We start from the raw sequence: 115,343 nt of genomic DNA, 5'->3' as shown, positions 1-115,343 counted from the left end.
GTAAATTGATGCCAGTGATTTGTTTTACGCAACTCAGTTGGGTGCGAAGGCATTGTTTCACTATAGTTATGCTTGGTTTTATTATATATTTTTTTATATTTTCTTTTTTTGTTGGGATCTATAAACCACAATTAAAGAAAGAATACGAAATGATATTGTATGATGGAGGCTGGTACTACGTCCTGGCCAGATATCATGATAGTTTTATTTTGTCGAAATCCTTTACTAAAAATAACAATAGATTTATTATTTTTAGACCAGAAGATGGACACTCTTATGAAATTACCCTGGTAAAAGTCAGGCTTTAATAAAATGCTGGTTGGCAAGAGCGTGAAATGACGGCAGAACTTCCCATAGCAACGATTGAGGAAAGAACTGAGCGCCCATATCTGTAGGCTGTGGAATAGCAATGCCGGGAAGGACATGGCATGACACTTTATCTGACATTACCATTTGAGTGACAGGTTAGCAGATGTTTCAGGCCAAACCCAAGTTGAACTGGAGCGCTCAGAAGCCGATTACCTACATAACAAATATTGGCCGCAAGCTTATGCTGTGGGCGGAATATACGACCGCTATTATCCAGACTGGCTGTTAACTTATTTATTTTCCCATAGTAACCTATAACAGGCCTCCCTGAGGCATTGGCTAGCATCTGTGCATTGGAAAAACAGGCTCCATTTGCACTATAGCAACTTATAAATTTTATTTCCTCATGAGAGTTGCTAATATGGCGGATTGATTTTGAAAGTGATGATGACTGACTTGCACCGGAACCGTACCGATTTTCATGTTGAACAACAAAAGGAGCACCATGTTTACAAATCGAAATAGGCATGGATTATTACCTGAGATTGATTTCAAATTAACAATAATGATGACGCTTTTGGGTATTAAAAATCTTTCAAATAACGCTCATTTGATTTTTTGTCCACATTGACTAAGCCTGGAAAGACACAGGGTTGAGATATTTTCGCTACCCGTCGGCGGTGTATCGCAGTTGTGATGTTACGTTCTTACAAGACTGACATCTTCATATCATAACCTTTATTCATTACCACCTGGTGAGTAAATAAAAACTATTAAGCAAATATTTACTTCTGGGTAATGGGACTGGATTTACCGGCATTACCTCTGTGCCCCAGTCGGGCAGAACATTGCAGCTTAGAAAGAAAGCTTTGGTGTTTATTGTCTGTGGCCTGAAAAAGTTCCCATGAGCTGAATATGCTGAATGTGAACTGATTCTTGATGGTCTATGCCGGAAATCTATAAGCTATTGATTTTTATATTGTGTGTAATTTTACAATTACATAAACATAAAATTCTGATAGTATACCCCCCTATAGTATATGGAGGTCGAATGCCGCATTCACCTGAAGATAAAAAACGTATCCTTACCCGTGTTCGTCGCATACGCGGGCAGGTCGAAGCGCTGGAGCGGGCGCTTGAGTCTGGCGAACCTTGTCTGGCGATTCTGCAACAGATTGCCGCCGTGCGCGGCGCGTCTAATGGCCTGATGAGTGAAATGGTTGAAATCCATCTGAAAGATGAGCTGGTCAGCGGGGAGACCACGCCAGATCAGCGCGCGGTTCGGATGGCGGAAATCGGCCATCTTCTTCGCGCTTATCTAAAATAACAATTTCCCTCACCGTAACAGGAAGAGATATATGAAATCACGTGCAGCAGTTGCTTTTGGTCCCGGTCAGCCGTTAAAAATTGTCGAGATTGACGTTGCGCCGCCGAAAAAAGGCGAAGTTCTGGTCAAAATCACTCATACCGGCGTTTGCCATACCGATGCTTTTACCCTTTCCGGCGATGATCCGGAAGGCGTATTCCCGGCAGTCCTGGGTCACGAAGGCGGCGGCGTGGTAGTCGAGGTCGGCGAGGGGGTCACCAGCCTGAAACCCGGCGATCATGTTATTCCACTGTATACGGCGGAATGCGGCGAGTGTAAGTTCTGTAAGTCCGGTAAAACTAACCTTTGTCAGGCCGTACGCGCCACTCAGGGAAAAGGGCTGATGCCGGATGGCACTACCCGCTTTTCTTATAACGGCGAACCCGTTTATCACTATATGGGAACCAGCACGTTCAGCGAATATACCGTTTGCGCGGAAATTTCTCTGGCGAAAGTGAACCCGCAGGCGCCGCTGGATAAAGTGTGTCTGTTGGGCTGTGGCGTGACGACTGGTATTGGCGCCGTCCATAACACCGCTAAAGTGAAAGCGGGCGACACCGTTGCCGTTTTTGGTTTAGGCGGTATTGGGCTGGCGGTTATTCAGGGCGCGGTTCAGGCTAAAGCCGGGCGTATTTTAGCTGTCGACACGAATCCGGAAAAATTTACGCTGGCGGGCGAAATGGGGGCCACGGACTTTATTAATCCGAATGATTACGACAAACCGATCCAGGACGTTATTGTTGAGCTTACTGATGGCGGCGTAGATTTCAGTTTTGAATGTATCGGCAACGTTAACGTGATGCGAGCAGCGCTGGAATGTTGTCATAAAGGCTGGGGCGAAAGCATTATTATTGGCGTAGCGGGGGCAGGGCAGGAAATCAAAACCCGTCCCTTCCAGCTAGTGACCGGTCGCGTCTGGCGTGGCTCCGCCTTTGGCGGCGTGAAAGGGCGCACGCAGCTGCCAGGGATGGTCGAAGATGCGATGAACGGTAAAATCCGTTTAGATCCTTTTATTACTCACCGCCTGCCGCTGGAGCAGATTAACGATGCCTTTGAACTGATGCATCAGGGTAAATCCATCCGTACTGTTATCCATTTTGGCGATAACTGATTCATCCGCCAGCGGATTTTCCGCTGGCGCTTTTCTGAATTTTCTGGAATGAATGTTGTGAAAATGTGACGAAGGCGATGCTTTTCGCGATAAGCAAACGTCACGAAGTGCCGATGACTATCTAACGGGCGTGTTTTACGCATAAAACTTACAAGAGAGTCGACGGTCATGGGCAACACATTCTCGATGCAAGCCTCGCATAAACTGGGCTTCCTGCATCATATTCGGCTGGTTCCGCTGTTTTCCTCCATTCTCGGTGGCATCCTTCTTCTTTTTGCTTTGAGCGCCGGGCTGGCAGGCTATTTTCTGTTACAGGCCGATCGCGATCAGCGTGATGTCACGGACGAGATTCAGGTACGGATGGGATTATCCAACAGCGCTAACCACTTACGTACCGCACGTATCAATATGATCCACGCTGGCGCGGCGAGCCGGATTGCTGAAATGGATGAAATGAAAGCCAATATTGCCGCTGCGGAAACGCGGATCAAGCAGTCTCAGGACGGCTTTAACGCTTATATGTCCAGAGCGGTGAAAACACCCGCAGATGACGCATTGGATAACGAGTTAAACGCCCGCTACACCGCCTATATCAACGGCCTGCAACCGATGCTGAAATTTGCCAAAAATGGCATGTTCGAAGCGATCATTAATCATGAAAACGAGCAGGCAAAACAACTGGATGCCGCATATAACCATGTCCTGTTGAAAGCGATTGAACTGCGCACCGAGCGGGCGAGACTACTTAGCGAGCAGGCTTACCAACGTACCCGGCTCGGTATGATGTTTATGATTGGCGCATTTACGCTGGCGCTGGTATTGACGTTAATGACCTTCATGGCGCTGCGTCGCACGGTGATACAACCCTTGCAGCAGTCTGCGTCACGTATCGAACGCATTGCGGCCGGCGATCTGACCATGGCTGACGAGCCCACAGGACGCAGTGAAATTGGTCGCTTGAGTCATCATCTTCAGCAGATGCAGCATGCGTTGCAACAAACGGTAGGGGCGGTGCGTCAGGGGGCGGAGGAAATTTATCGAGGCACCAGCGAAATTACTGCTGGTAATACGGATTTATCTTCTCGTACTGAACAGCAGGCTGCCGCCATTGAACAAACTGCGGCCAGTATGGAACAGTTGACGGCAACCGTTAAACAGAATGCGGATAATGCGCATCACGCCAGCAAACTAGCGGAAGATGCTTCCGGTAAAGCCAGTCGCGGAGGCCAGATGGTTTCCGGGGTCGTACAAACGATGGGGAATATTTCCACCAGCTCGAAAAAAATCTCGGAAATTACCGCCGTCATTAACAGTATCGCTTTCCAGACCAACATCCTGGCGCTAAACGCGGCGGTCGAGGCGGCACGCGCCGGGGAACAAGGACGCGGTTTTGCGGTGGTCGCCAGTGAGGTTCGTACCCTCGCCAGTCGCAGCGCGCAGGCGGCAAAAGAGATTGAAGGCTTGATCGGCGCATCGGTCAGCCTGATTGAACAAGGATCTGAAGAGGTTATCGCTGCGGGGAGCACCATGAATGAGATTGTGGATGCCGTCAAACGCGTCACCGATATTATGCTCGATATCGCGGCAGCCTCTGATGAGCAAAGTCGCGGTATTGTTCAGGTCAGTCAGGCGATTTCTGAGATGGACAAGGTTACGCAACAAAACGCGTCGCTGGTCGAAGAGGCGTCCGCGGCGGCAGCTTCGCTTGAAGAACAGGCTGCCCGCTTGACGCAAGCCGTTGATGCGTTTCGTTTACAGGATACTGGCGCGACGATGCGATCATCCTTCCTTTAGTAAGCGTCGCGCCAGCGGGCTATTTTAGCCGCGGGCGCGTTTATTCTCCGACAGCCGCTATCACAGCGGCATCGATTTACGGATCGCCGCAATCAGCATTTGCGCCCCGGTTGAGAGCGGGATATCAACTCGCGTAAGAATACCTATCGGTTCGCCTGCGCTCTGGGTCGGCACGGGTAATGAGACCAGCGTCGCCTGGCGAAGATCTTCTTTAACCGCGCCAGAGGGGACGAACCAGACGTAATCGTAATCTACGGTCAGTTGTCGTGATAACGATGCGGATAGCGTTTCGATACATCCGGCAGGCATTTTACACCCCTGGCTTTGCAACAGGGCTTCCGCATTCTGGCGCGGTACCGTGCCTTTTGGCGAGACGACTACCGGCCACTCCATAACCCGACTGAGCGTGATCGTCTCATGTAACAGGGGATGACCGGGGCGTACCACTAATTTAAGCGATTCTAAAAACAGCAGTTCGTAATTTAAACCGCCCATTAATTCCGGGTCTGACATGCGGCCAATACCCAGATCGATCTCGCCTGATTTCAGACCTGCAAGCAACATCGTATTGTTCATGGTCGCGACCTGTAACGAGGTCGATTTTTGCTGTTGATGGAACCGCCCAATAGCCGCCGGGAGTATACCCAGCGCAGCGGTGGGGAGCGCGCCAACACGCACCACATCGGCGCTGGCGTCCTCTTTGCGATTCAGCGCCTGCCCGGCGGTATTCAATGCATCTAATACTTTTACCGCATGAGTCAAAAATTGTTCGCCAGGAACCGTTAATTGCGCGCCCAGTCGCCCGCGTTCGAACAGACGGGTTCCGGTGAGTTGTTCCAGTTCGTTCAGCGTTTTAGAAAGCGCTGGCTGGCTCAGGTTAAGGGTTTCAGCCGCGCGCCCCAGAGTTCCCTGTTGCGCAACGGCGACAAATGTATGAAGGTGGCGCAACCGAATGCGCTGACTAAACAGACCATTTTTTTCCATAAGCGATGTTAAAAACAGAGCCGTGCGGGTGACAAGTAAAGTTGTTTGTTTTTGATAACCTGATAGCAAAATATTATTAACATTTTACCATTTCAAGTTACAACTGTTTTATTTTACTGATGATTCAACTGCCGTTAAGCGTGTTAAGCCGCGATGTGGTCGGGGATATGCCAGCTCATGTCAATCCGTTCTGCATAATGAATTCAGACCGGATCACACTTTATAAATTCTTCTCCCCGGAATGGATGAGGTTTTCTACACTCCAGGTAACATTCACTGGAGGCATGACATTATGGCGAACACCATCACGGCAGATGAGATTCGGGAACACTTTTCGCAGGCAATGTCGGCAATGTACCAGCAGGAAGTTCCGCAGTACGGTACGTTACTGGAACTTGTGGCTGACGTGAATCTGGCGGTGCTGGAAAATAATCCCAAACAGCATGAGCAGTTGGCTAATGCCGATGAACTGGCGCGATTGAACGTGGAACGGCATGGCGCCATTCGTGTTGGCACCGCAGAAGAACTTTCTACCTTGCGTCGGATATTCGCCATCATGGGGATGTACCCAGTAAGTTATTACGATCTCTCTCAGGCGGGCGTGCCTGTGCACTCCACGGCATTTCGTCCCATTGACGAGGCTTCGCTCTCGCGTAATCCCTTTCGCATGTTCACTTCGCTATTACGCCTGGAGCTCATTGAAAACGCGGCATTACGCCAGCGGGCGGCGGAAATCTTATCGCAGCGGGATATTTTTACATCGCGCTGCCGACAATTGCTGGATGAGTACGACGAGCAGGGCGGTTTTAGTGCTGCTCAGGCCGAAGAGTTCGTCCGTGAAACGCTGGAGACTTTTCGCTGGCATCGTCAGGCTACCGTTGATGAAGAAACGTACCGCAGCCTGCATCGTGAGCATCGTTTAATTGCCGACGTGGTCTGTTTTCCGGGATGCCACATTAACCATCTGACGCCACGTACTCTGGATATCGACCGGGTACAGGCCATGATGCCGGAGTGCGGCATTACGCCTAAAATTCTTATCGAAGGTCCGCCTCGCCGCGAAGTGCCTATTCTGTTGCGGCAAACCAGTTTCAAAGCTCTGGAAGAGCAGGTGCTCTTCGTTGATGAAAAGCAGGGTACGCACACGGCGCGCTTCGGCGAAATTGAGCAACGTGGCGTCGCGCTGACGCCAAAAGGTCGTCGATTATATGACGAACTGTTGCACAAGGCGGGAACGGGTAAGGACAACTTCACGCATCAACTCCATTTGCGGGAGGTCTTTAACGCCTTTCCGGATAGCGAATTTCTGCTTCGCCAGCAGGGGCTTGCCTGGTTCCGTTATCGCTTAACGCCTTCCGGCGAGGCGCATCGTCAGGCGATCCATCCTGGCGACGATCCGCAGCCGCTTATTGAGCGCGGTTGGGTGATCGCGCAGCCGATTACCTATGAAGATTTTCTTCCGGTCAGCGCAGCCGGCATTTTTCAGTCGAATTTGGGAAATGAAACGCTGGCCAGAAGCCACGGCAATGCCAGCCGCGACGCCTTTGAACAGGCGCTGGGATGTGCTGTACGGGATGAATTTTCGTTATATCAGGAAGCGGAAGAACGCAGTAAACGCCGTTGCGGTCTGCTTTAAAAGCGGTAAGCTTCACAGGCTGTGAGGATACTGTAAAAGGAAGGCGTTATGTTGAATCCCTCCATCCCGCTGGTGGCGACGCGTCACGGTAAAATCGTGGGCGTCGTACAGGAAGAAATCCATATCTGGCGCGGTATACCTTATGCCGCGCCGCCAACAGGGGAGCTACGCTGGCGTGCGCCGCAGCCTGTTACGCCCTGGCAGGATGTGCGCCAGGCGGATTGTTTCTCCTGCGCCAGTTGGCAGGATATTACCTGGTGTCGTGAACTCGGCGGCGGCGATCCGGGAAATTTTTCCGCAGACTGTCTCTACCTGAACGTCTGGGCTCCCGCCGTACGTCATGAACCGTTGCCGGTCATGGTCTGGCTACACGGCGGCGGTTACACTATTGGCGCGGGAAGTTTGCCGCCCTATGACGGTCAAGCGCTGGCGAAGCGCGGCGCGATCGTGGTGACGGTCAATTATCGGCTTGGCCATCTGGGCTTTTTCGCGCATCCGGCGCTGGAAGGCGAAGAGGCGGAGTGTATTCATAATTTCGCTTTACTCGATCAAATCGCTGCGCTGCGTTGGGTGCAGGACAATATTGCCGCATTTGGCGGCGATACGCAGAATGTGACGTTATTTGGCGAATCCGCCGGCGCCCGCAGCGTGCTGTCGTTGATGGCTTCGCCGTTGGCGAAGGGGCTTTTTCATAAAGCGATTATTCAGAGTGGTTATACGCTGCCGGATACGCCCCGCGAGGTGGCGCTAAAAAAAGGCGTTGCGCTGGCAGAACATCTTGGCTTAGCCCATGCCACTGCCGAACAGCTACGCGCTTTACCGGCAGAGACGTTTTGGCCGCTGGACGCGCCTTTTAAAATTGCGCCGACGCCGATTTCCGGCGACGTCGTGCTGCCGCATCCGATGCTGGAAACCTTCTTTGCGGCGAAACAGCATCCGATACCGGTGATGATCGGCTCGAATAGCGATGAAGCCAGCGTATTGGCAGTTTTTGGCGTCGATATTGCCGGTCAAATTCAAAAAATGCGCCGTGAGCGGCGTGTTGGCCTGGGGTTAATCCGGCTGCTTTATCCTGGAGTGAAAGGCGACGAAGCACTAGGGCGGCAGGTCTGTCGGGATATGGTATTTACCACGTTGGGTTATGTCGTCATGCAAGCGCAGCAGCGGATCGGCGAACCGTGCTGGCGTTACTGGTTTGATTATGTCGCCGAAGCGGAGCATAACACCTACGCGAATGGCGCCTGTCATGGCAATGAAATACCGTATGTATTCGATACGTTAACGCGGGCTGAGCCCACATGCCATTATGTGAATGAGAATGACCTGGCCTTTGCCTCGCAGGTGGCGGATTACTGGGTGAATTTCGCTCGTCATGCCAGCCGCACGCGCGACGTGCTGCACGGCCCGGTTCGCTGGCCCGCCAGCATTCGGGGGCGAGATCGTCTGTTGCGGATTGGGCTGAACAAACTTGCCGGTTTTAAAGTGGAAAACCGCTTTATGCGTGCGCGTCTGGCGCTGTTTAAACGAGTCATGAAACATCACGTTAGTCTGGAATAAACTTTTCATAACCTGAAGAATGCTGCGTGAGGTTTACATCCGATTCGGTCGGTTCTTATCGACATAAAATATTTACGCTTTTGCACAGTTTCCAGGCGACCAACAATTGGATTATTAATGAATTTTGTCTAGAGTGAGCGGTCAGAAACGGGCACATTCTTGCTGCTGAAAAAACCAGCGCGGGACCATTCACAAGACCAGAAGGACTCATTTTCAGGTATGAATCGTAGACGATTTATTAAAGGTTCAATGGCAATGGCCGCCGTGTGCGGTTCCAGCGGTATTGCTTCACTCTTTTCTCAGGCGGCGTTTGCCGCGGAATCCGATATTGCGAATGGTAAAATTGTCCGTTTTGATTTTGCTGGTCTGCAATCAATGGCCCAGGCGTTAGCGAAAAAGCCCTGGGGTGGCGCGCCGGGACCCTTGCCGGATACGCTCGCCAATCTGACGCCGCAGGCCTATAACAGCATTCAGTATGACGCGGCGCATTCACTCTGGAACGGTGTTGCCAACCGGCAGCTCGATATTCAGTTTTTCCACGTAGGGATGGGCTTCCGTCGTCGCGTACGCATGTTTTCCGTTGATACGACGACGCATCTTGCTCGCGAGATTCATTTTCGCCCGGAACTGTTTAAATACAACGATGCCGGCGTTGATACGACGCAACTGGAAGGGCAGAGCGATCTCGGTTTCGCCGGTTTCCGTGTCTTTAAAGCGCCGGAACTGGCGCGGCGCGATGTCGTCTCCTTCCTGGGCGCCAGTTATTTCCGGGCGGTAGATGATACTTATCAGTATGGCCTGTCGGCTCGCGGGCTGGCGATAGATACCTATACTGACGGTCAGGAAGAGTTCCCTGACTTCACCGCATTCTGGTTTGACACCGCGAAGCCGGGCGATACTACGTTTACCGTTTACGCTCTGCTGGACAGCGCCAGCGTGACGGGCGCGTATAAATTTGTGATTCATTGCGAAAAATCGCAGGTGATCATGGATGTAGAAAACCATCTCTACGCCCGTAAAGATATTAAGCAACTTGGCATTGCGCCGATGACCAGTATGTTTAGCTGTGGGAATAATGAACGCCGGGTATGCGACACCATTCATCCGCAAATTCACGATTCCGATCGGCTGGCGATGTGGCGGGGTAACGGCGAGTGGATTTGCCGCCCGCTGAATAATCCGCAGAAATTGCAGTTCAATGCATATATGGACGATAACCCAAAAGGGTTCGGCCTGCTGCAACTCGATCGCGATTTCTCGCATTATCAGGATGTGATGGGCTGGTACAACAAACGTCCGAGCCTGTGGGTGGAGCCGCGCAGTAAGTGGGGGAAAGGCGCGGTTAGCCTGATGGAGATCCCAACCACTGGCGAAACTCTGGATAATGTGGTCTGTTTCTGGCAGCCGGAAAAAGCGATCAAAGCCGGGGATACGCTGGCGTTTAATTATCGTTTGTACTGGAGCGCGCAGCCGCCGGTACAATCTCCGCTTGCGCGGGTCATGGCGACCCGTACAGGGATGGGCGGCTTTCCCGAAGGTTGGGCGCCGGGCGAACATTACCCGGATAAATGGGCGCGCCGTTTTGCTATTGATTTTGTCGGCGGCGATCTGAAAGCGGCCGCGCCAAAAGGCATTGAGCCGGTAATTACACTCTCCAGCGGTGAGGCGAAGCAGATTGAGATCCTCTACGTAGAGCCTTTCGACGGTTATCGTATCCAGTTTGACTGGTATCCGACCTCGGATTCTACGGCACCGGTGGATATGCGTATGTTCCTGCGCTGCCAGGGGGAGGCTATCAGCGAAACCTGGCTGTATCAGTATTTCCCGCCCGCGCCGGATAAGCGCCGTTATGTCGACGATCGTATCATGCGTTAGTCATTTTGCCTTCTGTACCGCCACAAAGGCGGTACAGGTTGCGGAAATTGCCCTGACATAAACTCATTCGTGATCCGCTGTTTTTGTGACACGGCCTTTTCATCGTTCTATTTTTGCAACAGTCCTTCCTGTTTATCCCTCTCGATCCTACGGACAGGGAACATTAAGATAGCTTCACCTTATTTAAGATATAAAGTGAATATAATGAAAAAGAGCTTTCTTGGTGTTGTCCTGTCTCTGGGTTTATTAAGTGCTGCTCATGCAGATGTATATAAATTTGATAATACGCATACCAATGCGGTATTTAATATCGATCATTTCCAGACCTCAACCAATCATGGCGGGTTTTATGCTATTAGCGGCGAACTGAAATATCAGCCGGAAAAGCAAGATGCAGAGATGCGCGTGACGATTCCCGTGAGCGCCTTAAATACCGGGGTGGATGCGTTTGATAACCATATTCGCAGTAGCGATATTCTGGATGCGGAAAAATATCCAGAAATAGTATTTAAATCGACAAAATGGCATTTTGAAGATAATAAACCAGTTTCTATTGACGGTTTGTTAACAATGAAGGGAGTAACTAAGCCCGTCACCTTAACCACCACCAAGTTTGGCTGTTATATGAGCCCGATATTCAAGGCACAGGTTTGCGGCGGTGATTTTGTCACGCAAATAGATCGCACCCAGTGGGGTGTAGATTATCTGGTCGATATGGGGATGACGAAAGTTGTCGATATAAAAATCCAGGCAGAAGCGGTTAAGCAATAAAGGGAATAATGATGAAAACTCATCACCTCATTCGGGTAGTGGCCTCGCTGGCAATGTTGGCAACATCAGGCCTGGCTTATGCTGAAGAGTACAAAGCCAGTACGGACGAAAAAGCAATAAAAATGACGAACGTAGCCTCCCTGGAAGCGCGCGTTCAGGCCAAAATGGAGAAAGGGGCATTTGGTTATATTCGCGGTGGAGCCGAAGATGAGAATAACCTTCGCAGCAACACCGAAAGCTTTGACAAAAAATATATTATGCCGCGCGTATTACAGGGCATTGAGTTAAAAGAGATCGATTTATCAACGCAGCTACTGGGTATTCCGCTTAAAACGCCTATAATCCAGGCACCGATGGCGGCGCAGGGCCTGGCCCACGCCTCCGGAGAGTTGGCGACGGCGAAAGGCATGGCGCAGGTCGGTTCGATTTTCTCGTTGAGCACCTATGGCAACAAGACCATCGAAGAGGTGGCTAACGTTTCCGGGAAAAATCCGTTCTTCTTCCAGCTTTATATGAGTAAGAATAATCAATTTAACGAATTTATTCTTGCACAAGCGGTAAAGCATGGCGCTAAAGCGATTATTCTGACCGTAGATTCGCCTGTCGGTGGTTATCGGGAAGAAGATATTAAAAATAACTTCCAGTTCCCGTTGGGCTTTGCAAACCTGGAAATGTTCGCCAGAAAAAATGACGATGGTTCAAAAACCGGCAAAGGGGCAGGGATAAGTGAAATTTACGCGCAGGCTAAACAAGCCTTTACGCCGGAGGATATTGCCTATGTACATCGTATTTCCGGTCTGCCGGTTATCGTAAAAGGCATTCAGTCGCCGGAGGATGCTGAAATTGCTATCCAGGCCGGGGCCGCAGGAATATGGGTTTCTAACCATGGTGGCCGTCAATTAGACAGCGGGCCGTCCTCATTCGATATGCTTCCTGCGATTGCAAAAGTCGTCAACAAGCGAGTGCCTGTTATTTTTGACAGTGGAGTACGCCGTGGTTCGCACGTATTCAAAGCGTTAGCCAGCGGGGCGGATATTGTGGCGGTTGGCCGGCCTGTATTATACGGTCTTAATCTTGGCGGCGCTCAGGGTGTGGCATCAGTGATTGAACAGCTAAACAAAGAGCTGACAATTAACATGATGTTGGGTGGCGCCAGAAATATTGAACAAGTGAAAACGACACGCTTGTTAACTGAAAAAGATCTGCCCCAGTAATATAAAGGTCGGGTACTATACCCGACCTTTTCCTGTATGATTTCCCTCAACAACGCTTTCGGTAGAAAATGACGCGCTCTGTTTCCTCAAATCCTAACGCCTGGTGAACTTTCTGGGAAATTGTATTTTCCGGCGAGGTATCGGAGGCCATTTCCCGACACCCTTTATTCGTTCCCCATCGTTGCACCGCTGCAATCAATTGTTTCGCTACGCCGCGTTGACGGAATGAGGGGAGAACAAAAATACCTTCAAGGAAAGCCACGGGCGAACTGTCACAGCCATTGACATAATCGTGGCGGATTGAGGCATCCGCAAAGCCAATCGCCACCCCGTCTGCCATCGCAATAAATGATGCCAGATGATCGGTTTGCAGAATTTCTTCGCCGTCCGCCAGATGGGCGTCATCCGGGTGACCAGGCCAGAGCTGTTTTCGCAATCCGCGCCAGAGCTCCAGATGGGTTTTGTTCATTTGCCTGATGTCCATTAACGCGCTCCTGATGAGGGGTCTGGCATGATGAGACGGCATCCCGCCTGCTGATAACGTCGGGCGATAGCAGACGGGAGCGCGCTGTCGCTAAGAATGGTAGTAATACAGGACAGCGTCGCCACCGCATGGGGTTCTACAGTATCAAACTTTGAGTGATCGGCCATCAATATGACCTCGCGTGAGCGCTGAATAATGCGCGTTTTGACGCCTACTTCAAACATGGTAGCGTTGGTGATGCCCGTTTCAATCGACAGCGCATCGCAGGAGATAAAGGCGTGTTCAACGGCAAAGGCGTTAATCATCTCCAGCGCCAGACTCTCGCCCACCGAAAAGTAACCGGGGCGAATCAGTCCGCCAATAATGTAGCTCTCTACGTGTGGGAAGCCACCCAGTTCGTTAGCGATTTTGATGTCATTGCAAATGACTTTTACTTTGGCGTCGACCAGACATTTTGCCAGTTCCAGACAGGTGGAGCCGGAGTCGAGAAAAAAGCAGTCTCCATCCTTGATGAACGTGCGGGCGAGGGCGGCGATTTCGCGTTTCGCCTCGCTTTGTAACGTTCGCTTAACGTCGAAAACATATTCTTTATCTTCCGTACTGTCGTCGAAGTCAATACAACCATGGCCGCGAACCATACCGGGATAACGGCTGGCAATATAGTGAAAATCCCGGCGCACGGTTGCCTCTGCATAGCCAAAAAGCTCAATAGCTTGTTGTGTTGAGAGGTGCCTGTGTTGCCAAAGGTAATGCAACATCTGTTTGATACGGTCGGGGCGCTGTTGGCTCATCAGCATATGACTCCTTTATAGCGCGGTGAATTGTGACAACGTCACATCATAGTTCGCCGTCGTGAACAACGCCCGGCCAATCACCAGATGCTGTGCGCCTGCGGCGGTAAGCAGCCGTGCGGCGCGAAGTGTAATACCGCCGTCCGCCCAGCATTCCGCAGCAGGGAAATGCTCTCTGCTTTGGCTCACTTTTTCACACATCGTGGCGATAAATTGCTGCCCGCGCCCGTCAGGTTCGCTGGTCATGATCATCAGCGCATCCAGTTGCAATGCCAGATAACGATAAGGCAATAGCGGCGTTGCCGGGTTAAGCGCCAGTCCTGCTTTCGCCCCGATAGCGCGAATATCCGCCAGAATCTCCGAGGGGTTTTGCACGCTTTCGGCATGAATGAAAATCCAGCCGGGGCGGATAGCTGCAAGCCAGGGTAACCAGCGTTGCGGTGATGAGACCATCAGGTGAAATGAGAGCGGATGGCGAGTGTGTTGTGCGACTGCCTGAATGGTTTTCATACCGAAGGTAATATTGTTGATGAAACTGGTATCTTCGATATCCAGATGCAGCGAGCCGAGAGGCGCATCGTGTAAAGCGGTCAACGCCTCGGCATAGCGCAGCGGATCGGCGGAGGCCAGTGAAGGGTGCAGGATCATCGAAACCTCCATCAGCGCAATGCGGTTAATTGCGCGAAAAGCGCGGCGTCATTTGGCGCATCTTGCAGCATCGCGACGCTTTCCGGCGAGTCGAGCCACTGGCTGATGCGTTGAATGGTGCGAATATGTGCTTCGGCATCCGTGGCGCTGGCGCAAAGCAACAGCCAGATGGGATCGCAATCCGCATTACCGAAAGCGACTGGCGTTGATAGCGTAGTGACGCTGATTTGATTATGGTTAGCGCCTTGCTCCGGTCTGGCATGAGGCAGCGCAATCCCCGGCGCGATAAGATAATATGGCCCCCATTTAAGGGTGTTCTCAATAATACCGTCCAGGTAGCAGGGGGCCGCCGCGCCGAAGGTAATCAGCGGACGAACGGCGATATCCAGCGCGTGTCGCCAGTCGCTGGCATGGCGTTGCGCCTGAACCCACTTAACATCATTAATCATCGATCGTTGACTCCTTGCCGGTTCGGGTTACTCTGAAACCGATCCCCGGCGTGTCTTTTGGCGAAGGCGACGGAGATCGGCAGAAGAGTTATCGCTCTCTGCAGGGGATAAGCGTTTTGCTTATCCCCATTTTATTGTCGGATATGGCGTACTTTCTCCATAAACTTCGCCACGCGCGCCTGGTCGACAAAGTTGGCGAAGACGCCGTCTTTTTTAAACGTGGTTGCCGTTACGCATCCGTCGGCAATGCAGAGCTGCTCCTCGACGTTTTCCAGACACACCCCGGTATTCGCCAGCACGACCGTGTCGGGAACGGTCTCTTTTACCCGCTTCAGTATGGCGCTATCCGTGCGAGCGCCCGCCGTCAGCCCCGAGACGCACAGGGCATCGGGGTTATTGTTAAATACGGTCGATTTCGCAATTGAACAGACATCGCGGTTTCCCAGATACACCGCCGCTTCCGGCACGATGTTAAACAGCGTTTTCACGTGGCCTGCGCCGATGCGATGCTGATGGCGAATGGTTTCGCCAACATTCGTATCCCAGACGCCAAAATCGCTGGCGTAAGCGCCGGTGAAAATTTCGCGAATAAATTTTGCGTCGGTCGCCATCGCCAAATCAAACGAGGCCACAGGGTCCCACAACACGTTTACCCCAAACGGTACGCGGATTTCACTCATTAACTGACCGATGATTCTTGCCATCGCGGTGGTCGTTTCCGGTCTGACTTTCGTTAAATAAGGCAGACTAAATTCGTTGGAGAACATCACCGCATCCACGCCGCCATTTTGTAGCGCCATTAAATCGTCATGGGCGCGGTCAATTACCCAGTTCATGCCTTTCCTGGTATCGAACCCGGGATCGCCCGGCAACGCCCGTAAATGGCACATGGCGATAACGGCTTTTTCTGTTCCTATTACCTCTTTTAGCCAACTCATTCTGGGTTGCTCCTTATTCCGGTAGTTCACGTTTACGTAAGACAAGTATGATGCTGGCGACAATGCCGACCACAATAACCACGCCAATCATGCCCAGCGACATCAATTCAGATATTGACCAGCCAAACATATTTCCCACCGACAGCGCGGTAATTTGCGCGTTTTCAGCGGCGAAGCTAAAGCCGCCTTTGAGCGCCATATCGGTAAAGTACGGTGCGAACTGGGTGGCGATCAGCAAAACGGTAATCATGACAATGATGCCGCTGAGCAGAGTACGAATCAGATCGCCGCGATGAATAACCGTGGCCATGCAGATAAAAAATGGCGCGACCGGTAAATCAGCCAGCGGCAGGACTTTATTGCCCGGCAGTATGCTCGCCAGAATTAACATGATGGGAATTAACAGCAGCCCAACCGCGATGGTGGTCGGGTGGCCTAACGTCACTGCGGTATCCAGACCGATAAAGACTTCGCGCCCTTTAAAGTGTTTCTGGAAGAACTTACGCGCGCCGTCGGAAATGGGCATTAACCCCTCAACGATAAGGCGAATCATGCGCGGAAACAGCACCATAATCGCCGCCACGGTAATCATTAAGGTTGCGCACCCTTTAAAGCCTTCGCCTGCGGCAAGTCCGAAGATCAGCCCGAGAACAACGCCAATGATCACCGGGTCGCCGACCATCCCATACCGTTTTTGGATCTCCTGAGCGTCAATATTGCGTCCTTTCATAAACGGTATTTTTTCGTATATCGCATCCAGCAATACGAACAACGGCACGGAACTGGAGCCATACCCTTGCGGAATAGAAATCCCTTCCAGACCCACAATGTTCTGTACTCGTTTCGCCGTCCAGTCGGCCATTTTCAACGACAAGGCGGCGTGACAAATCGCGCCCAGTACGCCATAAATCAGACTGCCGGTCATCAACTGGACGACCGTTCCGGTAATGGCGTAGTGCCAGTAGTTATAAATATCAACGTTCATGGTTTTGGTCAGACGAGTCACCAGCATACCGACGTTGAGCAGAAAGATAACGGGAATGATCATCGCGCCGATGGCCGTCGCATAGCCGACGCCGGATGCGGGCCCGGCGCCGACGTCAAACACATGCAGCGTCAGGCCAAAACGCTCAATCATCACTTTAATCGGCGGACTGAGACTGTCGATCGCCATGACGATCACCAGCCCCATGCCGACAAAACCGATGCCGACCGTCACCCCGGCTTTCACCGCCTGCAGCCAGGGAATACGAAAGATTAAGCCGATGATAATCATAATGATGGGCACAAAAACGGTGCCGCCGAGAGACAGGATGTAATCAAACATAATGCCCCCTTTATTGTGTTAACAGCGCCTTGATTTCTTGTTTTAATGCGTCGTCGTTGATGCCTGTCAGCAGGGCGGCGCCGTTGAGCGTCGGGATGCCATAGTCACTGTGCGTACGCATGGACGTTACGATGAGATCCATACCGTTACAGTTCAACGGGATCTCATTCAGACAACATTGCGCCGTGGTTGCCGCAATGCCTTGCTCCGCAAGAAAGTCCTGCAGTTTTTGTGCAATCATGGTTGATGTCGACATGCCGGTACCACATGCCACAAGGATCTTTTTCATCATGGTCGTGCCTCTTGTGTAGCGCCTGTTTCAGGCTCAATGGGAAACTGTTCTGGCGACATATTGGCCAGCGCAGTCAGTAAACGGATACAATCAGTCAGGTCGCGCAGGCTGGCTACTTCGGCTGGCGAGTGGGTATAGCGGCAGGGAATAGAAAGACTGGCGCAGGGAATACCGTCCAGTTCAACCTGAATGTAGCCGGTTTCGGTGATGACGCCTGGCGCGACTTCACGCTGTACGGGAATATTATTTTCGTGCGCGGTGGTCTCCAGCATCCGCAGCAAACGCGGCGGCGTAATCAGTCCCGCCAACGTACCGCGTCCGTGATAGTTCAGACAGGTGATGCCGACGCCGTGGTTGACCCGCACATCCGAGTAATCCTGCAGGTCAGGCGTGTCGCAGGATGGGGTGATATCAATACCAATCGCCAGGTCGGGGCGCACGCGTCGTAAAACGGGAACAATCCCGCGAATATTGAACTCTTCCTGTACCGACGCGACCAGGAACACCGCGATATCGAGCGGTGTGGAGGCGAGAGCCTCGGCGACGCCCAGTAGCGCCGTACACCCCAGTCTGTCATCCAGCGCCTTACTGCATACCAGGTCGTTGCCCAGACAGTGCGGCGGGTTGTAAAGGGTTACTGGCGTCCCCACCTGAATACCCATTCGTTCGGCATCCGCTTTATCTTTTGCGCCGATATCAATCCAGAGTTTATCGAGCGCGGGAGGCTGGGTGCGCTCGTCACCCTTCGCGAAGTGATATGCTTTAATACCGATACAGCCCATGATATCGCCTGAGCGTCCGGCAAGCGTCACAATCGAACCGGGCATAGTAATTTGCGCCGGGCCGCCCACGCGTTCAAAATGTAAAAAACCGGAGGGTTCGATCTTGCGTACCATAAAACCCACTTCATCCATATGCGCAAAAATCATCAGGCGAAGCGCGTCAGATTTATCGCTGCCATAACGGGCGACGACATTGCCTAAGCGATCCCGCCAGACGTCTTTGGCCTGCTGTTCAAACGCGTGCTGCATAACGTTTGCAATACTGTTTTCATGTCCTGAAATCCCGTTTAGCCGCAGTAAAGAAAAAAGCGTTTCCTGCACAGAAAAGGTCATTGGCGTCTCCGTGGTGATAAAACAATCAGTCGTTGAGCGTTTTATAGGCGGAGAATGGTTGGATAAGTGTGAAATGTGTCACGCGGAAATACGCTAAATATGGCCAATAAAAAATAATGTGATGGCGATACAATAAAAACGCTCATATCACCTGCGGGTTATCGGTAAACCAGGCTATTTATGTGATTACGACCAACAACGAAGAAGGGCAACGCGATGGTGGAAATTATTCCTGTTAGCACGACGCTGGAACTACAAGCGGCAGATGAAAGTCATGTTCCGGCGCTGCACCAACTGGTACTCAAAAACAAAGCGTGGCTACAACAGTCGCTCGACTGGCCGCAATATGTCACGTCGCAGGAGGAAACGCGTAAGCATGTGCAGGGTAATATGCTGTTGCACCAGCGTGGTTACGCCAAAATGTACCTGATTTTCTGCCAGGATGAGATGGCGGGCGTACTCTCATTTAATGCCATCGAGCCGATAAACAAAGCCGCCTATATCGGTTACTGGCTGGATGAGTCCCTTCAGGGGCAAGGGATAATGTCGCAATCATTACAGGCGCTGATGACACATTATGCCCGGCGCGGCGATATTCGGCGCTTTGTCATTAAATGCCGCGTTGATAATCAGGCCAGTAACGCAGTCGCACGGCGCAACCATTTTACGCTGGAAGGCTGTATGAAGCAGGCGGAGTATCTTAACGGCGACTATCACGACGTTAATATGTATTCCCGCATTATTGATGCGGATTAAAGGGAACCGACTAAGGGGGTACGCGTAATACGATCCTCGCCATTGATCACTTTTGGGCCGCGCAGGTGAATAGTATTGCCGTCAAAGGCTATAACCGTCGCCCGTCCGCTAATCTCGACCTGGTGCTCAATCAGAATTTCGCCCTGTATACAGGTCTGGCCTTCAATCAGCACGCGGTCGTCCAGTAAAATCGGGCCTCCGCGTATCTCAGCATGTCCGCCTACCAGCACATGATGTTTTAACACACAGTTGCCTTCGATTAACGCATGTTCCGCTACCTGCGAGCTGTAGCGAAGGGTAGGGATAGCATCTTCCTCTGTGCCGGCGATAACCCGCGCATGGCCATAGACTTTGGCGCAGTCACAGATCCAGACATTATTGTCTTTGTTGCCTTCGATGAGCGCGAAATCAAAGACCTCCGCCCGGTGCTCAATAAAAGCGTGAGTGATAGTGGCGTCGCCATAAAGCTGTACCTGATGGACAATCCGCGAATGGTTCACGGTGGCGCGATCGTAAATTTGTAAAATCTGCGCATGTTCATGCGTTAGTCCCTGAACAGCGAGAATTTCTGACTGGTTTAACACGCGGGCATCGCCATAAATCGCACACTCTCCGCGCACGGAAGAAGACTGAATGGTGACGTTGTCACTTATCCGCGCGCCATCGCTGATATCAGCGCGATCAATCCAGACGTTATCGCCTATTCGCACGTTATTGTAGAGCGTGCATGGCTGCGTGATACGCGCGTTCCCCGTAATTTCCGTGCCCGCAAAGGCCATCGCGTTTTCATCATAAATCCAGCAATCCCCCTGTTGTGACAGCACATTATCGGCATCAACCCAGCCGCCGGAGGTTCCGGCTTTAACATCGTTAAAATCCGTTACGGCAATAACTTGTCGTAATAAGACGCTTTTCTTCTCACCGTCTACCTGATAAGTAAAAGCACGAGGTTCTTCACTCAGTCGATATTTGATCATAGGGAAATTCCGTGTGAACGATTAAGATAACCGTAGCAAAGGTACTGGCGAAACAACCAGAAATTCCATAAAATGCATTTCAAATATACTTTATAAATTAAACAAAATGCGTAATCACAAGCAGAGCGATCGCGTGCTCAATCTGCCTGCGGGCTATTTTGGCATCGTCCTTGGCACTATCGGTATGGGATTCGCCTGGCGTTATGCCAGTCAGATATGGGCAATAAGCCACTGGCCCGGCGACATCATGGTGATCCTGGCGATGATTATTTGGGCACTCTTGACCCTGGCGTTCCTTAGCCGTCTGGTGCGCTTTCCCCATAGCGTGATGGCTGAAGTGCGACATCCGGTAATGAGCAGTTTTGTCAGCCTGTTTCCCGCCACCACGATGCTGGTCGCGATCGGTTTCGTTCCCTGGTATCGCCCGTTGGCCGTTGCGCTATTCAGCGTGGGGGTCGTCATACAACTGGCGTATGCTGCCTGGCAGACGGCGGGACTTTGGCGCGGAGCGCATCCGGAAGAAGCGACAACCCCGGGGCTTTATCTGCCCACGGTAGCGAATAATTTTATCAGCGCTATGGCCTGTGGAGCGCTCGGTTACAATGATGCCGGACTGGTGTTTTTAGGCGCAGGCGTCTTTTCGTGGTTAAGTCTGGAGCCGGTTATTTTGCAGCGACTGCGTAGCTGCGGCGAATTACCGGCGGTGCTGCGTACGTCGCTGGGTATCCAACTGGCGCCCGCGCTGGTCGCCTGTAGCGCCTGGCTGAGCGTCAATGGCGGGGAGGGCGACACGCTGGCGAAAATGCTATTCGGCTACGGTCTGTTACAGCTTTTATTTATGCTGCGATTAATGCCCTGGTATTTATCACAACCGTTTAATGCTTCCTTCTGGAGTTTTTCGTTCGGCGTTTCCGCGCTGGCGACCACGGGGTTACATCTTGGTCACGGTAGTGAATCAGGGCTTTTCCATATTCTGGCCGTCCCGCTGTTTATTTTCACTAACGCTATTATCGCTTTATTGCTGGTTCGTACATTTCTATTGCTGGTGCAGGGGACGTTGCTTATTCGCACTGAGCGCGCTGCACTGTTGAAAACGGAGGAAAAAAATGACCGTTCGTGACGAAAATTACTTTACTGAGAAATACGGTTTAACCCGCACGCATTCGGATGTGCTGGCGGCGGCAAAGGTTGTCGCGCCAGGCCGAACGCTGGATTTGGGATGTGGCAATGGCCGTAATAGTCTGTATCTGGCCGCGAACGGTTATGACGTTACCGCGTGGGATAAAAATCCGGCCAGTATGGCTAATCTTGAGCGTATTAAAGCGGCAGAAGGGCTGGATAATCTGCAAACCGACCTTGTCGATCTGAATACATTGACCTTTGACGGTGAGTACGATTTTATTCTCTCGACGGTGGTTATGATGTTTCTTGAGGCGCAAACCATTCCCGGTTTAATTGCCAATATGCAACGCTGCACAAAAACCGGCGGGTATAATTTGATTGTTGCGGCAATGGATACGCCGGACTTTCCCTGTACGGTGGGATTCCCGTTCGCTTTTAAAGAAGGCGAATTACGCCGCTATTACGAAGGATGGGACATGCTGAAATACAACGAAGATGTCGGCGAGCTTCACCGCACGGACGAAAACGGCAACCGTATCAAACTGCGCTTTGCTACGATGCTGGCGAGAAAAACGGCCTGAGCGATGCAAGTTCTGTAAGTCTCGCAGCGTTCGGCATTTTTTTGTCGGGCGCTGCGTTCAAATTGTGCTGTCGTTACCATTTTTAGTGCATCCAGAATGATTTCGTTTTGCTATTATTTCCTTTGCATCATTGCGAAGACTAAAGGGATCGTTTCATGCGTACTCATACTTTATTTAAAGTTGCAGTGCTTACTGGCTTGCTGGCGTTATCCGGCTGTGCGTCCAAAGTCACACAGCCGGATAAGTATTCTGGATTCTTAAAAAATTATTCGGACCTGCAGGAAACTACCTCCGCCACGGGAAAACCGGTGTTGCGCTGGGTAGATCCACATTTCAATGACTCTAACTATGATAGTATTGTTTACAATCCGATAACATACTATCCCGTCCCCAAACCAACGACCCAGGTCGGGCAGCAAGTTCTTGATAAACTGCTGGCTTATACGAACACTAAAGTAAAATCAGCAATTGAACAGCGCAAACCGCTGGTCACGACGCCAGGGCCGCGCAGTTTGATTTTCCGCGGGGCGATTACGGGCGTGGATACCAGCAAAGAAGGGCTGCAATTCTATGAGGTGATCCCTGTAGCGCTGATTGTGGCGGGCACGCAAATGGCGACGGGCCACCGGACCATGGATACCCACCTCTATTTTGAAGGTGAGCTGATAGATGCCGCGACCAACAAGCCGGTCGTCAAGGTAGTACGCCAGGGTGAAGGTAAAGACCTGAGTAACTCCAGTACGCCAATGGCGTTTGAGACGTTGAAACAGGTCGTGGATGATATGGCGACGGATACCTCTATGTTTGACGTTAACAAAAAATAATTCTGCGGCGCCATCGCAAGATGGCGCAAACCCCGGCAGATTAGCGGTCACCATCAGCCAGACAACGATGGGCGGCGCGTTCTCGTTAATACTGCGTAGCCTATCCCGCCAGCGATCAACCCCCAGAATGCCGATCCGATGCCCATCAGCGTTAGCCCACTGGCGGTGACGAGAAATGCGATAACTGCCGCGTCACGCTCACTTTCGTGAGTAAGCGCCTGATACAGACTACCGCTAATCGTACTTAACAGTGCCAGACCAGCCAGCATTTGCACCCAGCTAACCGGCAGGGCGACCATCAGCGCGGTTATCGAACCGCCAAACCACCCGGCAAGTAAATAAAAAACGCCTGCGGCGGCGGCCGCTAACCAGCGACGCGTTGGATCGGGGTGCGCGTCCGGGCTTTGACAAATGGCGGCTGTAATGGCGGCAATGCAGATAGAATAAACGCCAAATGGCGAAAGCAGCAGCGCCAGCAATCCGGTAAAAATCATTAACGGAGAGACAGGAAGCTGATAGCCAGACGCCTTCATTGTGGCGACGCCGGGGGCGTTTTGCGATGCCATCGTCACCAGGAAGAGCGGTACCGCGACGCTCAGGCTTTGAGCGAATGAAAAGTGGGCGGGAACGAAGGTGGGCCACACCGGCGCGAAATGAATACCGCTCATCGCCACCTTACCCTGGATGAGCGCCACCGTTATTCCCATCACCATGGCAGCAATAACGGCATAGCGGGGCGCGAATACTTTAAAGAGTAGCCACGCCAATAGCATACCGCCGCACATGACAAACTCTCCGTTGAGCGTCCCGAACGCCTGCAGGCCGAAGCGTAGCAGTATTCCCGCCAGCATTGCAGCGGCAAGAGAATGGGGGATTATCCGCATCAAACGCGCAAACAATCCCGTGACGCCGCACAGCACAATCAGGGCATTGGCGACAATGAATATGCCCACGGCATCTGGCAACGATAATCCCTGAAGCCCTGTCACCAACAGGGCGGCGCCAGGCGTTGACCAGGCGGTTAAAACCGGCGCACGATACCACAAGGTTAACGTTAGTGTGCTTATGCCCATGGCTATACCGAGGGCGGTCATCCAGCCGGCGATCTCTGCGGGTGTTGCGCCAGCGGCAAGCGCCGCCTGCCAGATAATGGCGGCGGAACTTGCATAGCCGACCAGAACGGCGACCAGACCAGATAATACAGTAGGTAACGGCAGTGATAACAGACGCATGATCGCCTCTTGTGCGTTATAACGGTCAGTCAATGTAGCATTGTGCGTTATAGCGTACAAGTGATACGCTATGGCCTTACAGGGGGGAAAAATGGATAATCTGACACACTATCTGGCGACCACGTTAAGAACGTTACGCCATCAGCGAGGCTGGAGTTTATCGCGTCTGGCGGAGATCTCCGGCGTCTCAAAAGCCATGTTAGGGCAGATAGAGCGTAATGAATCTAGCCCGACAGTCGCAACGCTGTGGAAAATTGCGACGGGCCTGAACGTTCCATTCTCAGTGTTTATTTCTCCTCCGCAGGCCGAATTTCCTCCGACCTTCGATCCCCAGCAGCAAGCGATGGTAATCACACCGTTGTTTCCATGGGATCCTGAACTCTGTTTTGACTATTTTTCCCTATTGCTGGCGCCTGGCGCGGTCAGCGAATCAACGCCGCATAAAGCCGGCGTTGTCGAACATGTGGTGGTGATTCAGGGTCGGCTGGACATGTGTACTGGTGGGGTATGGCAAACCATAGACGCCGGTAAAGGATTGCGTTTTGCCGGTGATATGGCGCATACCTATCGCAATAGCAGTGACCAGACGGTTCATTTTCACTCGCTGATCCATTACCCGCGTGGTTAAGCGGGAAAACTATTTCGTTAGTTTGCGCTTCTGACTACAATAGCCGCCATTTCGCTGCTATTGGATAAGAAAGACTGTATGCGCCAGCAACCTCACTATCTCGAATTATTAAGTCCGGCCCGTGACGCCGCAATTGCTCGCGAAGCGATTTTGCATGGCGCAGATGCCGTCTACATCGGCGGACCCGGTTTTGGCGCACGTCATAACGCCAGTAACAGTCTGCGCGATATCGCCGATCTGGTTCCGTTTGCTCACCGTTATGGCGCCAGGATTTTTGTCACGCTGAATACTATCCTGCATGATGATGAGCTGGAGCCCGCGCAGCGGTTAATCACCGATTTGTACGACACCGGGGTGGATGCGCTGATTGTGCAGGATATGGGCATTCTGGAACTGGATATCCCGCCGATTGAGCTTCACGCCAGTACACAGTGTGATATTCGCAGCGTGGAAAAAGCGAAGTTTCTTGCCGATGTCGGTTTTTCACAGATTGTACTGGCGCGCGAGCTTAATTTGAGTCAGATAGCGGCTATTCATCAGGCTACTGACGCCACGATTGAGTTCTTCATTCATGGCGCGCTGTGTGTCGCTTATTCTGGGCAGTGTTATATCTCTCATGCGCAAACCGGGCGCAGCGCCAATCGGGGCGACTGTTCGCAAGCCTGTCGCTTACCGTATACGTTAAAAGACGATCAGGGGCGGGTGGTCTCTTACGAAAAACATTTGCTATCGATGAAAGATAACGACCAAACGGCTAACCTCGGCGCGTTGATCGATGCAGGCGTACGTTCCTTCAAGATTGAAGGGCGCTATAAAGACATGAGCTATGTCAAAAACATCACCGCGCATTATCGTCAGATGCTGGACGCGATTATCGAGCAACGTGGCGATCTGGCGCGTGCGTCGGTTGGTCGGACCGAACACTTTTTTGTTCCCTCCACGGAGAAAACTTTCCATCGCGGCAGCACCGACTATTTTGTTAACGCGCGTAAAGGTGATATTGGCGCATTTGATTCACCAAAATTTATTGGCTTGCCGGTAGGTGAGGTGCTGAATGTGGCGAAGGATTATCTCGACGTAGAAGCTACGGAGCCGTTGGCGAATGGCGATGGTCTGAACGTGTTGATTAAGCGTGAAGTGGTAGGTTTTCGCGCCAATACGGTGGAGAAAACCGGTCATAACCGCTACCGCGTTTGGCCAAATGATATGCCTGCCGACCTGCATAAAGTCCGTCCGCATCATCCGTTGAATCGTAATCTGGATCATAACTGGCAGCAAGCGCTGACAAAAACCTCCAGTGAGCGCCGTGTGGCGGTTGATATCATGCTGGGCGGCTGGCAGGAACAGCTTATTCTGACGCTGACCAGTGAAGACGGTGTCTGCATCACGCATACGCTTGACGGGGTATTTGAGGAAGCCAACAACTCTGAAAAAGCGTTGAATAACCTAAAAGCCGGACTGGCGAAGCTGGGACAGACGCCTTACTACGCGCGTGATATGCAGGTGACATTACCGGCGGCGTTGTTCGTGCCAAATAGCCTGCTCAATCAGTTCCGTCGGGAGGCGATTGATATGCTTGACGCGGCGCGGCTGGCCCATTATCAACGAGGTCGTCGGAAACCCGTGGCGCAGCCTGCGCCGGTCTACCCGCAAACGCATCTCAGCTTTCTCGCTAATGTCTACAACCACAAAGCGCGGGAATTTTATCACCGTTACGGCGTACAATTGATTGATGCGGCCTATGAGGCGCATCAGGAGAAGGGCGAGGTACCGGTCATGATCACCAAACACTGCCTGCGTTTTGCGTTCAACCTTTGTCCAAAGCAGGCGAAAGGAAATATTAAGAGCTGGAACGCCACGCCGATGCAGTTGGTGCATGGCGATGAGGTACTGACGCTAAAATTCGACTGCCGCCCTTGCGAAATGCATGTCATTGGCAAAATTAAAAACCACATCTTAAAAATGCCCCAGCCCGGCAGCGTTGTCGCTTCAGTGAGCCCTGAAGCGCTGATGAAAACGCTGCCGAAGCGCAGGGGCGTTTAATTAACGAAAATAGCTCTCTGGTTTGCGCGATTTCTGCCAGTTGTGGTGCTCGCGCAAGCCTTCCGCGGATTCTTCCGCTGCCGCCCGTAATTCATCGCTGTCGGCTTCGTGTCTAAGCTGGTGCCCTCCCGTCGCAAACCATACGAATGCGTGGTCTTGCTGTTTCGCCAGTAACTGGCCTGAAAACAGCGCACAGGTCAGTAAAACTACTGATAACGTTTTTGTAAGCATCATGCCACCTTCCAGTTACGTCGTGAGGCTATGATGCCAATAATTTCTTTGAGTTATTATTCAACACTTCAAATTAGCGAAAACGGTTTGTCAATAAGTGCGATAAGTTGTATGAGAAAATATATTTATACTCAGTATGTCAATTATAAAAATAACGAGCCAATTCGTTCCATAGTAAATCCATCATTCCCTGGAGGCATATTTTTAAAGTTATTGTATTAGAGGGTTTTGGTATTGCCAGGGGATTGTAAGCCATACTATTTATGGTGTGATCAACTCTGGTGATGAGCCTCATTTTTTGTTGTTTCAACGAGTGAAGATAAATCTTCAGAAAAAAGGCTGTTATGAACTTGTAGCGCTACATATTCAGTAAGCTCGTTTAAACATAGCAGGCCATGAGAGGAACTTTCTTCCAGCATATTCATTAGTATCTCATTCTTAAACAAACATGAATAAACAATTTGAGTAACTGAGCTTTGTGCATAATTTGGTTCAAACGCTGCATTCTTTAAATTAGTATTCTCAATAACCTTTGCGGCTATTTTGTTTTTGATAGCATCGTCAATAGCTGTTACACCTGCTTGTGCGATGCCCAGATTAATCCTGGAGGAGATGGCGGCTTTTCTTTCCTGTTCCTTCCAGTCACATAAATTACCCTTTTCTGCCATGGCGATAAGCGTCTCTTCTATATTTTTTAGGTCAACGGGAAATGTTATACCGCCGGATAGCGAGAGTTGTAACCGCTCAGGGAACAAGCAACATAGCGGTTCACAAACATAAGTGCTAGCTTTTATATTAATATCAGAATATCTTTTCAGGTGGGCAGACTGAGTATCAACACAGAGCACTGTTCTATTCATTATCTCATAATAGTAGTGATCCTGACGTATCATAATGCATAACGGAATATCTTCGCCATCTTTAATACAGAGATTTGTATACTGACACTCAGCATCTTTATAGTGCTGAAAATGGAAATTTCCTCTGCATGACGGTGATGATAATTCATATAACGCACAAAATAAATCAAATAAACGTTGCGCGTCAGGCGGAGAGGCAACATCACATAATTCCTTTATATATTGATCGGCAGCGGATCTTCGCGTGCTACAGAAAAAATCTTTAATCTTTTCCCATAGTAACGTAAAGAAGGAGCGTTGAGAGATGGCACTTTGAGAAAACATCTCACTCTTTAAAAATCCTCTCCCGATAGTAATTGGCATAATGTAGACCACAAGTGATTATATGATACTTCATTACTGGAATAGGTGGTATTCGAAATATTATCCCATGTTGCACATCGGTTTGCCTATCGGTGAAACACCTGATTTTTGCTTTGTCCTGAACCGTCAACATTATTGTTCAATTGTTCAAATCGACCCGTAGCTTTAGTCATGCCCACGCCTCCTGGCCATGAAATATGTCAGATAAAACGAATGAAAGTAAAACGGTTTTCTTAATTCTCACATCATCATGTACTATGAGTAATGATTAATTACGCACTATATTATTTTTAGAGAAAGTAAATAGTTGCTCAACCGTGTAGAAATTGCCTTATAAGAAGTTAAACTAAAAGTATTATTAGGCTAACAACAATGAGATGTTTAGCGGTAGGGCAGAAGGCCAATACTGATAGTGCTTATGATATAAATACCTTACTCTTTAGTTTTTGTCTTAATTATATTTGTTGTAACGATTAGCTGACGGCTTTATTTCCAGTTGGGCGATAAAATTATAAAAACCTGCGAGGAGGCTCAAAATGAAGAAATCAGATGGTGAAATTCACGAAAAGACAGCATCCTGGGGCATTTTGCAGTCAGAATGGCTAAGGAAATGTGGACGGCTATTATTGCTGTTACTTTACCGTTTCGTTATCGGATGGGCTTTTTTTCAGTTACTTGCCATGATCGTGGCAGGGATATTTTTGTTAGGCATCTTATTATTTCACCCCATAATATTTGTACAGACTATCGCAATTACTGAGAAGTTAAATCATGCTTCGCTTGATTTATGGCATATCCTTAAGTTATGCCTATGGCATTACGGTATCATCGCAGGGTTTATTTTTATGGCGGAGTGTACGTTAAGTAAAAGTATACGGCAGGTTCAGCGCTTGTCCAAAAAATTTGGGGCACAGGATTTTTCTTCACGCCCGTGATCCGCCGCTGCAACCTGCGGTCTTACTGAATAATGGCTATGACCAGCAGACCGAATTATCTCGGTTCGAGGGGGATTCTATGTGTTTGCACAACTGCAGTGAATCGTAATTTCAGTGCATTATCGCCGACAATCGACGTGTTCCTCACTAATTGCCTTCCTGACTATATAGTGGTCTTATCTTTGGCGAAACAATGTTATTTAGTTATGGAAGGCGACAACAACTGTACTACTGATTATCAAATGACCTTTCTGGTCAGGTAGACTCGCCTTTGTGAAAACACATCGTTATCTGTGCTCCTGAGACTCACTCCCTTGCCGCCTTTACGCAACTCGAATTATTTTGGGTATAGAACAGGAGGCGCAGTGGTCGTATAAGCAAAATATAAACTCTCCGTTTGTGATAAGGCACAGATTACAGGGGGAATGATGTTTATTTTAACCATCTGTTTAAGCGGTGTCCGCTAATCTTTACCTGCTCAAATACATAATCACCCCTGTGACTCTCGCGAGGTGTAACATATGGTAAAATGCGTATCTTCTTTCCTCCTGTTCAGCCTGTTGTCCGTTCAGGCAATGTCAGCTGAAAACCATATTGATCTCCACCAGCCAAAAGACTTTGTCGATATTACTACGGTCGCCCCCGACGTACAGGTAGACATGCGATACTTCAGTTCCCATAACTTTATTGGTCGCCCCATTAAAGGCTATAACGCGCCTGTTTGCCTGTTAACACGACCAGCCGCGAACGCAGTGAAGCAGGTCGCCGATCGTTTACGCCCCTTCGGACTTACCTTAAAAATATATGATTGCTACCGTCCGCAAAGCGCAGTGAACGACTTTATCGCGTGGGCCAAAGATCCTTCTCAAAACCAAATGAAAAACGAATTTTATCCGCAGGTAGAGAAAAATCGTCTGTTTGAGGAAGGTTATCTTGCCGCCAGATCCGGCCACAGTCGGGGAAGTACGCTTGATCTAACGATTGTTCCACTTGACAGTAAAATACCAATATACGATCCCGGACGACCACTGGTGAATTGTACTGCGTCCGCGGCGCAACGCTCGCCAGATAATAGTCTGGATTTTGGTACCGGCTTTGACTGTTTTAGTCCGTTATCCCATCCCGATAATGTCATACTTACCGCTCAGCAACGCGCAAATAGGTTGTTATTACAAACATTGATGCGTGATGCGGGTTTTACGCCACTGGATACTGAATGGTGGCACTTCTCTCTTACTCATGAACCATACCCGAACACTTGGTTTGACTTTCCCGTTAAGCAGAGACCCTGAAACGGCGTTTTGTTGCGAAATCTAATCATTACGCCTGTTGGAAAGCACCATAACAGTTAGCAAATCATTGTTAATTTTAACAACTGATATACACTGCGGTTGCCACCTGCAAGCAGCGCTCAATGAGATCGAATAATGAAAAAATATCAACGTCTGGCGGAGCAAATTAGAGAACAAATCGCCTCTGGCGTTTGGCAACCCGGCGATCGATTACCCTCGCTGAGGGAGCAGGTCGCCAGTAGCGGCATGAGTTTTATGACTGTCGGTCATGCGTACCAGTTGCTGGAAAGTCAGGGACGGATTATCGCCCGTCCGCAATCTGGTTATTATGTCGCGCCGCATCCGGTTTGTCGGTCAGTCGCGACGGCAGCGCACGTTATTCGGGATGAAGCCGTAGATATCAATACCTATATTTTTGAGATGCTGCAGGCGAGCCGTGATACCTCTGTGGTGCCCTTTGCCTCAGCGTTTCCCGATCCGCGTCTGTTTCCCTTGCCGCAATTGAACCGCTCTCTGGCGCAGGTCAGTAAAACCGCGACGGCAATGAGCGTCATCGAAAACTTGCCGCCAGGTAATGCAGAATTGCGCTATGCGATAGCACGCCGTTACGCGCAGCAGGGGATTACCGTTTCTCCTGACGAGATTGTCATTACCGCCGGCGCGCTGGAAGCGTTGAATCTTAGTTTACAGGCGGTGACGGCGCCGGGAGACTGGGTGGTGGTGGAGAACCCCTGTTTCTACGGTGCGCTACAGGCCCTGGAGCGATTGCGCCTGAAAGCGTTGTCGATACCTACCGATGTTAAAGAAGGTATCGATCTTATGGCGCTGGAGCAGGCGTTACAGGAATATCCGGTGAAAGCGTGCTGGTTAATGACCAACAGTCAGAATCCATTAGGGTTCACGCTGAGTGCTGAGAAAAAAGCGCGGCTGGTCGCGTTACTCACGCACCATAACGTGACGCTAATTGAAGACGATGTTTATAGCGAACTCTACTTTGGCCGCGAGAAACCTCTGCCTGCCAAAGCATGGGATCGCGACGATACCGTGTTGCATTGTTCGTCTTTTTCCAAATGTCTGGTTCCCGGTTTTCGCATTGGCTGGGTTGCGGGAGGAAGCCATGCCAGACAAATTCAGCGTTTGCAGTTAATGAGCACATTATCTACCAGTTCCCCCATGCAATTGGCGTTAGTGGATTATCTCTCGACACGTCGATATGACGCGCATCTGCGCCGATTGCGAAGGCAGCTTGCCGAACGTAAACAGCAAGCCTGGCAAACCCTTTTGCGCCATCTCCCGGCGGAAGTAAAAATTCACCATAACGATAGCGGTTATTTTCTTTGGCTGGAGCTACCTGAGCAGCTTGATGCCGGTGAACTTAGCGCCAAAGCGCTTGAACACCTTATCAGTATCGCGCCGGGGAAAATGTTTTCAACGTCCGGCGCCTGGACGCGTTTCTTTCGTTTTAACACCGCATGGCATTGGGGAGAACGGGAAGAACAGGCCGTAAAACAGCTTGGAAGCCTGATTCGCGAGATGCTGAGCGCTAAAAGCCTTGTGTGAGGTGGAATGCGTGTCAGCTCACAACCTGACTAAATTTCCCGAGTGTGCCGGGTGAGCATCTGGCGCGCCGTCTATTTTTAGGAAAGCGGCGGCCCGTTCGCCGGAAATCGATTAATGACGATATGGGAAAATGCTATGCAATATCAATTACTGATTAATGGCGTGCTGGTGGACGGCGAAGGAGAAAGGCAGTCTGTTTATAACCCGGCGACAGGCGAGGTCATACTTGAGATTGCGGAAGCGTCGCCCGCGCAGATTGACGCCGCAGTGCAGGCCGCCGATAACGCGTTTGCCGAATGGGGGCAGACCACACCCAAAGCACGGGCGGAATGTCTGTTAAAACTGGCGGACAGCATCGAGCAAAACGCCCTTGAGTTCGCCCGGCTTGAATCGCAAAACTGCGGTAAGCCTTTGCACTGCGTAATTAATGATGAAATTCCGGCAATCGTGGATGTCTTTCGCTTTTTTGCCGGCGCGGCCCGTTGTTTGAGTGGACTGGCGGCGGGTGAATATCTGGAAGGGCATACGTCGATGATCCGCCGGGACCCGATTGGCGTGGTTGCCTCTATCGCGCCGTGGAATTATCCGCTCATGATGGCGGCCTGGAAGCTGGCGCCAGCGCTGGCGGCAGGTAACTGCGTGGTGATTAAGCCTTCTGAAATTACGCCGCTGACGGCGCTTAAACTTGCCGCGCTGGCGAAGGATATCTTTCCGCCGGGGGTGCTCAATGTCCTGTTCGGACGAGGGCAGACTGTTGGCGATGTATTGACCGGCCATGAAAAAGTACGCATGGTCTCTTTAACCGGTTCTATCGCGACCGGGGAGCATATTCTGCGCCATACTGCGCCAGCGATAAAACGTACGCATATGGAACTCGGTGGTAAAGCCCCGGTGATTGTTTTTGATGACGCCGATCTGGATGCAGTGGCGCAAGGCGTCCGGACTTTTGGTTTCTATAATGCCGGACAGGATTGTACTGCGGCGTGCCGTATATACGCGCAGCGCGGTATCTATGATGCGCTGGTCGAAAAGCTAGGGAACGCAGTAAGCAGCCTGAAAATGGGCGCGCCGGAGGATGAGTCGACAGAGCTGGGGCCGTTAAGTTCGCTGGCGCACCTGAAGCGCGTCACAGCGGCTGTAGAGGAGGCGAAGGCCCTCAGCCATATCCGTGTGATTACTGGCGGAAGTCAAACGGAAGGTAAAGGTTACTATTTCGCTCCGACGTTGCTGGCAGACGCCAGACAGGAAGATGCCATCGTTCAACGCGAGGTCTTCGGCCCGGTGGTCAGTATAACCGTCTTTGATGATGAAGATCAGGTTCTGAGGTGGGCCAACGATTCTCGCTATGGTCTGGCATCCTCCGTCTGGACTCAGGACGTTGGGCGGGCGCACCGGCTTAGCGCCAGATTGCAGTATGGCTGTACCTGGATTAATACCCATTTCATGTTGGTTAGCGAGATGCCGCATGGAGGGCAAAAACAGTCGGGATACGGCAAAGATATGTCATTGTATGGTCTGGAAGACTACACACTTGTCCGTCACATCATGGTTAAGCATTAAGGATCATTTACTGTTCAGAAAAATCGTGAAAAAATAGGCGGGTGTCGGCGGAGAGGGGGACCTCCCCGCCAACATGCGCAGCAAGTACTCAAAGGTTGAACACCTCAAGCAAACCAGCCGAATCTCAACGAGATCAGACCCAAAAGTCCTGCAGCAGCAAAGACATTAATCAGCACGACGGTTTTACTGGAAACATTCATTTTCGCCACCTTTCATCATAACCCCTATGGGTATAGTACGGGTTGGCGAGATCCGCAATAATACGTAAACAGGATATTCTGTGAGCGGAGCCGTGCATTGAGAACGTTTTGCTGTTAAGGCTGATAAACCTTGATGTGTGTCAAATAAAAAGAGCATATTGCGCGCGTTTTTTCCTCTGGTTGGCGCGGATGCCTGATATGACCCTCTTTCAAAAGATATTAATTTTTTACGCCGTCATGGCGGTGATATCATCCCTGATCACCTGGTTTTTGACTCATGACAAAAAACGAATTCGTTTCCTGAGCGCCTTTTTGGTTGGCGCGACATGGCCGATAAGTTTCCCCGTCGCATTGCTGTTTTCGCTTTTCTGACCTCAAGCCCGATACAGGTTACCGGGCATGGTTTTTCCGCCAGGTCAGGCTATCAGGGCAATTAATTGCGCTCTGTCTACGTCGGTAACGTCCTGCGGATGCCGATATCCTGCGTTCTCATTGGCCAGGGTATACAGCGCAACAAGCCAGTCATAGACATAGCGGCTGGCGGCGTGAACGGGCTGTTCGTCAAGCTTTGTTAGACGCAACATTGTCGAACGCGGCGTTGCGGCGAAAATGGCTGCGCCTTTCTGAACGCGGCTGGCCGGGCGTTGGGCCTCCTCGATATTGGCGTAGCCGAGCCAGGCGATGAAGTTACCAATGATGGCATGAAGCTGCGCGCCGCTAACCTCCTCGCGCTGCATGGTTTTCTGTAACTGCTGAGGTAAACCGAGGCGATAGCCGGCGGTAATTAAAATCTCCGCCACTGCGTTGAGCATCTGCGGTTCCAGTCCCAGACGCTGCGCATTATCCCGGCAGTGGGCCCACTGGCGCAGATGATTGATCCACATTTTGTGCGCCTGGTAGCCTGTTTCGTGACCTTCTGACGCTGAAGCGCGCGTTGGTTCGTCGGCAAAGAGATCGATCGCGTCATTAAATAAACCGCTGACCTGTTCTTCTCGCGACTGTCGGGTGCGCAGCAACGCTTCGAAATTCTGTACTGGCGGTAACAGCCCGGCCAGCAGGTCGCCATGTCTGGCGGCCTGGGCCTGAAGACGCCGGATCACGGTTTCAACCGGTAGCCGCGCGTCATCAAACATCGGTAACAGATCGCGCACGCGGCCTCGCAGTTGTGCGCGTAACGCCTGTAAGCGCGCCTGTCGCTGTGGTGCCGATGTCGCCTGCGATAACCACTCCACCAAACGCTGCATACTGTGTTTATCCAGCGCCTGCAACGTTCCCCAATGCACGCCAGGTTTACCCATCAACTGCTGGACGGCCTCATCCAGATTTTGCTGGGTGGCAAAACGGGCATCCTGTGGAGTAATAGCCCAGACGACGCCGGGTAACGCTGATTCATGCTGCGGCTGCGTGGCGTTAACCCACTCCAGTAAGTGACGGGCGGCAGTGGACGTTTGCGAGCGAGATGCCAGAGCATTGCAAATCACCAGAACATCGGGCTGTATCTGCTGACGGTAATGGGCCAGCATCCAGCCTAATTTCGCCCGCCATAACGGATGAGGATGACTGTCTGGCGCGACCGGAATATCCAGTAAATCAACGTTATCCAGTACGCTATTTTCAACGGTTAGCACCAGTTCGCGGGTAAGCAGCGCCAGAGAATCAAGCGAAAGGCTGACCGCATTGAGCAGTCGGCCTTCCTTAACCGGATGCACCACCACATCGCTTTGCGTATCGCTGGCGGTTAGCGCCATTTGCGTCAGGAAGTTTTCCGCCGGTAAGCCAAAATGATCGACCAGCAGGCTGAGCGGCGCCGCCAGTTCCCCGGCATGGCCGGTTTGTTGCAACATATGCGCCAGCGCCAGCCATTGCTGGGTGATCTCTGGTTGCTCTCCCCACAGTAATGCCCAGGCGTGCGCCCGTGTCGTGAGATCCAGCGTAGGCAAGAGCGAGGCAAAGTGTTGCCATGTCGCATCATCAATATGTTGTCTGGCGGACGGCAGGCAAGAGCGCCAGAAACTCGCGATGGTCGCTACCTCTTCAGCGGTAACGCCGGGGACGGGCTGCGGTTGGCGAAGCGATTGCCATTTCTCCAGGCGTGATGTGATAATGGATTTTTCGACCTGGCGACAAACGGGGGATGCGCTGGTCCAGGCAATAAAGATCTGCACCAGTTCGGCTTCACTGATCAAGCGCAGGCGCAACGGCCAGCCGTTCTCGTTTGAAAAAATGTCGCGCGTAAAGCGAATAGCCATATTCGCTGGCGCATGACCCGGATTGATGTGGCTGAAATAATCATAGTCACGGTCCGGCGTGATAATTTCCAGCTTGCCATTCTCGTTACCGCATAGCGTCGTTAACAGATGCGCTTTTGCGGATTGCGCATACCCGTACAGACCAACGCAGCCATGTGACGCGCAGGCGGCGTTGAGCGCTGACTCATCCGCCGCGGCAAGCGTAAGTTGCGCCAGCAGAGCGTCGGCTTCGTCATCCAGTCGCGTTGCGTAACGGCGCGTGTTGTTAACCCACTCGATAACAGCCTGGGTGGCGTTTAACGGTTTTGTCATTTCAGGTATACACTCCCGCTATCTATCCAGTAGTGGCTGCCGCTGTGGCGGCGGTCAGCCAGCGTATTCAATTTTAATGTCAGCGCATCGGCGGCGACCGGCGTCCCGTCCTGGAGCCAGGCATCACTTAATATGAACGATTCCGGGGCGCTATCTTTGCTACTGCCGCGTAATTTCAGTCGCACATTCAGTACGCCGTCGCCAGCGATGGTTTTCGCCAGTTCAGCGGAATTAATGCTCAGGCAATAGAGTGGGGTTGCCGGCCAGCGACTGTTCGCCAGTTGACGAAAGCCCAACGTCACGTTGCCGCGTAGCGGAAAATGCAGGCGAGCGTCCAGCGTCGCGCCGGGTTTATCCAAATCGATCTCGTGATACCAGATATTTTCATCGCGAAGCGTATTAACGGTATTATCCAGTACGCCAAGATAACGCACAGTCGAATACGCGCCGATATCAGCCGCTTTAAAATTGAAACGCGGCAGACGTAAGTCCAGCGCCAGGCTGCATAACATCGCGCCCACCGCGGCAGTGGATTTTGGGTTACCGATACGCCCTTGCTGACTGAAGGGATACCATTCATGTACCTGATACTTATCCATCCACACAATGCGATTAACCGGCACCGGTTGTAAGTGCCGGATGAGCGCCTGTACGCCGGGTAAGCAGGTCGGTCTCCCCGTCACCAGCAAGATATCGCAGTGATAGTGGGAGATCGCTTCGCAGACCGCATGAAGCGGCGTTGTTAGCGTAAACTGACCGGCCAGCAGAGCCTCCTGAAGCTGGCTAAACTGGATTTGCAACGGCACATTGAATATATCAAATGTCGGCGAACCAGACGGTAAGGCATGATCGATCGCCTGCTGGATATAGTTCATCACGTTGCTCGTTGGGCGGCGGATCAGCAGATCGCCAAATGTCGCGTGTAAACCGGCAAACGGATCGTTAATGTCGCTTTGCTCCCAGGCGGAAAGTACCGCATGGCCCAGCGGCATAAATAATTGCAGCGCCGTTTGCTGACGCAAAATGGCCTGAGTATCAATTCGTCCCGAATCGCCAAATAAGGTCGCCAGCAGGGCGGCGGCATCCGTAACGCCTGCCCGTTGCAACGCCGTTTGCAGGGAAGGGAGTACACAGCGCTGAATGATATCCAATAGCAGATCGTCCCCGGCGACTTTAAAACCTTCGCGAAACAGGAGATGAGGCGTAATTTTTACATTGGCCCCCACGCCGTCATCTAACTGATAGTGAACGATCGCCATATCCGTCGTGCCGCCGCCGATATCAATCGATGCCACGCGCAACGCGCGTCCGGGGACGACGCCGGGTTCAGGTTGGCGATCCGGTCTGGCGAGCGCATTAAAAAAGGATTCGGTACGCCCGGCGTAATGCGAAATGGCTTCGTTATAAAGCCATACCAGTTGGCCGCAACTTGCTTCGTCCCATTCCATCTGTATTTCTGGTACCGGCACCACGCTTTTTTCACGCTGCTTAGGCGTGGTGAAATCCTCATCCTGCGGATGCCAGCCCATGGCTTTCCAGACCAGCGCCAGTGCTTCAAACATTCGCTGGCGGAAAATTTCTCGCTCCTGTTTCGGCATGGCGGAAGGCAGCGTTAAAATCAGGGTGCGTAGCTGGCGCGGCGAGGCGGGAAAGCCGAGCCGCAGCCGGGTGGCAACGCTGTTAATTTGCCCCAGCGCCTGAGCCAGAATTTCGCACAACATATGCGTCATCAAGGTGCTACGGCTGTATTGCGGCGAAAAAACCGGTAGCCTTTCTTCATGCGGCAGGCGGAATAACGGCTGTCCGTCATCGTTCATCAGATTCATCAGCGGAAACGCGGTGGCAAGCGGTTCGCGCTGCGTTTTACCGTGGATCTGGCTAAAACGCCAGTCCTGCAAGGCGGGGGTTTCATCCCACAGGTAGCGGCGCGGGCTGGAGATACCGCTGCTGCCTTCGGTGCCCACACGCTGCATAGCAAGGGCGCGAGCCTCGTCGCCCACACGCACAATGGAAGGCCAGACAAAGGCGTCGTCTCGTCCGCTTTCGACAGAAAAGTGTTGCTTGCCAAAGCGCGCTTCTGAGAATTCCACCCGGCTGGTAAATAAAGGATCGTTCAGAAACTGCGGCTCGCTTAAAGAACGCACCTGAAGCTCTGCCGTCTGGCGCAACCCATCATTCGCATCGCCATGATCCTCGATCAAGACGCCGCAGGTATGCGTATTGCCGACATCCAGAATCAGATCGACCGGGATTGCGGGCGTGCTTAACGTATGTGTCACAAACTTTACTTCCGGCACCGTAAGCTGTTCGCCTAACAGCGTCAGTAAATTCAACCAGTGCGCCTGATACTCAAAGCTACGCAGCGCTTGTTGTATGGCCTGTTCCGGACGGTTTTCCACCTGTGAGGCATACTGAAGAAACGACTCGCGCAGCCAGCCGTCAATCCATGTCTGGTCAAGAAAATCGGCAACTTCTTCATCGCGCCAGGCGAGCGCAAAACGTGTGCCATTGAGCAGATCGTTTTCGCAAGGCGCCAACGCCGCAGGCATATTTTTTGCCAGCTGACTGTCGAAGGCGAGGGTGATGCGGTGTGTGTTTCCGGCGCTATCTGGCTCGCTGAGTTTACGTACCTGAATGCGCGCCCAGTTATCCGGCCCGTCAATAAAGGTACGCGGCGGATTAAAACGCAGGAACGGCAGGGGAAGCCAGATTCCGTCGAGTACATCCAGAGAATAGTGCAGCGTCTGAGTGCTTTCCGGTTTCACGACTTCGGGTTGGCCGCCTGCACGTCCAGGCAACGTGTAGCGCCCGCTGGTCAGATCAAAATCGAGGCGCAGTAGCGGGCCGTTTGCCGTTTTGCGCACAAAACGTCCGTAGTGGGCCGACTCTTGCGGCGTTAAGCCAAAATCAAGAAACTGGACGCCGCTGTTTGCAATGAGCGTGACGCTCTGTTTGTAATCACACAGATTGACCAACATAAAATCAGGCACCTATCTTTTTAAACGTCAACGGAATTGCCGCGTGGTCGCCATAACGGGCGGTACAGGTTGCGACGTCATTGACGCCAGCTTTACAGGTAATTTCCGGCATCGGATAACGTGAGCCGTCGGTGCAGCGCGCATTGCCGCGACTTTTAATCATCAGCTCGCCCGTTTGATGCAGACCAGAGAAAATTTCCGCCCGACAAACCACGTTATCACCATGTACTACGCGCGCGATACCTTTGTTATTTTGGATCTGATAACGCAGAGAGGGCGGCTTGCCGGTAATCGGATCTTTGACATCCACGCTGACCCGCCAGCTACCGTTTAAAAAGCGCGTGGTTCCAAGCTTCATCTGCGTACTGTCCATCACCAGCGCGTCTTTGGGAATAGCGGCAATGATAACAGGCGCTTCCGGCAGCGGCGCCGCTTTGGGGGCGGGCGTCACCTCAGCGCGATGCAGCGGCAAATGCGCGGTGAGTTCAGGCAATGGGGTAACGTCAGTTTTCGCGGTAGCGACAGGCGCGGCGCGAACAGGAGAGGACCCGTCAACGGATGAAGATGGCCAGAAAAAAGGCGTGGCGACGGCGGCGATAACCACGGCAGCGACAGGTAAGCTCCACAGCGGTAGACGGCGAGCTCTTTTCGCCTCAGCAACCGGGATGGGTGTGGCCGGCTTCGGCTCGCTAACGATAACGGGCGGCGCAACAGGTTCCTCCGGCATTTTCGGCGGCTCAATGACAGACGTTAACAAAGGTTCATCCGCCTGACTAAATGCCGCCTCTACCAGCGGCTTTTCTTCGGGCTCCGGCTCGACCAGAGGGATGTTGAGGATCGCCTCGGTTACCCGCAGGCAGTCCAGCACATCATCGCGTGTATTTTCGTTGAGATTAACGAATCCCCAGAAGGTGATAACCGGTTTGCCGTTAACCAGGAAAACATGATTTTCGCCGGGAAATTGCGTCGCTTTCTCAAGTAGCGACCCAAATAGCTGGAGCGCTGTTTTACCGGATTGCAGACTTTTGCGACTGAGTGCAGCCGCGCTTTCAAAAGTGCTGGCTAAATAACGTAAAGCCCGAGAACGTGTCTCTTCGTCAGCCGCTTTCCACGCTATCGCCTGACCTTCAATCGGCGAATACCAGTCAACCCGATCGCCATTATCGTTAAGTTGCGGAATCGCCAGACAGTCAACCATCGCCTGCTGTTTACGCAGACGAAGCGTTTCGCGAATTTGCAATGCTGATTCAAATACGGCCTGACCGCCGCCGCCCACGGCCTGATAATCATCCAGATTGCCGCTGCGCAAGAGAGATTTTGCCACGTTGTTATCCCTTAGACTTCTTCACGCGTCTACTTTACGGGGTCTATACGCAAGCAAACGGCGGAAGAAAGGCAAAAAGGCGCGAATTCTCGGTCTATTAAGCCCCGTGTTTTCACTTGACGTAAGTTAAATCAGGAGGGCAGCGGCGAATTACCGCATCGGGCGACAATAACGCGTATAATAGGCGAATCATGCTGTTACAGAATAAAGAGTAGGAGAGCTTATGTCGCACCTGGAGGAAGTGAGCGCCCGCGTGGATGCCGCCATCGCGGAGAGCGTAATTGCCCATATGAATGAATTGCTGATTGCCTTGAGCGATGACGCTGAATTACGTCGTGAAGATCGTTATGTGCAGCAGCAGCGTTTGCGCACGGCTATCGCGCATCACGGCAGACAATATCAAGAAGATCGGGACGCGCGCCGCGAGCAGCTCACCAAAGGCGGCACGATCCTGTAACCCATTAAAACTGGCGCTTCGCAATCAGCCATGCGCCAATGACCAGCAACAGCGCGCCAAACGCCGGCCCGACCATTGCGCGTAACGTGACGCCGTGGCTACGCGCGATATCCAGCGCCAGTCCGCCGATTAACTGGCTGGCGACCAGTACCGCGATAGTCGTCGCGGCGCCAACGTTCTGATACCCGCTAATGCTGGCAAATACAAAAAATGACCCCAGCAGACCGGGGATCAATGTCCACCAGCGAACGCTGGCGACCAGCTCGCCGAAACCCGCAGCGCCTTGCTTAAACCACAATATCGTCACAAATAAAACGATCCCTACCAGCGAGTTCAACAGCATAGCGATCAGAATCGTCGATGATGTCTGCGTAATACGCACCATAATACTGTTTTGTACCACCAGCCCGACGCCGGCGGCGATCAAAAAGATAAGCGTCAAAGACTGGTTCATCAGCAGGCGTCCGGCGCGGCGTGTTCATCAAGCTGGAGCTGCATAAACGTAAGATCTAACCAACGGCCAAATTTTACGCCGACCTGCGGCATTTGCGCGGTAACGGTAAATCCCAGCGAATGATGCAGGCGTATCGAGGCGGCATTCTGTGACTCAATACCGGCCACCATCACATGCTTGCCGCAGCGTCGGGCTTCGTCGATCAGTCTGCTGAGCAGCTTTCGCCCCAGTCCTTTCCCCTGGTGCGCCGGATGAACATAAACCGAGTGCTCGACGGTATAGCGAAAACCGTCGAAACTGCGCCAATCGCCAAATGATGCATAGCCAGTCACCACGCCATTTTCTTCGCTTACCAGCACCGGATAGCCCAGTAATTGACGGGCCTCATACCAGGCAAGGCGATTATCCGTATCGACCGTCCGATCGTTCCAGATGGCCGCAGTATGTAATACCGCATGGTTATAGATTTCGGTAATCGCGGCGCAGTCTGCTTTATCGGCAAAGCGAATCGTCATAGGGAACCCCAGGGAATGTTTACGATAGTGTTAGAAATACTATTGAAGGCGGCATAAATCAACGAATTAGCGCAAGAATTCATATTTAGCGAGAGGGGAAAGAAAGTCGTTCATAAAAGCGCACAGCCTGATATCTGAGAGTGTTTAACTCCCTCAGAAAGCTAATGTTCGACTATTATTGATGGATTATGCCAGGCATGAGGAGAATAGAATGAAGCAACAGACCAACCGAAATCGTCGTTGGGTTTTGGCCTCGCGTCCCCACGGCGCGCCGCAGATGGATAACTTCCGCCTCGAAGAAGATGACGTCGCGACGCCCGGTGAAGGGCAGGTGCTATTGCGTACCGTTTTTTTATCACTCGACCCTTATATGCGTGGCCGCATGAGCGATGAACCCTCATATGCGCCGCCTGTTGAACCTGGCTGCGTTATGGTTGGCGGTACGGTCAGTCGCGTTGTCGCGTCAAACCATCCTGATTACCGACCAGACGAATGGGTGTTGAGTTACAATGGCTGGCAGGATTATGACATTTCAGATGGCGAAGGGTTAGTAAAGCTGGGTGATAATCCGCAACATCCTTCCTGGTCATTGGGTATTTTAGGAATGCCGGGGTTTACCGCCTATATGGGGTTACTGGATATCGGCCAGCCGAAAGAGGGCGAAACGCTGGTTGTCGCCGCCGCCACCGGCCCCGTAGGCGCAACGGTTGGGCAAATTGGCAAGCTGAAGGGCTGCCGGGTCGTGGGTATTGCTGGCGGCGCGGAAAAATGCCGTCATGCGACAGACGTTTTGGGATTTGATCTGTGCCTTGATCATCACGCTGATAATTTCCCACAACAGCTTGCGCAGGCCTGCCCGCAGGGTATCGATATCTATTATGAGAATGTCGGTGGTAAAGTCTTTGACGCCGTCTTACCGCTACTGAATACGTCGGCGCGGATTCCGCTCTGCGGTCTGGTCAGCGGCTACAATGCGACAGCGTTGCTGGACGGTCCAGACAGACTGCCTCTGCTGATGGCGACATTACTTAAAAAGCGTATTCGTCTGCAAGGTTTTATCATCAACCAGGACTATGGTCACCGGATACATGAGTTTCAGCAAGAAATGGGGCGTTGGATCAAAGAAGGGAAAATACATTACCGGGAGCAGATTACTGATGGGCTGGAAAATGCGCCAGAAGCGTTTATGGGGCTGCTGGCGGGGAAGAACTTTGGCAAAGTCGTGATACGTTTAGCGGACGATGCGTAAAGAAAAAATGGCGGCATTATGTCGCCATAAAAATGTGCAAATTTTAAAATTCCGGCTTTACTTATATTCATCATTCAGATCGCGGTGGGGCAGCTTATCTCGCTCAGCGGCCTGAACCGGTCAAAAATCTCGATACATGAAGGAATGACGGAGATAAAACGGTTGCCATAAAGAAACCTGTATTGTTGTAAAAGATGAGAATATCACGCAAGTAAATTATCACTTTTATTTATTTGGCCGTTCAGGCCTGGATTATCTTTTTTACAATTAAGTTCCGAAACTTCTTCGGGACTCGATTGCGATGTTGTTCTGCCAAGAGGTGAAGGAAGGAAAATGCCGGGTACGGAAAAAACACAACATATAAGCCTGACCACACAGGTTGAAAATCGGTTAAAGCATCAATTGTCTATTGGCGCATTAAAACCAGGCGCAAGGCTTATCACTAAAAATATCGCTCAAGAGTTAGGCGTCAGTATTACGCCGGTGCGTGAGGCCCTGTTAAGGCTGGTCTCTTCCAGTGCTTTGGCGGTGGCGCCAGCACAGGCGTTTATGGTGCCGGAGATCTCGCTGGAAAGTTTGCTGGAAATTAATACGATTCGTACTGCCCTGGAGGAGATGGCGGTGGTCGCCGCTGCGGGTAAGATTACCCCGGATCGCGAGCAGACGCTGAATGCGCTATTAGATGAATTTCAACAGGCGCTGGAAAGTGGCGTTATGGAGAAAATTCTTTTGGCCAACCGCGCATTCCGCTTTGAGATCTACCACTACGCGGATATGCCAACGTTGTATGCCATGATCGAGCAATTATGGGTACGCCTGGGGCCAAGTCTGCATTTTTTATATGATAATTTTAAACTTGATGATTATCAAAACGGCGTTAATCTGTACAGAAAATTGCTTAATGCGTTAGTGACTGGTGATAAAGAAGCCAGTCGCCACTGCCTACAGAACGTTTTGCAACAAAACGTAGCGACGATTAAAAATCAGTACTTCATGTAACTTTCATGAAACTATGACTAATCAATAGCGGGGATGCCCCGCTATTGCCGGATATTTATTCAAATTGCCATGCCAGATTAATCCCCACGCCATAGTTACGCCCTGGCGCTGGCTCATAATATCGGCCATTAGATTCATTAACGATCACCGAACCGATATATTCTTTATCAAATAGATTATCTACCCGCCCAAAAATATCGACGGTAAGCTGACTGTAATTAAATTTATACCCTGTATTTAGTCCAACAACGGTATACGAAGGCGCTTTGGCGGTATTTTCATCATTGGCCATGATATCGCCCATATAGCGAACGTCTGTTCCGGCGTACCACCCCTCATCCGGGATAAAACCTAATGAGGCGAATCCCATATTACGGGCGATGCCGGGCATCCGGTTTCCATCACAGTTTTGCCCCTGACAAACGTTACTGCGATAGGTCGCATCCAGCCAGGTCCATGATGCTTTCACCCGCCAGTCGCCGGCGAAGCGCTGGTCCAACGCGAGCTCTGCGCCCTGGCGGCGCGTTTTGCCCGCGTTTTTGTAGGTAGTGCGTCCTCCCATACTGCTGGCGACAACAATTTCATCATCGGTATCGGTTTGAAATAACGCGGCGGTCAACAAGCCATTGCCAATCCGCGTTTTACTGCCGACTTCCACCGTATCATTGGTCGACGGTTTGAGGTCAAAGTTGAACCCGCTTTGGCCGTCAGCGCGATAAGAAAGTTCATTGATAGTGGGAGTTTCAAATCCGCGACCGGCAGCAAGATAGAGATTCCAGGCGTCAGTTAACGCATATTTTAGCGATCCGGCGGGTAGCCAGTGGTGATAGCTGGCGTCGCCGCTGTCATCGCCATTGCCGGGCGCGATATAGTGATCGTTAGAATCGAACCACACGGAACTGTAGCGCACGCCAGCATCCAGCGAGAGTTTTTGCGTAAGCTGCCACTGGGTTTGCAGATAAGGATCGACATTCCACATCAGGTTACGCTCATCCCGCCGTAAATCACCTTTATGCCCAAACTCAGGGGTGCCGTTGTTGAGACGGAAATTATTGTAACCCTTGCGGTTTTCGCTCATGTTTTCATAGTTTACTCCGCCAGTGAAGGTGACCGGCACACCTAATTCTCCCCGGTGAGTCCAGCGGGAATCAATGCCCTGATAGTGGCGTTGCAGTGTAATTACGCCGCCAGCCTGGGCCGGTTTTAGCTGTGCCACCAGGGGAATAGACTGGTATTGCGTGGTTTCCCGCTCTCCGGCGTAGGCCATCACACTGATATCATCCTGCGCGCTGAGCTGACGTTCATAACGCAATCCTGCCTGAGTTTGTTTGATGGTTTTACGCGTATTGTACTGTTCAGCGCGCGGCGCCTGTTGCGGATCGGCTTTCCATTCAGATTCGGTGAGTCCGCCGGGATCGTCCGCCTTAATGTCCACACTATTAAAAATCAGCGAGAGTTTACTGACATCGTCAAGGCGCACACCCAGTTTGGCATTAGCCAGATTTTTTCGCGCGCCGCTGTGATCGCGGTAGCCGTGGGTGGTGAAACGGGTAGTTGATACCGTGTAATCCACGTCGCCTGGCTGTGTGCCGTCACCCATCGCGCTCGTGGCTTTTAGCCCATAGCGCCAGCTTCCATAACTGCCGTAGTAGCTGCTGGCCTCAAGGGTGGGCGGTTGTCTCCCGGTTTCGGTGGTGACATTTATTACGCCGCCGGAAGCATTGCCGTATAGCGCTGAGAAGGGGCCGCGTAACACTTCAACGTTTTGTATGCTGTTAATATCAATATTCGAAATCTGGCCTTGTCCATCCGGCATGGTGGCGGGAATGCCATCAACATACAGACGAATGCCGCGCACGCCAAAGGCGGAACGCGAGCCAAATCCACGGATAGAGATTTGCAGATCCTGCGCGTAGTTCTGCCGGTTCTGCACCTGCAATCCCGGGACGCTGGTTAAAGACTCAGATAAATTAACGCGAGGCGTCGCCAGACGCATGTCTTCTCCCTCAATGACGCTAACGGCGGCAGGTGTATCCAGCTCGGATACGGTTTGCGGCGTTGCGGTGACTATCATGGTTTGTTCATTGGGCGCGCTGGCGGCCTGAAGGACCGGGGAGAAGGTCAGAGGCAATAAGAGGGCGGGATAAAGTCGCTGTCTAACGGAAATAATTTTCATGAAAATGCCGGATAAATGTAAGCGTATCAACGGAAAACGTGACATTAAGGGTAGTCAATATGTAAAGTTTTGAAATTTTAATCGCACATTAAGTTAAGAAAATGTGCGGTATTTAAGAGCCATGACATTCGCAGGCGAGGAAAAGCTCCACTTTCTGATAAATAATGATTATTATTCTCAACTTATAATAAGTGCGGAACGAAGATCCCGCGCAGCGAAGTAGTGTGAAGCAGCTATACACGTTTTTATCAAAGGGAGTCGTCATGCACTTACGTCATCTTTTTTCGCCGCGCCTGCGTGGTTCTTTATTGTTAGGTTCGCTCCTCGTCGCATCCTCATTTAGCACGCTGGCGGCGGAAGACATGCTGCGTAAAGCGGTAGGCAAAGGCGCTTATGAGATGGCCTGGAGTCAGCAAGAAAACGCGCTCTGGCTGGCTACATCGCAAAGCCGTAAACTGGATAAAGGCGGCGTAGTTTATCGTCTCGACCCGGTGACGCTGGAAATCACGCAAGCGATTCATAACGATCTCAAGCCGTTCGGCGCCACCATCAATGCCGCGACCCAAACGCTGTGGTTTGGCAATACCATTAACAGCGCAGTTACCGCGATTGATGCCAAAACGGGTGATGTAAAAGGTCGTCTGGTACTTGATGCGCGCAAACGTACTGAAGAGGTTCGTCCGTTACAGCCCCGTGAGCTGGTTGCCGATGCGGCGACCAACACGATCTACATTAGCGGTGTTGGTAAAGAGAGTGCTATTTGGGTAGTGGATGGCGAAACCATCAAACTGAAAACGACGATCGAAAATACCGGCAAAATGAGTACGGGTCTGGCGCTCGACAGTAAAGCGCAACGCCTGTACACCACCAATGCGGATGGCGAATTTATCACTATCGATACCGCCAGCAATAAAATTCTCAGTCGTAAGAAGTTGCTGGATGACGGTAAAGAACACTTCTTTATTAACCTGAGTCTCGATACCGCAGGTCATCGCGCGTTTATCACCGACTCGAAGGCGACTGAGGTTCTGGTTGTCGATACCCGTAATGGCAATATTCTTGCCAAAATCGCGGCGCCTGCTTCTTTGGCCGTCCTGTTTAACCCGACACGTAACGAGGCGTATGTGACACATCGTCAGGCAGGTCAGGTCAGCGTGATCGATGCGAAGACCTATAACGTTGTTAAAACGTTCGATACGCCGACGTACCCGAATAGCCTGGCGCTATCGGCAGACGGTAAAACGCTCTACGTCAGCGTGAAGCAGAAATCGACACGTGAACAGGAAGCGACGCAGCCGGATGATGTTATTCGCATTGCTCTGTAAATAGGGTATGGAGGGGGAAACCCCTCCAGTCATCTCTTTAAACGCACCGATACGCCTCGTTACACCCCGCCGATAGCCTGATGATTCTGTGAGAATTACACTGCCTTTTTGCTGTAGTTAACTCATTATATTCACGAGGAAAATATGAAAAAGTTATTTATATGCTCAGGTTTGGGCATGATGTTTTTTATGCTTGCGGGTTGTACAACCAACTATGTGATGACGACGAAGAATGGGCAAACGATCGTAACTCAGGGTAAGCCGCAGTTAGATAAAGAGACGGGGATGACCAGTTATACCGATCAGGAAGGCAACCAGCGGGAAATTAACAGCAATGATGTGGCGCAGTTGATTAAGGCTGACTAAGCATTGGGCGCGATGCGGTGTTGGCGGCAACGCGCATTAAACCCGGCAGGCCTGGGGCTGCCGGGGAAGGGGAATGTTATGTCGCTGCTTCTTCTTTCAATACGACATTCTCTGTCGAATCCGCCGTTACTGGCGCAGTGCGATGGATCTCCGCCACGCGACGTCGCACGCCAAACCAGCCGGCAACCAGCAGAATGGCGATCAGCGGCAACGAGGCGATAGTGTAAGTTCCATTCGGGTAGTCAAACGCCATGAGAACCAGCACGCTTAATAAAAACAGCAGCGTTAGCCAGGAGGTAAAAGGCGCGCCGGGCAGTTTAAAACTGACGTCTGCGGCTTTGCCTTCTTTTATCGCCTGGCGTAAACGCATCTGGCACACCATGATAAACGCCCACGATGCGATAATGCCGAGCGAGGCAAAATTAAGAACGATCTCAAACACGCGGGAGGGGACCAGGTAATTCAGGAACACGCCAACCACGTAAACCACCAGAGTCGCCAGAATACCCGCATAGGGCACATGCTGACGGCTCATTTTCGCCATGAATTTCGGCGCGGAACCCCCCATCGACATTGAACGTAAAATTCTCCCCGTACAGTAAAGCCCGGAGTTCAGGCTGGAAAGCGCGGCGGTTAACACCACGATATTCATAATACTGCCGATATAAGGCACGCCAAGTTTAGAAAAGAAGGTGACAAACGGACTTTGCCCCGCCTGGTAGGCGTTCCACGGCAGCAGCAAAACCAGCAATACGACCGATCCTACATAGAAAAGACCAATACGCCAGATCACGCTATTGATGGCTTTTGGCACCATCGTCTGTGGATCTTTGCACTCCCCAGCGGCGGTACCGACCAGTTCAATCGACGCAAAAGCGAACACTACGCCCTGAATCAGTACCAGCGCGGGCAACAGGCCGTGCGGGAAAAAGCCGCCATTATCTGTAATCAGGTGAAAACCGGTGGCATTACCCTCAAGCGGTTGACCGGTACCGAGAAAAATCGTGCCTACCACCAGGAAGATAACAATGGCGAGTACTTTTATCAGCGCGAACCAGAACTCCATTTCGGCAAACCATTTTACGCCGATCATGTTCATGGTACCGACAATGGTTAACGCGCCGAGCGCGAACACCCATTGCGGAACGTCGCCAAATGCGCCCCAGTAGTGCATGTATAACGCCACTGCGGTGATATCGACGATCCCGGTCATCGCCCAGTTAATAAAGTACATCCAGCCTGCGACGTAGGCCGCTTTTTCACCCAAAAATTCACGGGCGTAGGAGACGAAGCTCCCGCTGGAAGGGCGATGCAATACCAGTTCGCCCAGCGCGCGTAAAATGAAAAAAGAAAAAATGCCGCATATCAGATAGACCAGCGCCAGTGCCGGTCCGGCCATTTGCAATCGGGCGCCTGCACCTAAAAATAAACCGGTGCCAATCGCGCCGCCGATAGCAATCATCTGAACCTGACGATTCCCCATCGCTTTGTGATACCCCTCTTCATGGGCGTTCAGCCAGCGTCGTTTCGCCGCATGTTGTTCTGCGGCGTGCGTAGTCTGTGTTTTCATTACGTTACCTGTTATAGCCTGTCCTGACAGAAAAATTCCTTATGCAGCGACGGGCGCTCACCAATCGATTGCCTGCAATGGCGAATGCCGCTTTTCCCTGATTCTGTGACAGGGATAAAACCGCCGGCGGAGCATCCTACCTGCAATTGTTAAATGACGCAAAACATACGGAAAGAACAAAATGAGGATGTCGAGTTTATTTGTGTGGTCAGATGTGGTGCGGTGTGGTCACGATTCAGCCAGATAAGACGCCAGCACAAATCCGCAGTGATTGCGTTGCGCAATAATTAATCAGGGTTAATCCCTGCAGGGATTTATGGTCATAGATATGACCTCGAACGATAAACCACCTGACGATATTGAAGCAGCATAAGATCAGGCCGTTGCGCCTGTTATTCTCATTTTCTCCTGAAAATGTATGCCTTTGAGCAATTTTGTTGATTGACATATCGTCATAATGAGAGAGGAGTAGGACATATAAAGCTATTGAGCAAAATTTGAAGGAGCAGGATATGCCATATACATCAGTTTCTACCTATGCCAGAGCTTTATCAGGAAATAAGCTACCTCATGTTGCTGCAGGAGATTATGAAAATAAATTATCAACAAAAATCATGAAAGGCATCTTGTATGTGCTGACCGCAGGACTGGCCTACGGATTTACGCGAGTAATTGAACATTATTGCAATGTTACGCCTAAAGTTGATGAGTTCTGTGCCAATGCAGGGAATATCCATAATCACCTTGCAGATGCTGTACGTGATGAACAATTTATTATAGATGTCGAGCTTTCTGATGGTCGGATGTTAACATTCGAACAACTCTCGCTGATGGCTGGACGTGAGCCAATCGTCAGGATATCGGATGGCGAACATACCGTTGAGGTTAAGGGGTCCTTTGAAGATATCTGTATGAGACTGGAAGAGGGCTTTTTTGAGGCGCCAGCGTACTATAATTATGATATTGATGAAAAATATAAAACCGTCAGAGAGCGAATAGCAGAATATAATGCCTTACCTCAGGCATTAGGCGCCATTCCGAGTTTAGAACATTATATCGCTCGGGCCAACAGCATGGGCGAGGCGGAAGCGCAACGGGCGGCCGACATAAAAGATCGTTACCATAACTATTTAGACAAGTATTAAAAAGCGCTTATGTTTAGCCAGTTTTGTTAGAAATCAGACTCGCTGAGCTGGCGTTAAAAATTTTAACACGCCGCTATTTTGGCGGCGTGTCGCAAAGAGATTCTCAGAACCCGATTTCCGTTTGTACGCCAAAATCCCACGTACCTCCGGCGGCTGTAGCCGGCCTGTCTTATTTTTTTCAAAAGTATCCAACGCTATTCCACGGATAGGGTATCCTGTTGCGCAGCGATATCCGCCTCAGCCTGTGTGCCGAACGCAAGCATTAATGTTAATGGAAGCCTCAGATGACCTCTTTTTTACATGCTTATTTTACGCGATTACATTGTCAGCCGTTGGGGGTTCCTACGGTTGAAGCGCTCAGAACGCTTCACTTAGCGCACAACTGCGCGATTCCTTTTGAAAATCTGGATGTGCTACTGCCTCGTGAAATACAGCTCGATGAGACGGCATTAGAGGAGAAACTGCTTTATGCCCGACGCGGTGGATACTGTTTTGAACTGAATGGCCTGTTTGAACGTGCGTTACGCGACATCGGTTTTAACGTCCGAAGCTTATTGGGGCGGGTCATTCTGTCTCATCCCGCCAGTTTACCGCCACGCACGCACCGTTTGCTGCTGGTTGATGTTGAGGATGAGCAGTGGATCGCGGACGTGGGGTTTGGCGGCCAAACGCTAACCGCGCCGCTTCGTCTGCAGGCTGAAATTGCTCAGCAAACGCCGCATGGCGAATACCGCCTGATGCAGGAGGGGAGCACATGGATTTTACAATTCCGCCACCATGAGCACTGGCAGTCGATGTACTGTTTTGATCTGGGGGTGCAGCAGCAGAGCGATCATGTGATGGGCAATTTCTGGTCGGCTCACTGGCCGCAATCCCATTTTCGTCATCATTTGTTGATGTGCCGCCATTTGCCTGATGGCGGCAAGCTGACATTAACGAATTTCCACTTCACGCGTTACCACCAGGGACATGCCGTTGAACAGGTCAATGTACCGGATGTACCGTCGTTGTATCAGTTACTTCAGCAGCAGTTTGGTCTCGGCGTAAATGATGTAAAGCACGGTTTTACCGAGGCGGAGCTGGCCGCGGTAATGGCTGCATTTGATACCCATCCGGAGGCGGGAAAATAATTTTTTGCCGCGAGGATTAGCGGGCCTGACAAAGATTAAAAAGTAATGGCCCATTCGGCATGAAACAGAATGACCGCCTGGCCGGAGATGGTGACGTTTTCCGGCTCGTTATCGCGAATGGTGACGGTAACATCAACAGTACCCTCTTTGCCTAAAGCGCGCCCCTGATGGCCTTGAATCTGCAGCGTTTTACCGTCATGCGCCATCAGACCATGATGGACGAGCCATGCACCCATCGGGCCATTGGCGTTTCCCGTTACCGGATCTTCCACAATCCCTATCGCCGGGGAAAACATTCGCCCATCGGTTTCGTTTTTTCCCGGACGAATCTGGAAAGGAAAAAAGCCGTTACAGCCAATTTGCTGGCTGATTGCCGTCAGGGCTGCCAGATTAGGAGAAAGGGCATCAATATCAACGTCTGGTTTGAGCAGGATCATCACTTTTGCATGTCCTGTTGAAGCCACCTGAATTGGCGCTCCCGGCACGATATCATCTTCAGTCAGGTTCAGTGCGGTGATGATGGCAGCCCGAATCTCTCCGACTAGCGGTGGTTCAAAAGAGGGCTGACCTTGTTCCAGCGTGATGCGATAGTCGTTGTGTTCGGCATGAATTTCAACGCGATGACGGCCCGCTAACGAGGTTTGCCAGACGGTGGTGTTTCCCAACCCCAGTACCGTTGCCCGAACATAATGCGCGGCCACGGTGGCATGACCACAGATGGGGACTTCTACTGTCGGTGTAAAATAGCGTATGCGCACATCACTCTCTTCGCTTTTTAGCAAAAAGGCGGTTTCCGAGTGACGAAGTTCACGGGCAATCAGCTGCATCTGCGCGTCGCTTAGCGTATCCGCATGTAAGACAACGCCAGCAGAGTTGCCGCGAAAGGGTTCGCTGGTGAAGGCGTCAACATGGTAAATCTGCGGTTTCATTGATGTTCTCCTTTGACTGAAGAATCATCATAGCCTGTGCGTTGCCGAATGACGACGCCCAGGCGTTTTTCTTTGCCCGGTAAGCGTACCCCCGGGCAAAGAGAATTAGCGGCGGGTACGAACAATCTGGTAGCGACGGGTGAAATACTCAAACGGCGCGCTCCAGACATGAACCAGGCGGGTGAACGGGAAGAGCAGGAAAATAGTCATTCCCAGCACCAGATGAACGCGGAAAACAAACGCCACACCGTTCAGCATTTCCGAAGACCCGCCGCGGAAGGTGACAATACTTTGCGCCCAGCCCACCAACTTCATCATTTCGCTGCCATCCGGATATTGCGCCGAAAACGGAATGGTGCTCAGGCCAAGCAGGCACTGAATCAGCAAAATGCTCATGATGATAATATCAGGTGTAGTGGATGTCGCCCGCACACGCTGATTGGTCAGACGACGCCACAGTAATCCCGCGCCGCCGATCAACGTTAATACGCCGCACACGCCGCCGAGGATCATCGCCATCTGCTGTTTTACCGCAATCGGCAGGAACCAGGCATACATCCAGTGTGGCGTCAGCATTCCAAACAGATGGCCAAAAAAGATCCCCAGAATGCCAATATGGAACAGATTCGACCATATCACCATCCCACGCTTATCCAACATCTGGCTGGACGACGCGCGCCAGGTATATTGTCCGTAGTCATAGCGCAGCCAACTGCCGAGGAAGAAGACCGTGGCGCAAATATAGGGGTAGATATCGTAAAAAAAGACGTTCAGGTACTGTATCATTTCGGGCCTCCCGCGCTGACGTCGACGTACTGCGGCGCCGCGTCCTGGCTAAAGCGTCGTTGATAATGGTGTAACGGTGAACTGTCACAGGTCGTGGCGTTATCTTCGATAAACTTCACCTGTTCTTCTTCCCAGACGGCATCCAGTGCCTGACGGGTATCATCCCGCGATTCCTGAACAATCTGTTTGGTGACACTGTCACTTGTAAGCGTACTGCCCGCCAGCGTCAGCAGGGCGTCAAACAGTTGATACCACGGCGCTCCTCGCTGTTTCAGACGACCGCCCAGTAGCGCCAGAATAGGGGCAATATTCTGTAATCCCTCGCGCGCTTCCGCTTCCGGCAACACGCTTAAGTACTCCAGATAGAACGGCAGGTGATCCGGCAGTTCGCGGCAGTTGAGCTGCAGGCCCACGGTTTCATACTGGCTTAACAAATCGACCATCGCCTGGCCGCGATCGCGGGACTCCGCATGAACATGCTCGAATAACAGCAATGAAGTGGCGCGCCCGCGGTCAAACACTTCACACCATTCTGCTTGTTTATCCAGTAACGGCGCATAAAGCAGCTCGCGAGTGAAGTCGGCCAGCATTGGCGCATCGTGTTGGATAAGGGCAAGCGCTTCATCCCGACATTCCCACAACTCGTCGTCCGGATACTCCATCAACAGGCCAATCGCTTTGAGGATTTGCATTATTCCCCCTCCGCTTTATCACGTACTTCGGTGATATTGATGGCATCAATACGGCTACTGTTGAACAGGTTGAATTTGGTATCCGAGCCGTGACAACCGTCGCCAAAAGTAAAGCCGCAGCCGTTGCGCTCCGGAAAGGCGTCGCGCGCCATTTCCCGATGGCTGGTGGGAATGACAAAACGATCTTCATAATTGGCAATCGCCAGGTAGCGATACATCTCTTCAACCTGTTGTACGCTCAGACCGACTTCCTCAATGGCACGGGTATCCGTCACGCCTTCAACCGTCTGCGAGCGCATGTAGTGGCGCATCGCCATCATCCGCTTTAGCGCCCGAATGACCGGACCGGTATCGCCCGCGCTGAGCATATTGGCCAGGTACTGGACCGGAATACGCAGCGTCTCCACCGCCGGCAGAATATTGCCATTGTGCGGCAACCCGCCCGCGTCGGCGTATGACTGGATGGGCGACAGCGGCGGTACGTACCAGACCATCGGCAGGGTACGGTATTCCGGGTGCAGCGGAAGCGCCAGCTTCCAGTCCATCGCCATTTTGTACACCGGCGACCGTTGGGCAGCGTCGATGACGTTTTGCGGGATGCCCTGTTTAAGCGCCTCTTCGATGACCGCCGGATCGTGCGGATTGAGAAACACATCACACTGACGTTCATACAAATCCGTCTCGTGTTCGGTACTGGCCGCTTCTTCAATCCTGTCGGCGTCGTAGAGCAGAACGCCAAGATAACGGATGCGCCCGACGCAGGTTTCCGAGCAAACGGTCGGCTGGCCGGATTCAATACGCGGATAGCAAAATATGCATTTCTCAGACTTGCCGCTCTTCCAGTTAAAGTAAATTTTTTTGTACGGGCAGCCGCTGATACACAAACGCCAGCCCCGGCATTTATCCTGGTCGATTAGCACGATGCCGTCTTCTTCACGCTTATAAATAGCGCCACTTGGGCAGGTGGCGACACAACTGGGGTTCAGGCAGTGTTCGCACAGGCGCGGCAGGTACATCATGAAGGTGTTTTCGAACTGACCGTACATCTCCTTTTGTATGTTGTCGAAGTTACGGTCGCGGGCGCGTTTTTCAAACTCGCCGCCGAGCAGCTCTTCCCAGTTTGGCCCCCAGATCACCTTGTCCATCCGTTTTCCGTCAATCAGTGAACGAGGACGGGCAGTGGGCTGATGCTTACTCTCCGGCGCAGTATGTAAATGCTGATAATCGAAGGTAAAGGGTTCATAGTAATCATCGATTTGCGGAATCACCGGGTTGGCGAAAATTTTGCTAATTACCCCCATTTTGCCGCCCAGACGGGGCCTTATCTTGCCATTAACATCACGAACCCAACCGCCTTGCCACTCCTGCTGGTCTTCCCAGTTTTTGGGATAGCCGATACCCGGTTTTGTTTCGACGTTATTGAACCATGCGTATTCCATCCCTTCACGTCCGGTCCAGACGTTTTTACAGGTGACGGAGCAGGTGTGACAGCCAATACATTTATCGAGATTCAGTACCATCCCAACCTGTGAGCGTATTTTCATTTTTTCGCCTCCTGTACCTGATCCCGGCCCTCATCATCCAGCCAGTTAATGTTTTTCATCTTCCTGATCATGATGAATTCATCGCGATTCGAACCCACGGTTCCGTAATAGTTGAAGCCGTAAGCCAGTTGCGCATAGCCGCCGATCATATGCGTCGGTTTTGGACAGACCCTGGTCACGGAGTTATGGATCCCGCCGCGCATCCCGGTCACTTCCGAGCCCGGAATATTCATAATTCGCTCCTGGGCGTGGTACATCATGGTCATACCCGGCGGAACGCGCTGGCTGACCACCGCACGAGCGGTAAGGGCGCCATTAGCGTTGAAGGCTTCAATCCAGTCGTTATCTTCAATACCCAATTCACGGGCATCGGCTTCGCTGATCCAGACAATCGGCCCGCCGCGCGACAAGGTCAGCATCAGCAGGTTTTCGCTGTAGGTGGAGTGAATTCCCCATTTCTGGTGCGGCGTCAGGAAGTTAAGCGCTTTTTCCGGGAAACCGTTGGGCGGAATTTCTCGCATTTCGCTGACGCTGCGGGTATCAATCGGCGGACGATATGCCACCAGGCTTTCGCCAAAAGCGCGCATCCACGCATGATCCTGATAGAGTTGTTGCCGCCCCGACAACGTGCGCCACGGGATCAGTTCATGTACGTTGGTATAGCCGGCGTTATAAGAGACATGTTCGCTTTCCAGTCCTGACCAGGTCGGGCTGGAGATAATTTTGCGCGGTTGCGCCTGGATATCACGAAAGCGAATTTTCTCATCTTCTTTATTGATGGCCAGATGGGTGTGCTCGCGCCCGGTCATCTCGCCCAACGCCTGCCAGGCTTTCACCGCCACCTGGCCGTTAGTTTCCGGCGCTAAGGCAAGAATCACTTCCGAAGCATCCAGCGCGGTGTCGATCCGCGGACGTCCTTTCGCCGGGCCATCGTGTTTGGTGTAATTGAGCTTACCGAGGAAATCGACTTCATCTTGCGTATTCCAGGCAATACCCTTACCGCCGTTGCCTAATTTATCCAGCAGGGGACCCAGCGAGGTAAAACGTTCATAGGTGGCCGGATAATCGCGTTCAACCACGACGATATTGGGGGCGGTTTTGCCCGGAATAAGTTCGCACTCGCCTTTACGCCAGTCGAGAATATTAAATGGCTGCGCCAGTTCCGCCGGGGAATCATGCTGGAGCGGGTGTAACACCACATCGGTTTCCTGTCCGAGATGTCCGACACACACTTCAGAAAAGACGCTGGCGATACCTTTGTAGATTTCCCAGTCGCTTTTGGATTCCCAGGCAGGATCGACCGCGGCGGAAAGGGGGTGGATAAACGGATGCATATCCGAGGTATTCATATCGTCTTTTTCATACCAGGTGGCGGTCGGCAAAACGATATCGGAAAACAGACAGGTACTGGACATACGGAAATCAAGCGTGACCAACAGATCGATCTTGCCCTCAATCGCGGCGGACTGCCATTCCACCTCTTCAGGCTTAATTCCTTCGCTGGAACCCAGCGCTTCGCCCTGGATACCGCTGTCGGTGCCCAGCAGATATTTGAGCATGTACTCATGACCTTTCCCGGAGGAGCCGAGCAGGTTAGAGCGCCAGACAAATAAATTTCGCGGGTGATTATGACCACTGTCAGGCTGTTCGCAGGAAAAACGGATAGCGCCTGATTTCAACGCCTGCACGGTATAATCCGCCGCAGACAGCCCGGCTTTATCGGCGCTCGCTTTCACGCTGAGCGGGTTAAGATTAAGCTGCGGCGCCGAGGGTAGCCAGCCCATACGTTCCGCGCGCACGTTGAAATCGATCAGGTGTCCGGAAAATTTAGCCGGATCGGCCAGCGGCGACAGCAACTCTTGCGCAGTCAGTTTTTCATAGCGCCACTGGCTGGCATGGTTGTAGAAAAACGAGGTACTGTTCATCTGACGCGGCGGGCGATTCCAGTCCAGCGCGAAGGCCAGCGGCAGCCAGCCGGTTTGCGGCCGCAGCTTTTCCTGGCCGACATAGTGCGCCCAGCCGCCGCCGGTTTGTCCAACACAGCCGCAGAACACCAGCATGTTAATCATCCCACGGTAATTCATATCCATGTGATACCAGTGATTCACTCCCGCGCCGAGGATGATCATTGAGCGACCGTGAGTTTTATGGGCGGTCTCGGCAAATTCACGCGCAATAGTTTCGATATGTCGACGCGGCACGCCGGTAATCTGTTCGCTCCAGGCCGGCGTGTAGGCTTTTACGTCGTTATAATTATTGGCGCTATGGCCGTCATCCAGACCACGATCCAGCCCATAATTCGCCAGCACCAGATCGTAAACGCTGACGACCATCCGCTCGCTACCGTCCGCCAGAGCCAGGCGTTTCACCGGTAACTGACGTACCAGCACAGGTTCCTGCCGCACGCTGCGAAAATGTGGGTTTTCGTTACCGCCAAAATAGGGGAAGGCGACACCCGCCACGTCATCATGCTGACCGAGTAAAGAGAGCGACAGTTCAGTTTCGACGCCCGCCGCCACCGGTTCAAGGTTCCATTTTCCCTTTTCGCCCCAGCGAAAACCGATAGAACCGTTGGGCGCGACCAGTTCGCCCGTACTGTTGAGCGCGACGGTTTTCCATTCCGGATTATTGGCTTCTCCCAGTCCATCCACCAGATCCGATGCGCGCATCATACGCCCCGGCACATAACTGCCGTCTGCGCGCTCATCCAACAGGACCAGCATTGGCATGTCGGTATAACGGCGGCAATAGTTAAGAAAATAGTCGCTGGGATTATCGAGATGAAACTCTTTTAAAATAACGTGACCCATGGCCATCGCCAGCGCGCTGTCGGTACCTTGCTTTGGCGCCAGCCACTGATCGCACAGTTTAGCGACTTCGGAATAGTCCGGGGTGATGGCGATCGTCTTAGTGCCTTTGTAGCGCACTTCAGTAAAGAAGTGGGCGTCCGGGGTACGCGTCTGCGGCACGTTAGAGCCCCAGGCAATAATGTAGGCTGAGTTATACCAGTCGGCAGACTCCGGCACATCAGTCTGCTCGCCCCAGGTCATTGGCGACGCGGGTGGAAGATCGCAATACCAGTCATAGAAGCTCAGACAAGTACCGCCAAGCAGTGACAGATAACGTGTTCCGGCGGCGTAAGAAACCATCGACATCGCCGGAATAGGTGAAAACCCCGCCACACGATCCGGACCATAGGTTTTGATTGTCCAGACGTTAGCGGCGGCAATGAGCTGATTCAGCTCTTTCCAGTTCGAACGAATAAAGCCGCCATGTCCGCGCACCTGTTTGTAACTTTGGCATTTTTGCGGGTCGTTCATTATAGATTCCCATGCCAGTACCGGATCGCTGTGCCGGGAAAGGGCCTCGCGCCACAGTTCTATCAGCCGCTTACGCACCAGAGGGTATTTCAGACGGTTGGCGCTATAGAGATACCAGGAGTAGCTGGCGCCGCGCGGGCAGCCGCGCGGTTCATGGTTCGGTAAATCAGGACGCGTGCGCGGGTAGTCGGTTTGCTGGGTTTCCCACGTCACCAGACCGTTTTTGACATAAATTTTCCAGCTACAGGAGCCCGTGCAGTTGACGCCGTGGGTTGAGCGCACGATCTTATCAAACTGCCAGCGCTGGCGATAACTGTCTTCCCAGTCGCGGTTGGTATGCATCACCTGACCATGGCCGTCGGCAAAGGTATCGCCTTTTTGTTTAAAGTAACGAAAGCGATCCAACAGTTTACTCATGACATTTCTCCTGCTTCGATAAATTTTCCGCCATCCTGTCGATTTGGCGTTAAACCATTGCCGGATGGCCGTCCTACAGGTGCGTATGTTGTTATTGTTGTTTAGGCTTACGACGCCCGTAGACCAGCCAGGTCAGCAGGACGCAAGCGATGTAAAACAGCAAAAAGATTTTCATGGCGCCCACCGGCGAGCCGGTCAAGGCCAAAGAGGTGCCAAACGCTTTTGGAATAAAGAAGCCGCCCACAGCGCCAATAGCGGAGATAAAACCGAGCGCGGCGGCGGTATCCGTCACCGCTTCGCGCTGCGCCTGCTCATCGCTCCCGCCGCGCAGTTTGACGTTGTAGAGCGTGATCTGACGGAAGATCACCGCAATCATCTGAAAGGTAGAACCGCTGCCGAGACCCGCTGTCAAAAACAGGCCCATAAAAACAAGATAGAACGCGCTAAAGCTGCCTGCGCCGGAGCCTGGCAGCGTGAGGAATAGCAGGGCGGTAAACAGCGCCATAAAGATAAAATTAATGAGCGTGACGCGAACGCCGCCGAATTTATCGGAGATCACGCCGCCTGCCGATCGCGCCAGCGCGCCGATAAAGGGGCCAAAGAACGCCAGTTGCAGAATGTTTACGTCGGGAAATTGCGTTTTGGCGAGCATGGCGAAACCTGCGGAAAAGCCGATGAATGACCCGAATGTCGCCAGGTACAGCAGGCTAAGCAGCCACAGGTGCAGACGTTTTAGCACCGGCAATTGCGAGGCGACAGACGCTTTTGAACTGCCGATATCGTTCATACCAAACCAGGCGGCAAGCGTCGCGACAGCCAGTAACGGCACCCAGATCCAGGCGGCGTTAGTGAGGGCGAGCAGGGAGCCATCAGGTTGTGGCACGCCCCGGACGCCTAAAAAAGCAAATATCGGCAGAAAAATAACCAGCGGCGCAAGCAACTGCATCACACTGACGCCAAGATTTCCCAGTCCGCCGTTAATACCCAACGCGCTACCTTGTCTGGCTTTTGGAAAGAAAAAACTGATGTTGCCCATACTGGACGCGAAGTTTGCCCCCGCAAAACCGCACAACAGAGCGATGAGCATAAATACCCCGAAAGGGGTGGCAGGATTTTGCACGGCGAATCCCAGCCAGGAGCAGGGAATAATCAATATTACGGTACTTAATACGGTCCATTTACGACCACCAAACAGTGGTACCATAAAGGAGTAGGGAACGCGTAATATTGCGCCGGAAAGAGAAGGTAATGCGGTTAATAAAAAGAGTTGGTCGGTGGTAAAATTAAATCCAATTTTATTGAGGTTGACGGCAACAGCGCTAAACAACATCCAGACGCAAAATGCCAGGAGCAAACAACTTACTGAAATCCATAAGTTTCTTCTGGCGATGCCTTTCCCTTTATTCTCCCAGAAGGCTGGATTTTCGGGTCGCCAGTCACTCAAGAGATAACGGTTATAATTCTCGTTTTGTCGTGTCATTTTACCCCTCACATGCGCATATCATTTGAAGAAAAACACAAAAAAGAGACAGAGCGTCACGCGCTCTTTTGAGAACTTATTGAAGTTTTTTTAGAATATTGAGTGAAAGAATAGATAAAAAACCAGGCCAGCGCGGCGCGATGAGGAGATATGACGTTTCTTAATTGTTACTATTTGTAAATTAAAAGCGATTTTTATTAAATTATTTGTAACTTTACGCAAAGAGTTCAAGCGTAATCATACGATCCAGATGGAATTTAAACGCGGGATCGGCCATTTCCGGAATCCCCAGTACATACATACCGTCCAGCCCGCACACCAGTGCGATAAGCCGCCAGGCGATATCCGTGGCGTTAGCAGTAAACGTAAATTCTCCTGCCTGTTTGCCCTGCTCGATAATTGTGACCGTTTCCTCATGCCACATCTGCATCGTGAGGAGATAAGCATCTCTGATGTGCGGATCCCGATCGGCCAGAATTTGCGCCTCTCGCCACAATTTTATGTAAGGCTCAAAGCCGCCGTCTTCGCTACCCAACATAGCGTGAAGCCGTGCACGCCAGGTGGCGGGCGGCGGAACTTGCCCGGCATCAAGCAGGGTGCGGATCAAATGGACAAAGGCCAGCGCTTTGAGCTCGCCCGCCGAGCTGAAGTGGTGATGCACCTGGCCGGCGGCGACATCGGCTTCTGATGCGATTCGTCGCACCGTCATGGCGGCAAATCCCTCTGCCAGCGCCACGCGCATCGCCGCTTGCAGGATCACTTCGCGGCGTTCATCCCGGTTAAGGTAACTCATATTTTCCCCACATTAGCCAATGCGCGCAGTGTAACAAAAAGCTGGACATTCGTTCAACTTACCGTAGGATCCTGAAACTGGACAAGCGTCCAAATTTGAGTTTTTGAAGGGAGAGTTATGTTTCGTCAGTGGTTAACGTTAGTCATTATTGTGCTGGTCTATATTCCTGTCGCCATTGATGCCACGGTCTTGCATGTCGCCGCCCCGACACTGAGTATGAGACTGGGGGCCAGCGGCAACGAGCTGCTGTGGATCATTGATATTTATTCTTTGGTCATGGCTGGCATGGTGTTGCCGATGGGCGCGCTTGGCGATCGTATCGGTTTTAAACGCCTGCTGATGCTGGGCGGGACGCTCTTTGGCCTGGCATCACTGGCGGCGGCGTTTTCGCATACCGCCAGTTGGCTTATCGCCACCAGGGTATTACTGGCTATTGGCGCGGCGATGATTGTACCGGCGACGCTGGCCGGAATACGCGCTACCTTTTGTGAAGAGAAGCATCGCAACATGGCGCTGGGCGTCTGGGCAGCGGTAGGTTCGGGCGGAGCGGCGTTTGGGCCGCTCATCGGCGGCATATTATTAGAGCATTTTTACTGGGGATCGGTTTTCCTGATCAACGTGCCGATTGTGCTGGTCGTCATGGGCTTAACCGCCCGCTATGTTCCTCGCCAGGCGGGCCGTCGCGATCAACCGCTCAATCTTGGCCATGCGGTGATGCTGATTATTGCCATTTTGCTGTTGGTCTATAGCGCTAAAACCGCGCTGAAAGGGAATTTGTCGCTGTGGGCCATCTCGCTTACCCTGCTTACCGGCACGCTGCTCCTGGGACTCTTTATCCGCACACAGCTTGCGACATCGCGTCCGATGATTGATATGCGACTATTTACCCATCGCATTATCCTGAGCGGCGTCGTGATGGCGATGACCGCGATGATCACTCTGGTGGGTTTTGAGCTGCTGATGGCGCAAGAGCTACAGTTTGTTCACGGGCTATCGCCTTATGAGGCCGGGGTATTTATGCTGCCGGTGATGGTCGCCAGTGGATTCAGCGGGCCGATTGCGGGCGCGCTGGTCTCGCGTCTGGGGTTACGGCTGGTCGCGACGGGCGGCATGGCGTTAAGCGCGCTGAGTTTTTATGGCCTGGCGATGACGGATTTCAGCACCCAACAATGGCAGGCCTGGGGGCTGATGGCGCTGCTGGGATTTAGCGCCGCCAGCGCATTGCTGGCTTCCACGTCGGCAATTATGGCCGCTGCGCCGGCAGAAAAAGCGGCGGCGGCCGGCGCGATAGAAACGATGGCTTATGAACTGGGCGCGGGACTGGGCATCGCCATTTTCGGCCTGTTGTTAAGCCGTAGCTTCTCCGCGTCTATCCGTCTGCCTGCCGGGCTTGAGGCGCAAGAGATTGCCAGAGCGTCATCTTCAATGGGAGAAGCCGTGCAGTTGGCGAATAGCCTGCCGCCCACGCAGGGGCAGGCAATACTGGACGCCGCCAGACACGCCTTTATCTGGTCGCATAGCGTGGCGTTAAGCAGCGCCGGGAGTATGCTTCTTTTGCTGGCGGTAGGGATGTGGTTCAGCCTGGCAAAAGCCCAACGCCGATAACATAACGCCTGATGAGATAAGCGCTTAATGCGCTAGCTGGCAGGGGGAGTCCATTTCCTCAACCTCTTTACCGCTGAGGCGTGCGTATTGCCCCGTCAGTCGCCAGAAGGCAGGCTGGGTTTCGGTATAAATTTCCGCAGCCAGAATCAGCCGACGGCGATCAACTTCGTTCAGTTCCAGTAAGGTCCAGGGAATAAAATAACGATCGGTATCGGTAAGCCGAAACCACAGCGGACACCCGCAGCCGGAACAGAAGTAGCGTTCGCCGCGCGAAGAGGATGAAAAGTATGGCGGTTCCGGGGAAAGGGGGGCTAGCTGTGGTTGCCCGCAGGCTTCCAGATACATGGCTATTCCACCCGACCATTTTTGACACAGCGTACAATGGCAGGCATAGACATCCAGCATTTCGACGTCAACGGTAAAATGGCTTTGTCCGCAAAGACAACGACCAGTGAACGTCTGCACGGCATACTCCTTATGACCGAGTCTACATCAAGAGAAAAAGCCAGCCCTGAAAGGACTGGCTTTGTATTCAGACTACAACAAAATTAGAACTGGTAGTTCAGACCAACAGCAACGATGTTGTCGGTAGACACTTTAGCCGCTTTGGTGAAGTCGCTGTCGTCCAGCAGGTTGATTTTGTAATCAACGAAGGTGGACATGTTTTTGTTGAAGTAGTAGGTAGCACCGACATCGATGTACTCAACCAGATCCTGGTCGCCGTAAGTACCCAGGTTTTTACCTTTGGATTTCAGGTAAGCGATGGACGGACGCAGACCGAAGTCGAACTGATACTGAGCAACTGCTTCAAAGTTCTGGGTTTTATTCGCGATAAACGCATCACCCGCTGAATCTTCACCAAAGGTGGTCATGTTCAGCGTTTCGGAGTAGGTGGTCGCCAGGTAGATGTTGTTCGCATCATATTTCAGACCAGCAGCCCAGACTTCAGCGTTTTTACCCGCAGCATTCAGGTTGCTCGCTGCTTTCACCTGGTTGTTAGTACGGTCAGACTTCGCATAGGCCGCACCTACGCCAAAACCTTCGTACTCATACGTTGCGGACAGACCGAAACCGTCGCCGTTAGACTCGTACGCGCCGTCACGGTCGTTTTTGCCCTGGTACTGCGCGGCAAAGTTCAGACCTTCAACCAGGCCAAAGAAGTCAGTGTTACGGTAGGTGGCAACACCAGTAGTACGGCCAGTCATGAAGACGTCAGTCTGAGTCCAGGTATCGCCACCAAACTCTGGCAGAACGTCGGTCCATGCGCCGATGTCGTAAGCAACGCCGTAGTTACGACCGTAGTCGAAAGAACCGTAGTCAGCGAATTTCAGACCAGCAAACGCCAGACGGGTTTTGTCTTTGTCAGCGCCCTGGCTTTCAGTACGGTTGCCTTTGAATTCATATTCCCACTGGCCAAAACCGGTTAACTGATCGTTGATCTGCGTTTCGCCTTTAAAGCCCAGACGCGCGTAAGTTTTGTCACCATCACTTCCGTTATCATCAGAGAAATAATGCTGAGCGTGAACTTTACCGTACAGATCCAGTTTATTGCCGTCTTTGTTATATACCTCGGCTGCATTTACAACGCCTGCTGCCAACAGGGAAGTCACTGCCACTGCCACTAACTTAAGTTTCATTTTAATAATCCTTATAATTTTCTTAGCGTGTTTCCTCAACCATTGTTAAACGAGGCGTTTGTCAATGGCAGACTATTTTTAAATGACGGAGTGGCATAAGTTCAATAATAAGTTTCATAAGATTACAAATTATTTTAATTTGTGTGATCGAGATCTCCTTAATACATTTGAGAGTATTAATTCAAATAGGGACTGTCTAATAAGATATATTTTCGGAGGGAACTATTGGGCTGTTTATGGTTTTATTTTTGGTAGTAACGACTGATTATTATATGCACTAATAACAGTTGCGAGCTAACGTTAATTATATATTTGTTAATATAATTATATCATTATATTAACATATTTAACGATTTTATAAAATTCATTTTTACCAGCGCAATCCTGGTATGGCGCTGGAGGAGCACGTGAAAATGGAAAATCGTCAAATACACACAGGCGATAGATAAAAGCGTAGTTGTGTTATGAAGAGTGTCAAGGTGCAGCGGGTCGATTTAATATCAACATCGGCCCGCCCGTCGCTATTAGCGCCGCCGCGTTGCCAGCCAACAAAGTAGTGAACCTACGCAAACCATGACTGCGCCTTGCCAGAAGGAGAATGACAGTGGTGAGCTGAGTAACAGCGCGGCCAGAGCAGAGGACATGACGGGGGTAAAATAAGACCCTACGGCCATGATAGTCACATTGCCATGAAGTATGCCCACATTCCATGCGGCGTAGGCAAACCCTAACGTTAATGCCGCGGTAAAAAGTTTAGCAATCACCGGTAGGCTAAATATCATGGCAGGTTGCGGCGTAAGAAAATAGTGTAACCACAGCGCCAGGGCGGTGAGTAACACAAAGACGGTGATACCGTTAAAACCACGCGCATATTTATTTGTGACGGTGCAGTACGTCGCCCATATAAACGCCCCAAGAAATGCCAGTAAATAACTTAGCGGACTGGTGGCGACATTGCTGATAATTTCTCCTGGATTAAGACCATTCTCGCCCCCCAGAACCCAGCAAACGCCAGTAAGTGCAATAAGCAATCCAGGAACAATAAGCCAGTTAGTTTTTTGCCCATTAAAAAGAATGGCAAACAGAATGGTCAGGCTGGGCCATAAATAGTTAACCATGCCGACTTCGATAGCCTGATGGCGAGTGGCGGCATAACCGAGAGAAAGCGCCAGGCATATTTCATAACTGACAAACAGTACGCTGCCTGCGATGAGGTATCGCCCCGGGAAACGGCGGATATCAGGTAATCCGACGGTAAAAATCAGCAGCAGGCCGCTTAATGAATAGATCATGGCTGCGCCGCCTACCGGTCCAAGACCTTCGCTGACGCCGCGAATTAACCCAACCATCGTGCTCCACAGAACGATGGCAACAAGCCCTATTAGCGTTGCTTTTTGTGATGTCATGCTTTGTGACTGTCCTGAATACCGCGCAAAATAAACTGCCACTTATAGCACTTTTTCCGAGGGCGATGCCATGCAGTGTCATTTTTTAGTACCTCCCTGGAGTTATTGCAGTTTAAAAATAGGGCTATTTAATAGCGGAACCGTTTCAATATTGATTTGACGCAAAAAAGTTATCGATTTTGCTGTTAGTTTCCTCGCGAAGTTATACACGCATCCTGGGCTGGGGTTTTGCTGCAGTTCGAAGGAGGCGTGCATCCGTGGAAAAAAGAGGAAAGCAATGGACGTCAGCCGCAGACAATTTTTTAAAATCTGCGCGGGCGGTATGGCGGGAACAACGGTGGCCGCACTGGGTTTTACCCCTAAAATGGCCCTGGCTCAGGCGCGAAACTATAAGCTGTTGCGCGCAAAAGAGATCCGTAACTCCTGCACATACTGTTCCGTAGGTTGCGGGCTATTAATGTATAGCCTGGGAGATGGGGCAAAAAACGCGAAAGAAGCGATTTACCATATTGAAGGCGACCCGGATCATCCGGTAAGCCGTGGCGCGCTGTGCCCGAAAGGGGCCGGTTTGCTGGACTATGTTCACAGTGAAGATCGCCTACGCTATCCGGAATACCGCGCGCCGGGTTCCGACAAGTGGCAGCGCATTAGCTGGGATGACGCTTTCACTCGTATTGCTAAATTAATGAAAGCCGACCGCGACGCCAACTTTATTGAAAAGAATGAGCAGGGCGTCACGGTTAACCGCTGGCTCTCTACCGGGATGCTGTGCGCCTCGGCGGCCAGCAATGAAACGGGTATGCTGACGCAGAAGTTTGCGCGTTCTCTCGGTATGCTGGCGGTAGATAACCAGGCGCGCGTCTGACACGGACCAACGGTAGCAAGTCTTGCTCCAACATTTGGTCGCGGTGCGATGACCAACCACTGGGTGGATATTAAAAACGCCAACGTCGTGATGGTGATGGGCGGCAATGCCGCAGAAGCGCATCCGGTGGGTTTCCGCTGGGCGATGGAAGCGAAAAATAATAACGATGCGACGCTGATTGTCGTTGATCCACGCTTTACGCGTACGGCGTCGGTGGCGGATATCTATGCGCCAATACGTTCCGGTACAGACATTACCTTTCTGTCCGGCGTTTTGCTGTACCTGATCGAAAATAACAAAATCAACGCTGAATACGTTAAGCATTACACCAACGCCAGCCTGCTGGTGCGGGAAGACTTTACGTTCGAAGACGGTCTTTTCAGCGGCTATGACGCCCAAAAGCGTCAGTACGATAAATCCTCCTGGAACTACCAGTTCGATGAAAACGGCTATGCCAAACGTGATGAAACGTTGACGCACCCACGCTGTGTGTGGAATCTGCTGAAGCAGCACGTTTCGCGCTATACGCCGGACGTCGTGGAAAACATCTGCGGTACGCCGAAAGCGGACTTCCTGAAGGTGTGTGAGGTGTTGGCCTCTACCAGCGCGCCGGATCGCACTACCACCTTCCTGTATGCGCTGGGCTGGACCCAACATACCGTCGGGGCGCAGAACATCCGTACTATGGCGATGATCCAGTTGCTGCTCGGCAATATGGGGATGGCTGGCGGCGGTGTGAACGCCTTGCGCGGCCACTCTAATATTCAGGGTTTAACGGATTTAGGACTGCTCTCCACCAGCCTGCCGGGCTACCTGACGCTGCCATCGGAAAAACAGGCCGATCTGCAAACTTATCTGGCAGCGAATACCCCCAAAGCGACGCTGGCCGATCAGGTCAACTACTGGGGTAATTATCCTAAGTTCTTCGTCAGCCTGATGAAATCTTTCTATGGCGATGCAGCGCAGAAAGAGAATGACTGGGGCTTTGCCTGGCTGCCTAAGTGGGATCAGTCCTATGACGTGATCAAATATTTCAACATGATGGATAGCGGGAAAGTCACCGGCTATTTCTGTCAGGGCTTTAACCCGGTGGCGTCCTTCCCGGACAAAAACAAAGTGGTGCAAAGCTTAAGCAAACTGAAGTATCTGGTCGTTATCGATCCGCTGGTGACTGAAACGTCAACGTTCTGGCAGAACCACGGCGAATCTAATGATGTCGATCCGACAACGATCCAGACCGAAGTCTTCCGTCTGCCGTCTACCTGTTTTGCGGAAGAGGATGGCTCTATCGCTAACTCCGGTCGCTGGTTACAGTGGCACTGGAAAGGTCAGGACGCGCCGGGCGAAGCGCGTAACGACGGCGAGATTCTGGCCGGTATTTACCATCGTCTGCGTGAAATGTATCGCGCAGAAGGCGGTAAAGGCGCCGAACCACTATTGAAGATGAGCTGGAATTACAAGCAGCCGGATGAACCGCATTCGGAAGAAGTGGCGAAAGAGAACAACGGCTATGCGCTGGAAGATCTCTATGACGCCAACGGTACACTGCTTGCCAGGAAAGGCCAGTTGTTGAGCAGCTTTGCATTACTGCGCGATGACGGTACGACATCCTCCTCCTGCTGGATTTATACCGGTAGCTGGACGGAGCAGGGCAACCAGATGTCCAGACGTGATAACGCCGACCCGTCAGGGCTTGGCAATACACTGGGTTGGGCGTGGGCGTGGCCGCTAAACCGTCGCGTATTGTATAACCGCGCTTCGGCGGACCCGCAGGGTAAACCGTGGGATCCAAAACGGATGCTGATCCAGTGGAACGGCGCGAAGTGGACAGGGAACGATATTCCGGACTTTAACAACGCGGCGCCGGGGAGCGGGACCAATCCATTTATCATGCAGCCGGAAGGGCTGGGACGTCTGTTTGCTATTGATAAAATGGCGGAAGGACCGTTCCCTGAGCATTACGAGCCGATGGAAACGCCGCTGGGCACTAACCCGCTGCACCCGAATGTGGTCTCGAACCCGGCTGCGCGTCTGTATGAAGAAGATGCGCTGCGCATGGGTAAGAAGGAGCAGTTTCCGTACGTGGGCACGACTTACCGCCTCACAGAGCATTTCCATACCTGGACCAAACATGCGCTACTTAACGCTATCGCTCAGCCGGAACAGTTTGTGGAGATCAGTGAGACGCTGGCGGCAGCGAAAGGTATTGCTAACGGCGACTATGTGAAGGTGAGCAGTAAACGCGGGTTTATTCGCGCGGTCGCGGTGGTAACTCGTCGTCTTCGCACCCTGCATGTCAACGGTCAGCAGGTTGAAACGGTGGGGATCCCGATTCACTGGGGCTTTGAGGGTGTCGCGCGCAAAGGCTATATCGCCAATACTCTGACGCCAAATGTCGGTGATGCCAACTCGCAAACGCCGGAATACAAAGCGTTTTTAGTTAACATCGAGAAGGCGTAAGGGAGGCGAACATATGTCTATGGAAACGCAGGACATTATTAAACGGTCCGCAACAAACGCCATCACGCCGCCTCCGCAGGCGCGTGATTACAAAGCCGAAGTCGCGAAACTGATCGACGTCTCCTCCTGTGTCGGCTGTAAAGCCTGCCAGGTAGCCTGTTCTGAATGGAACGATATTCGCGATAACGTTGGCCATTGTGTCGGGGTGTACGATAACCCTGCCGATCTCAGCGCCAAGTCCTGGACGGTGATGCGCTTTACCGAAACCGAGCAGAACGGCAAGCTGGAGTGGCTGATTCGTAAAGATGGTTGTATGCACTGTGAAGATCCAGGCTGTCTTAAAGCCTGTCCATCTGCCGGGGCTATCATCCAGTACGCGAACGGGATTGTTGATTTTCAATCTGAACACTGTATCGGCTGTGGTTACTGTATCGCCGGGTGTCCGTTTAATATTCCGCGCCTCAACAAAGAGGACAACCGCGTTTATAAATGTACGCTCTGCGTCGATCGCGTCAGCGTGGGCCAGGAACCGGCCTGCGTCAAAACTTGTCCGACCGGGGCGATTCACTTCGGCACCAAAAAAGAGATGCTGGAACTGGGTGAGCAACGCGTGGAGAAGTTAAAAGCGCGCGGCTTTGAACATGCCGGTATCTACAACCCGCAGGGCGTCGGCGGCACGCACGTCATGTATGTGCTGCACCATGCCAATCAGCCGGAGTTGTACCACGGCTTGCCGAAAGATCCGCAGATCGATACCTCAATCAATCTGTGGAAAGGGGCACTAAAACCGCTGGCCGCAGCGGGCTTTATCGCCACTTTCGCCGGTCTGATTTACCACTACATCGGTATTGGCCCGAATAAAGAAACGGACGACGATGAGGAGGATCATCATGAGTAAGTCGAAAATGATTGTGCGCACGAAATTTGTCGACCGCGCCTGTCACTGGACGGTGGTGATCTGCTTCTTCCTGGTAGCGCTGTCGGGGATTTCGTTTTTCTTCCCGACGCTACAATGGCTGACGCAAACCTTCGGCACGCCGCAGATGGGACGTATTTTGCACCCGTTCTTCGGTATTGCCATTTTCATCGCGCTGATGTTTATGTTCGTGCGTTTCGTCCACCACAACATCCCGGATAAAAAAGATATTCCGTGGCTGAAAAATATTGTCGAAGTATTGAAAGGCAATGAGCATAAGGTGGCGGATGTCGGTAAATACAATGCCGGACAGAAGATGATGTTCTGGTCCATTATGAGCATGATTTTTGTGCTGCTGGTGACTGGCGTGATTATCTGGCGTCCGTATTTCGCGCAGTATTTCCCCATGCAGGTGGTGCGTTATAGCCTGTTGATTCATGCGGCGGCGGGCATTATTTTAATGCACGCGATCCTCATCCATATGTATATGGCATTTTGGGTGAAAGGCTCGATTAAAGGCATGATCGAAGGGAAGGTCAGCCGTCGCTGGGCGAAGAAACATCATCCACGCTGGTATCGTGAAATCGAGAAGGCAGAAGCAAAAAAAGAGAGCGAAAAAGGTATTCAGTAATTCTTTCGCGATCTGATAAACAAGGCGCTATCCTCGTAGCGCCTTGTTTTCATCTGCTGTCTGTATACTCAGACGACCACAGCAAATCGTTTAACGGCGGAAATCGATGACCATACGGCCACGAATTTGTCCCTGTTCCATCTCTTTAAAAATAACGTTGATATCTTCAAGCGGACGTAAAGCGACTTTTGGCACGACTTTTCCTTCCGCCGCAAACTGGAAGGCTTCGGTCAGATCCTGGCGTGTCCCCACCAACGAACCGACAACCTGAATGCCATCCAGCACCAGGCGAGGGATATCAAGGTTCATGGCTTCTGGCGGCAGCCCGACTGCCACCACGCGGCCTCCGGCGCGAACGGCATCTACTGCGGAATTAAACGCCGCCTTAGCGACCGCGGTAACCACCGCTGCGTGCGCGCCACCGGTTTTTTCCTGCACAATTTTAGCCGCATCTTCCGTACGTGAATTAATGGTCAGATCTGCGCCCATTTCCTCGGCCAGTTTCAGTTGTCCATCATTGACATCAATGGCGATCACTTTCGCATTGAAAACGTTTTTCGCGTACTGCAAGGCCAGATTACCCAGACCGCCCAGACCGTAGATGGCAATCCACTGGCCAGGTTTAATATGAGAAATCTTCACCGCTTTATAGGTGGTAACGCCCGCGCAGGTAATACTACTTGCCGCCGCAGAGTCCAGACCTTCCGGTACTTTCACCGCATAATCCGCGACGACAATACACTCTTCGGCCATGCCGCCATCTACCGTGTAACCGGCATTTTTCACGTTGCGGCATAAGGTTTCATTGCCCGTATTGCAATACTCACAGTGTCCGCATCCTTCATAAAACCACGCGACACTCGCGCGATCGCCGGGTTTCAGCGAGGTGACACCGGGACCGACTTCCGCCACGACGCCAATGCCTTCGTGTCCCAGAATGACGCCGGTTTTGTCACCGAAATCGCCGTTTTTCACGTGTAGATCGGTATGGCATACGCCGCAGCACTCCATTTTTAGCAAAGCTTCACCGTGGCGAAGGGGACGCAGCGTTTTCTCAGTAACATCAACCTGATGATCTTGTGTGACAACAGCAGCTTTCATAACCTTCTCCTTTTATTAATAGTGAACTGCATAGCAGGTAAGTAATAGCAGGTAAGGCGCTATTACCTCTTTAGGATTAATATTTCTGATGAGTTATGCAAGGCGGCAGAAATACAATGTAATAGCTTAGCCAGGATTATCCTGATAAATCCCCGTTCAATACATAAAGGTGGCTAATATTAGTAGCTTGACAAATAAGCAGGGAAAGGAATTCAGGTGTGTCGACAGACTCACTAAAACTAAAGAAGAAAGTGATATCCGGCGGCATTCACCGCCGGGTACGTATTAAATGGAAGTCCGACGGTAGTCGCGGTATTCCGGTTTCCAGAAGTTATCGTCAATCGCCTGTTGCAGCGCTTCCGCTGAGGTTTTCACCGCTACGCCTTGTTGCTGCGCCATTTTACCTACGGCAAAAGCGATAGCGCGCGACACGACCTGGATGTCTTTAAGCGCTGGTAACACTAATCCTTCGCCGTTATTCACCAGCGGAGAATGTTTCGCCAGCGTCTCACTGGCTGACATCAGCATTTCATCAGTAATGCGCGATGCGCCGGAAGCGATAACCCCAAGTCCGATGCCGGGGAAAATATAGGCGTTATTACATTGTGCGATCGGATAAACCTTATCTTTCCAGATGACCGGCGAGAATGGACTGCCGGTTGCCACCAGCGCGTTGCCTTCCGTCCAGGCGATAATGTCCTGTGGCGTGGCCTCCACGCGAGAGGTGGGATTAGAGAGCGGCATGACGATCGGGCGAGGGCAATGCTTATGCATCTCGCGGATGATCTCTTCAGTAAAGAGCCCGGTCTGGCCGGAAACCCCGATCAGGATATCCGGCTTCACGTTACGCACCACATCCAGCAGCGACAGCACGTCATTTTCGGTATCCCAGTGCTGGAGATTGTCGCATTTCTGCACCAGTTTTGCCTGGAACGGCAATAAATTAGGCATCCGGTCCGTCAACAGGCCGAAGCGATCGACCATAAAAACGTTCTGTCGGGCGGCATCTTCGCTTAAACCTTCACGCTGAGTCTGCGCGATGATTTGTTCAGCAATCCCACATCCGGCGGAACCCGCGCCGAGGAAAACGATTTTCTGCTCGCTAAGCTGACTGCCGGCAGCGCGGCTGGCGGCGATCAACGTACCGACGGTCACGGCTGCGGTGCCCTGAATATCATCGTTAAAGGAGCAAATCTCATCACGATAGCGCGTCAACAGCGGCATTGCGTTTTTCTGCGCGAAATCTTCAAACTGTAGCAGGATATCTGGCCAGCGCTGCTTAACGGCCTGAATAAACTCATCGACAAACGCATAATACTCATCGTCGGTAATGCGCGGATGACGCCAGCCCATGTAAAGCGGATCGTTGAGTAACTGTTGATTGTTGGTGCCGACATCCAGCACAACGGGAAGGGTATAGGCCGGACTAATGCCGCCGCAGGCTGTGTATAATGACAGCTTACCGATAGGGATCCCCATCCCGCCGATGCCCTGATCGCCAAGCCCCAGAATCCGTTCGCCATCCGTCACCACAATAACTTTAATGTTGTGGTTAGGCACATTCTGCAAAATGTCGTCCATATTGTGACGGTTCGGATAAGAGATAAATACGCCGCGCGCCCGGCGATAAATCTCAGAGAAGCGCTCACAGGCCGCGCCCACGGTCGGGGTATAGATAACCGGCATCATCTCTTCAAGATGGTTTTGCACCAGTCGATAAAAGAGCGTTTCGTTGGTATCCTGGATGTTACGCAGGTAAATATGCTTATCGATTTCTGTTTTAAACCCCTGATACTGGAGCCAGGCGCGTTCGGCCTGTTCTTCAATCGACTCGACGACCTCTGGCAGCAGCCCTGACAAATTGAAGTTACGGCGCTCTTCTACGCTAAAAGCGCTGCCTTTGTTTAACAGGGGGAACTCCAGCAATACAGGGCCAGCGTAAGGGATATAAAGGGAACGTGCTTTCTTGGTTGTAGTTTCCATGTTACTCACTCTTTTTCGAATAACTGTCCCTGGCACCGTCGTTTATCATCATATATTGCCTTCCACCAGGGAACCGACCCTGAGTATAAAGCATTGTGAGACGTTAAGGTCATTCCTATAAACAAAAACACCATTGCAGATGCAATGGTGTTTAACGTCATTTCAGGACTGTACGATTACTTTTGGCTATCGGCGCGGCGCTTTCTGCCGGTTGGGTTATTCACCACGCTGCTGGTGTCGCCTTCAGTAACAACCTTACGCTGGTTGGAAATTCTGTAATCCAGTCCAAGTATATGACGAGCCTGACGGTTCGATTTCATGTTAACTCCTCAATCCTGTTGCTAGTTTTAAGGACAAATTCGCTTACGCGAAAGAAACGTAACCCCTAAGGTTGCCGATACAGCATAGCAGGTTTTACAGAGTCGGGTGCTGCCCGCTTACCACATAGTTGATGGTCTGCTGGTAGATGTCACTGAGGATGTCATTGTCGGAAGCCTCAACCCATTTGGTCAGCTCCATTAAAATATCATCTTCAGTGACAACGCCTAACTCCGCGCGTAATCCTTGTTCAATCGCGTTGACCAGGGCCGGTTGTGCTGCTGAGGTATTTGCTGAGTGATAAGTAAACATATAATGCCTCCGTGAACATGTATTTATTTAGTACGGCTCGCAGAAAATTAATTCGTATTCAGCATGGCAAATATTTTTGCGGCTGTGGTTAAGATTAGTCCTGGAGTTATTTTAACGCAAGGCGGAACTCTAATTGTTTACCCCTGAAGAAAATATATTACGTTTGCCAATTACATATCCTCATACAAATAGTGGTCAATTAATATACATTTAAAAGGCTACTTATTGTGATTTTTATCCTTTATTACAATGGGATAGGATAAATCTCAATATACATATAAAATATACATAATGGAATACGCCTCCAGAAGAAAAAGTAAGGACAAAAGGAGGGATATATTCTTTAAAGAAAGGGAGCCCTGTTGGTTTAATATTCATCACTGAAAAAGCATACAACTATTTTCTATATCTGAAGTGCGGGTAATCGACAACATGCTACCTCCATCGGCATGGACAACGCAGATTAGCAGCATGGTCTATACTTTATTTTTTGAGCCAACAGGAGAGCAAAAATGACAATCCATAAGAAAGGTCAGGCACACTGGGAAGGCGACATCAAACGGGGTAAAGGTACTGTATCAACAGAAAGCGGCGTGCTTAATCAACAACCGTATGGATTCAATACCCGGTTCGAAGGCGCGCAGGGAACCAACCCGGAAGAGTTAATTGGCGCCGCACATGCGGCCTGTTTCTCCATGGCGCTATCACTCATGCTGGGAGAGGCTGGATTTACGCCGACATCCATTGACACCACCGCTGACGTATCGCTTGATAAGGTGGAGGCGGGCTTCGCCATTACCAAAATTGCGCTACAAAGCAAAGTCGCGGTAGCAGATATTGATGCTTCAACTTTCGATCAAATCATCCAGAAAGCAAAAGCCGGGTGCCCGGTATCGCAGGTTCTGAATGCGGAAATCACCCTCGACTACCAGCTTAACGCCTGATAACCTCTCCAGCCCGGTAACGATGGGTTGATCGGGCTGATGAATATACTTTCAGACGGAGGGCTCGCTCCCGGTCTATCTGAGATCCTGCCGTATTTCTATCACCTCAACGCGCCGTAGACCACGTCTGCGGCATTGTCGTGGCCTACTTTTTCGCCTTAAAATCTGCTCGCCATGTTGCTTTATTCATCAAACATCAAAATCAGTCAACGTAAATATCAATAATAGCCATATCACGGAGGGTGATCTTTATTCCTGAGAGAGGAGGGGTATTATTTTCTGTGTTCTACATTAACGGGTTAACGCGCAGATGTAGAGGTTATTTATATAATTATTGGAGCAACAACAATGAATAAATTCTCCCTTGCTACAGCAGGTATTATCGTGGCAGCGCTGGTAACCAGTGTTAGCGTGAATGCGGCAACAGATACTACTAAAACAAACGTTACGCCTAAAGGTATGAGCTGCCAGGAGTTTGTTGACCTCAATCCGCAGACGATGGCGCCAGTCGCTTTCTGGGTGCTGAATGAAGATGAAGATTTTAAAGGCGGGGACTACGTAGATTTCCAGGAAACTGAGACGACAGCAGTGCCGCTAGCCGTTGAGCTTTGTAAGAAAAACCCGCAGAGTGAATTAAGCAAAATAAAAGACGAAATCAAGAAAGAACTCTCAAAATAAGAGTAAACTGATATCAAAACCCGGCCTGTGTGTCGGGTTTTACTATTTGTGACACCGTCACAAATAACATCTTCCATTTCTTCTACCAATCACGTGGTATTGCACTATTTTCATTAGAGCCCTTTCACTATATGGAGACCTAATGAAAATTTTACCGCTGGCACTCTTTATCATTCCTTTTCTGGCCGGATGCGGCGCCAATAATACGCCGCCGCAAACACCTATTCCCGGGGAAAAAACCTCTGCCAAATTACGTACCCTGGAAACAGGCGCGGCGGCTATTCAATCCAGACCACCTGTCGATGCCATCAGTACCTACCTTGACGGGTTCCATTTTTATAGCGGTGATAAAAACGGACAGATGGAAGCGCACCATTACGTTACCGTCCTGAACGAAGATGTCATGCAGGCGGTGATTTACGACGGCAATACGAAAAACGCGCGCCTGATGGGGGTGGAGTACATTATCAGCGAACGTTTATTTAAAACGCTTCCTCCCGAGGAGAAAAAACTGTGGCACAGCCACCAGTACGAGGTGAAATCCGGTAGCCTGGTGGCGCCTGGCTTACCGCAGGTCGCTGATAAAGCGTTGATGAGTAAGATTGTTAATACTTATGGCAAGACCTGGCACACCTGGCATACCGACCGGGATAAAACCCTGCCAATGGGTATCCCTGCGCTGATGATGGGCTTTACTGGCGACGGGCAGCTTGACCCCGCGCTGCTGGCCGATCGGGATCGCCGTCTGGGAATTGATACCCAGGCCATTAAACGCGAGCGGCAGGATCTGCCTGAACATCCCGTTGTTAAGGGGGCTAACGCCTGGGAGCAGGGGGAGGTTATCCAGCTACAGCGTGTTCAGGGCTCTGGCGAACACGGGCGAGGCGATACCGCGCACTTCGGTACATCTGAGCAATCCCGACAATAATTCGACGATTTTACACGCAGATAGGAAAAAGAATGCCTGTTAAGTGACAGTGTCACGTAAAAATTAGCCCCATAGTCTATGCTTGTTTTTCGGATGCTGTAGAGGTTATGGGTTAAACGGAGCGACAAATGAGTTCAAAAATTTTTTGCAAAAGCTGGGGGGCTGAATATATCGCCGCTGATGTTGTCCGCTTTCGTCTTTGGGCCACCGGTCAGCAAAAGGTTATGCTCAGGCTTGCGGGTAAAGACCAGGAAATGCAGGCGAGCGGTGACGGCTGGTTTACGCTGGACGTCTCCGGGGTGACGCCAGGTACGGAGTATAACTTTGTACTCAACGATGGCATGGTGGTCCCCGATCCGGCTTCCCGCGCCCAAAAAACTGACGTCAACGGTCCGTCATATGTGGTTGATCCAGGCAGCTACACGTGGCGCAACACCGGGTGGAAAGGTAGCCGTTGGGAGCAGGCCGTGGTGTATGAGATGCATACAGGCACGTTCACTCCGGAAGGCACCTTCCGCGCCGCAATAGCGAAGCTGCCTTATCTCGCTGAACTCGGCGTTACCGTTATTGAAGTGATGCCCGTTGCGCAATTTGGCGGCGAGCGTGGCTGGGGCTATGACGGCGTACTGCTTTACGCGCCGCATTCTGCCTATGGGACGCCGGATGATTTCAAGGCGTTTATTGACGCCGCGCATGGGTATGGTCTTTCCGTCGTCCTGGATATTGTGCTGAACCATTTCGGCCCGGAGGGAAATTATTTACCGCTATTGGCGCCGGCGTTTTTCCACAAAGAGCGCATGACGCCGTGGGGAAATGGTATCGCCTATGATGTCGACGCCGTGCGGCGCTATATCATCGAGGCGCCGTTATACTGGCTGACAGAATACCATCTCGACGGCTTACGCTTTGACGCTATCGATCAGATTGAGGACAGTAGCGCCAGGCATGTGCTGGTTGAAATCGCACAACGTATTCGGGAAGACATTACCGACAGGCCCATTCATCTGACTACCGAAGATAGCCGCAATATTATTTCTCTGCATCCCCGAGATCAGGATGGCAATGCGCCGCTGTTTACCGCCGAATGGAATGACGATTTTCATAATGCCGTCCACGTTTTTGCGACCGGAGAGACCCAGGCCTACTACCACGATTTTGCTGATGCCCCGGAAAAACACCTCGCAAGAGCGCTGGCCGAAGGATTCGCTTATCAGGGGGAAATCTCACCGCAAACCGGCGAACCTCGCGGCGTAAAAAGTACCGGACAACCCCCGGTCGCCTTTGTGGATTTTATTCAGAACCACGATCAGGTCGGTAACCGCGCCCAGGGCGACAGACTGATAACCCTGGCGGGCGCGGAACGAACAAAAGTATTGCTCGCCACGTTGCTGCTTTCACCGCATATTCCGCTGCTTTTTATGGGCGAAGAGTATGGCGAAAGCCGTCCTTTTCTTTTTTTTACCGATTTCCATGGGGATTTAGCCCGCGCCGTTCGTGAAGGTCGCGCAAAAGAGTTTGCCGATCATGCAGGGGAGAATGTTCCGGACCCGAATGCACCAGAGACCTTTCAACGCTCAAAACTTAACTGGAAGCAACAGCACAGTGAAGAGGGTAAAGCGTGGCTGGCGTTTACCCGCGAACTACTGCTTTTGCGCCAGAAGCATATCGTGCCGCTGTTGTCCGCTGCCCGTGAGAGCTCAGGAACGGTATTGCAAACCGCGCCCGGGTTTATTGCCGTTAGCTGGCGTTTTCCGGAAGGAACACTGTCACTGGCGCTGAATATTAGCGCCACGACGGTATTGCTGCCCGATTTACCGGGTAAGACTCTCTTCGCCTGGCCGAATGAATCCACCGGGTCGCTTTCCCAACATTCTCTTATTGTCCGCTTAGCCCAGGGAGAGTCTGCATCATGATCCCAACTGCAACGTATCGTCTTCAGTTTCGCAATGGCATGACCTTCGACCGCGCTGCGGCGCTGGTGCCTTACCTTAAAAATCTGGGTATCAGCCATCTTTATGCCTCACCCATTTTTACCGCCACCAAAGCGTCAACGCATGGTTATGATGTCACCGATGCGAATGAGATTGAGCCTTCTATTGGCGGGCGCGAAGGATTTGAAAGACTGGTGGCCGAACTTAAAGCGCAAGGGCTGGGATTGATCATCGATATTGTGCCTAATCACATGGCCAGCTCGCTGGAAAACGCCTGGTGGCGCGATGTGCTTGAATATGGCAAGGAGAGCCGTTACGCGCGCCATTTCGATATTGACTGGTCGCGCCGACTGACGCTGCCTTTTTTAGGCGACACGTTTGACGCCGTGCTGGAAAACGGAGAAATTGCGATCAAGCCCGATCCCGCTACGGGTAAACCCGCGTTCGCCTATTATGATAACTATTATCCGCTTGCGCCGGCGACATGGCAGGGGCGCGAGGCCGAAATACTGGCGCTTACCGATAAAGCCGCTATTGCTGATTTGCATGAGCGCCAGCCGTGGAAATTAATGTCCTGGCGCGATGCCGCTCGCTCGCTTTCATATCGGCGTTTCTTTGAGGTCACAGGGCTGGTAGGAATGCGGGTGGAAGATAAAACCGTCTTCGACGATACACATCGGCTGATTCTGGAGCTGGTCAGAACGGGGGCGGTTGACGGTTTACGTATCGATCATATCGACGGCCTTGCCGATCCGAAAGCCTATCTTGCGCGTTTACGTCAGGAAGTGGGGCCGGCGTGCTATATCACCGTGGAAAAAATTCTCGCTAAAGGCGAGCAGCTTCCTGATGACTGGCCGGTTTCCGGCACCACAGGCTATGAATTTATCGCCTCGCTGGCGGAGGTGCTGGTTGACGATGAGCAGATAGACAATCTGCGCCAGGCTTACGAGACCGTTAAAGGCGCGCCAGTGGATATGCGGACGGAATTACGGGCGGCTAAATTGCTGATGGTCGATCGCAATTTCGAGGGGGAATTTACCCGGCTGCTCGCGCTTGCGCTGTCGATTGCCAGCGAGCTACAGATCGCACAGGAAGAGAGCGTCGTTCGGCAGGCGTTACGCGAGTTATTAATTGCCTTTCCCGTATATCGCACTTACGGCACGGCAGAAGGGCTACCGCCGACCGATATTTGCCTGTTACACCGTATTGTGGAACGGGTAAAGACGCTTGAAAACCCTCCGCAGCCAGAAGCGCTTACATTTCTGAGCCGTCTTCTTACCGGCGATGTTCCCGCCTCCAGCCAGGAGGAGGCGACACAGTTTCGCGTTCGGTTCCAACAACTCACCGGTCCGCTGATGGCGAAATCGGTAGAGGATACGCTTTTCTTTCGTCAAAACATGGGACTGGCGTTAAATGAAGTTGGCGCCGAGCCCGTCACGCATCACTTCTCCATCGAACGCTTTCACCATGAGATGAAAACCCGACAGGCGCGACAGCCTGATGCGTTATCCGGTACGTCGACCCACGATACCAAGCGAGGCGAGGATGCGCGAGCACGCCTGTATACGCTTACCGAAGCGCCGGAACAGTGGAGCGAATGCCTTGCCCGCTGGCGGCAGATGAACCAGACCCATGTCAAATTTTTGAATGATGGCACTGCGCCAAAATCGGCGGATACGTGGATGTTATATCAGGCGCTGACCGGCGTCTGGCCCCCGATGCTACAACCACAGGACGAAACAGGTTTAAACGCGCTGAAAATACGCTTTGAAGCCTTTGTGGAGAAAGCGCTACGCGAAGCGAAGCTACGTACCGATTGGGTGGACAGTAATGAGGCTTACGAAACGGCAATGCTTGATTACGCCCGTTATTTACTGGCACCGGATAATCAGACATTTTTGCAGGATTTTTATCGTTCCTTGCAACCCTTCATCCGCGCAGGGCTGGTTAACAGCCTGACGCAGACCGTTATCAAATTAACCGCGCCGGGAGTACCTGATATCTATCAGGGAAGCGAGGCGTTGAATTTTAGTCTTGTCGATCCCGACAACCGCCGCGAACCGGATTTCGCCACACTGGCGCAGCAGTTAGACCAACTGACGCCGGGAGTTTTCTCGCGCGAAGAGAGTTGGCTGAACGGGCAGGTGAATCAGTATGTCACCGCTGCATTACTGCGTCTGCGTCAGCAGAATCATGAGCTCTTCCGTTTTGGCGACTATATACCGCTGCGGGCTGTTGGTCAGCGTGCCGACAAGGTCATCGCTTACGCCAGAGTCAATCATGATGATGCGCTGATCGTTGTTGCGCCCCGACTGGTGTTCGCCGAATGTGACGGCTTATTGTCACAATCGCATAGCGGTTTCTGGGCAGGAACCGACATTATTATACCCGGACAGCTTAATCAGCATCGTTATCGCAATGTGCTTACCCAGGAGAGGTTAATGCCTGGTGAACGCCTGTCGTTGGCCTCACATCAGGGCGGCGTACTGGTTTTAATGAGCGACTGAGTTTATGTGTTGATGTGCCGTGACAGGACAACGTTTACCGTGGGTGGAGAAAGAGAATGACAACAAACAGGGCTTTTGAAATCAGATCAGGATACAGCCATACGCTTGGCGCGAATTATGATGGCGAAGGCGTGAATTTCGCTATTTTTTCCGCCCATGCGGAACGCGTCGAGCTTTGCCTTTACGATCCGAGCGGGGAGCATGAAATCGCTCGTCTGGAGTTACCGGAATATACCGACGAAATATGGCACGGCTATGTCCCGAAGTTGCAGCCCGGCGCGCTGTATGGGTACCGCGTTTACGGTCCTTATGACCCGGAAAATGGTCATCGTTTTAACCCCAACAAGCTGCTTATTGACCCTTATGCCCGTGAGCTGGTGGGCGATATTCAGTGGAACGATGCGCATTTCGCGTATCAATTACTTCATGACGATAAAGATTTGACCTTTGATGACCAGGATAGCGCGCCATTTACGCCTAAATGCCGGGTGATTGATCCGGCTGAGGCGAATTGGGAGGATAGACAACGGCCTTCCATACCGTGGTCGAACGCCATTATTTATGAAACGCATGTAAAAGGCTTTACCCAGCTTAATTCCGCGATCCCTGAGCCTCTACGCGGTACGTTTGAGGGCATGGGGCATAAAGCCAGCGTGGATTACATTAAAAGTCTGGGTATTACCTCCGTCGAGCTTTTACCCGTTCACTGGTTCCCGGACGATCAGCATCTGCTCGATAAAGGACTGAAAAATTTCTGGGGATACAACTCGCTGGGCTTTTTTGCGCCGGCGACGCGCTACTATGATCCAAAAGGTATTCAGGGATTCCGCGATATGGTGCGCGCTTTCCATGATGCCGGCATCGAAGTGATACTGGATGTGGTCTATAACCATACGGCAGAAGGGAATGAACTTGGCCCCACGCTGTCATTCAAAGGTATCGATAACTTCTCTTACTATCGCACCATGCCCGATCAGCATCGCTATTACATTAACGATACAGGGACAGGTAATACTGTCAATACCTCTCATCCACGGGTACTGCAAATGGTGATGGATTCGCTTCGCTATTGGGCGGAGTCAATGCATGTCGACGGCTTTCGTTTTGATTTGGGCACCATTCTTGGTCGTGAGCCGGAAGGCTTTGATCAGAGAGGCGGTTTTTTTGATGCGGTAACGCAAGACCCGGTGCTGGCAAAACTGAAACTGATTGGCGAACCCTGGGATATCGGACCGGGCGGCTATCAGGTTGGCGGCTTTCCACCAGGGTGGGGCGAATGGAATGATAAATACCGCGATACGGTACGCGAATACTGGAAAGGTGACAACGTCACAAATGATTTCGCCGCACGCCTGCTGGGTTCCGGCGATCTCTATGATTTGCGCGGCCGTCGCCCCTGGTCAAGCGTTAACTTTATTACAGCCCATGACGGCTTCACGCTGAACGATCTGGTGTCTTATAACGACAAACATAATGAAGCCAATGGCGAAGATAATAATGACGGGCATAATGATAACCGCTCCTGTAACTATGGCGCAGAAGGGCCAACCGACGACGAAGGCATCAATGCGATACGCGAGCAACAGAAACGCAATTTCCTGACCACCTTGCTTTTCTCGCACGGCACGCCGATGTTATTAGCGGGCGATGAGTTTGGCCGCAGTCAGATGGGCAATAATAATGGCTACTGTCAGGACAGTGAAATATCGTGGGTCCACTGGGATAATTTGCCGGAAACCGCCAATGCGCTACGGGAGTTTACCCGTCATCTGATTCAACTGCGCGCCACGCAACCGCTGCTGCGCCGGGAAAGCTGGCGTGACGGTCTGGAGATCCGCTGGTTTAACGCCGGCGGAGGGGCGCAGCAATCCGAACAATGGGATGAGGGATCGACGATAGGCGTATGCATTAGTCGTCCCGATCTTCAGCCGGAAGCGGGGATCTGGCATGACGCCTTACTGCTTTTCAATCCGTTTGAAGGCAGCGTACCGTTCCGTATTCCGATGTGGGGAGAAGGCGGCTGGGTACTTGAACTGACGACTGCCGATAACGCGCAGCAGGGAATGCGGATTACCGAAGAAATGGATTTCGATCTGGCCGGGCGCAGCATCGTATTATTCAGACGCCCCTGATAGTGAAACCGCGCTCCGGACCCAACCGGCCTTGATGGCCGGTTTTTTTACTGGCGCTCAGGCGATATCATGTCGCAGAAATAACACCGTTGTCAGTTTACCGCCCGAAAAATTCATCCGCCTGTTGGTATTCCTTTGATTGTCTTCACCGATATTCGCTTCAGGCCGTCTATTGCCATTTCAAGGTAGGTACGTGGACATCCCAGATTTAAACGGATAAATCCGCTGCCCGCCGGGCCAAAGCCGCTGCCCATTGAAGGAGCAATACCCGCGACATCCGCCATTACCCATTTTAGCTGTTCGTCATCCAGTCCCAGTTTTTTACAATCCATCCATAATAAATAGGTTCCCTGCGCCGGGACAATTCTTGCCCAGGGAAGGTGCTCTGTCGCCTGTTCAACAAACCAGCGGCGGTTTTCCGCCAGGTAATCCAGTAGCGAATCCAGCCACTGTCTGCTTTCATTCCATGCGGTAGTCGCCGCCTGAACGGAGAGGGCGTTAAAGACGTCCAGCCCATGAGCGTCCAGACGAGACAGGAATCGCTGGCGAAGCGTAGGATCGGGAATGAGAAAATTAGAAATTCGCAACGACGATAAGCCAAACGTTTTGCTGGCCGCAGTGGCGGAGATGACCCGTTTATGCCAGCGCTCCCCTAAATGCAGTACCGAGGTAAAGGTTTCGCCGGGCAGCAATAGATCGGCCCATATTTCATCCGAGATGAGAGTGACATCATAAGCTTCACATAATAAAAGCAGTTGCTCCAGCTCGTTGGCCGACCAGCAACGCCCGGTTGGATTATGTGGATTACACAAAATCATCAGCGGAGGGCGCTCATGGCGAAACAGCCTTTCCAGTTGGCAAAAATCCATCTGGTAGCCGTCGTCCGGCGACTCGCTAAGGGGATTCTCCAGCAGTTTTCTACCATTAAGCGTGATTATTTTGGCGAAGGAGCCATAGTATGGCCCCTGTACCACTACGCCGTCGCCTGGATGCGTCAACATTTGCACCAAGAGTGCCAACCCTGGTACGACGCCTTCCACGCTGCATACCCATTCCTGTTTTAACGTGAGCTGGTGGCGTGACGAAAACCAGTGAAGCAGGGCGTTAAAATAGGCTTCATCACGATCGCTATAGCCAAATACGCCGTGCTCGATTCGCTGATGCAATGCCGCCTGAACCTCAGGCGGGCAGGCAAAATCGAAATCAGAAACCCACATCGGCAGCAGTTTCCCAGCGCCGTCGCCAAAGTGACGCTCAATAAAATCCCACTTTACCGAACCAGTATTGTTGCGATTGATAATCTGGTTAAAATCCATCTTGTTTCCTTATTATTTCGTCACTGACGTTTGCGGCGACTTTTCTGAAGCGGAGGCAGTTCTGGCAATACCAACTCCGCTAAAACCATAAATTAATGCGAAGAAGATCGCCGCATAGCACTGGATAGCCCAAGGCAGAAGATCAAGCGTGCTAACGCCCAGCGTGGTCGCCATGTAGACGCCAGCCGAGGTCCACGGCAGGAGAGGTTCGATAACGGTACCGGCATCTTCTATCGTCCGTGAAAGGTTTTTAGTATCCAGCCCCATACGACGATAGGCATCTTTAAACAGTTCGGCGGGAACTAACAATGCCAGTTTACCGTCGCTGGTCGCTCCTGTGACCAAAATTGTGGTGCCGATAGTGGCGGCAATGAGTTGACCAACGCTATGAATAATGGTCAGCAGTCGGTTAATGATGATCGTTAACGCGCCGGTTAACGTTAGCGCTCCGGCAAATGAAAAAGCGCAGAAAACTAACAGTATTGTTCCCATCATCGAGAACATTCCGCCCCGGTTTAGCAGTCGCGGAACATCGGCAACGACACCTTCTGCGCCTTGTGGGAACATGGCGATATCAAATCCATCAATGAAAGCGTCCAGTCCCTGTTTGATGCTCAGTCCCTGCATGATGACGCCGAGGAACAAGGCAAGTACGCAGGCGCTTAACATTAATGGGATGACAGGCTTTTTGCGAATTGCGCCCCACAGTACGATCATCGGCGGCAAAATAAGAACAATATTAAAATGGTATAGCGACTCCAGCGAGTGGATGATGTCCGTAACGCGCTGCGGCGTGGCCACCTCGCCCAGCATATTACTGTGTCCGGCGATAAGATAAACCACGGCGGCAAGCAGGAAACTTGGCAGGGTCGTCCAAAGTAAATGCTGAATATGCTCAAACAGAGTAGTGTCTGCGACAATCGCGGCAAAGTTAGTCGAGTCGGACAACGGTGAGATTTTGTCGCCGAAATAAGCGCCAGAAACGACGGCGCCAGCTGCTGCTGCAAGAGACACGTCCAGCCCGGCGGCAACCCCCATTAACGCAACGCCAACCGTCCCGGCGGACCCCCACGATGTACCGGTACAGACGGAGACCACGCTGGTTAAAAAGAAGGCTGCAATCAAAATATATTCCGGGCTTATGAGTTTTAGCCCCCAGTACACCATGTAGGGAATGGTGCCACTAAACATCCAGGTGCCAATCAAACCGCCCACGCAGATCAGGATCATGATAACCGGCATTGCCTTAGCCAGTTTATCCACCACTGAGTTGATGATGTCTTCCCAACAGTATCCTTGCCACCATGCAATGCCTGCCGCTACCGCCGCAGAGCATAGAAGGAGCGGTTCGATACGTAGCCCCATGATGCCGTAACCGATAATCAACAATAGCAACATGGAGATGACTGGGATTAGCGCTAAACCCAATGACAGCGTTTTCTTCTTGTTTTGTGATGCACTCATAATGGAGCTCCGGTCAGTAAGGTAGCTCAAGGGTAGGGGGATACGCTTCCCACTACTGTGATCCATTACTTTCGTCCATGTAACCGATTACATGAGAAGGGTTAATTTGACAGCCATCACGGTTTTTACTGTTGACGACGCATTCACCGTGAAAAATAGGGCGCGACAGAATCGCGGATCACCAGTTCGGCATTGAAATGATTGCTGCTGGGCGGCGGCGTAATGCCCTGGTATAACTGTATCGCCAGTTGCGCGGCACAACGCGCCATTTGTTCGACCGGATAATGCATTGTTGTTAACGCCGGATAAAGATACCGGGCCAGCACCACATCATCAAAGCCGACAATAGAGAGCTGTTGCGGAAGCTGAACGCCGCGTTGATGAAGAATACGCATAATGCCAGCGGCCATCACATCGTTAAACGTGACCGCTGCCGTAAGGGGAAGCCCGCTATTAATAAGTTGATGCGCGGCCCGCTCGCCGCCTTCTTCGTTAAACGGAACGCTAATCACCCAGCGAGGGTCTGGAGAAATACCATATTCTTCCAGCGCTTCACGGTAACCATCAAGGCGTTCCTGACGATCGATAATTGGCAAGTCAGATGTCACACAGGCGATGCGCCGATGCCCGTTCGCCAGGAGATATCGGGTCGCTTCCCTGGCGGCGCTGCGATTTTCCAGCCAGATACACCGGTTGGCCATACCGGCGATATAACGATTAACAACAACCAGCGCTGGAAAGTGGGCTGCGTAGCGCAGCAGCTCTTTATCCGGTAATCGGCTGGCGTGTACAACAATAGCCTCACAGCCTTGATTAACCAGAAAATCCAGTCCCGCTTTTTCCATTTCTTCATCGTGGCCGCCGCTACATACCATCAAGCGATACTGCTGCTTACGAGAAACATCTTCTACGCCGCGAGCAAGGTGGGCAAAAAAAGGATCAGCCAGATTGCCGGTTAACAATCCGAGCATATCGCCGCTACGTTTCGCCAGCGCGATAGCGGCGGCATTCCGGCGATAATTGAGATCGCGCATGGCTTTCTCTACAAGTTCGCGCGTGACGGGTTCAACCCACGCGGTCTGGTTAATGACACGTGATACAGTCGCGGTTGATACACCGGCCAAAGATGCAACATCCTTTATTGTCGCCATGTTAAGCTCATATTTGTTCGTTTAAAGGGTATCAAAGCCATTGATTATCATGTTACGTGGAAATCAGTGCAATCACTGCGGCGCAGCCTGAATTTATAAACATTTTTAAAATCATCCTAAATCCTGGTAACTGCAAATTTTAGTAAGAACAGATGGATCGGGTCGTTACCAGTATCCAGACGCAATTTAATAAAATTAAATCCTCATCCTGATCTGACATAGTACTGGACTGTACGTACGATAGAAGCCGCTCATGCGGCTTTTTTATTGTCTATGGCCCCCCCCCAGCCAGGCTGGGGGTTCTGAAAAGCTTTCAGCTTTAAGCCAGTTATTAAAACCCCTTTTGATTTGTTAAAACATCTTGCGGTCTGGCAACTGCAAAAGTTCAACAAGAAATCAAAAGGGGGTCCCAATGGGGAACGAAAAGAGCTTAGCGCACACCCGATGGAACTGTAAATATCACATAGTTTTCGCGCCCAAATACCGAAGACAAGCGTTCTATGGAGAGAAGCGTAGGGCAGTAGGCAGCATATTAAGAAAATTGTGTGAATGGAAAAACGTACGAATTCTGGAAGCAGAATGTTGTGCAGATCATATTCACATGCTTCTGGAGATCCCGCCGAAGATGAGTGTGTCGAGCTTCATGGGATATCTGAAGGGTAAAAGTAGTCTGATGCTTTACGAGCAGTTTGGGGATCTAAAATTCAAATACAGGAACAGGGAGTTCTGGTGCAGAGGGTACTATGTCGATACGGTGGGTAAGAACACGGCGAAGATACAGGACTACATAAAGCACCAGCTTGAAGAGGATAAAATGGTGAGCAATTATCGATCCCTTATCCGGGCAGCCCGTTTACGGGCCGTAAGTAACGAAGTTTGATGCAAATGTCAGATCGTATGCGCCTGTTAGGGCGCGGCTGGTAAGAGAGCCTTACAGGCGCATCAGAAAAACCTCCGGCTATGCCGGAGGATATTTATTACTGGCGCTCAGGCGATATCATGCCGCAGAAATAACACCGTTGTCAGTTTACCGCCCGAAAATTTCGGCTTTGCTGATAAGCACAGCGGCTTGTCCGGTGGTGAGCCGATAGTCACAGGGTAGGGGAGGAATACAGCCTATGGCGTTTCAATGTCTGAAAACACTACCACATCTTGTGCCAGAGGGCCGCTGCGCGCCAGGCCGTTTCGCAAAGTTCGATTGTTTTTGCAGTCAGTACTGCCCTTAACAAATGGCCAGCTCGTTCACGACCTCAGCTACGCTCTTGATGCTGCGGATATTTCCGATGCCCGTGCCCAGCGCAATGTATCCTTCATCTGTATTACCTTCCCGCATGCCGATACGCAACCCGCGTAAACCTCCCATCGTCTGGGCCAGTTCTTCATTGCTTGCACCAGCTTTATCCATCGACACGAGCTTGTCAGCCAGCTTGTCAGCCAGCTTGCCAGGAAGTGAGCGGTAGTAATCTGGCAGGGTACGGAAAAGCAGCAAATCCAGGCCGTTAGCATTACAGGCGCGACGCTAAAATACGAACCGATTATGTTTGACCGCCGCCAGTGTAGGTGGCGAGTGTGAATGCAAGACATTGGCAGATAGTGAATAATCAAACCTCATGAAATGAGATTCCCATTGATTTTTTAGCCCATGTCAGCGCAGCGCAGGAAAATTGCCCGTCATCTGGAAAAAAGCCCGTCATTAAAACGGGAACTGTCGGAAATGGCTGTTGAGTCCTACGGCGATGCCGTGTTATCTGCAGCGCATGAAAAGAGTTTTCCGTCTGAAATGCCGTGGGCGCTCGCTGATGCGCTGCGCGACGATTTCATCCCGGACTGACACACTGACAGTGACGAACCGAACACAATGGCCGGTTTTTTTATGCCTGCGCGGCGTGTGCTGCGTGAAATCGTGTGCAGGATAGCGGGTGCAAATCAACAGAATTCGCGCAGCGTCACGGCAGGGAAGGGATCAAACTTATGGGCCAGAAGTTTTTTGACATGCACGAATCCAGCCGCCTTAACATGTCTTTTAATTGTTTTGGTGAATTTAACATAATATACATTATGCGCACCATTATGATGGAGAACGGAAAGCAGCCCCCAAGCGTGAATCAGTCATACAACCAGCGACCAGCCCTGGCAGACGCAATGAGCATACCTATCGTGAACTCCGGCGCCTGAGGAATATCGTTTTTGCGAAACGGATTAAGCAAATGCTTTAGCGGTGGTTCTGGCGGATAGTATGTTGTGATCGAGAAATTCCCTTTATCTACATTGAATGTCGTAAAAAAATCATCCATCAATGCCAGTGCTTCATCATCTTCCAACCGTAGATCTGAATCCAAATCTGTTGACGGTGTCAGTTCTTTTTTCTTAAAAAGGTAAACTCCATCATGGCTTCTTACCAGTTCATAAATCCGCTGTTCAAGAGTATCACTTACCATATTTTATCGCTTCCTCTGGCAATGCGTTTGAAGGACGAGAGCCGAAATGCTGCCTGCTTGTTTTTATTGATGATGCTATCAGTCACCTGATGCACCTCCGCTTTGGTGAGGCTGAAACAGTCTTTGGTACATGATGAGTTAAGCCGCAGGGCTATCGGGAAGTATATCGAGGTCTGGCACTACCCGGATGGTCATAAAGAACTCCGCCTTAATGACGCTGTTCTTCCCTACTCCACCTGTGATCGGCTCCAGGAAATCGTTGAGCGAACAGCGGAGCTCGCATAGTTACCCCTTCCGGATGTGTTTCCGACACCGTGCCGATACCGGCTATTTTCTGCAGCCAAAACGTTTCCGCATAGGGTCAGTATATGCAGGTGGCTGAGATATATATGTAGCAGATGCAGGACATATGGATATGTAAGGCAAAAAAGGATCTTTTAACATGCCTTAGTCATACGTATGACTGCTTTGCTACATGCGTCACAGTTTAGGTCATACGTATGACTTAGTATCCATTTCGAGTAAGGCGTGAGATATCCCGGCAAGTCAATCGTATGATTTTCGCAGCAAATGCCTCATGCCCGGCAGGACGTAAAGTACGGACCTGCACGTTTTTAATGACATGATCTGGAGAATACAATGACTAGTCGTATTGAATGGGTTCGCGATAATTGCCGCCTTCTGAAGCAGCTCTCTGCTGAATACAAAAAAACCCGTCCCTTTGAAGGCCTGACTATCGGTACGGGGATCCATCTCGAGCCGAAAACTGTCACGCTCCTGCTGACCCTGAAAGACGGCGGTGCACGCGTGGTGTCTACCGGTAACCTGAACAGCACGCAGAAAAGTGCCGTCGATTACCTGCGTGAACACGGTGTGGAAGTGATTGGTGAAGCCACTCGTGATAAAGCGCAGCATCTGAAATATCTCCAGGCTGTTCTGGCGGAAAAACCTGACCTGCTGCTGGATAACGGCGGCGACCTGTTCGCAGAGTACCTAAAAGCACCGTACGGCAACCTGCAGGGCGGTACCGAAGAAACCACCTCAGGTCGTATGCGTCTGGTTGAGCTGCGCCAGCAACTGAACATGCCAATTCTGGTTATCAATGACAGCCCGATTAAACAGTTTGCGGAAAACGAACATGCTGTTGGCCAGAGCGTTCTCGAGTCCTACATGCGTATTACTAACCGTGTGACAAATGGCCAGCGCGTAACCGTATTCGGTTACGGTGCCTGTGGCATGGGAGTTGCCTACAACTTCCGTAACGCCAACGCGAAGGTCAGCGTTGTGGATACCGATCCACTGAAACGTCTGCAGGCTCACTTGGACGGGTTCGATACCCCGTCTCGTGAAGATGCCATTCGTTCTGCCGACGTGATTGTTACCGTGAGCGGTGGTGGCCGTATTATCGGCGGTGAAGACATTCCATTACTGAAAAACGGCGTGATCCTGGCGAACGCCGGTCACTTCCCGGTTGAAATCGATGTCGATTCGTTTGCCAGGAGCGAACAGATTGAAAACGTCAATGAATTTGAAGAAAGCATTGCCTCTTATCAGACCAAGTCTGGTAAAAACTTCAAAATCATCACTGAAGGCCACATGTTTAACCTCGCTGGCCCGCGTCCACTGGGGAACTCCATCGAGTCCATGGACCTGGGCTTTGCACTGCAGTCCCTGTGCCTTGAAGCCGTGGCCCGCAAAAAAGTTAATAACACCCACTGCGTCGTTCCGGTCACTCGTGAAATTGACGAGAAGGTCGCGAATATGTACATCGACCTAATCTATAGCAAATAAATATCAAAGGGCGGTTCATCTTCAATGGGGATGTGGTGAACCGTCCTTTTTTATTACTGATAGCTCTTTTCCAACACTGTACATCTACAAAAACTCAGGGCATAACAATGAAAAAGTCCGAACTGGGAAAACTGCTGTGTATTAAAGGAATGCTGCTAGTCTCCTCTGCCGCCTTAGCCGAAAGTAATGAATATCTTTCTTCCTGGTGGCATCAAAGTGTTAACGTTGTTTATTGCGGTGTTTCTGTTATTCGCGACGCTGCTCGGATCGATACTGCAGATCACGAACACGTTCGGTAACCCTTTCCTCCATCACTTAGCCGCGCTCCCGGGCGCGGAAAACAGCGTAATAGCACGCTATCCGTCAGTACTGTTGTCTATTTCTCAGATCTCCGAAGTGGTATTCATTCTGGCCATTCCGTTTCTGATGAGCCGGCTGGGTCTGAAACGCGTCATCCTGCTCAGTATGATCGCCTAGGTCGCCCGCTTTGGCCTGTTTGCCTACGGCGATTTTACCTCCGCCATCGGGGTATCCATGCTGCTGCTTTCCATGATCGTCTATGGTTACGCCTTCGACTTCTTCAATGTGTCCGGATCGATGTACATGGCGCGGGTAGCCGGTGAAGAAATGCGGGCCAGCGCGCAGGGGTTGTTCATGACCATGGTGAACGGCTTTGGGCTCTACATCGGCTCGATTATCAGTGGCCACGTCATTGATTATTTCACCGTCAATGGTGTACAGGACTGGTCTTCCTTCTGGCTCGTGTTCAGTTGCTATGCACTCATTCTTGCTGCGGTTTTCTGGTTGGTTTACCGGGGAGAACCTCAGGAATCAGGCCAGGTGTCTTCAGCCAGTCAGTAACTCTTTGAAGTTGATGGGGGCATCCAGCCATCCCTCACTTGCTGACGTCAAATCCCGGCTTAAGAGCCGGGTTCTCTGATACGCAGGCCGTGCACAAGGAGCGTGCATGATCGGCCTCTCCCGGGAAACCGGGTCAGTGTGAAGTGCATTCGTCTCAGGGGTACCTAATCCCTGCCAGAATTCCTGAAAGCCTTACATTACTCACGACCGCCGGATCCCGAGCAGGCACCCAGGCAAATGCTCGCGATTCTTCGTTGAGCGTGACCTGTAGGGAATCTGCGGCCAGGGCATAGCACAGGTCGGCATGCCAGTGAGCAGGTTCGTCTCTGGCGGCATTTGCGTCAATTTTGTGGACATTGAAATCAACAGCCCAGGGGTTCAGCAGCACGAGCTGACTACGCTGAATGCCCGTCTCCTCCAGAATTTCCCTGTACATGGCCTGCAGGGGCGTCTCTCCGGGTTCCAGATGTCCGCCAGGCTGAAGCCAGAGACCGAAACGGCGATGTTTAAGCAGCAAAATGTCATCGCGGGAAGGAGAAAGGATCAGGGCACTCGCGGTGACATGCACCGGGAAAGAGCGACGCGACGCCAGGGGGCTGGCTCCGTCAAAAAGCGCGATAAACCGTTCCCGTTGATCGCGGCATAGCGGGACACGGGCAAGACAGCCATCAATTTCATCCAGGATGCCGTCGTTCTGGCCAGCGTTACCTGTTATGCCGGTGAACATGTTGAATCCCGGACAACGAGCTCGAGTTCAAGAATTTCGGGGTTCGCACGACCGGTATTCCCCAGCACATTAGCAAAAAACATCTCCAGCGCCATCGTTCCTATGCCTGCTGCCGGAATGGCAACCGTCGTCAGTTCCGGATACAGCATGCGGGCCATTTCGATATCGTTAAATCCCACTACAGACATATCTTCCGGAATGCGAAGCCCAGCCTGGCGACAGGCCCGATACACCGCACCGGCAAGAAGATCATCGTCACAGAAGATAGCTGTCACGCCAGAACGTATCAGACGCATGGCCTTTTCTGTGGCGTTATCCAGTTCAAAGGTCGAGCCCACATACCAGCGTTCGTCTGTAGGAAGATTGTGAAGCGCCACTCTGTCGGTAAAAGCCTTAAAACGGTAGCGGAAAAGGGATTTATTATACTGCGCGGCAAAGTAACCAATTTTCGTGTGACCGAGAGAGGTCAGGTGCTGCAGAACCTGTTCTATGCCACTGCTTGCATTCAGATCGATGTGGCACAGATCTGAATCCTCAGCCTCAATGTAAATAATCTTATTGCCGGTACGGGCCAGAACCTTGTCTGATGCCCTGTCACAGGCGTAAACAATACACCCGGCGATGGTCATACTTTCAATCATCTGAACGATACGCTCAGCCCACAGCGGCTCAGAGGAAGTGTCAACCAGGATGACGGAATACCCTTTCGATGCCGCCAGTTTCTCCGCCGCATACAGTACTTCGCCAAAAAAGGGCTGTTTCACGTCAGGAACGGCCAGGGCAATAGTCATGGAGACGCCAGTTCGTAATGAGCGAGCACTCAGGTTAGGCCGGTATCCCATCCGTCGTGCCGTTTCCTCAACCAGCTGACGTGTTTTTAGCGAAACCCGGCCCTCGGCTTTACCTGACAGAACCAGCGACACGGTAGACTGAGAAACATTTGCTTCTCGGGCAACCTGCTTACTCGTGACCTGTTGTTCATCCACGGAAGGTTCATCGAGTCTCAACGCTTTAATCTCGTTAGTATTCAATTGGTAATATCCATTATGCATAGGCTTACGTCTTACGATTGACTATCCGCCTAACCGATCATATAGTCAAGTCATACGATTGACTTGACCGGAATATTTAAGGTAGGTGCTGGCCTGTCCGGCACCCTGACGCTGAATAATCTGATGGCAACCCTATGAGAGAAAAAATCATTATTGATACCGATCCTGGTCAGGACGATGCAATTTACGCAGATGGACAGCCAGATTTTGGCTCTGTACGCCAAAGGTGTTTCAGAAGTAATTGAGAACCATTAATCCTGGGCCAGTGAATCCTGAAGAGTTCAGAACCAGCCTTAAATGTTAGCCCCCTCCCACTCCCCGCACTCCTCTGAAGTTTGCCAGTGCAGTCCGCTGCTCCACCATCAACTGACGAGTGCTTCGAAGAGCCTTCATATCCTGCTGCTCAACTGTTTTGATGGCAACGAAATGATTTCCTGGATTTATTGATATTGAGGATGAATGGTCAGATTGCCAGGTTGATGGCGAAAGATTGAATGAAGATATTACACGCGCAGTAGATAACTATTAAACATGGAGTTTTTCCGAAAAACCTTAGGGAGTTTAAAAACAAGTTATTATATTCGCCACTTCACTATATCATCCTGTTGCTATTGGTAAATCTGCACCTGATACACGAGAATCATACGCCACTAGTACAAAAGATTTATGAAAAAAGCGATGTCTGGATAGGTGTAAAAAAATTAACAGCCTCAGGAATGAGACAAACGTGCAGTATTACCAACACTGAATGTTCTTGGTTGGGTGATTTTTAAACACAAGGAAAGGGTAAATTATGAACAAAACCGTGTATGTACCAAGCTACTTCCAACCTATCTACAAAGAGGTAACGGTCAAAGTTCCCACCGGAAATACAAAACGATTTCTTGGATTTATTGATATTGAGGAAAAAATCCGCAAAAAAGAGGTAGTACAGGAAGGATGGTCAGATTGCCAGGTTGATGGTGAAAGATTGAATGAAGATATTACACGCACAGTAGATAAGCTCAACCAAGACGGATTTGAAGTTATTAGCATAACGCCAATAACGTCCGGAAACTGGGGATTTAAATATGACTCAGGGTCTATCAACAATGGGACCGGCAGAGGTGGATATGGTTACGGATATGGTTACTCTTATACCGAAGGTGTTTTAATCGTCGCAAAGGAAAAGGGAGCTTATTAAACATGGAGTTATTCCGAAAAACTTTAGGGGGTTTAAAAACAAGTTATTATATTCGCCATTTCATTTTTGGCGCGATAATTTCAACATTCTTTATTTACATCTCTATGCAGAATCCTTCTGGGATGAAGGTGGCTAATGTAATATTCTTTGTTATCAATGCGTTACTTTACCCATATGCAAGATTCGTATATGAGCAGGTTGTTTCGTTCATAATGGGTGAAAATGTCTTCTTCATCAATGCGATAGTGATGTTAATGGCTAAGGTCATCACAATGTGCTTATGTTGGATATTTTCAATATTTATCGCTCCAGTTGGATTGGCATATCTTTATTATTATCATTCCAAGGGTGATTAGGTATTGGAAAATAGCAATTGGTTCGCCCAATGACGTTATGCTAAAAAGGCCGTTGCGGGATCCGATTTTCGCAGCGGCCTTTTCAACAGCCGTACATTATGCGCATGGTAGCATTATGTGTACCGGTTTTATTTTATTCATCCCTACCCTACATCCTGTATGATTAACATGCAATCACCAAACATATCGAACTGACATGACTGGATATCTTCTGAGGCATAGGCCTTCATGAGTAGATCAACCCCAGCAAACTGACCAGTTAACACCATATGCGTCGTTTTTGGCTGATGTAAGTTCGTTAGCAGGCAGTCAACCACTTTCAGTTGATAGCCTGGATGTATATAAAGCGCAGTCCAGCCAGAACTTGCTTTGAGGCAATTGTGTTCCCTCGAATACGCGGACTCCAGACATCGTGTAACGGTAGTTCCTACGGCAAAAATACGTCCGCCATTTTGCTTCGCAGTATTAATGATATCCGCTGTAGCTTGTGGAACCTCGTAGTATTCTTCGTTGATAGTCACTTCCTCTACACATTTTGTTTGTATTTTTCTGTTGGACAACATTTCTGTTGATGCAACATGTAAAGTGATGAAGGATATTAACCCACCTTTATCTTTGATTCTTTGGATAAGATCCCAGGTAAAATGAATGCCGGCAGAAGGTATTTCCAAAGAACCATACTTTTTAGAAAAAACGGAACGGTAAGCATCTGGATATTTATAAAACAAGCTGGAGTCCACATACTCATCAAGACGCTCACCATGACTGGCTAAATAGCAAATTAAGGCCTCATGATTTTCCACGACGGCCCGGTACTGGCTCTCCTCGCTAAACCTTTGCTCTATCTTAATGGAAATTTCAGGGTTATCAACCAAATAGAAAACATCATTCGCGTTAAGCCTTTCTTTTAAAAGTCCGGAAATAATTACTCTATTATTTGGTAAAAATCCCTCTAAAACAATTTTAATTAACCTATTCTGTCTTGTTTTACAGATAAACATATGGTTTATTATAGTACTGTCGTTAAAACAGATTACATCACCTTCTTTGATATAATCTGTTAATTTACTAAAGTCTACCTTATGAATTTCCCCTTTACTCCGGTTGAGGACAAGCATTTTACACTTTTCCCTGTATGAATCATTGGCTATCCAATGAGGTCTGAGTGGGATAGTCATCTGATCGGTAATGCGAAAATCATATTTTTCGGTAAGCATATATTTACCCTTTGAAAAACCATTGATACGGCGATTGTTATATAGCCGTATTCTGCAGTATACGTTGGCCTTTCAAAGGGTGAAAATTAACTCGATAAATGTTGTTGTTATATTTACTTTGCTGGCTATTTAATCAATGTCAGATACCGATATTAGCCTGGACGATCGGATTTGACCGCCCTTTTCTTTTGCTTATTCCGGCATTGAAGCATCGCTATCCATTGCATCGGCAAACTTTTGCATTAGCCGAACAAAGACATCAAGTTCATCCTGAGGCCAGTCTTTAAAAACAACTTTGCCCATTTGCTCTCGCGCAGCGTCTATACGCTCCGTCATCGCCTTTCCTGTACGGGAGATAACGGCCTCGCGTATACGACGATCGATGGCATTATGCTGCCGTATTATCAACCCCAGCTTCTCCAGTTTGGCGACCTGTCGGCTTACCGTCGTATAATCACGACCGGCACGTTCGGCTAACTCAACAACGCCAATCGGCCCTAAACGTTCGATACTAATAAGGATCGAAAATAGCGCGCGATCGAGTTGAATGCCCGCCTCTGCAATTAATTTCTCATCATTACGAGGCCGGTTGAGCGCGCTCACCACGCGAATCAACGCACCGTGAAGCGCCTTCATTTGCTCGGAAATATGTGTATCTTGCACATTTTTATTTTCTGACATAGCATGTCTCCTCTTATGTGCATAATACACATATTGGAGAGACGATGACAACATACACCACTATAGATGTACTGATCTGCGGCGCTGGCGTTACCGGGCTTACTTTAGCCATCGAACTGGCGCGTCACGGGGTCTCATTTCGCCTGATTGAGAAAAGAACGACGCCTTTTACCGGTTCCCGCGGTAAAGGTATTCAGCCGCGAACGCAAGAAATCTTCGAGGATATTGGGATACTCAATAAAGTGGTCGCCGCCGGCGGGCTCTATCCCCGATTACGAACCTACCGTCATGACGGAAGCTACGTAGATTCAGATATTGCGCATAATACAAAACCGACCCACGCCGAACCCTACCATCTGCCATTGATGGTTCCACAGAACGTGACAGAAACGATTATGCGGGAGCAATTAAAAGCATGGGGACATCGGGTGGAGTTCGGCTGCGAGTTACGACATTTTGCGCAAACCCCACGCACAGTCACCGCGTATGTTGCCGGGCCGGCTGGAGAAGAGGTCATCATCGCGCATTATTTGATAGGTGCGGATGGCGGCGGAAGCTTTGTCAGAAAAAAATTAGGCGTCAGCTTCCCCGGTCGTACGTTGGGAATCCATGCGCTTGTGGCTGACGCTTCACTTTCCGGTCTGAACCGGGATGTATGGCACCATTTTAACGATGGCGATATGACGCGGATGATAACGATTTGCCCTCTCGCCGGCACGCAGCTCTTTCAAATCCAGGCGTTGTTGGCCCCGGACGACTCGCAGAATTTCTCAGCCGACGCGCTCACGGCTTTTCTTACTGAACGAATCGGGCGGACGGATGTTCGCATCCATTCGATTCCCTGGGTATCGAAGTACCAGATGAATGCGCGCATAGCGGAACATTACCGTGTGGGTAAGGTATTTTTAGCCGGTGATGCCGCTCATGTGCATCCGCCGACGGGTGGGCAAGGGTTAAATACCAGCATCCAGGATGCCTATAACCTGGGATGGAAAATGGCAGCCTCGCTGCGGGGCGCAGGAGAAGAACTTCTCGATAGCTATGAACAGGAACGCCGCCCGGTAGCCGAATCACTGCTCCACCTTTCTACCCGATTACTTGACTCTCAAAAACAGGGGGGCATCAAACGAGAACGCAATGTTCAACAACTTGACATCCAGTATACCGACTCCCCCTTAGCCCACACGTTGCTCGAACGTCAGCATGGGTTACAAGCGGGAGAAAGAGCTCCGGATACTCCTCTTTTGGGCGCCGGCGGCCAATCATTACGATTATTTCAGTTACTCCAGGGGCCGGACTGGAATCTGTTGGCCTACGAAACCCACGGTAAGGTTATCGATGCGCGGCGAGGACTGCGTATTCATCACATTGGCGAGCGGGACGAGCTCATCGATACCCTGGGGCACTTCCGGGAGTCCTATCATCTGGCGCCGGGTCAATGCGTGCTGATCCGACCCGATGGCTATGTCGGCGCATTCTTTCACGGCAAACAGAGCAACGATATTGAAAATTATCTCTCTCGTTTTGCCATAGGGATTAAAGATGAATACTAATGTCTATGAGAACACCGACAGCGAAACTATCACCCCGCTCAACAAGCGGCGTATTTTGCCTGTTTTCCTGCTTGTCGGCCTTTACGCCGCCAGTACAGCGGCTGTGATGTCGGTACTGCCTTTTTATATCCGCGAGATGGGCGGTTCGCCGCTTATCATTGGAATCATCATCGCCACTGAAGCTTTTAGCCAATTTTGTGCGGCGCCCCTGATTGGCCACCTTTCCGATCGCGTTGGCCGCAAGCGAATACTGATTGTCACGCTGGCTATTGCGGCGATAAGTTTACTATTACTCGCCAACGCGCAATGTATCCTGTTTATCCTGCTCGCCCGCACGCTTTTTGGCATTAGCGCCGGAAATTTGTCAGCCGCCGCAGCCTATATTGCCGATTGTACGCACGTCAGAAATCGGCGTCAGGCAATCGGTATCCTCACAGGCTGCATTGGTTTAGGCGGTATTGTCGGGGCAGGCGTTTCCGGGTGGTTATCGCGTATCAGTCTGAGCGCGCCGATCTACGCCGCCTTTATACTTGTCCTTGGGTCTGCCCTGGTCGCGATTTGGGGGTTAAAAGACCCTTCCTCAACATCACGTACCACAGATAAAATAGCGGCGTTCTCTGCCCGCGCTATTTTAAAGATGCCTGTCCTTCGCGTCTTAATCATCGTAATGCTTTGTCATTTCTTCGCCTATGGCATGTACTCTTCACAATTACCTGTTTTTCTTTCTGACACCTTCATCTGGAATGGGCTTCCCTTTGGGCCAAAAGCGTTAAGCTATCTGTTAATGGCGGACGGGGTTATTAATATTTTCGTTCAGCTATTTCTGTTAGGTTGGGTGAGCCAATATTTTTCGGAGCGAAAGCTAATTATCCTCATCTTCGCCCTTCTTTGTACTGGATTTCTCACTGCGGGTATCGCCACGACCATACCTGTGCTTGTTTTTGCTATCGTTTGTATTAGCATCGCTGATGCGCTAGCCAAACCCACTTATCTTGCCGCCTTGTCCGTCCATGTATCGCCTGCCCGACAAGGTATCGTCATCGGAACGGCGCAGGCATTAATCGCAATCGCTGATTTTATATCCCCCGTATTGGGCGGATTTGTCCTGGGTTATGCTCTGTATGGCGTCTGGATCGGTATAGCTATCTCTGTCGCCATTATTGGTCTGGTGACGGCAATGATTTACCTTTCAAAAAGTTCAGTGCTAATAGTGAAACCAGAAACAGAATAATGTGACAACGTCACAAACATTATTGTTCCCTTCTTCCGTTATTTATCAAAAGTATTGTACTTATATTGAATGTTTAAGAGGTATTTATGGAAATTATGCTGGCTGGCATTTGCCCTTGTAAAGCGCGGGGAAAGCATGAAAAAAATATATCTCGTTGTTATCGTACTGTTTTTCATTTCTACAAAAGTTTATACACTACTTCATAACAACATCTTCTTTTGTCGAAACAGCCCGGAGTGTGATTTGTCTCATGTTCTCCCCGACTACCGGGAGCAGATTTCAGGCACACCGCTAAAATATACCTTGATTAATACAGCTCCATTAGCACAGGTGGTAGTCAGACACTATGAATTATTATCGCAACACTGGTCGCCAGATGACATGGTAACCCCTGCGCAATGGCGACATAACGTTGATATTTATATCCCTGAAACGGCAAAAGAGCACCATGCTTTGGTGGTTGTAAACAACGGAATTAATTATGATAAAGGCGTACAAATCACTGGTAAACCCGGTGATTTCCCCCAGGAAACACTGGCAAGCATCTCCCGTGATACGAATACCATCGTAATATCAGTGAGTGATATACCTAACCAATATTTAACCTTTCAGGATGATAAAAAACCACTGAAAGAGGACGAAAGCGTTTCCCGAAGCTGGGCATTATTTATGGAAGCTCCGGAGCAACGTAAGTTAATGCCTTTAAATATTCCTATGGTCACTGCCATATCGCAAGCGATGAGATTAGCAAAAAAGGAGTTAACGCAATGGAATATAAATTCCTTTATCATTACAGGTATTTCAAAGCGTGGGTGGACCACCTGGTTGTCAGCTATTGCCGATCCTGATGTTGAAGCAATTGTTCCCTTCGCCATTGATCTACTTGATATTGATGCTTCACTTGAGCATATTTATCAATCATACGGTGGAAATTGGCCCATTACATTCTACCCCTACTACCAGCAAGGCATAGATGAGAAAATAAAATCCCCCGCATTTACCCAGCTAAGGCAAATAATAGATCCGTTAAGATATCTCAACACTATTTACCAACCCCGCCTTGCAATACCTAAATATATTATTAATGCAAGTGGCGATGATTTCTTCGTACCAGACAATACTCGCTTTTATTATAGCAAACTTCCTGGCGTAAAATCATTACGTATAGTGCCTAATATGAACCACTACTCAATTAACCAGTTCGCTGAAGGAAGCCTCGTTCCATTTATTAACCGGTTTCAAAGTAAAAAAACATTACCACAGTTGATCGACCTTATTCACCACCACCTTCTTACGGTCTATTTCTCAGAAGCGCCGGTAAAAGTCGTTCGCTGGACAGCCAACAATCCAAATGCGCGTGATTTTCGTTATGCCTGTGGTATCCGCTATCAGCCGCTTACAATAGATAGTCCCGTCAACAATAAGATCAGTATTACGCTAAATGAACCGAAGACAGGTTGGGAAGCTACCTATATCGAAGCAACTTTTAATGATGGCTATGTCGCCACGAGTCAGGTTTATATTACGCCCGATGAAAAATACCCACAGACAGCGCCACCTTCCGTTAACGCCGCATGTCAAACTTTACCGGGGCGTGGATTAGGGGAAAACGATAGCTCCGATTGAATTTTCAATTAATCAACTGATTTTAAAGAATTTAATCCATCACACTTGCGATGGATAAAAATCCCCTGTGATAAATTTTTGTTATATTGATCACGTTCTAACCACAAGAGAGGTGATTTGAAAATAACCTTAAAATATTGTGGTCAGGCCGCTAGACCACAATAAGAGGATTAATCATGAAAAGAAAAACAATGGGATGGCTTATCGTTTTTCTTCTATTTATAGTTTACATGCTCAACTATATGGATCGTTCAGCATTGTCGATAACTGCCCCCTTGATCGAAAAGGAGTTAGGATTTAACGCCGCGGAGATGGGGATGATCTTCAGCGCGTTTTTTATCGGATACGCCCTGTTTAATTTTATTGGTGGCTGGGCCAGCGATAAAGTTGGGCCAAAAACGGTTTTTCTCATCGCAGCGTTACTATGGTCTGTATTTTGTGGCTTAACTGGTTTAGTCACCGGATTGTGGACAATGCTTATCGTGCGCGTTCTTTTCGGTATGGCTGAAGGGCCGGTCAGCGCTGCCGGAAATAAAATCATCAATAACTGGATTTCCCGAAAGGAGTCTGCCACGGCGATCGGAATTTTTAGCGCCGGTTCCCCGCTCGGCGGCGCGGTGTCCGGGCCGATAGTGGGCCTGCTGGCGTTATCCTTAGGCTGGCGCCCCGCATTTGGCATTATTTTCTTATTTGGCCTGGTCTGGGTACTACTGTGGTACTTTATCGTTAGCGATAAGCCAACAATGAGTAAACGCCTGGCGCCGGAAGAACGCATTGATTTTGAAAATCATGAGGACGTTATTTTATCTGATGATGGCCGGGCTACGCCTTCACTCGGCTATTACATGAAACAACCAATGGTATGGGCGACAACTCTGGCTTTTTTCAGCTACAACTATATTCTTTTTTTCTTCCTGACCTGGTTCCCAAGTTACCTGAACCATTCGTTACATCTCGATATTAAAGAAATTAGTATCGCCACGGTAATTCCCTGGGTCATCGGCGCCATTGGTATGGTACTCGGCGGCGTCTGTTCCGATGTAATTTATCGGATTACCGGTAATGCTCTGCTCTCACGTCGACTTATTCTGGGCGTATGTCTGGCAGGCGCAGCGGTATGTGTTGCCGTTTCCGGTACTGTTAGCACTATTGGTAGCGCAATTACGCTCATGTCAGTTTCACTCTTCCTGCTCTATTTAACGGGCCCAATTTATTGGGCGGTTATTCAGGATGTTGTTCATAAAGATAAGGTAGGGAGCGTCGGCGGAGCCATGCATGGCCTGGCTAATATATCCGGCATTATCGGTCCGCTTGTCACCGGTTTTATCGTTCAATTTAGCGGTAAATATGACTATGCGTTCTATCTGGCTGGTGCTATCGCTATCGTTTCAAGCCTGTTGGTCTTCGTGTTTGTAAAAAGTAAAGGATTCAAAGCCAATGAAAGTCAAAGCTGTGTTCATTAATAAGCCTGGTGAAGTTGAAACCCGCTGGGTGGATTATCCCCATAAGAAAGAAAATGAAGTATTAATTAAGGTTGATGCTGCAGGCATTTGCGGATCGGATATCGGGGCTTTTCGTGGAACGAACCCACTGGTTACTTACCCAAGAATTATTGGGCATGAAGTGACCGGAATTGTTCTTCAGGAAGGCGCCGGAATGCCGGACAATATTAAAGAAGGTGACCGCGTAATTGTTGACCCCTATATTTATTGTGGTCACTGCTACCCTTGCTCTGTCGGCAGAACTAATTGTTGTGAAAATTTAAACGTCATTGGCGTGCATGTCGATGGCGCAATGCAGGAGGTGGTTACTCATCCCGCACATTTAATTCATAAAATACCAGATAATGTGCCTTCTGAAATGGCGCCGCTGGCAGAACCGCTGACCATCGCTCTGCACGCGCTGCATCGGGCAAACGTTAAGGCCGGGGAATATGTTGCCATCATCGGCGCGGGGGCCATTGGTCTTATGGCGGCATTAAGCGCGCGTCATTACAAGGCAACGCCTATTCTGATCGATATTGTGGAAGAAAGGCTACGCTATGCGCAAAAGCTTGGCGTTCCTTATGTGCTGAACGCCGCTGACGATCAGGTTATCGACGCTATTAAAAATATCACCCACGGCACCATGGCGCAGGTCGTGATAGAAGCTTCCGGCGCAAATAGCGCTATTCGAAATACGCTTGATTTAGCATCGTTTGCTGGTCGTATTTCGTTTACCGGATGGCCAAAACAGGAAACGTCGCTGCCGACGAACCTGATCACCTATAAAGAACTGGATTTACGCGGTTCCCGCACCAGTGCCGGTGAATTTGATGAGGCATTACGTATGCTGTCTACGCTGGAGATTAATCCGCAAGATGTCGTCAGTAAGGTCGTCAATCTTGATGAGATCCCTGATGCAGTTAAAGAACTTGATCGCTATCCGGAGCGCTACTTAAAGATTAATGCTGTTTTCCATTGATTTACGGCAAGCTCCACCGCATGGCATGACCGCCATGCGGTGTTATTCATCGACAAAATTAGCCGCCGACAATCTTTCTCACATAGCGTAAATGTTCCAGCGATCCCTCATAGGCGCTGTCAGCATCAGACTGTCGCATCGCATCCACTATCGCTTTATGTTGTTTGTTGAGATTAAGTAAAACATTTCTGTCTCCAGACTGCTCGTCGAGCCCAGCATAAGGGATATTAATCCGTTGTTCCCATAACATACGGGACATATCGAACAACACCCGGTTACGGCTGGCCTCAGAGATCGCAAGGTGAAACTCTTTATCCAGCGAGTAAAAGCCGTGGACGTTATTATCGTTAATGGCTTGATCCATACGATGATAAATCGCCTCTATTTGGTTGATGACGTCAACGTTATCGTTTTGTGCGGCTAAGCGCGCACAATGGCTATCGACCAGCTCGCGAGTAGAGAGAATTTCTTCGATGGTATAGTCGCTGGCAAGGTGTTTTTTATCTGAAACGATAACCCCATTACCGGACTGAATCACGATCCATCCCGAGATCTCCAGTACAATAAGGGCTTCTCGCAAGGAGGCGCGGCTCACGCCAAGCTGTTTTGCCAGTTCGCGTTCTGGCGGTAAAAAAGTTCCCGGTGGAAAAATATTATCATTGATCAGCTTAATGATGAGGTTGGCTATCTTCTGATAGAGCCTCTCCTGCCTGACCTCAGGTATAACCATGCGCCCTCCAATCCATATCCAGGGGATTTTGAATGGATTTAGCATACCATCCTGGCGCTGGTGATCGTGATAATTAATTACCGTGCATGATAAAGAGAAGCAACCGCCGGTAGTCTCTATTACCTTCGCCGAGCCTACCGGGGAAACTAAACCGAGACGAGCGATTTATCCTTTGACGTTGATTTTCTCGAACACGGGCGCTGTCGCGTTCTTAAACTGAGAAAGAGACCAGGTTTTATAGTTGATATCATTGTAGCCGCGCACCATCATCTCACCGTGCGTTAAGTCAGACAGCGTTGTCCAGACCGTATATTCTGAGACCGGTTTGCGGGTGGCGTTACCTTCCCCTTCACTCCCCATATAATCAACCGTAATATTTTTCGGACGATCGAAACGGCTCATAATATGTGCAAGCGTATTCATTGCGTCGTGGGCGGATGTCGCTTGCGGCGCATATGTGGTGTAATAAACGCCGCGTATAAAACGGGAAACCGACGTATCGGACGATGGCAAGTCTGCAATAGCAATCCCGCTATCAGGCTGCATCACTTTTATCCCGCCCAATGTGCCTGAAGAGCGGTCCACATTGGTTAATTGCGTATAATTATTCAGATTTGTCAGATGCCAGGGGAATGCGGGACCATTTGTCATCACGCGAGTGGGATTGTCATAGACATGGAATTTGCCATTTTCCACTTCAACGACAATGCTTCCTCCTTTCTTGTCGTAAAACGCGTAATGAAATGGCGATTTCAGATCGCCAAACCGATGCAGTTCCGGTGACCAGAATTTGCCCTCTTTTATTGCCTGTTTTACCTCGCCGACAGTAGCAAAACGGGCCAGCGCCCATTCTCCCAACGAGGTGACAGGAATTGCCTGTTTATATTCACTCGCGGGCAATGGCGGCAACTGCGCATTCATGATCATGTTTTCACTAAATGACAATCCCGCGCTATTCATGCCTTCAAGTATGTCTCTGCTATCGCCATCAGTAATGGTGGAAGTAATGGCCAGTATCGGATACTTCGCCTGATAGCTTATCCCCTGGCTGCCATCCGGCGTTTTTTTATCAAACTGTGTTCCCGCCGGGTAATACGTTAACCATGAGGGTAAATCCTGCATATATTCCAGCGTACGCCCATGAAAAATATCGCCTTGTTTATCCTGAATAGCAAGGGTTGTGCAGGCCTGTGCAGCCATGGCGTATGAAAACAGCGCCGGAGCGATAAATAAAATTGCTTTACTTTTTTTCATCATGCTCTCCTTGTTTGTAAAATGGATTGGATGAATATATTAAATTAAACCTATCAATGGTTATGCAGCACGTAATTAATTGTGATCTTATTTTACAAGCTAATAAATTTAACTGACGGGTTTAAAGGAGAGTTAAACAGAGCGAACTAACATGAAACGCGTTATCCGTGTGACCATTTAAAAAAATCCCATCATGTTATAAATAAAAAACACGGTTTCTTATCAACATTAAGAGATATCTTCACAACGCTATATTTACTCCACATCACCAATAACATTAAATTAATTTATGTTTTTGAGTAATGTGAGTAGCACACATGTAATCAGTTGTTACGAATTAGAAACATAATTGCTACTAAAACACGTTGAGAAAGACAAGAAATGCAACATATGATGCCCACACTAACTATAGTGGTTTGGGATAAACGTTATGCAAACACAAGATACATTTTATCAAGTTATGCGTAGACACGGCGTGACAAGGCGTAGCTTCCTCAAGTTTTGCAGCCTTACCGCAACGTCTTTAGGCCTGAGCAGTTCGATGATTCCTCAGATAGCTTATGCCCTGGAGAATAAACCGCGTACGCCAGTGATATGGCTGCATGGTCTTGAATGTACCTGCTGTACCGAATCTTTCATTCGCTCTGCGCACCCGTTGGCAAAAGATGCCATTTTGTCGCTCATTTCCCTGGATTATGACGACACCATTATGGCCGCCGCAGGGCAACAAGCTGAGCAGGCGTTGGCGGATGTGATGCGTGAGTACAAAGGAAATTATATCGTTGCCGTGGAAGGTAACGCGCCGCTGAATGAAGATGGGATGTTTTGCATACTGGCTGGCGAGCCGTTCCTGGAGAAGTTAAAACGCGTCAGCGCGGATGCTAAAGCGATTATCGCCTGGGGGTCCTGCGCATCATGGGGCTGCGTGCAGGCAGCCCGTCCCAACCCAACTAAAGCCACGCCGGTTCACAAATTAATTACCGATAAACCCATTATTAAAGTGCCAGGCTGCCCGCCTATACCTGAAGTGATGTCCGCCGTTATCACCTATATGCTGGCATTTGATCGCATCCCTCCCCTTGATCGTCTTGGACGACCAAAAATGTTTTATGGCCAGCGAATTCATGACAAATGTTACCGACGCGCGCATTTCGATGCCGGTCAGTTTGTGGAAGCGTGGGATGACGAAGGCGCCAGAAAAGGGTATTGCCTGTACAAGATGGGCTGTAAAGGCCCGACCACCTATAACGCCTGTTCAACCGTTCGCTGGAATGATGGCGTGTCTTTTCCTATCCAGTCGGGTCATGGATGCCTCGGATGTTCGGAAGATGGATTCTGGGATTACGGTTCTTTTTACAACCGGGCAACGGGCATTCCGCAAACCGGCATTGAAGCTACCGCCGATAAAATCGGACTGGGCGTTGCCGGCGTCGCGGGCGCTGCCGCCATCGCTCACGCCACGGTGAGCGCCATAAAACACGCCCGCAATAAAAACAACACGTCATCAGAAAACGCTCCGGAAGAGAAAAAATAATTATGGCATATCCTTATCAGACTCAGGGTTTTACGCTGGACAATAGCGGACGGCGAATTGTGGTCGATCCGGTTACTCGCATCGAAGGGCATATGCGTTGCGAAGTGAATATCGACAGTAATAATGTCATTACTAACGCCGTGTCGACCGGCACCATGTGGCGCGGCCTGGAGGTTATCCTGAAAGGTCGCGATCCGCGAGACGCCTGGGCATTTGTTGAACGCATTTGCGGCGTCTGCACCGGTACACACGCTCTGACCTCAATCCGTGCCGTAGAAAATGCGCTGGGAATCGCGATTCCGGACAACGCAAACTGTATCCGTAATATGATGCAGGCTACGCTACACGTTCACGATCACCTGGTGCATTTTTATCATCTGCACGCGCTGGACTGGGTTGATGTGGTTGCCGCCCTGAAAGCCGACCCGCATCAGACCTCCGCCATCGCGCAAAGCCTTTCCGCATGGCCGCTATCCTCGCCGGGATATTTCCGCGATTTGCAAAATCGACTGAAGCGGTTTATCGAGTCCGGTCAACTTGGCCCTTTCCGTAATGGCTACTGGGGACATCCGGCGATGAAACTTCCGCCGGAAGCCAATTTGCTGGCGGTCGCCCACTATCTTGAAGCGCTCGATTTTCAAAAAGAGATCGTAAAAATTCACACCGTTTTCGGTGGTAAAAACCCGCATCCTAACTGGCTGGTGGGCGGCGTTCCTTGCGCCATCAACCTTGACGAAACGGGCGCGGTCGGCGCAGTGAATATGGAACGCCTGAACCTTGTCAGTTCCATCATCCAAAAAGCTCGCCAGTTCTGCGAACAGGTTTATCTTCCGGACGTCTTGCTGATTGCCAGTTATTACAAAGACTGGGCAAAAATCGGCGGCGGGTTATCGAGCATGAACCTGCTGGCTTATGGCGAGTTTCCGGATAACCCTAACGATTATTCCGCCAGTAATCTTCTGCTTCCGCGTGGGGCTATCATTAACGGTCGTTTCGACGAAATTCATCCTGTCGATTTAACCGCCCCCGATGAGATTCAGGAGTTTGTCACTCACTCCTGGTATACCTATGGTAACGGCAATAACGATAAGGGCCTGCATCCGTGGGATGGTCTGACCGAACCGCAACTGGTCATGGGCGAACACTATAAAGGCACAAAAACCTTTATCGAACAGGTGGATGAGTCCGCTAAATATTCATGGATTAAATCGCCGCGCTGGAAGGGACATGCGATGGAGGTAGGTCCGCTGGCGCGTTATCTGATTGGATATCATCAAAATAAACCGGAATTTAAAGAACCCGTGGATCAACTGCTTAGCGTATTAAAGCTGCCTAAAGAAGCGCTCTTTTCTACATTAGGACGTACTGCCGCGCGTGCGCTGGAATCCGTATGGGCAGGCAATACGCTGCAATATTTCTTCGATCGTCTGATGCGTAACCTCAAGTCCGGCGATACGGCGACGGCAAACGTCACGCTCTGGGAACCCGATACCTGGCCTACATCGGCAAAAGGCGTTGGTTTCAGCGAGGCGCCGCGCGGCGCGCTGGGCCACTGGATAAAAATTGAAAATCAGAAAATCGACAGCTATCAGTGTGTGGTACCGACAACCTGGAATGCCGGGCCGCGTGACGATAAAGGTCAAATTGGCGCGTACGAAGCGGCGTTAATGGGGACTAAACTCGCCGTTCCCGATCAACCATTGGAGATTTTACGTACTCTGCACAGCTTCGATCCCTGCCTGGCCTGCTCCACCCATGTTATTGATAATCATGGAGGGGAGCTGGTCAGGGTTCAGGTACGATGACGACGATTCGGAGGTCTCAATGCATCTCAAAGAAATAACCAGCCAGGGGTACTATATCTATGAAGCGCCGGTCCGTTTATGGCACTGGATCACGGCGTTATCCATTGTCGTCCTGGCTGTTACAGGATATTTCATTGGCCGCCCCCTGCCATCGATTCAAGGTGAAGCGACCTTTATGTTTTGGATGGGCTGGATACGACTGATCCATTTTACCACGGCGTATATTTTTACTGTCGCGCTGCTGTTTCGTATTTACTGGGCATGTGTCGGCAATGAGTACGCCAGGGAGATGTTTCTGGTTCCGTTCTGGCGCCGCGCCTGGCGCAAAGGCGTTATCAGCGAAATCCGCTGGTATTTTTTCCTCGAAAAAGAGGCCCATCGTTACTATGGACATAATCCGGTAGCGGGACTGGCGGTAATGTTCTATTTCTGGATGTCCGTACTGATGGTGTGTAGCGGCTTTGCGCTCTATGGCGAAGGACTTGGAACAGACAGTTGGGCGTATCAATGGTTTGGCTGGATGATTCGCCTGACTGGCAACGATAGCCTCGCGCTGCATTTCTGGCACCGGCTGGGCATGTGGTTCATTATCGCCTTCGTCATTGCGCATGTTTATACCGCTATCCGCGAAGACATTATGAGCCGACAAAGCGTGATTTCCGTCATGATAAGCGGCTGGCGCTGGTTCAGGTGATAACAATGGCAGAAGTAACAATCTTAGGGCTTGGCAACCTGCTTTGGGCAGATGAAGGGTTCGGCGTCAGAGCGGCGGAAAAGCTGTTTGAACAGTATGCCGATAACGAGAAAGTTGACGTTGTTGATGGCGGTACGCAGGGGCTGGCGCTGCTGCCCTGGCTGCAACAGACCGAAAAACTGTTAATCATGGATGCTATCGATTTTGGTATGGCGCCAGGTTCGCTGGCGATGTTTCGTGATGAACAGGTTCCCGCCTATCTGACGGCGAAAAAACTCAGTTTACATCAGACCAGTTTTTCTGAAGTGCTGGCATTGCTGCAATTAACCGGCGGCCAGTTATCGGAGATAGTGCTGATTGGCGTGCAGCCGGAATGTCTGGATGACTATGGCGGGAGTCTTACGCCGCAGGTAAAGGCGCAACTGATGCCTGCGGTCTATCTCGCGCAGGAAGTGCTGGCGCAATGGGGTATCACCGCCTCTTCAGCGGCCTTGCCCACTGAAAGACTCAATCATTACAGCCTGTGTATGGAACGCTACGAAGATGAACGCCCAGATGCGCAAAGCGCTTGCCGGGTCGGCGATATTCGGGTGCTACAGAGAGAGAAATCATAATGTGTATCGGCGTTCCTGTGCAGGTTATTTCACCCGGTCAGTGGTTCGCCAAATGCCGCGACCGACACGGCGAGCTTATCGACGTTGATATTCGGCTTGTGGCTCCCCCCTTAGCAGGCGCATGGCTGCTGACATTTGGCGGCGCAGCACGACGAGAAATGGACGAAGCGGAAGCCGCTGAGGTACTGGCGGCGCTGGACTCACTGGAACAGGCCATGCTCACGCAAAGCGATCCGCTGACCGGTTTTGCCGATTTATTGTCTCGCACGCCTGAATTACCGGAGCATTTAAAAAAATGACTATCTCACCCCAAAATCCTGTTTGTCCACTGGCGGATAAAGGCTTTCTGGTTACCGATGCGCAAACGCTCCCGTCGTTGATTAATGCGCATCCGACTGTGCTGGTTTTGCTGCAAAGCGACCCCAACAAACATCCGGAAGTCGCCGACAGTTGGGTCATCATCCCGGAGATCCTCAAGCAATTTCCGGCGACGTCTTATACCGCGGCATTTGCGGATAGCGAACAGAGTGAACTGATCGCCCGGGAGTATCGCATTCTGAAATATCCGGCGCTGCTTTTCTTTCGCCAGCACCGTTTTGTCGGCAGTCTGGCGGGATTATATAGCTGGCAAGAATACTCTCAGCGGGTGGCCGCATTGCTGACCACACCGGGCTATCGTCAGGATATTCCCGTTATCACGCAATAGAATGAAAGGTAACACACGTGAATTATTCCAGAACTATTCCAGTCGTTAATATTGCCGGACCAGGCTCGCAGCCAGAAGAGGAAGACTTTAACTTTCTTCCTATCCCCGCCGGCATTAATCTCCCGCTGACGCCGGTTTTACCGGAACAGGCGCTGCCCGCTGAGCTCCGTGTTGCCAGACACATCCTGACTACGCTTATTCGCGATATGGATAACCCAGTGGCAACGCTCCCCTTTCCCCTGAGCTATAAGCTGAATGCCACTGAGCAACAGAATAGCGGTTTATTGGATCAACTGCTCGGCGAAGGTGAAATCTCCGCCCGGGTACTATTATCCGATGGAAAAGAACAGCGTATTCAGGAGACGGTTTTTACGGGCGTCTGGCGTGTGCGTGAATATAACGCTGACCAGCAACGGGTTGCCGATGAAATTATCATTGGCCCGATCCCGGAGAGCATCTGGCAGACGCATCCGCAGCCGCCGATTACGCCAGAATTGCCGCCACAACCGGCGGGATTGATGAATGGCGCCTTTATCGCGCATGAAATAGCCGAGCGCGTAAAACAGCCGGTAAAAGAGCCGCATATCATTAACTTAACGCTATTGCCAGTAAACGATGCCGATCGCGAGTATCTGGATCATTTTTTAGGCGAAGGGTGTAGCGCTATTTTTTCACGCGGATATGGTAAATGCCGGATTGTAAGCACGCATTTTCCCGGCGTATGGCGGGTCAATTATTTCAATGATATGAACACATTACTGCAAGATATGATTGAGATAGCGGACATTCCTGATATCGCCGTTGCAGGCATCGACGATATCGAAGATGCCTACGCGGGGCTAAAAAATACGTTGGAATGGTTGAAAGAATACCCAGTCACAGAAAATGAGCCAGTGGTGCGCATGGAGTGCAAAGTATGTTGGTGGGTTTACGACCCTGCGCTGGGCGATGATGTATGGCAAATTCCACCCGGCGTGCCCTTCAGCCAGTTACCTGATTACTGGTGCTGTCCGGTTTGCGAAACCAGTAAGTCCGGGTTTATGGTGATCGATGAAGGTAATAATTCGTGCAAAGATTGACCGTCTATTCTCACCCGCTACGGATTACTTGGCAGGAGGCGCCGATCGGTCGTTTGTTACAGGGCGCAACGCCGGTATACGCAAAAACGCTTATTTCACGTTTGTTTACGTTGTGCGCTCAGGCGCACAGCGCGGCGGCGGCTTTACTGTTGTTTCCTGAAGAGAAGCCAGATATGCAGGCCGCACAACAAGAGCTGGCGCGAGAAACGCTCCGTCGCGCGTTGACCGACTGGCTCCCCCTGTTTAGCCACCGACAGGCAACCACTGAAGAATGGGCGTTGTTACGTCGCGGAGAGTTATCCCCGCTGGCAAGCACAATCTTTTTTGACGATGATCCTCAGACCTGGCTTGCCGCTGGCGTAAAGGGCTGGGAAGCCTGGTTTTTGCAAGAGCGTTCTGAAACCGCCCGCTGGCTGGCGGCAGTACAGAATATCATTACACCTACACTACCGATGGCGTCGTCCCCGGACCATACGTTAATAACCCATGGTCCCCTGGATGTCTCGCCTCTGGCTATCGAATATCCGCTACTGTCAGCCTGTTGTCTTAGCGGAAAAACGACTGCGCTACGTCTGCTGGCCCGCTGCATTACGCTCGCCCGAAGTTTGAACGCCCTTCCTACCCTGCGCTGGAATCGTTTTGATGATGGCGAATGGAAAATAGCGGTAGTGGAAACCGCGCGAGGATGGTTAGTTCATCAGGCCAGACTGACGACGTCAGGCAATATTCTTGATTACCGTATTATCTCGCCTACCACACGTCACGCCCAATCTGACGGCGTCATTGCTCGCGAACTGGCCACTATTCCACTCTCATTGTGGTCGCAACAGTTACAGGTAATTGATCCTTGTGTCGCCGTAAATATTGTTGAATGAAGGAGCTGGCCCATGCATGAATTAGCCCTGGCGCAAAATATTATCGAATTGCTGGAGGAACAGGCAGTAAATCACCAGTTCAGCAAGGTAAAGCAAGTCTGGCTGGAGATTGGCGTTATGGCCTGTGTTGAGGTGCCGGCGCTGCATTTTGGCCTGGACGTCGCCGCTCGTCATACCCTTGCTGACAATGCGAGTTTCCACATTACTATCGCACCGGCGCAAGGTTGGTGTCTGTCCTGTAATCAACCCTTCACCTCTCAAACATCCACACTCTGTTGTCCCTTTTGTCATTCAGGCAAAGTGCAGATAGATGACAGTAGCAGAATGCGCATTCGCGAGATCGAAGTCGAATAGTCAATAAAAAAGGACGCCAGAAGCGTCCTGAAATAATAAAAGAATAAACTGACAATAATAAAGGTTAAGCAGTGTGAGTTGCCACGGATAATCTAGACACTTTCGAGTCGTCGGTAATATCGGTTTTCATATTCTGTCGGTGGCATCTTATCGCTCGAACCATGCCGACGCTTACTGTTATAAAACATTTCGATGTAAT

Annotated in this window: 102 protein-coding genes and 4 pseudogenes (1 of these 106 running past the window's edge); 58 read left to right on the top strand and 48 right to left on the bottom strand. The window is 50.9% G+C overall.

The annotated features are described in order from the left end of the window. Nucleotides 1-308, top strand: partial view of a membrane protein gene (locus tag J4728_RS14435; protein ID WP_000997196.1) — the 3' end only. 409 nt of this gene lie to the left of the window's left edge; the window shows 308 of its 717 coding nt (coding positions 410-717); the start codon falls outside the window, past its left edge; the stop codon is at nt 306-308. Nucleotides 309-436: 128 nt separating this feature from the next. Here the strand turns inward: J4728_RS14435 and steB are convergent, their stop codons facing one another. Continuing rightward, nucleotides 437-838, bottom strand: coding sequence for a type III secretion system effector SteB (steB, locus tag J4728_RS14430; protein ID WP_001540100.1), 402 nt, complete (start codon nt 836-838; stop codon nt 437-439). Between the two features lie 522 nt (nt 839-1,360). On the opposite strand from steB, the gene J4728_RS14425 reads away from it, so the two are divergent. The 3 genes from J4728_RS14425 (at nt 1,361) to J4728_RS14415 (ending at nt 4,580) form a co-directional block, all read left to right on the top strand. Beyond that, nucleotides 1,361-1,636 (top strand): metal/formaldehyde-sensitive transcriptional repressor, encoded by a 276-nt coding sequence (locus J4728_RS14425; RefSeq protein ID WP_001120770.1) that lies wholly within the window; start codon nt 1,361-1,363, stop codon nt 1,634-1,636. A gap of 31 nt (nt 1,637-1,667) precedes the next feature. Beyond that, entirely contained in the window at nt 1,668-2,786 is a 1,119-nt protein-coding gene (locus tag J4728_RS14420; protein WP_000842141.1) for an S-(hydroxymethyl)glutathione dehydrogenase/class III alcohol dehydrogenase, read from the top strand. A gap of 168 nt (nt 2,787-2,954) precedes the next feature. Next, nucleotides 2,955-4,580: a methyl-accepting chemotaxis protein gene (locus J4728_RS14415; RefSeq protein WP_076031759.1), complete on the top strand. Its 1,626-nt coding sequence runs from the start codon at nt 2,955-2,957 to the stop codon at nt 4,578-4,580. Between the two features lie 60 nt (nt 4,581-4,640). On the opposite strand, the gene J4728_RS14410 is transcribed toward J4728_RS14415, so the two are convergent. Then, complete coding sequence (locus tag J4728_RS14410; protein ID WP_208211959.1) at nt 4,641-5,564, bottom strand: LysR substrate-binding domain-containing protein; 924 nt, start codon at nt 5,562-5,564, stop codon at nt 4,641-4,643. A 292-nt stretch (nt 5,565-5,856) separates the two neighbouring features. Between J4728_RS14410 and J4728_RS14405 the strand changes: the two genes are divergently transcribed. The 5 genes from J4728_RS14405 to J4728_RS14385 all read left to right on the top strand — a co-directional run bounded on the left by J4728_RS14405 (nt 5,857) and on the right by J4728_RS14385 (nt 12,617). Further along, nucleotides 5,857-7,200 carry a VOC family protein gene (locus J4728_RS14405; RefSeq protein ID WP_208211957.1) on the top strand — a complete coding sequence of 448 codons (1,344 nt, stop codon included), beginning with the start codon at nt 5,857-5,859 and terminating at the stop codon, nt 7,198-7,200. A gap of 48 nt (nt 7,201-7,248) precedes the next feature. Continuing rightward, complete coding sequence (locus J4728_RS14400; RefSeq protein WP_208211955.1) at nt 7,249-8,757, top strand: carboxylesterase/lipase family protein; 1,509 nt, start codon at nt 7,249-7,251, stop codon at nt 8,755-8,757. 219 nt (nt 8,758-8,976) lie between these two features. After that, nucleotides 8,977-10,632 (top strand): glucan biosynthesis protein D, encoded by a 1,656-nt coding sequence (locus J4728_RS14395; RefSeq protein WP_208211953.1) that lies wholly within the window; start codon nt 8,977-8,979, stop codon nt 10,630-10,632. 195 nt (nt 10,633-10,827) lie between these two features. Beyond that, nucleotides 10,828-11,403 carry a YceI family protein gene (locus J4728_RS14390; RefSeq protein ID WP_001024326.1) on the top strand — a complete coding sequence of 192 codons (576 nt, stop codon included), beginning with the start codon at nt 10,828-10,830 and terminating at the stop codon, nt 11,401-11,403. An 11-nt stretch (nt 11,404-11,414) separates the two neighbouring features. Next, the gene (locus J4728_RS14385; protein WP_000848077.1) at nt 11,415-12,617 is read left to right on the top strand and encodes a lactate oxidase; all 1,203 of its coding nucleotides are present in this window, start codon (nt 11,415-11,417) and stop codon (nt 12,615-12,617) included. Nucleotides 12,618-12,663: 46 nt separating this feature from the next. On the opposite strand, the gene aac(6') is transcribed toward J4728_RS14385, so the two are convergent. From aac(6') to J4728_RS14345, 8 genes are all read right to left on the bottom strand, one after another. Further along, nucleotides 12,664-13,101, bottom strand: a complete 438-nt coding sequence (gene aac(6'), locus J4728_RS14380; protein ID WP_000354860.1) for a cryptic aminoglycoside N-acetyltransferase AAC(6')-Iy/Iaa — start codon at nt 13,099-13,101, stop codon at nt 12,664-12,666. Further along, complete coding sequence (locus tag J4728_RS14375) at nt 13,101-13,892, bottom strand: DeoR/GlpR family DNA-binding transcription regulator (protein ID WP_208211951.1); 792 nt, start codon at nt 13,890-13,892, stop codon at nt 13,101-13,103. Before J4728_RS14375 ends, aac(6') begins: the two co-directional genes overlap by 1 nt. 15 nt (nt 13,893-13,907) lie before the next feature. After that, a complete protein-coding gene (locus J4728_RS14370) occupies nt 13,908-14,540 on the bottom strand; it encodes a ribulose-phosphate 3 epimerase family protein (RefSeq protein WP_208211949.1) in 633 nt (210 codons plus the stop codon). Between the two features lie 11 nt (nt 14,541-14,551). After that, the gene (gene sgcA / locus J4728_RS14365; protein ID WP_000606458.1) at nt 14,552-14,989 is read right to left on the bottom strand and encodes an SgcA family PTS sugar transporter subunit IIA; all 438 of its coding nucleotides are present in this window, start codon (nt 14,987-14,989) and stop codon (nt 14,552-14,554) included. A 131-nt stretch (nt 14,990-15,120) separates the two neighbouring features. Continuing rightward, nucleotides 15,121-15,927: a BtpA family protein SgcQ gene (gene sgcQ / locus J4728_RS14360; protein WP_000118619.1), complete on the bottom strand. Its 807-nt coding sequence runs from the start codon at nt 15,925-15,927 to the stop codon at nt 15,121-15,123. Between the two features lie 13 nt (nt 15,928-15,940). Next, nucleotides 15,941-17,254 (bottom strand): PTS sugar transporter subunit IIC SgcC, encoded by a 1,314-nt coding sequence (gene sgcC / locus J4728_RS14355; protein ID WP_000460835.1) that lies wholly within the window; start codon nt 17,252-17,254, stop codon nt 15,941-15,943. A 10-nt stretch (nt 17,255-17,264) separates the two neighbouring features. Then, a complete protein-coding gene (sgcB, locus tag J4728_RS14350; RefSeq protein ID WP_000976132.1) occupies nt 17,265-17,546 on the bottom strand; it encodes a PTS sugar transporter subunit IIB SgcB in 282 nt (93 codons plus the stop codon). Beyond that, on the bottom strand, nt 17,543-18,661 hold the full coding sequence (locus J4728_RS14345; RefSeq protein WP_208211947.1) for a M42 family metallopeptidase: 1,119 nt from the start codon (nt 18,659-18,661) through the stop codon (nt 17,543-17,545). Before J4728_RS14345 ends, sgcB begins: the two co-directional genes overlap by 4 nt. Before the next feature lie 216 nt (nt 18,662-18,877). Here J4728_RS14345 and rimL point away from each other — a divergent pair, with 216 nt between their 5' ends. Next, nucleotides 18,878-19,417, top strand: a complete 540-nt coding sequence (gene rimL, locus J4728_RS14340; RefSeq protein WP_208211945.1) for a 50S ribosomal protein L7/L12-serine acetyltransferase — start codon at nt 18,878-18,880, stop codon at nt 19,415-19,417. Here rimL and ydcK read toward each other — a convergent pair. After that, nucleotides 19,414-20,394, bottom strand: a complete 981-nt coding sequence (gene ydcK, locus J4728_RS14335) for a YdcK family protein (RefSeq protein WP_208211943.1) — start codon at nt 20,392-20,394, stop codon at nt 19,414-19,416. The genes rimL and ydcK overlap by 4 nt on opposite strands. 106 nt (nt 20,395-20,500) lie before the next feature. Here ydcK and tehA point away from each other — a divergent pair, with 106 nt between their 5' ends. From tehA to J4728_RS14320, 3 genes are all read left to right on the top strand, one after another. Beyond that, nucleotides 20,501-21,514, top strand: a complete 1,014-nt coding sequence (gene tehA / locus J4728_RS14330; RefSeq protein ID WP_001243996.1) for a dicarboxylate transporter/tellurite-resistance protein TehA — start codon at nt 20,501-20,503, stop codon at nt 21,512-21,514. Then, nucleotides 21,501-22,097: a tellurite resistance methyltransferase TehB gene (tehB, locus tag J4728_RS14325; RefSeq protein ID WP_023182153.1), complete on the top strand. Its 597-nt coding sequence runs from the start codon at nt 21,501-21,503 to the stop codon at nt 22,095-22,097. The genes tehA and tehB overlap by 14 nt, the downstream gene beginning before the upstream one ends. Nucleotides 22,098-22,252: 155 nt before the next feature. Next, entirely contained in the window at nt 22,253-22,921 is a 669-nt protein-coding gene (locus J4728_RS14320) for a DUF3313 domain-containing protein (protein ID WP_001259025.1), read from the top strand. A gap of 53 nt (nt 22,922-22,974) precedes the next feature. On the opposite strand, the gene J4728_RS14315 is transcribed toward J4728_RS14320, so the two are convergent. After that, on the bottom strand, nt 22,975-24,153 hold the full coding sequence (locus tag J4728_RS14315; protein WP_208211941.1) for a benzoate/H(+) symporter BenE family transporter: 1,179 nt from the start codon (nt 24,151-24,153) through the stop codon (nt 22,975-22,977). A 91-nt stretch (nt 24,154-24,244) separates the two neighbouring features. Between J4728_RS14315 and J4728_RS14310 the strand changes: the two genes are divergently transcribed. Both J4728_RS14310 and J4728_RS14305 read left to right on the top strand, forming a co-directional pair. Further along, the gene (locus J4728_RS14310; protein ID WP_000369553.1) at nt 24,245-24,781 is read left to right on the top strand and encodes a helix-turn-helix domain-containing protein; all 537 of its coding nucleotides are present in this window, start codon (nt 24,245-24,247) and stop codon (nt 24,779-24,781) included. Nucleotides 24,782-24,859: 78 nt separating this feature from the next. After that, nucleotides 24,860-26,824 carry a peptidase U32 family protein gene (locus tag J4728_RS14305; protein ID WP_208211939.1) on the top strand — a complete coding sequence of 655 codons (1,965 nt, stop codon included), beginning with the start codon at nt 24,860-24,862 and terminating at the stop codon, nt 26,822-26,824. On the opposite strand, the gene J4728_RS14300 is transcribed toward J4728_RS14305, so the two are convergent. Together J4728_RS14300 and sifB are read right to left on the bottom strand one after the other, a co-directional pair. Further along, nucleotides 26,825-27,055 carry a DUF2554 family protein gene (locus J4728_RS14300; protein ID WP_000956438.1) on the bottom strand — a complete coding sequence of 77 codons (231 nt, stop codon included), beginning with the start codon at nt 27,053-27,055 and terminating at the stop codon, nt 26,825-26,827. Between the two features lie 272 nt (nt 27,056-27,327). Then, entirely contained in the window at nt 27,328-28,278 is a 951-nt protein-coding gene (gene sifB / locus J4728_RS14295; RefSeq protein WP_001122931.1) for an SPI-2 type III secretion system effector SifB, read from the bottom strand. 536 nt (nt 28,279-28,814) lie between these two features. Here sifB and J4728_RS14290 point away from each other — a divergent pair. The 5 genes from J4728_RS14290 (at nt 28,815) to patD (ending at nt 33,625) form a co-directional block, all read left to right on the top strand. Further along, on the top strand, nt 28,815-29,213 hold the full coding sequence (locus J4728_RS14290; RefSeq protein WP_000747895.1) for a hypothetical protein: 399 nt from the start codon (nt 28,815-28,817) through the stop codon (nt 29,211-29,213). Nucleotides 29,214-29,245: 32 nt separating this feature from the next. Continuing rightward, nucleotides 29,246-29,476, top strand: a complete 231-nt coding sequence (locus tag J4728_RS14285) for a hypothetical protein (protein WP_001597849.1) — start codon at nt 29,246-29,248, stop codon at nt 29,474-29,476. Between the two features lie 258 nt (nt 29,477-29,734). Next, nucleotides 29,735-30,505 (top strand): M15 family metallopeptidase, encoded by a 771-nt coding sequence (locus J4728_RS14280; protein WP_000237715.1) that lies wholly within the window; start codon nt 29,735-29,737, stop codon nt 30,503-30,505. Nucleotides 30,506-30,640: 135 nt separating this feature from the next. After that, nucleotides 30,641-32,065, top strand: coding sequence for a GntR family transcriptional regulator YdcR (gene ycdR, locus J4728_RS14275; protein ID WP_000760692.1), 1,425 nt, complete (start codon nt 30,641-30,643; stop codon nt 32,063-32,065). A gap of 114 nt (nt 32,066-32,179) precedes the next feature. Continuing rightward, a complete protein-coding gene (gene patD, locus J4728_RS14270) occupies nt 32,180-33,625 on the top strand; it encodes an aminobutyraldehyde dehydrogenase (protein WP_151116569.1) in 1,446 nt (481 codons plus the stop codon). 104 nt (nt 33,626-33,729) lie between these two features. On the opposite strand, the gene yncL is transcribed toward patD, so the two are convergent. Then, nucleotides 33,730-33,825 carry a stress response membrane protein YncL gene (gene yncL, locus J4728_RS14265; RefSeq protein WP_001103198.1) on the bottom strand — a complete coding sequence of 32 codons (96 nt, stop codon included), beginning with the start codon at nt 33,823-33,825 and terminating at the stop codon, nt 33,730-33,732. A 198-nt stretch (nt 33,826-34,023) separates the two neighbouring features. On the opposite strand from yncL, the gene J4728_RS14260 reads away from it, so the two are divergent. After that, a complete protein-coding gene (locus J4728_RS14260; protein ID WP_000171943.1) occupies nt 34,024-34,197 on the top strand; it encodes a GhoT/OrtT family toxin in 174 nt (57 codons plus the stop codon). Nucleotides 34,198-34,241: 44 nt separating this feature from the next. Here the strand turns inward: J4728_RS14260 and srfC are convergent, their stop codons facing one another. The 3 genes from srfC to srfA are packed head-to-tail and all read right to left on the bottom strand — an operon-like array spanning nt 34,242 to nt 40,688. Beyond that, nucleotides 34,242-36,386: a virulence-associated effector SrfC gene (srfC, locus tag J4728_RS14255; RefSeq protein WP_208211936.1), complete on the bottom strand. Its 2,145-nt coding sequence runs from the start codon at nt 36,384-36,386 to the stop codon at nt 34,242-34,244. After that, nucleotides 36,383-39,364, bottom strand: coding sequence for a virulence factor SrfB (locus tag J4728_RS14250; protein WP_023232519.1), 2,982 nt, complete (start codon nt 39,362-39,364; stop codon nt 36,383-36,385). The genes srfC and J4728_RS14250 overlap by 4 nt, the downstream gene beginning before the upstream one ends. Nucleotides 39,365-39,368: 4 nt before the next feature. Next, nucleotides 39,369-40,688 (bottom strand): virulence-associated effector SrfA, encoded by a 1,320-nt coding sequence (gene srfA / locus J4728_RS14245; protein ID WP_208211934.1) that lies wholly within the window; start codon nt 40,686-40,688, stop codon nt 39,369-39,371. Nucleotides 40,689-40,911: 223 nt separating this feature from the next. Here srfA and J4728_RS14240 point away from each other — a divergent pair, with 223 nt between their 5' ends. Continuing rightward, nucleotides 40,912-41,145, top strand: coding sequence for a YdcY family protein (locus J4728_RS14240; protein ID WP_000018720.1), 234 nt, complete (start codon nt 40,912-40,914; stop codon nt 41,143-41,145). A 4-nt stretch (nt 41,146-41,149) separates the two neighbouring features. Here the strand turns inward: J4728_RS14240 and J4728_RS14235 are convergent, their stop codons facing one another. Together J4728_RS14235 and mddA are read right to left on the bottom strand one after the other, a co-directional pair. Further along, nucleotides 41,150-41,599, bottom strand: a complete 450-nt coding sequence (locus J4728_RS14235) for a DMT family transporter (RefSeq protein WP_001076565.1) — start codon at nt 41,597-41,599, stop codon at nt 41,150-41,152. Continuing rightward, entirely contained in the window at nt 41,599-42,114 is a 516-nt protein-coding gene (mddA, locus tag J4728_RS14230) for an L-methionine sulfoximine/L-methionine sulfone acetyltransferase (RefSeq protein WP_000155373.1), read from the bottom strand. The genes J4728_RS14235 and mddA overlap by 1 nt, the downstream gene beginning before the upstream one ends. 211 nt (nt 42,115-42,325) lie before the next feature. On the opposite strand from mddA, the gene J4728_RS14225 reads away from it, so the two are divergent. Further along, entirely contained in the window at nt 42,326-43,363 is a 1,038-nt protein-coding gene (locus tag J4728_RS14225; protein WP_208211932.1) for an NADP-dependent oxidoreductase, read from the top strand. A gap of 333 nt (nt 43,364-43,696) precedes the next feature. Continuing rightward, on the top strand, nt 43,697-44,362 hold the full coding sequence (gene mcbR, locus J4728_RS14220) for a colanic acid/biofilm transcriptional regulator McbR (RefSeq protein ID WP_001119592.1): 666 nt from the start codon (nt 43,697-43,699) through the stop codon (nt 44,360-44,362). A 55-nt stretch (nt 44,363-44,417) separates the two neighbouring features. Here the strand turns inward: mcbR and pqqU are convergent, their stop codons facing one another. Then, complete coding sequence (gene pqqU, locus J4728_RS14215) at nt 44,418-46,538, bottom strand: TonB-dependent receptor PqqU (protein WP_208211931.1); 2,121 nt, start codon at nt 46,536-46,538, stop codon at nt 44,418-44,420. A gap of 263 nt (nt 46,539-46,801) precedes the next feature. Between pqqU and J4728_RS14210 the strand changes: the two genes are divergently transcribed. Then, nucleotides 46,802-47,863 carry a YncE family protein gene (locus J4728_RS14210; protein ID WP_000550636.1) on the top strand — a complete coding sequence of 354 codons (1,062 nt, stop codon included), beginning with the start codon at nt 46,802-46,804 and terminating at the stop codon, nt 47,861-47,863. A 144-nt stretch (nt 47,864-48,007) separates the two neighbouring features. Then, on the top strand, nt 48,008-48,229 hold the full coding sequence (locus J4728_RS14205; RefSeq protein ID WP_000732362.1) for a YgdI/YgdR family lipoprotein: 222 nt from the start codon (nt 48,008-48,010) through the stop codon (nt 48,227-48,229). Nucleotides 48,230-48,305: 76 nt separating this feature from the next. Here the strand turns inward: J4728_RS14205 and ansP are convergent, their stop codons facing one another. Beyond that, a complete protein-coding gene (gene ansP / locus J4728_RS14200) occupies nt 48,306-49,799 on the bottom strand; it encodes an L-asparagine permease (RefSeq protein WP_000857110.1) in 1,494 nt (497 codons plus the stop codon). 512 nt (nt 49,800-50,311) lie between these two features. On the opposite strand from ansP, the gene steA reads away from it, so the two are divergent. Both steA and nhoA read left to right on the top strand, forming a co-directional pair. Beyond that, a complete protein-coding gene (gene steA, locus J4728_RS14195; protein ID WP_001147141.1) occupies nt 50,312-50,944 on the top strand; it encodes a type III secretion system effector SteA in 633 nt (210 codons plus the stop codon). A 284-nt stretch (nt 50,945-51,228) separates the two neighbouring features. Beyond that, the gene (nhoA, locus tag J4728_RS14190) at nt 51,229-52,074 is read left to right on the top strand and encodes an N-hydroxyarylamine O-acetyltransferase (RefSeq protein WP_000200329.1); all 846 of its coding nucleotides are present in this window, start codon (nt 51,229-51,231) and stop codon (nt 52,072-52,074) included. Between the two features lie 35 nt (nt 52,075-52,109). Here the strand turns inward: nhoA and J4728_RS14185 are convergent, their stop codons facing one another. From J4728_RS14185 to J4728_RS14155, 7 genes are all read right to left on the bottom strand, one after another. After that, nucleotides 52,110-53,003: a PhzF family isomerase gene (locus J4728_RS14185; RefSeq protein ID WP_000804296.1), complete on the bottom strand. Its 894-nt coding sequence runs from the start codon at nt 53,001-53,003 to the stop codon at nt 52,110-52,112. A 105-nt stretch (nt 53,004-53,108) separates the two neighbouring features. Then, on the bottom strand, nt 53,109-53,789 hold the full coding sequence (gene narI / locus J4728_RS14180; RefSeq protein WP_000617103.1) for a respiratory nitrate reductase subunit gamma: 681 nt from the start codon (nt 53,787-53,789) through the stop codon (nt 53,109-53,111). Next, nucleotides 53,786-54,481: a nitrate reductase molybdenum cofactor assembly chaperone gene (gene narW, locus J4728_RS14175; protein WP_208211929.1), complete on the bottom strand. Its 696-nt coding sequence runs from the start codon at nt 54,479-54,481 to the stop codon at nt 53,786-53,788. Before narW ends, narI begins: the two co-directional genes overlap by 4 nt. Further along, nucleotides 54,481-56,025: a nitrate reductase subunit beta gene (gene narH, locus J4728_RS14170; RefSeq protein WP_000702604.1), complete on the bottom strand. Its 1,545-nt coding sequence runs from the start codon at nt 56,023-56,025 to the stop codon at nt 54,481-54,483. The genes narW and narH overlap by 1 nt, the downstream gene beginning before the upstream one ends. Continuing rightward, nucleotides 56,022-59,762, bottom strand: a complete 3,741-nt coding sequence (locus J4728_RS14165) for a nitrate reductase subunit alpha (protein ID WP_208211927.1) — start codon at nt 59,760-59,762, stop codon at nt 56,022-56,024. The genes narH and J4728_RS14165 overlap by 4 nt, the downstream gene beginning before the upstream one ends. A 91-nt stretch (nt 59,763-59,853) precedes the next feature. Then, nucleotides 59,854-61,242 (bottom strand): NarK family nitrate/nitrite MFS transporter, encoded by a 1,389-nt coding sequence (locus tag J4728_RS14160; protein WP_079840373.1) that lies wholly within the window; start codon nt 61,240-61,242, stop codon nt 59,854-59,856. Nucleotides 61,243-61,456: 214 nt separating this feature from the next. Then, nucleotides 61,457-62,035, bottom strand: coding sequence for a TetR family transcriptional regulator (locus tag J4728_RS14155; RefSeq protein WP_000121043.1), 579 nt, complete (start codon nt 62,033-62,035; stop codon nt 61,457-61,459). Between the two features lie 117 nt (nt 62,036-62,152). Between J4728_RS14155 and smvA the strand changes: the two genes are divergently transcribed. Beyond that, entirely contained in the window at nt 62,153-63,640 is a 1,488-nt protein-coding gene (gene smvA, locus J4728_RS14150) for a methyl viologen efflux MFS transporter SmvA (protein ID WP_079840374.1), read from the top strand. A gap of 24 nt (nt 63,641-63,664) precedes the next feature. On the opposite strand, the gene J4728_RS14145 is transcribed toward smvA, so the two are convergent. From J4728_RS14145 to yddG, 3 genes are all read right to left on the bottom strand, one after another. Then, entirely contained in the window at nt 63,665-64,045 is a 381-nt protein-coding gene (locus J4728_RS14145; protein ID WP_014343841.1) for a GFA family protein, read from the bottom strand. Nucleotides 64,046-64,188: 143 nt separating this feature from the next. After that, nucleotides 64,189-65,277: a porin OmpD gene (gene ompD / locus J4728_RS14140; RefSeq protein ID WP_000769037.1), complete on the bottom strand. Its 1,089-nt coding sequence runs from the start codon at nt 65,275-65,277 to the stop codon at nt 64,189-64,191. A gap of 524 nt (nt 65,278-65,801) precedes the next feature. Beyond that, nucleotides 65,802-66,683 (bottom strand): aromatic amino acid efflux DMT transporter YddG, encoded by an 882-nt coding sequence (yddG, locus tag J4728_RS14135; protein WP_023194047.1) that lies wholly within the window; start codon nt 66,681-66,683, stop codon nt 65,802-65,804. A gap of 277 nt (nt 66,684-66,960) precedes the next feature. On the opposite strand from yddG, the gene fdnG reads away from it, so the two are divergent. From fdnG to fdnI, 3 genes are read left to right on the top strand one after another with little or no spacing between them, the layout of a single operon-like run. Further along, a complete protein-coding gene (fdnG, locus tag J4728_RS14130) occupies nt 66,961-70,008 on the top strand; it encodes a formate dehydrogenase-N subunit alpha (RefSeq protein ID WP_001540039.1) in 3,048 nt (1,015 codons plus the stop codon). A 13-nt stretch (nt 70,009-70,021) separates the two neighbouring features. After that, nucleotides 70,022-70,906: a formate dehydrogenase subunit beta gene (gene fdxH, locus J4728_RS14125; protein WP_000061599.1), complete on the top strand. Its 885-nt coding sequence runs from the start codon at nt 70,022-70,024 to the stop codon at nt 70,904-70,906. After that, complete coding sequence (gene fdnI / locus J4728_RS14120; RefSeq protein ID WP_000045658.1) at nt 70,899-71,555, top strand: formate dehydrogenase-N subunit gamma; 657 nt, start codon at nt 70,899-70,901, stop codon at nt 71,553-71,555. Before fdxH ends, fdnI begins: the two co-directional genes overlap by 8 nt. Nucleotides 71,556-71,645: 90 nt before the next feature. Here fdnI and adhP read toward each other — a convergent pair whose 3' ends face one another. From adhP to bdm, 4 genes are all read right to left on the bottom strand, one after another. Beyond that, nucleotides 71,646-72,656, bottom strand: a complete 1,011-nt coding sequence (gene adhP / locus J4728_RS14115; RefSeq protein ID WP_000642447.1) for an alcohol dehydrogenase AdhP — start codon at nt 72,654-72,656, stop codon at nt 71,646-71,648. Between the two features lie 285 nt (nt 72,657-72,941). Then, a complete protein-coding gene (locus J4728_RS14110) occupies nt 72,942-74,639 on the bottom strand; it encodes an NAD-dependent malic enzyme (protein WP_000450511.1) in 1,698 nt (565 codons plus the stop codon). A gap of 176 nt (nt 74,640-74,815) precedes the next feature. Further along, a complete protein-coding gene (sra, locus tag J4728_RS14105; RefSeq protein ID WP_000841559.1) occupies nt 74,816-74,959 on the bottom strand; it encodes a stationary-phase-induced ribosome-associated protein in 144 nt (47 codons plus the stop codon). 94 nt (nt 74,960-75,053) lie between these two features. Further along, nucleotides 75,054-75,269, bottom strand: a complete 216-nt coding sequence (gene bdm, locus J4728_RS14100) for a biofilm-dependent modulation protein (protein ID WP_000495700.1) — start codon at nt 75,267-75,269, stop codon at nt 75,054-75,056. Between the two features lie 512 nt (nt 75,270-75,781). Here bdm and J4728_RS14095 point away from each other — a divergent pair. From J4728_RS14095 to glgX, 6 genes are all read left to right on the top strand, one after another. Beyond that, the gene (locus J4728_RS14095) at nt 75,782-76,213 is read left to right on the top strand and encodes an OsmC family protein (RefSeq protein WP_000152297.1); all 432 of its coding nucleotides are present in this window, start codon (nt 75,782-75,784) and stop codon (nt 76,211-76,213) included. A gap of 348 nt (nt 76,214-76,561) precedes the next feature. Then, nucleotides 76,562-76,891 carry an acid-activated periplasmic chaperone HdeB gene (gene hdeB, locus J4728_RS14090; protein ID WP_001032161.1) on the top strand — a complete coding sequence of 110 codons (330 nt, stop codon included), beginning with the start codon at nt 76,562-76,564 and terminating at the stop codon, nt 76,889-76,891. Nucleotides 76,892-77,033: 142 nt separating this feature from the next. After that, the gene (locus J4728_RS14085; protein WP_000698598.1) at nt 77,034-77,819 is read left to right on the top strand and encodes an OBAP family protein; all 786 of its coding nucleotides are present in this window, start codon (nt 77,034-77,036) and stop codon (nt 77,817-77,819) included. Between the two features lie 128 nt (nt 77,820-77,947). Then, a complete protein-coding gene (gene treZ, locus J4728_RS14080) occupies nt 77,948-79,732 on the top strand; it encodes a malto-oligosyltrehalose trehalohydrolase (RefSeq protein WP_208211925.1) in 1,785 nt (594 codons plus the stop codon). Beyond that, a complete protein-coding gene (gene treY, locus J4728_RS14075; protein ID WP_079802288.1) occupies nt 79,729-82,257 on the top strand; it encodes a malto-oligosyltrehalose synthase in 2,529 nt (842 codons plus the stop codon). Before treZ ends, treY begins: the two co-directional genes overlap by 4 nt. A 56-nt stretch (nt 82,258-82,313) precedes the next feature. After that, a complete protein-coding gene (gene glgX, locus J4728_RS14070) occupies nt 82,314-84,389 on the top strand; it encodes a glycogen debranching protein GlgX (RefSeq protein ID WP_208211922.1) in 2,076 nt (691 codons plus the stop codon). A 113-nt stretch (nt 84,390-84,502) separates the two neighbouring features. Here the strand turns inward: glgX and J4728_RS14065 are convergent, their stop codons facing one another. The 3 genes from J4728_RS14065 to J4728_RS14055 all read right to left on the bottom strand — a co-directional run bounded on the left by J4728_RS14065 (nt 84,503) and on the right by J4728_RS14055 (nt 88,320). Further along, on the bottom strand, nt 84,503-85,705 hold the full coding sequence (locus J4728_RS14065; protein ID WP_000347148.1) for a MalY/PatB family protein: 1,203 nt from the start codon (nt 85,703-85,705) through the stop codon (nt 84,503-84,505). A 12-nt stretch (nt 85,706-85,717) separates the two neighbouring features. Further along, entirely contained in the window at nt 85,718-87,169 is a 1,452-nt protein-coding gene (gene nhaC / locus J4728_RS14060) for a Na+/H+ antiporter NhaC (protein WP_001276626.1), read from the bottom strand. Between the two features lie 143 nt (nt 87,170-87,312). After that, nucleotides 87,313-88,320, bottom strand: a complete 1,008-nt coding sequence (locus J4728_RS14055) for a LacI family DNA-binding transcriptional regulator (protein WP_208211920.1) — start codon at nt 88,318-88,320, stop codon at nt 87,313-87,315. A 412-nt stretch (nt 88,321-88,732) separates the two neighbouring features. Between J4728_RS14055 and tnpA the strand changes: the two are divergent. After that, nucleotides 88,733-89,190 (top strand): annotated as a pseudogene (tnpA, locus tag J4728_RS14050) (IS200/IS605-like element IS200F family transposase). Between the two features lie 352 nt (nt 89,191-89,542). On the opposite strand, the pseudogene J4728_RS14045 reads toward tnpA, so the two are convergent. After that, nucleotides 89,543-89,827, bottom strand: a pseudogene (locus J4728_RS14045) (hypothetical protein); the annotation flags it as partial. Nucleotides 89,828-89,962: 135 nt separating this feature from the next. On the opposite strand from J4728_RS14045, the gene J4728_RS14040 reads away from it, so the two are divergent. After that, the gene (locus J4728_RS14040) at nt 89,963-90,151 is read left to right on the top strand and encodes a DUF29 family protein (RefSeq protein WP_001660051.1); all 189 of its coding nucleotides are present in this window, start codon (nt 89,963-89,965) and stop codon (nt 90,149-90,151) included. Nucleotides 90,152-90,425: 274 nt separating this feature from the next. Here J4728_RS14040 and J4728_RS14035 read toward each other — a convergent pair whose 3' ends face one another. Continuing rightward, nucleotides 90,426-90,758, bottom strand: coding sequence for a DUF1493 family protein (locus J4728_RS14035; protein ID WP_000253167.1), 333 nt, complete (start codon nt 90,756-90,758; stop codon nt 90,426-90,428). Nucleotides 90,759-91,397: 639 nt separating this feature from the next. Here J4728_RS14035 and J4728_RS14030 point away from each other — a divergent pair. Then, nucleotides 91,398-92,549: an adenosylhomocysteinase gene (locus tag J4728_RS14030; protein ID WP_000203922.1), complete on the top strand. Its 1,152-nt coding sequence runs from the start codon at nt 91,398-91,400 to the stop codon at nt 92,547-92,549. Nucleotides 92,550-92,735: 186 nt separating this feature from the next. After that, nucleotides 92,736-93,410 (top strand): annotated as a pseudogene (locus J4728_RS14025) (MFS transporter). Between the two features lie 154 nt (nt 93,411-93,564). Here J4728_RS14025 and J4728_RS14020 read toward each other — a convergent pair. From J4728_RS14020 to J4728_RS23985, 3 genes and pseudogenes are all read right to left on the bottom strand, one after another. Further along, nucleotides 93,565-94,137, bottom strand: a complete 573-nt coding sequence (locus J4728_RS14020) for an NUDIX hydrolase (protein WP_000493868.1) — start codon at nt 94,135-94,137, stop codon at nt 93,565-93,567. Then, nucleotides 94,122-95,168 (bottom strand): LacI family DNA-binding transcriptional regulator, encoded by a 1,047-nt coding sequence (locus J4728_RS14015; protein WP_208211918.1) that lies wholly within the window; start codon nt 95,166-95,168, stop codon nt 94,122-94,124. Before J4728_RS14015 ends, J4728_RS14020 begins: the two co-directional genes overlap by 16 nt. 354 nt (nt 95,169-95,522) lie before the next feature. Continuing rightward, nucleotides 95,523-95,627: pseudogene (locus J4728_RS23985) on the bottom strand (IS110 family transposase); the annotation flags it as partial. Between the two features lie 355 nt (nt 95,628-95,982). Between J4728_RS23985 and J4728_RS14010 the strand changes: the two are divergent. Both J4728_RS14010 and J4728_RS24175 read left to right on the top strand, forming a co-directional pair. Next, nucleotides 95,983-96,372 carry a hypothetical protein gene (locus J4728_RS14010; RefSeq protein WP_208211916.1) on the top strand — a complete coding sequence of 130 codons (390 nt, stop codon included), beginning with the start codon at nt 95,983-95,985 and terminating at the stop codon, nt 96,370-96,372. A 2-nt stretch (nt 96,373-96,374) separates the two neighbouring features. Continuing rightward, nucleotides 96,375-96,728 (top strand): hypothetical protein, encoded by a 354-nt coding sequence (locus J4728_RS24175; protein ID WP_313896402.1) that lies wholly within the window; start codon nt 96,375-96,377, stop codon nt 96,726-96,728. Between the two features lie 143 nt (nt 96,729-96,871). On the opposite strand, the gene J4728_RS14005 is transcribed toward J4728_RS24175, so the two are convergent. Together J4728_RS14005 and J4728_RS14000 are read right to left on the bottom strand one after the other, a co-directional pair. Beyond that, nucleotides 96,872-97,945, bottom strand: a complete 1,074-nt coding sequence (locus J4728_RS14005; RefSeq protein ID WP_000954689.1) for an S-adenosylmethionine:tRNA ribosyltransferase-isomerase — start codon at nt 97,943-97,945, stop codon at nt 96,872-96,874. Between the two features lie 192 nt (nt 97,946-98,137). Continuing rightward, complete coding sequence (locus J4728_RS14000; RefSeq protein WP_001293634.1) at nt 98,138-98,626, bottom strand: MarR family winged helix-turn-helix transcriptional regulator; 489 nt, start codon at nt 98,624-98,626, stop codon at nt 98,138-98,140. Nucleotides 98,627-98,670: 44 nt separating this feature from the next. Between J4728_RS14000 and J4728_RS13995 the strand changes: the two genes are divergently transcribed. The 5 genes from J4728_RS13995 to J4728_RS13975 all read left to right on the top strand — a co-directional run bounded on the left by J4728_RS13995 (nt 98,671) and on the right by J4728_RS13975 (nt 105,499). Beyond that, entirely contained in the window at nt 98,671-100,179 is a 1,509-nt protein-coding gene (locus J4728_RS13995; RefSeq protein ID WP_208211914.1) for an FAD-dependent oxidoreductase, read from the top strand. Continuing rightward, the gene (locus J4728_RS13990; protein ID WP_094889256.1) at nt 100,169-101,410 is read left to right on the top strand and encodes an MFS transporter; all 1,242 of its coding nucleotides are present in this window, start codon (nt 100,169-100,171) and stop codon (nt 101,408-101,410) included. Before J4728_RS13995 ends, J4728_RS13990 begins: the two co-directional genes overlap by 11 nt. A 69-nt stretch (nt 101,411-101,479) precedes the next feature. Then, nucleotides 101,480-103,036: a PhoPQ-activated pathogenicity-related family protein gene (locus tag J4728_RS13985; protein WP_000476912.1), complete on the top strand. Its 1,557-nt coding sequence runs from the start codon at nt 101,480-101,482 to the stop codon at nt 103,034-103,036. Between the two features lie 176 nt (nt 103,037-103,212). After that, nucleotides 103,213-104,499, top strand: coding sequence for an MFS transporter (locus J4728_RS13980; RefSeq protein WP_000824240.1), 1,287 nt, complete (start codon nt 103,213-103,215; stop codon nt 104,497-104,499). Beyond that, the gene (locus J4728_RS13975) at nt 104,474-105,499 is read left to right on the top strand and encodes a zinc-binding alcohol dehydrogenase family protein (protein WP_000864924.1); all 1,026 of its coding nucleotides are present in this window, start codon (nt 104,474-104,476) and stop codon (nt 105,497-105,499) included. Before J4728_RS13980 ends, J4728_RS13975 begins: the two co-directional genes overlap by 26 nt. A 58-nt stretch (nt 105,500-105,557) precedes the next feature. Here the strand turns inward: J4728_RS13975 and J4728_RS13970 are convergent, their stop codons facing one another. Together J4728_RS13970 and J4728_RS13965 are read right to left on the bottom strand one after the other, a co-directional pair. After that, nucleotides 105,558-106,349 (bottom strand): FadR/GntR family transcriptional regulator, encoded by a 792-nt coding sequence (locus J4728_RS13970; RefSeq protein ID WP_001518759.1) that lies wholly within the window; start codon nt 106,347-106,349, stop codon nt 105,558-105,560. 45 nt (nt 106,350-106,394) lie between these two features. Then, the gene (locus J4728_RS13965; protein ID WP_000976494.1) at nt 106,395-107,486 is read right to left on the bottom strand and encodes a choloylglycine hydrolase family protein; all 1,092 of its coding nucleotides are present in this window, start codon (nt 107,484-107,486) and stop codon (nt 106,395-106,397) included. 427 nt (nt 107,487-107,913) lie between these two features. Between J4728_RS13965 and J4728_RS13960 the strand changes: the two genes are divergently transcribed. The 9 genes from J4728_RS13960 to hypA are packed head-to-tail and all read left to right on the top strand — an operon-like array spanning nt 107,914 to nt 115,144. After that, complete coding sequence (locus J4728_RS13960; RefSeq protein WP_208211912.1) at nt 107,914-109,017, top strand: hydrogenase small subunit; 1,104 nt, start codon at nt 107,914-107,916, stop codon at nt 109,015-109,017. 2 nt (nt 109,018-109,019) lie between these two features. Then, a complete protein-coding gene (locus J4728_RS13955; protein ID WP_000331200.1) occupies nt 109,020-110,822 on the top strand; it encodes a nickel-dependent hydrogenase large subunit in 1,803 nt (600 codons plus the stop codon). After that, complete coding sequence (gene cybH / locus J4728_RS13950) at nt 110,773-111,516, top strand: Ni/Fe-hydrogenase, b-type cytochrome subunit (protein ID WP_000924456.1); 744 nt, start codon at nt 110,773-110,775, stop codon at nt 111,514-111,516. The genes J4728_RS13955 and cybH overlap by 50 nt, the downstream gene beginning before the upstream one ends. 5 nt (nt 111,517-111,521) lie before the next feature. Then, complete coding sequence (gene hybD, locus J4728_RS13945; protein WP_000852664.1) at nt 111,522-112,130, top strand: HyaD/HybD family hydrogenase maturation endopeptidase; 609 nt, start codon at nt 111,522-111,524, stop codon at nt 112,128-112,130. After that, complete coding sequence (hypC, locus tag J4728_RS13940; RefSeq protein ID WP_000334904.1) at nt 112,130-112,429, top strand: HypC/HybG/HupF family hydrogenase formation chaperone; 300 nt, start codon at nt 112,130-112,132, stop codon at nt 112,427-112,429. Before hybD ends, hypC begins: the two co-directional genes overlap by 1 nt. Next, complete coding sequence (locus J4728_RS13935; RefSeq protein ID WP_000155985.1) at nt 112,426-112,836, top strand: hydrogenase; 411 nt, start codon at nt 112,426-112,428, stop codon at nt 112,834-112,836. The genes hypC and J4728_RS13935 overlap by 4 nt, the downstream gene beginning before the upstream one ends. Before the next feature lie 17 nt (nt 112,837-112,853). Continuing rightward, nucleotides 112,854-113,915 carry a hydrogenase expression/formation C-terminal domain-containing protein gene (locus tag J4728_RS13930; RefSeq protein WP_208211910.1) on the top strand — a complete coding sequence of 354 codons (1,062 nt, stop codon included), beginning with the start codon at nt 112,854-112,856 and terminating at the stop codon, nt 113,913-113,915. Next, a complete protein-coding gene (locus J4728_RS13925; RefSeq protein ID WP_208211909.1) occupies nt 113,903-114,790 on the top strand; it encodes an ATP/GTP-binding protein in 888 nt (295 codons plus the stop codon). The genes J4728_RS13930 and J4728_RS13925 overlap by 13 nt, the downstream gene beginning before the upstream one ends. Nucleotides 114,791-114,802: 12 nt before the next feature. After that, a complete protein-coding gene (gene hypA, locus J4728_RS13920) occupies nt 114,803-115,144 on the top strand; it encodes a hydrogenase maturation nickel metallochaperone HypA (protein ID WP_000544776.1) in 342 nt (113 codons plus the stop codon). Nucleotides 115,145-115,343 lie beyond the last annotated feature (199 nt).

It is taken from the genome of Salmonella sp. 32070601201500089SM, from assembly GCF_017573605.1.
Taxonomy (GTDB): domain Bacteria; phylum Pseudomonadota; class Gammaproteobacteria; order Enterobacterales; family Enterobacteriaceae; genus Salmonella; species Salmonella enterica.
Note: the sequence above shows the minus strand (reverse complement) of the source record. Positions and strands in the feature narration are given on the sequence as shown.

What these genes read in the sequence shown, in the direction of transcription:
- treY (WP_079802288.1), top strand. Translation starts at nt 79,729, where the DNA reads ATGATCCCAACTGCAACGTATCGTCTTCAGTTTCGCAATGGCATGACC.
- J4728_RS14285 (WP_001597849.1), top strand. Translation starts at nt 29,246, where the DNA reads ATGGCTATGACCAGCAGACCGAATTATCTCGGTTCGAGGGGGATTCTA.
- J4728_RS14410 (WP_208211959.1), bottom strand. Translation starts at nt 5,564, where the DNA reads ATGGAAAAAAATGGTCTGTTTAGTCAGCGCATTCGGTTGCGCCACCTT.
- mddA (WP_000155373.1), bottom strand. Translation starts at nt 42,114, where the DNA reads ATGACGATTCGCTTTGCCGATAAAGCAGACTGCGCCGCGATTACCGAA.
- J4728_RS14260 (WP_000171943.1), top strand. Translation starts at nt 34,024, where the DNA reads ATGACCCTCTTTCAAAAGATATTAATTTTTTACGCCGTCATGGCGGTG.
- narW (WP_208211929.1), bottom strand. Translation starts at nt 54,481, where the DNA reads ATGCAAATCCTCAAAGCGATTGGCCTGTTGATGGAGTATCCGGACGAC.
- J4728_RS14300 (WP_000956438.1), bottom strand. Translation starts at nt 27,055, where the DNA reads ATGCTTACAAAAACGTTATCAGTAGTTTTACTGACCTGTGCGCTGTTT.
- J4728_RS13985 (WP_000476912.1), top strand. Translation starts at nt 101,480, where the DNA reads ATGTTTAAGAGGTATTTATGGAAATTATGCTGGCTGGCATTTGCCCTT.
- J4728_RS14020 (WP_000493868.1), bottom strand. Translation starts at nt 94,137, where the DNA reads ATGTTCACCGGCATAACAGGTAACGCTGGCCAGAACGACGGCATCCTG.
- J4728_RS14240 (WP_000018720.1), top strand. Translation starts at nt 40,912, where the DNA reads ATGTCGCACCTGGAGGAAGTGAGCGCCCGCGTGGATGCCGCCATCGCG.
- J4728_RS14035 (WP_000253167.1), bottom strand. Translation starts at nt 90,758, where the DNA reads ATGGTAAGTGATACTCTTGAACAGCGGATTTATGAACTGGTAAGAAGC.
- sgcA (WP_000606458.1), bottom strand. Translation starts at nt 14,989, where the DNA reads ATGATTAATGATGTTAAGTGGGTTCAGGCGCAACGCCATGCCAGCGAC.
- J4728_RS13995 (WP_208211914.1), top strand. Translation starts at nt 98,671, where the DNA reads ATGACAACATACACCACTATAGATGTACTGATCTGCGGCGCTGGCGTT.
- J4728_RS14055 (WP_208211920.1), bottom strand. Translation starts at nt 88,320, where the DNA reads ATGGCGACAATAAAGGATGTTGCATCTTTGGCCGGTGTATCAACCGCG.
- ompD (WP_000769037.1), bottom strand. Translation starts at nt 65,277, where the DNA reads ATGAAACTTAAGTTAGTGGCAGTGGCAGTGACTTCCCTGTTGGCAGCA.
- J4728_RS14370 (WP_208211949.1), bottom strand. Translation starts at nt 14,540, where the DNA reads ATGATCCTGCACCCTTCACTGGCCTCCGCCGATCCGCTGCGCTATGCC.
- J4728_RS24175 (WP_313896402.1), top strand. Translation starts at nt 96,375, where the DNA reads ATGGAGTTATTCCGAAAAACTTTAGGGGGTTTAAAAACAAGTTATTAT.
- J4728_RS14315 (WP_208211941.1), bottom strand. Translation starts at nt 24,153, where the DNA reads ATGCGTCTGTTATCACTGCCGTTACCTACTGTATTATCTGGTCTGGTC.
- rimL (WP_208211945.1), top strand. Translation starts at nt 18,878, where the DNA reads ATGGTGGAAATTATTCCTGTTAGCACGACGCTGGAACTACAAGCGGCA.
- J4728_RS14210 (WP_000550636.1), top strand. Translation starts at nt 46,802, where the DNA reads ATGCACTTACGTCATCTTTTTTCGCCGCGCCTGCGTGGTTCTTTATTG.
- yddG (WP_023194047.1), bottom strand. Translation starts at nt 66,683, where the DNA reads ATGACATCACAAAAAGCAACGCTAATAGGGCTTGTTGCCATCGTTCTG.
- J4728_RS14110 (WP_000450511.1), bottom strand. Translation starts at nt 74,639, where the DNA reads ATGGAAACTACAACCAAGAAAGCACGTTCCCTTTATATCCCTTACGCT.
- J4728_RS14185 (WP_000804296.1), bottom strand. Translation starts at nt 53,003, where the DNA reads ATGAAACCGCAGATTTACCATGTTGACGCCTTCACCAGCGAACCCTTT.
- sgcC (WP_000460835.1), bottom strand. Translation starts at nt 17,254, where the DNA reads ATGTTTGATTACATCCTGTCTCTCGGCGGCACCGTTTTTGTGCCCATC.
- J4728_RS14085 (WP_000698598.1), top strand. Translation starts at nt 77,034, where the DNA reads ATGAAAATTTTACCGCTGGCACTCTTTATCATTCCTTTTCTGGCCGGA.
- tehA (WP_001243996.1), top strand. Translation starts at nt 20,501, where the DNA reads ATGCGTAATCACAAGCAGAGCGATCGCGTGCTCAATCTGCCTGCGGGC.
- fdxH (WP_000061599.1), top strand. Translation starts at nt 70,022, where the DNA reads ATGTCTATGGAAACGCAGGACATTATTAAACGGTCCGCAACAAACGCC.
- J4728_RS14400 (WP_208211955.1), top strand. Translation starts at nt 7,249, where the DNA reads ATGTTGAATCCCTCCATCCCGCTGGTGGCGACGCGTCACGGTAAAATC.
- J4728_RS13980 (WP_000824240.1), top strand. Translation starts at nt 103,213, where the DNA reads ATGAAAAGAAAAACAATGGGATGGCTTATCGTTTTTCTTCTATTTATA.
- hdeB (WP_001032161.1), top strand. Translation starts at nt 76,562, where the DNA reads ATGAATAAATTCTCCCTTGCTACAGCAGGTATTATCGTGGCAGCGCTG.
- J4728_RS14030 (WP_000203922.1), top strand. Translation starts at nt 91,398, where the DNA reads ATGACTAGTCGTATTGAATGGGTTCGCGATAATTGCCGCCTTCTGAAG.
- J4728_RS13965 (WP_000976494.1), bottom strand. Translation starts at nt 107,486, where the DNA reads ATGATGAAAAAAAGTAAAGCAATTTTATTTATCGCTCCGGCGCTGTTT.
- glgX (WP_208211922.1), top strand. Translation starts at nt 82,314, where the DNA reads ATGACAACAAACAGGGCTTTTGAAATCAGATCAGGATACAGCCATACG.
- J4728_RS14065 (WP_000347148.1), bottom strand. Translation starts at nt 85,705, where the DNA reads ATGGATTTTAACCAGATTATCAATCGCAACAATACTGGTTCGGTAAAG.
- J4728_RS14040 (WP_001660051.1), top strand. Translation starts at nt 89,963, where the DNA reads ATGTCAGCGCAGCGCAGGAAAATTGCCCGTCATCTGGAAAAAAGCCCG.
- J4728_RS14145 (WP_014343841.1), bottom strand. Translation starts at nt 64,045, where the DNA reads ATGCTGGATGTCTATGCCTGCCATTGTACGCTGTGTCAAAAATGGTCG.
- hypC (WP_000334904.1), top strand. Translation starts at nt 112,130, where the DNA reads ATGTGTATCGGCGTTCCTGTGCAGGTTATTTCACCCGGTCAGTGGTTC.
- tehB (WP_023182153.1), top strand. Translation starts at nt 21,501, where the DNA reads ATGACCGTTCGTGACGAAAATTACTTTACTGAGAAATACGGTTTAACC.
- J4728_RS14420 (WP_000842141.1), top strand. Translation starts at nt 1,668, where the DNA reads ATGAAATCACGTGCAGCAGTTGCTTTTGGTCCCGGTCAGCCGTTAAAA.
- J4728_RS14225 (WP_208211932.1), top strand. Translation starts at nt 42,326, where the DNA reads ATGAAGCAACAGACCAACCGAAATCGTCGTTGGGTTTTGGCCTCGCGT.
- J4728_RS13960 (WP_208211912.1), top strand. Translation starts at nt 107,914, where the DNA reads ATGCAAACACAAGATACATTTTATCAAGTTATGCGTAGACACGGCGTG.
- mcbR (WP_001119592.1), top strand. Translation starts at nt 43,697, where the DNA reads ATGCCGGGTACGGAAAAAACACAACATATAAGCCTGACCACACAGGTT.
- J4728_RS14010 (WP_208211916.1), top strand. Translation starts at nt 95,983, where the DNA reads ATGAACAAAACCGTGTATGTACCAAGCTACTTCCAACCTATCTACAAA.
- J4728_RS13935 (WP_000155985.1), top strand. Translation starts at nt 112,426, where the DNA reads ATGACTATCTCACCCCAAAATCCTGTTTGTCCACTGGCGGATAAAGGC.
- J4728_RS13975 (WP_000864924.1), top strand. Translation starts at nt 104,474, where the DNA reads ATGAAAGTCAAAGCTGTGTTCATTAATAAGCCTGGTGAAGTTGAAACC.
- ydcK (WP_208211943.1), bottom strand. Translation starts at nt 20,394, where the DNA reads ATGATCAAATATCGACTGAGTGAAGAACCTCGTGCTTTTACTTATCAG.
- J4728_RS14280 (WP_000237715.1), top strand. Translation starts at nt 29,735, where the DNA reads ATGGTAAAATGCGTATCTTCTTTCCTCCTGTTCAGCCTGTTGTCCGTT.
- J4728_RS14205 (WP_000732362.1), top strand. Translation starts at nt 48,008, where the DNA reads ATGAAAAAGTTATTTATATGCTCAGGTTTGGGCATGATGTTTTTTATG.
- J4728_RS14395 (WP_208211953.1), top strand. Translation starts at nt 8,977, where the DNA reads ATGAATCGTAGACGATTTATTAAAGGTTCAATGGCAATGGCCGCCGTG.
- J4728_RS14000 (WP_001293634.1), bottom strand. Translation starts at nt 98,626, where the DNA reads ATGTCAGAAAATAAAAATGTGCAAGATACACATATTTCCGAGCAAATG.
- sifB (WP_001122931.1), bottom strand. Translation starts at nt 28,278, where the DNA reads ATGCCAATTACTATCGGGAGAGGATTTTTAAAGAGTGAGATGTTTTCT.
- patD (WP_151116569.1), top strand. Translation starts at nt 32,180, where the DNA reads ATGACGATATGGGAAAATGCTATGCAATATCAATTACTGATTAATGGC.
- J4728_RS14345 (WP_208211947.1), bottom strand. Translation starts at nt 18,661, where the DNA reads ATGACCTTTTCTGTGCAGGAAACGCTTTTTTCTTTACTGCGGCTAAAC.
- sgcQ (WP_000118619.1), bottom strand. Translation starts at nt 15,927, where the DNA reads ATGAGTTGGCTAAAAGAGGTAATAGGAACAGAAAAAGCCGTTATCGCC.
- treZ (WP_208211925.1), top strand. Translation starts at nt 77,948, where the DNA reads ATGAGTTCAAAAATTTTTTGCAAAAGCTGGGGGGCTGAATATATCGCC.
- sgcB (WP_000976132.1), bottom strand. Translation starts at nt 17,546, where the DNA reads ATGATGAAAAAGATCCTTGTGGCATGTGGTACCGGCATGTCGACATCA.
- steB (WP_001540100.1), bottom strand. Translation starts at nt 838, where the DNA reads ATGCCTATTTCGATTTGTAAACATGGTGCTCCTTTTGTTGTTCAACAT.
- hybD (WP_000852664.1), top strand. Translation starts at nt 111,522, where the DNA reads ATGGCAGAAGTAACAATCTTAGGGCTTGGCAACCTGCTTTGGGCAGAT.
- J4728_RS14165 (WP_208211927.1), bottom strand. Translation starts at nt 59,762, where the DNA reads ATGAGTAAACTGTTGGATCGCTTTCGTTACTTTAAACAAAAAGGCGAT.
- J4728_RS14385 (WP_000848077.1), top strand. Translation starts at nt 11,415, where the DNA reads ATGAAAACTCATCACCTCATTCGGGTAGTGGCCTCGCTGGCAATGTTG.
- yncL (WP_001103198.1), bottom strand. Translation starts at nt 33,825, where the DNA reads ATGAATGTTTCCAGTAAAACCGTCGTGCTGATTAATGTCTTTGCTGCT.
- ycdR (WP_000760692.1), top strand. Translation starts at nt 30,641, where the DNA reads ATGAAAAAATATCAACGTCTGGCGGAGCAAATTAGAGAACAAATCGCC.
- J4728_RS14005 (WP_000954689.1), bottom strand. Translation starts at nt 97,945, where the DNA reads ATGCTTACCGAAAAATATGATTTTCGCATTACCGATCAGATGACTATC.
- J4728_RS14155 (WP_000121043.1), bottom strand. Translation starts at nt 62,035, where the DNA reads ATGAGTTACCTTAACCGGGATGAACGCCGCGAAGTGATCCTGCAAGCG.
- sra (WP_000841559.1), bottom strand. Translation starts at nt 74,959, where the DNA reads ATGAAATCGAACCGTCAGGCTCGTCATATACTTGGACTGGATTACAGA.
- J4728_RS14305 (WP_208211939.1), top strand. Translation starts at nt 24,860, where the DNA reads ATGCGCCAGCAACCTCACTATCTCGAATTATTAAGTCCGGCCCGTGAC.
- nhaC (WP_001276626.1), bottom strand. Translation starts at nt 87,169, where the DNA reads ATGAGTGCATCACAAAACAAGAAGAAAACGCTGTCATTGGGTTTAGCG.
- hypA (WP_000544776.1), top strand. Translation starts at nt 114,803, where the DNA reads ATGCATGAATTAGCCCTGGCGCAAAATATTATCGAATTGCTGGAGGAA.
- cybH (WP_000924456.1), top strand. Translation starts at nt 110,773, where the DNA reads ATGTTATTGATAATCATGGAGGGGAGCTGGTCAGGGTTCAGGTACGAT.
- narI (WP_000617103.1), bottom strand. Translation starts at nt 53,789, where the DNA reads ATGATACAGTACCTGAACGTCTTTTTTTACGATATCTACCCCTATATT.
- smvA (WP_079840374.1), top strand. Translation starts at nt 62,153, where the DNA reads ATGTTTCGTCAGTGGTTAACGTTAGTCATTATTGTGCTGGTCTATATT.
- bdm (WP_000495700.1), bottom strand. Translation starts at nt 75,269, where the DNA reads ATGTTTACTTATCACTCAGCAAATACCTCAGCAGCACAACCGGCCCTG.
- J4728_RS14405 (WP_208211957.1), top strand. Translation starts at nt 5,857, where the DNA reads ATGGCGAACACCATCACGGCAGATGAGATTCGGGAACACTTTTCGCAG.
- J4728_RS13955 (WP_000331200.1), top strand. Translation starts at nt 109,020, where the DNA reads ATGGCATATCCTTATCAGACTCAGGGTTTTACGCTGGACAATAGCGGA.
- J4728_RS14415 (WP_076031759.1), top strand. Translation starts at nt 2,955, where the DNA reads ATGGGCAACACATTCTCGATGCAAGCCTCGCATAAACTGGGCTTCCTG.
- J4728_RS14250 (WP_023232519.1), bottom strand. Translation starts at nt 39,364, where the DNA reads ATGTTGGTCAATCTGTGTGATTACAAACAGAGCGTCACGCTCATTGCA.
- pqqU (WP_208211931.1), bottom strand. Translation starts at nt 46,538, where the DNA reads ATGAAAATTATTTCCGTTAGACAGCGACTTTATCCCGCCCTCTTATTG.
- ansP (WP_000857110.1), bottom strand. Translation starts at nt 49,799, where the DNA reads ATGAAAACACAGACTACGCACGCCGCAGAACAACATGCGGCGAAACGA.
- J4728_RS14310 (WP_000369553.1), top strand. Translation starts at nt 24,245, where the DNA reads ATGGATAATCTGACACACTATCTGGCGACCACGTTAAGAACGTTACGC.
- J4728_RS14425 (WP_001120770.1), top strand. Translation starts at nt 1,361, where the DNA reads ATGCCGCATTCACCTGAAGATAAAAAACGTATCCTTACCCGTGTTCGT.
- J4728_RS14375 (WP_208211951.1), bottom strand. Translation starts at nt 13,892, where the DNA reads ATGAGCCAACAGCGCCCCGACCGTATCAAACAGATGTTGCATTACCTT.
- fdnI (WP_000045658.1), top strand. Translation starts at nt 70,899, where the DNA reads ATGAGTAAGTCGAAAATGATTGTGCGCACGAAATTTGTCGACCGCGCC.
- nhoA (WP_000200329.1), top strand. Translation starts at nt 51,229, where the DNA reads ATGACCTCTTTTTTACATGCTTATTTTACGCGATTACATTGTCAGCCG.
- J4728_RS14290 (WP_000747895.1), top strand. Translation starts at nt 28,815, where the DNA reads ATGAAGAAATCAGATGGTGAAATTCACGAAAAGACAGCATCCTGGGGC.
- J4728_RS14095 (WP_000152297.1), top strand. Translation starts at nt 75,782, where the DNA reads ATGACAATCCATAAGAAAGGTCAGGCACACTGGGAAGGCGACATCAAA.
- steA (WP_001147141.1), top strand. Translation starts at nt 50,312, where the DNA reads ATGCCATATACATCAGTTTCTACCTATGCCAGAGCTTTATCAGGAAAT.
- J4728_RS14320 (WP_001259025.1), top strand. Translation starts at nt 22,253, where the DNA reads ATGCGTACTCATACTTTATTTAAAGTTGCAGTGCTTACTGGCTTGCTG.
- narH (WP_000702604.1), bottom strand. Translation starts at nt 56,025, where the DNA reads ATGAAAATACGCTCACAGGTTGGGATGGTACTGAATCTCGATAAATGT.
- J4728_RS14235 (WP_001076565.1), bottom strand. Translation starts at nt 41,599, where the DNA reads ATGAACCAGTCTTTGACGCTTATCTTTTTGATCGCCGCCGGCGTCGGG.
- J4728_RS13990 (WP_094889256.1), top strand. Translation starts at nt 100,169, where the DNA reads ATGAATACTAATGTCTATGAGAACACCGACAGCGAAACTATCACCCCG.
- J4728_RS14160 (WP_079840373.1), bottom strand. Translation starts at nt 61,242, where the DNA reads ATGACACGACAAAACGAGAATTATAACCGTTATCTCTTGAGTGACTGG.
- adhP (WP_000642447.1), bottom strand. Translation starts at nt 72,656, where the DNA reads ATGAAAGCTGCTGTTGTCACACAAGATCATCAGGTTGATGTTACTGAG.
- srfC (WP_208211936.1), bottom strand. Translation starts at nt 36,386, where the DNA reads ATGACAAAACCGTTAAACGCCACCCAGGCTGTTATCGAGTGGGTTAAC.